Genomic DNA, 115343 nt, shown 5'->3' on the forward strand with positions numbered 1-115343 from the left:
GAAAGTTTACGCTTTTGAATAGTGATAGTTAAAAAGAATGCTTTAAATTTCATGAATATATGACCCCTTTAAAATATATTTTTAATACATTTGAGTGTAGTATGAACTTTTAATATCAGTTATTTTATCAGTCAGTTGTTTTAACTGTTGTTTACGATTGATTTCAGTTTCAGATAAAGTATTTTTTTGAAGCACAGTCGTAAAAAAGAAAATATGAAAAGTCATAAATGAATTCCTCCTTTCGAAAAGGAATTACAGGTGATCACAGTAAAGTGCTTGGCGCTCCTTAACATCATTCATAGCTTTTTCAATTTGCTCATTATGAAGAATTTCATCTTTGGAAATTGTATTTCTTTGAATCGTAATACTTAAAAACAATACGCTAATAGTCATTGAATGTTGCTCCTTTCTTAGAAAAATAATGTAAGAGACTAAAAAATCGCGCAAAAAAACCACAGGAAGATACAGTTCTCCTATGGCTGGGCGTGAAAAAGCCACAGGAAAGTATACGACCTCCTGTGGCGAATTTATGAATTAAATGAAATAAAGTACGATTTTCAATTCTCCATTAGGGTGGTCGAATTCATATTTAATTGTCCAGAAAACACAGGTGCAGTTAACGCTAAAGTTAATGCATGTAATTGTAATTTCATCATTTCCTTCGACCTCCTTTTAGAATTTTTTTCTTACGTTAGTAAGTATATACAATTAATGGATAATTGTAAACATAAAAAATGAAAATTTTTAATTTTGATTAAAATGCGTATATTTAAAAGGGATTTGAAAGTAAATATTGTAATTAACGAAATATCGATAAAAATGGGGAATGCTAAATGAAATATATGCATCATAACATGATCGTTATGCTAACAATTTTTTTATTCATTACGGCTTGTTCTAACGGAGAAAGAATAAAAGATATATATGATGTTAGGTCAGATGATTTTAAGAAATATACTGGGACATACGTTGGTAATAATTCAGATGTGGTTGCAATTATTAATCATTTACCCGGTGGTGGAACAGTTCAAAGTATAAGTTTAGAAAATGAAAATATAAAAGTGAACTATGGTGCAAAAGAGAGTGGGGCAAAGCATATATACAGGTCTGGGAAGAAAAAAGGCATATTGATCTTCAAAGTCTATTACATTTAGTTGAGCATACAAGCTATCATTTAGGGCAAGTAGTAGATCGTACAAAATGTATTGAGGGACAACAGTTTAATTTTTGTCAAAATGGTATAAATGAAAAGAATTTGAGAACAAGAGTTGAAACTTCGAATTTTTAGAAAGAGAGACATTCTTAATTGAATGACTCTCTTTTTTTGTAAAAGAAATTTATGGAAAAAAATAATTCTATGTGATATGGTTAATTACATAAGTAATGAACCTATGAACCTAAGGTGGTGAAAATGTGAAGCCGACTCTAGAACAAAATAAATTAATATACATACAAATTGCAGAAACGATTGAATCTGATATTTTAAAAGACATATTGCTTGAAGAAGAACAAGTTCCATCGACAAATCAATTTGCGAAGATGTTACAAATAAATCCGGCTACTGCAGCTAAAGGGGTGAATGTATTAGTGGATGAGGGGATTTTATATAAAAAGAGAGGGATCGGGATGTTTGTTGCAAAAGGAGCAAAAGAAGTTGTACTTAAAAAAAGACAAAATACTTTTATGACTGAATATTTACCTAAAGTGTGGGAAGAAGCGAAAGTACTAGAAATATCAAAAGATGAATTGATGGATATGATTCAAAAGATTACGAAGGAGGGGAAAGAGGAATGATTGCACTTGAAACGAAAGATGTAACGAAAAAATATAAAAAGAAAATAGCTGTAAATGAAGTAACGATTTCATTGGAAGAGCATAAAATATATGGTTTGCTTGGAAGGAACGGAGCAGGGAAAACGACTTTATTAAATTTACTAGCAGGACAAATTACTTCAAGTAGTGGAAGCGTAACTGTATTTGGTGAAAATGTATTTGAAAATAGTAAAGCAATGCAAAATATTTGTTTCGTTAGAGTAAAAGAAGAGTCTCATTTAAGTTATAGAGTAAAAGAAATTTTTAAGATATGTAACATGTTTTATAAAAATTGGGATCAGAAGTTTGCTGAAGAACTGGCGGGTAAATTTCAGCTTAATATAACAGAGAAATACCATAAACTATCTCATGGCATGCAAACAGTTGTAGGAATTATTAAAGGGTTAGCAAGCAGAGAGACAATTACTATTTTTGATGAACCAACTACAGGATTAGACGCAGCACATCGTGAGTTATTTTATAGTTTACTACTAGAAGATTACGGGGAGTATCCCAGAACAATTATATTATCAACACATCTGGTAGAAGAAGTAACCCATGTTATTGAAGAAGTAATTATCATAAAAGAAGGTGCACTTGTTGTTCAATCAACAGTGGAAGATTTATTGCAACAAGGTCATATTATTTCAGGGCAAAAAGGTAAAGTGGAGGAGTTCTTGATTAATAAAAAAGTTATAAATAAAGAAATTTATGGGAATAAAGGTATTGCTGTTATATGGGAAGAGCTTTCTAATGAAGATTGTTACTCTCTTGAAAAAGAAGGTTTAGTAATTGATAGAATTACATTACAAAAACTATTTATTCACATGACTGGTGGTGAAGTGGAATGACGATGTTAATGAAACAATTGAGGTTACATATAAATTTTCATTATAAAGCAATTTTAATATTTTGGATTGTAGCTTTATTAATAAAAGGAGCTTTATATGCTGCTCATTTAAATGAAGCGAAAGTTGGTTATTTACCCGAAATTATCAATAATCCTTCAATTGCAATTATGATTTTTATAGTAGGGAGTGTTTTCATTGTTCAAGATGATTTATTTCGTTTAGCAGTTTCATTTGGTATAACGAGAATACAATATTTTATCGGAGCGATTTGTTATATTGTGTTGCAATCCGCATTGTTTTCATTCCTTCAAATACTGTTTTTACAAGATATAAAATATAACTTAGTAAATGTTAACTTTGGAGAGCAATTAATACAACAGTTTATTTTACAATTTTTATTTTATGTTACGATAGCATGTTTCTTTCAAGTAGTAGTAATTTTTAAGCAAAGATTTCAATGGATTGGTCTCATGATTGGTGGGTCGCTTTTCCTTTCAACAAATAGTGTGCTGTATGGAGAAGTAGGGATAAAAGGATTGTTATTTACAAATGATGTATCTTTAATAGATATCCCTTATTTTATTGTTATTTCAATTGGATTAACAATTCTTTATATCATAACTAGTAGTATATTTATTCGTAAAGTATCATTTGAACGAACAGTTTAAAATAGTGATAGATTATTCTTTTAGGGAGAAGGAAAATATATGGGAGACACGTCCTCACTAATAACCGTCTTTTTATGCATTGCACTACTAATATTTTGGCGTCGTTATCGCTCCATGCATAAGCCAATAAAGGGATCGGGAAAACGTATTTTATGGCCATTACTATTTTTAACACCAGGTATTGTATGGTTTTTAGGTCCCGTACATCTAGCTATATTACAAGTAATTATAGCGGTATTCATTGGTGTACTTTTTGCTGTGCCGCTTATAGTATTAACAAATTATGAACGAAGAGATGATGGGAATATTTATACGAAAAAAAGTGCAGCTTTTTTAATTACTTTTATTGCACTTGTCGTTTTGAGATACGGTTCAAGAAAATATATTGTTGACTTAGATCAGCAAACAATAGGTTTATTATTTTATGTTGTTGCAGTATCGTATATTTTTCCTTGGAGAATTGCCTGTTATATAAAGTTTAGGAAAGTTTGGCTGGAAAATAATAATCATGCTATATGAAAACTTCTTATTTGAGAAGTTTTTTTATTTTTACAGGTAAGCAAAACAAGTTGTTGAAGGGCAGGCTGTCATAGAATATGATACATATTATAATGAGGAAAAGTTGAGGGGATAAAAATGCGTACAATTTTACTTTTTCTAAACAACATGTTCATTAGCGAAATCGAGGACATTAGGCAAAAACATGATCCTTTATTTGGATTAATTCCACCGCATATTACAATTGTATTCCCATTTGAAAGTTCGATTTCAAACGATGAGCTGAAATTACATATTATAAATGTATCAAAACCGATACAGAATATAGAAATTAAATTTAAGAATCAAATTACTAGTGAAAGAGAATATTTGTTTTTACGAGTTGAAAGGGGAAAAGAACAAATAGAGGAACTACATAATATTCTATATACAGGACCTTTATTACAATTTTTGAAAGAAGACATTCCGTACATCCCGCATGTAACAGTCGGAAGAAAAGAAAGTGCCGAATTAGCTGCTGAAGTAGTGAAGGAGATTGCTAGTTTTCATGGGAAGTTAAATTGTGTGATTGATAGAATAAGCGTGGAGCGAATTGGAGAGAACGGGGAATCAATTATTGAATTTGAAGTGCCATTTCTAAAAAGCTGACAAAAGTCAGCTTTTTATTTCGTAGCATGAAGTAATGCACCAATTGCACCGCTATTACCACCATCTTGTAAAAAGATTGGTGTTTTATTTTGATATTCGGTGTAGCTACTAATAATATGTTGAAGTTGTACGTTATTACATAAAGTCGAACCAATATAAATAATATGTTCAATGTTTTTTGTTTCAGCGAATTGAAGGCTTAATGCAGTAACGACTTCACCGACAAGTCCTTGTACAGTAGCTAGTATATCGGAGCTACTATTATTTGATTCTGTAATAGCTGCTTTCCCGAAGTTACTAGCAGTTAAGTTATTATCGATAGGGGAAAGAATACCACCATAAATATCTCCAACCGTAATATCTAGTTCTTTTCTAGAGCCTACTTTTGTTAGAGGGATTACATCTTCAAAATGATCTATATTTGTTAACAATTTTGAAAGTCCCATAATAGTCCCACCGCCAACTCCGGTTCCACCAGCGCGAATATATTGTTCATTATAAACGTAATGGATAGAAGTACCTGTACCGATATTGGTTAAAATAAAATTGTTTATAGTATGTTTTTCTTCTTTTAATATGTATCGGACACCTGCAAGAGTAGCTTCAAATTCGTTTAGCTCTATTATTTTATATGAACCTGTAAGCAGATGCTGTAATAGTTTCGATTTACCACCCGTAATACATATTTGTTTTATGCCATTGTTGCTTTTAACCCAATCTATTATTTTATGTTGTTCATGAGAATAAAATTTTTTAAAAGTTAATAGCTTTTTTTCGTTAAAATAAGCTATTTTCGTTAATGTGCCTCCAGCATCGATACCGATAGTACGTTCCATTTTCCTGCTCCTAACTACGTAATATGTTTTCCTATTTATTTAATTGGTTGAGAATAGATATTTCCAACTGATATAAGGAACACTTTAATCTGCTTGATATATTAATAGTTTTTCTATAGTTACAATAGGCTGGTCGTTTACAGTTGCAATACCTTTACCAAGAACAAAACCTCGGCGATTGCGCGTTAGCTCATAATGTAAATAAAGTTTATCACCGGGATATGCTTTTCCATGGAATTCAACTCCATCTAAAGAGGAGAGGAATCCTAGTCCTTCAGAATCACTTGTATGTACAAATGTACTAAGCTGAGCAAGTGCTTCTACAATTAACATATGAGGCATATGTTTGTGACTATCATTTATAAACCATTCGTTATTTGTAATGAGTTTATATCCTGTAACGAATTCATCTTGTTTTACATTTGTTACTTTATCAATCATTAAAAATGGATAACGATGGGGAAGTGTGTCTTTAATATGCATATGAAAGTACCTCCAATTAATAATACCCCTGCTAAAGTTAAGCAGGGGAGTGGGAACTAATTTTTAACTAATTCATTTACTTTTTCAAGAGCGAAAATGCCGCTATTTCTAATGTTTTCAACAACTTGTTGCAACACTTCTTTATCTTGAACGAGTGCAATACGTACGAAGCCTTCTCCGTGAGGTCCAAATGCATGACCAGGTGTAACAACGACATTCGCACGATCCATTAATGCATAAGCGAAGTCTAGAGAAGTCCATCCTTGTGGAATTTCAGCCCAGACAAACATACTACCGGCTGGCTTATCGACATTCCAACCAAATGTTCGGAATCCATCGACTAAAGTATCTCTCCGTTCTTGATAAATATCGCGGTTTTTCTCACAAAATGCAGCGCCATTTCTTAGTGCTGCAGATGCCGCTTTTTGAATTGGTAAAAATACACCGTAGTCGGTATTGGATTTAAATTGAGTAAGTGCACGAACAATTTCTTCGTTTCCAATCATATATCCAATTCGGCTACCAGCTAAACTATAACTTTTTGACAAAGAATTGATTTCTACGCCAACTTCTTTAGCACCATGTACAGAGAGGAAGCTAATTGGCTTATTACCATCGAAATAAAATTCAGCATAAGCAAAATCATGGACAACGATAATATTATGCTTTTTTGCGAATGCGATTACTTCTTTAAAGAAATCTTCATGGGCCATTGCTGGAACGGGATTCCCTGGGAAGTTTAAAATCATCATCTTCGCTTGATCGGCAATTTCTTCAGGGATGACTCCTAAGTCCGGTAAGAATTCATTCTCTTTCTTTAAAGGCATGTAGTAAGATGTTGCACCAGCCATTTGAATACCTGTTTCATAAGCTGTATATCCTGGATCAGGAACTAATATAATATCACCTGGATTTGCATAAACCATAGGTAAATGAACGAGCCCGTCTTGTGAACCCATTAATAATAAAACTTCTTTATCCGCATTTAATAAAACGTTATGAGTGTTATTGTAATATTCAGTTACAGCTTCGTGAAATTCTTGAATACCTGATAATGTATATCCGTAGCTCTCTTTTTCACTCGCTGTATGTACCATTGCTTCTCTTACAAAATCAGCGGGCGGCATATCAGGATTTCCGATACTTAAATCAATCATGTGATGACCTGCTGCAATTTTTTCTTTTTTATAGGCCCCTAATTCACTAAATATAGAAGATTGGAATGCTTTCATTCTAGTTGCTAACGTGTAAGTCATCAAAACCCCTCCTAAAAACAGTGCTTTCATTCTGCGTTTTTAATTATTCTGAAAACACATGTTTACATTTTATCATTTTTTTATGAAAATTAAAACGATTGACAAATTTAGAGGAAGGATTAGCCTGTTTTGAAAAAGTATCGATGTAAATAGCGTAGACGTGTTAATTGAAATATCTATTATATGATTCATTTTATATAACTTAAGTTATTTTATAGTTTTTATTAAGTATTTGTGGAAGATTTCTAAAGTGAAATAACGCAGAAAATATTTTCTGCGTTTCCTCTGAAATGTAATCATTTCTTTTTATACGTGCATAATTTTTCAGCTGTCAAAAAGTATACATTTAATGTACCGTCGGCAACTTTTAAAGTTTGCTCTGATGTAAATGAATTACCATAATCAATGTGATATACATTAGAATTTTTGACAAATGAGCCTTTATATAAATCGTCTTTATTCTTTGTTGTTTGCATTTCTACTAAATTTTGCACAATTTCCTCTTTATTTTCTTTTTTGACAACTGTTTCAAATTTATAATATACAGGGCATTCACCATTTTTATTGTCAACGACTTCCCAAGAACCGTATATATCGTTATTGCTGCATCCACTAAGTAGGATGATTAGTATAGGAATTGTAAGTAGAACCTTTTTCATTTTGTGCTCCTTTCTTTTAAATTTGAATAAACGTTCGAATACGATAGGGATATTATAATAAATAAAGTTTAAATTTTTTTAAAGAATTATTTAATTTCATATAAAAATTTAGGAGAAATTAAATAAGCATGAATCTAGTGTAAAGTCAGATTCATGCTAGTACTATAGCCTACGTTATGTCTTTTTTAAGGATAAATAAAGAGGAAAGCAGGATCACTATTCCATTTAATATATATACGCTTGCAATCATAAAGGCTAAAGTACCTGCACCAAATTCTGCTTTATCGAATATAGAAGCAAATGTTGTGATAGTCAAAAAGATAATGGGAGTCAGTAGTAAAAATATGAAACCTGCCACGATTCTTTTTTTAAAACTATGTCCAGATAAGGAAATGGCTAAAAAGTTTAGGATGCTAAACAGAGCAATTGCAAAGAGCAGGACAATAAATACTTCGATGCCATCAGACACTTTACCACTCCTTTTATAAAGAGTACTCTTTATAATCTATTCGAAATAAAAGAGGGATACTCCTTTAGGTAATTTCAATAAACGTAATAAATAGGCGTATTATAAAACAAAGAAGTATGGATTCAATATTATATCCATACTTCTTTGTTTATTTTATAAATTCGCAGATTGCGAATGCTGTTTTTCATAATCTTTCTGCTTAGAAAGGGAAATAGAAATAATCAATAATGAAACGACTCCGAAGATGAGAACCATATATTGTAACCCAATTGTATCTAAGAAGAACCCTGTGCCAAGTAAGACGATTTGGAACATAACCCTCTCAAACATATTACGGAATGAGAAGAGGCGACCGTGATAACTTTTTTCAACTTTCGTTTGGAAAATCGTCGACATAATAGGGAAGAAGCAGCCAACACTAAACCCAAACAAACCAAATGATGTAAGGGCCATCCACTTTATATCGCTAAAGAACAATGATAGGTGTGCAAAAGCAGTACAAACTGCGAAGAAATATAGTAATTTTTCAGGTTTGAAATGATCAGATAGACGTTTAATTACGAAGGCACCTAACATAAATGCGACACCTTCAATTGTATATATGAACCCTTTAATCGTAGGATCATGTTGCATTTCGCTAATGTTAATAACCATTAAATTAAACCCCGCTATAAATAATAGAGGGATGATACTTAATATAAGTGCTGTAAAAGCAATAGGAATTCCTTTTAAAATACGAAATACTTCCATAAAGCTATTATCTTTTGCAGCTTGTTTACTTGGTGCTGTTGATTTCTTGTCTTCAAATTGTAGGAAGAAAGTCGAGAGGAATAATAAGGCGTATGCTGCCATTGAGAAGGCATACATGTACTGTAAACTCATCACAACTAAAAGAATTCCACCAAGTGAAGTACCTGCAATACGAGCAATTGTACCAACATTCATATGTACACCGTTCATTTGTAATAACTCATGCTCACGTACGATGAGTGGAATTACAGATTGTAATGCAGGGAAATAAAATGCTGCTGAAATTTGAAGAGCAACCATAAATGCGATCATAAATGCGATACTTTCAAATTGAATAGCGAAAAACATAAAAATAACACTTAAAACTCGACCAAATCCAGCGTAAAGAAGAACTTTTTTCTTTTCATACTGATCGATGACACGGCCAGCCATAGGTCCAACTAGAACACCGGCTAATAGTCCGATAAATAATATAACTGATTTCATGAAATCAGAAGGGACATATTTTTGCATAAATTCAAGGTTGCCAAGAATACCAAGCCATAATCCTAGACCTGCAATAAACTCCCCAATTAAAACAATCCAAACGTTTTTATTACGCCACATAACATAAAACCTCTCCGTCTTTTAAAATGAAAAACTCGTATATAAAACCTCCTTATTTATGTATTATTTTCATACGAACTTTTTTAGAGTCAGAGTCTATATTACGTGTTTCATAATTGGATTTCAATCTTTTTGATTTGTCAAAAATTTGATGTGTTAAGTGCTGAAATAAGTGAATCAAAACGTGAAAAATTTATGATTAAAGCTAATAGAAAGTAAGGATACATATAAAAAAGCAAGAACGTATAACTACGCCTCGCTTTTCTCAAGTACAAAATTAAATATTAGATTCACTTAGCAACATTTTTGCTCTTTTCCAATAGCTAAAGCGCTAAAAGATAGTGGGCCAACAACTTCTGCGCTTGCACCACTAGTAAGGTTTTCTACAGTTAATGAATATTCGTGTGTCCCACTGTCAACGTTTTGATCTATAGCTTGAAATGTTTGTACGTAAAATTGTTCAGAATCTGTTGATTCAATACCTACTTGTGCATTAAAAATTTCAATATTATCACGGAAAATTCGGAATAAAACTTGTGAAGTCCCAGTTATACCTTCTACACCAATTGTAGCGATTAATTCTACTCGATTATTACGTGAATCTCTACTTGAAATTCTCAATTTCAAATTTGCTAAAATCGCTTTATTTGGAGAAGCTGGGATTGCAAAAGTTGTTTCACCAGTTTTACTTATAGGTTGAGTAGCTTGGTAATCAATGATATGAGTCATATTCTTCACCTCCTCATATACTAGAATATGAAAATAGTGAAGAATTAGCTTGGACAAATACTATATTATTTAATAGAGTCAACAACAATTATTGAAAGAAGAAATTCACATAAAAGCATCAAGAATATATCACAATAAGATGATATTTCTCTTAATGCTTTTTGTAATTAAGCAGAATATTCTTCTTTACGTACTTCAAAAAATTCATTACGTCGTAAGTAATTATAAATTTTCTCTGAAACCTTTTCTTCTTCAGACACTAAGAAACGATGATCAAAAGCGTAGAACGATTGACCTTTAATTAATTTTACGTAATACATATTAAACGCCTCCTGACAATTGATTATTACTTGCTTCATATTATGATGGCCTATATGTCTGCTAAAAATACTTGGAGTTTCAAAGGGGGGAAGTAAAGGGATGAAAGAGCTTACAATTCTGTAAGGTTTATGTCACCTTTTTCGATAGTTTACATTCATCAATTTCTTTTATACTACAAATAAGTTACATAAAATAAGGGGGTAAAAAGATGGATGAAGTAATTGGAGAAGTTGTAGCAGGTATTTGTGAATTTGTAGTGGAAGTAACAGCAGATGCTATAGGAAGTTTAGTTTCCGGAAATGATGAGGAAAAAGAAACATTATAATGATTTGGAAAAGTATAAAGTTGATCAAATTGTAAAGGCTGATTTCTATAGGGAAGTCAGCTTTTTTATTTTTTACATTATATTAATTTAATTTGAATATTCATTTGTTATTATATTGAAGGAACCTATATAAGGAGGTGAATAAACAAATATGTCGAATTCGGGGGCTGATTTATCTGTTTCTCGTTTGATTGTGGCAAATGTAGAGGAAAAGGAATATCATTTTATCGTTCGTGAACATCCGATTGTAGGGAAATTTATATCGCTATTTGAAAATGGAAAAGAATACGGTTTACTAGATAAACAAATCGCTAATAAAGATAAATTTATTACATCGGAGCTTACTAAATTAGATTATTTTAACATAGATGTTTTATATCATACACCTGGGTGGATATGGATTGGCATGGATCAATTAGGTTTACATGCTCGTGAGGCTACTTATAACGAAGTAGATGTTATTATGAAGTTGAAAGAGGATTTATATTATATAGACATATACGAAGAAACAAAAATGCAATAAATATTTAGTCAGGTTATGGGACAAGTTCCCGTAGCCTTTTTTGTTTAATAGCAAAACGTAAAATTATGCTATTTTAATGCTAGGTAAATGTGATGAGAAGTGAGATGAAAAGAGGATTTGAAAATACATGAAGAGAATTGTAATAATTATATGAATCGTATATGTAAATAACAATAGAAAGAAGATGATAATATGAGTAAAGAAGAACTTGTGAAAAAACAGTTTGGCAGAAATGCAGATAAGTATGTGAATAGTAAAATACATGCTAAAGGACAGGACTTACAGCATGTAGTTCAACAAGTTGAATCTCGCCATAATAATCGTCTTCTTGATGTTGCTACTGGTGGCGGACATGTTGCGAATATGTTAGCACCTATGTTTGAAGAAGTAGTTGCACTTGATTTAACAGAACAGATGTTAGAAAAAGCAAAAGGTTTTATAAAGCAGAATGGTCATGAAAATGTGTCTTTTGTAGCAGGAAACGCAGAGGATTTACCATTTGTAGACCATTTTTTTGATACAATTACATGCCGGATTGCAGCCCATCATTTTACGAATCCGGCTCAATTTATTTATGAAGTAAATCGTACGTTGGAGGATAATGGATTGTTCATCTTAATAGATAATGTTTCGCCAGAAAATAATGAATATGATACATTTTATAATTTTATAGAAAAAAAGCGGGACCCAAGTCATGAACGAGCTCTAAAAAAGACAGAATGGCTTACTTTATTAGAAAAAAACGGTTTGCAAATGCAGTCATGTCTTACTTTCGATAAGAAGTTTGATTTTGACTGGTGGTGTAATATGATGGATGTCCCTGTACAAAAGCGTGAAAAATTAACAGAATGTATGATGAAAGCACCAAACGAAATGAAAGAATATTTTAATATTCAACTTAAAAATAATAAAGTAGATTCGTTCTATACTGAAATGGCTATGTTTATATGTAAAAAAAGTAAAACAATAAAAAGATAAATGTGTTGCAGTCTTTCTGAAGTACGATATACTAAGTACAGAGAAACTGAGAATTGAGGAATAGTTATAATGATTCGTGTACGCATTGAAGGTACTGAGGAAGAAATGCTTGAATTTATGGGGAAAATGCCGGACATTCCTGGATTTGAAAAGACACATATGAGAGAGCCAAGAAAAGGAAATAACCCGAAATACGATTCAAGTAAAAATGTACTAGCATATTTGTCTTATAAAAAGATTGAAGTCGCCAATAAATAGGCGGCTTTTTTAGTTTGCGCTGTTTCACCGCCTTGTCTTTTTCACATAATAATAATAGTAGATTATGCTGAAGAGAGGTGAGAATAGTTAATAAGAAAATCATCTTTTTTGGAGACTTTGGTATTGATGACGCCGTAGCGTTAATTTATGCAAATAAAACATGTAAATTAGATATTCTAGGTATTGTTGCAGAGTACGGGAATGTATCACGAGATATCGTTACGGAAAATGTTTATTTTTTAGAAAGGTACTATGCTACACAAGTGAAAATTATTGAAGGTGCGAGTAGGCCGATGACAGCTGAAGAACCTTTGTTTTTCCCTGAAATCCATGGGGATCACGGTTTAGGTCCTATTATTCCACCTGAGATGAGAATTTGTAAACGAGAAAATTTTTGTGAATTAATCAAATTAATCGAACCTTGTCCAGAAGATATTATAATTGTGGCGACAGGAAGACTAACGACGCTTGCTACGTTATTTTTATTGTATCCAAATATAATGGATCGTATTTGTTCGTATTATATAATGGGCGGCGCTTTCCTATTTCCAGGTAATGTTACACCAGTATCTGAAGCGAATTTTTATGGTGATCCAATTGCAGCAAATATTGTTATGAAATATGCGAAAAACGCTACTATATACCCGTTAAATGTAACACAGGGTGCGCTTATTACGCCTGAAATGGCCAATATAATAGATAAACAAGGAACTGGACAGGCGAAACTCATTAAACCAATGATTGATTTTTATTATGAGAATTTTTATAAAAAAGAATATCCGGGTATTGGTGGAAGTCCTATACACGATTTACTACCGTTTGTCTCGTTTATAAATGATAGTATTTTCGAATATAAAAAATCGGCAGTGTGGATTAGTACGACAAATGATGTGACTAGGGGCCAAAGTGTAGCTGACTTTAGAAAAATAGCTGAACCAACAAGGTTTGATGATCGGCCGATTCAGAGAATTGCTGTTGGTTTTAACTATCCTGCTTTTAAAGAAGAGTTTATGCAAACAATATTGAAGCCAGATTGTCCTTAATGTGTGTAATAACAAGTCGGATAAATCGTTAGTTCGAAAAATAGTTTATCGGTGTGAATTATTCTCAAAAATCTTATAGTTGAGCAGCATGAATAACTTATGAAAAATGTCACATAACTAATGGTAAGCAATTGTTTCTAATTATATTTTGATTGGTTAAATATAAAGGAGGTTATTATATGATTTGGTCTTTAATCGTTGGTGGTTTATTAGGATGGTTTGCAAGCTTAATTACTGGAAGGGATGTACCAGGTGGTGTAATTGGTAATATTATTGCTGGTATTATCGGTTCTTGGATTGGTACGAAATTACTTGGTAGTTTCGGTCCTGTAATAGGCGGATTTGCAATCATTCCTGCTTTAATTGGTGCGGTTATTTTGATCTTCATTGTGAGTTTTTTACTACGAGCAATGCGGAAATGAATGTAGCAGGACTGTTTACATTTGTAAGCAGTCCTTTTTATATGTTATGCTAGTATTATACAATCAGGAGGTGTCAGCATTGAAATCATTTACAGTAAATTTCCATCAAGAAGATAATGCAAAAGCGACAACAGTACATAAATTAAGTGAAGAGGACTTCAATAAAGCAACTGAAAAAGGTACTCGTCATTTATTTGATTTAGATACAAACGTTGGCTTCTTCGTATTCTTTGATGCAGAAGATGCAGAAGGAAATGATCAATACTTAATGTTACAATATGAAGGAGATCATGAAGAACCAACTGCGTGTTATGGATTTGATTTAAAACTATACTATCAATTTTTAGCACTATACTTAAATGATCTGGAATACCAAGGTGAAACAGATGAGGAAGAAGAAGAATATGGTCCAATTCATCATTTAGCTCACTTACTTTATCATATTGTTGAAGACGGTAAGTCAATCGAAGTGTAATATACATATTTAAAGCTGTCCTTTTGGGGCAGCTTTTTTATATGACATTGAAATGGTGTACTTTGAGCTAAATAAAGTGAAGCTTTAATCAGTGGGGGGGTTCATCCCCACTGATTATTAGCCCTACCAATCGGGCTTTTACGGGCAGCCCTTACCCCCATCTAACTTCTTTGCTTCCACGTGGGGATCTTACTGCCCGGCAAATAGCGGGATAAATTAATAATAGAAATTTATTTATTAAGTAGGATTATTTATTACTTTCATGTTAGCATCGTAAAACAACTGTTATAATGATTATAATTAAATTCATGGAGGCTAATTCTATGCTTGTAGATGTAAAAGCTTTTATTAAAGCTGCAGGTTTAACATGTATTTCATCATTAAGTGGAGATAATACATTTGCTTATAATTTTGAAAATGTAAAAAGCGCTATCGCTACATTTTTTAAGAAACTAAGATTTACCGTTTAATTTCATTTCAACCAGTAGGAAAAGAGTAATCACTTCCTACTGGTTTTTTTCTGTTTCAAGGAGCTGTTGTGACAGCATGTTTTAAGTTATAGATAGAGGATATTATCATTGAGAAGAGAAGGTTTAAATAAGGAGATGAATACAGTGATTAACAATATAATTCCAAGTTTTTTAAAATTATGGGAAAGTGACGATTTAGAATTAGAAGTCCTTAATCGATACTTTACTTCACATTCAGAGATATTTGAAGAATACTTTAAGTATCATTGTCCTAAAACGAAAGAACGTCTTTCAAATGCCATTAAACAATATCCCGCAAAAATAGAAGATATTCGTATTATTGCAGAATCATTACCAATCATTATTCAAGAGGTAACAAATGAATATCGTAATAAATATAACTTTGATGTAAATATGAAATTTCATTTATTCGTTGGAGGATTTGGTTCAAATGCATTTGTAGAAAGGGAAATCATTGGAGACATATTTTTTGCGGCAGAAAAATTATCTCCTGATTTGAATCATCTTCGTGTTATTGCTGCTCACGAAATAGGTCATATATATCAGAATGTTATGCTACAAAATAATGGGATGGATTGGACTAGGGCTGAGTGGACCGATGCGTCGGTAAGTTTGTATCGTGAAGGTGTTGCAACTTATTTATCAAAAAAAATCGTTAAAGATTTAAATGAGTCTGTTTACTATTCATATAATAGTGAGGGTGATCCATGGCTACAATATTATAAAGAAAATGAAGAGAAAATAAAGAAACGTTTTTTACAAGATTATGTTGAAGGATGGACAGATGAAAAAGAGAAAGAATGGTTCCGTTTACCGGGAGGTAGTTATTTCGGATATAACAGACTTGGTTACTTTTTAGGAACAGCTCTTGTAACATATTTTGTACAAGCCTTTGGAGAGAATGAAGCACTGACTTTTTGGAACAAACATAATTTGAAAAGTAGTGTAATGGGTTGGTTATCGAAATGAATAAGATGCAATAGGGGGTAAAATGATGAAAGGGTATTTGAAAATAGTCATGTTATTTTTGGCTTTAGCATGTATGTTTGCGCTAGCAGCATGTAAAGGGACAGACGAAAAAAAGGAAACAAATCCGACCTTGGAAAATAATAAAAATGAACAAAGCAATTCTTCAGAAGAACAGAAAAATCCTGAAGCAAAACCAAGTAATGAAAAAACAACAAAACCATCAACTGAGCCAGATTCGAAAAATAGAACATTTAATCAAAAATCGATTAACCACGTTAAAGATTTGTTTGAATTAGCAAAAGAAGGAAAAGTACCTAATGTACCATTTGGAGCCCATACAGGGGATATTGAAGAAATAGAAAAAGCATGGGGGAAAGCGAATAAAACCGAACAAGCAGGGAACGGAATATATGCAACTTTTACAAATAAAAATGTTGTTTTTGGATTTAATAAAGGGTCACAAGTTTTTGATGTACGCTCATATCATGCAGAACTGAAATCGATTACATTACAAGAAATTGAAAAAGCATTAGGAAAACCATCTTCAGTTAAAGAGAATGGTGAAGACAAAATATATGTATACAAAGTAAATAACCAGTATGAATTAAAATTTGTCATTCCAAAATCGACTGGTAAGGTAGATCATATTTCCGTATTTTCACCAGAGGATAGTATTAATAAAATGGCAGGATAAGAAATTAAGTGATTTCAAAAACACCTCACTTTCTTTAAGTGAGGTGTTTTTAGTTGTAAACAAGGAACTTCTCCTTTCATATGCGAAATACTTCACTTTTGTTTTTTTGCATGCATCCAATAAGGAATGTTGACCTACTGAAAAAGTAGTAACCTATAAATTATGTGTAGGATGGTTCACGATTTTTTTACGTTCCAAATGTTGAACAAACAGTGCTTGAACGATGCCCCCAACTAATAAGAAGCAAGCGCAAATATAAAAAAGCATACTACCACTTAGTTTACTTAATAAAACTGCACCAATAACTGGTCCACACGTTCGAGATATATCCCAATGTATACCGTAAATTGAAAAATATAACCCACGTTTATCAGGAGGTGCAATTTCTGAAACGAATCGTAATAAATGGTTTAGAGCAATACTTTCTCCAATGACTAAAAAGAGTAAGGTGAAGAATAACGACAATATCGTCGTTGAATAACTAAAGCCAACTGCAGCTATTGTAAAGCAGGTATAAGAAATAAGGATGATTTTCGCCATAGAAAATCGTTCAGACCATTTTACGAGGAAGATTTGTAGAATGATTTCCAAAATGGCTTTGCATGTTGAAATAAATGCGAGTATGAATACGAGATTAGGAAATACATGTTCTGCGAAAATACGATAATTCGTCTCAGTTTGTGCATAAAAAAAGCTAATAGGAAGTGTAGAAACCATAAGACCGAATATGGCGTAATGTTTAAAAACAAATTGCTTTGGTGAACTTGCCTCAACTGTTTGTTTTGACTTACTTATAGGTGGAACGGTTTCTGGGAGCTGTGTCCAAACAACAACGGCATATATCGTAAGGGTTACGCTTTGCACGATAAATAAATATTCTGGGTGAGTATTATAAAAACTTGCACCGATTAAAGGGCCGATTACAGATCCAATTGCTCCCATCGTTTGTAGAAGAGCAAAAATTTCTGCTTGCTGCTCTTTTTTTGTTAAATCAGCAATTTGTGCACGTTGAGCCGGAATATATAAGGAACGGCCAATGCCATTAATGACATATAACAGTGCAAATATAAAAACGGATTGAGCGAAAACGAAACTACCGATTGCAACACTTTGTAGCAATAAGCCGAGTAACATAATCTTTTTTCGACCATATTTATCAGTAATCCCTCCAGCAATAAGTGTAAACAAAATGTCTGAAAGTGGCTGTAATCCGAAAATCAGCATAGTTATTATTACATTGCCGTTTAACATTTTATTAACGTAAATAATCATAATGATAGCTAGCATAGATTCAGTCGTTCGGGTTAATAATTCACCACACAGTCTAATAAAAATAGGTTTATTGTAACGAAGTAAGAGATAATTCAATATTAATTCCTCCTTTCTATATTGAAATGATAAGATGAAAGAAGAATTGGAAAAAGGGTAGAAACAATAGGGAGTATTTTTCACCTTTTAGGGGGATTATGATGTTTATTTTAGATCAATACATTGAACTATGGATTGCTTATGGAAAAGGGAAAAAAGAGGGAGAACGATTGGAAGTAACAGTGCAAAATATATCTGAAACATTATTTTGTACAGAGCGTAATAGTAAATTAATTATAAAAAAATTAGATGAGTTAAATTGGATCAAGTGGTTTCCAGGTCGCGGCAGGGGAAATCGTTCTAAGTTAATATTTCAAAAGCACCCGATATCTTTAATTTTAGATAGAGGAAAAGAAATAACGAAAAAAGGGGATGTGAAAAGCGGAAGCATATTTGTGGAACGCTATAGCTCACATTTTCCGTCAGTAAAGGGAGAATATCACTGCTGGGTGGATTCAATATTTGGTCATAAGATTGAAATGACATCTGAAGGGAGAAGAGATGTACTCCGGTTGCAAGTACAAATGAATTTAGATATCACATTAGATCCTGTATACGCTACAATGCGTTCAGAATGTCATATGGTAAAACATATATTCGACACACTCGTGTATGTAGACGGTAATACAAACATTATAGAGCCAAGACTTGCATTTCACTGGGAATATAATGACGCTGAAAAAATATGGACGTTTTATTTACGAAAAGGAGTTCACTTTCATAATGGAAAACAACTTACTGCACATGATGTTATATACTCATTGAATCGATTTATGAAGCTGGAAAATAATGCACACGCATGGATGTTACAACACGTTGAAAGTATCCGTTCAGTGGATGACTACGTTGTCGAAATTCAATTACATACGGAAAATAAAATGTTTTTACATATGATAAGTGCAGAACAGTGTTCTATCGTGAATGAAGATGAAGCAGGAGAGCTAATTGGAACAGGGTCTTTTCAATTATATAAAAGTAATGAAAATCTGTTCATTTTAGAAGGTCATCCTTTATATTTTCGTGAAAGACCTTTTTTAGATCGTGTTGAGTTGTGGAATGTAGAACAAGGTGTAAGTACATACGATGTTTTAGTAAAGGCGCAGTATAAAGATAAAGAAAAACATAATAAAGAATTGTCTCGGCTTGAGTCGAACGTGACATATATAACATGTAATCTTACGAAAGAAGGACCAATGCAAGATGAGTTATTTCGGAAAGCGTTATATAAAATCATTCATGGTTATACAATCGTTCAAGAACTCGGCGGAGAACGTGGAGAAGTGGCAAAGAAACTAATATTAGCAGGTGAAAGCATTGTAGAGATTGAGGAAGATGTAGAAAGTTTAATTAAAAGGAGTACTTATCATAATGAAGTGCTACAGCTCTACACATTTACAGGACGAGATCATGTTGAAGATGCACAATGGATACAAAAAGAGTGTGCGAAGTACGGGATTCGTGTAGAAAATAATTTTCTTGATATAGAAGAGCTATTGGAAGTAAGTACGATACAAAAGGCTGATATGATGCATGATAGTGCCACAATAAGCGAACGAATAGAAGATAGTCTATTATATATGTTTCTTACAAAAAATAGTTTTATTCATGGACAAAGCAACATGGACTTTTATGAAAAGTTGTCTATTTATTTTAAACAAGAAGAATTAGAGAAAAGAGTTACATTGTTACGCGATATTGAGGATACTTTGTTACGTCAAATTCATATTATTCCTTTGTATCGTAATAAACAAGAGGTAAGTACACATGAAAAAGTCCAAAATATAATGATTAATTCACAAGGTTGGATTGATTTTTATAATATTTGGTTTAAATCTTGATATATAAGGGCTTTTGCGCATTTTCATAAGATGTGTAAGAGCCTTTTTTGTATGTGGGAATAGGTTTGTTTTACACATTGTTACGCTACTTGTGATAAAAGTCTATTTACAGCGTAACAGTGTTATGTTACATTGTTATCAGGAAGGAGTGTTATACAGTTGAGTACAGATTTGATTTCAAAAAAAGATTTATTAGAACTAACTGGCATTTCATACGGACAGTTATATAGGTGGAAAAGAAAAAATTTAATACCGGAAGATTGGTTTGTACGAAAGTCAACATTCACGGGTCAAGAGACATTTTTTCCGAAAGAAAAGATATTAGAGCGTATTGATAAAATCCAAACGATGAAAGAGGATTTATCACTTGATGAACTAGCGAATATGTTTTCACCGAGTGTGAGAGAAATTCTTTTAACAAAGGAAGACATTTTACGTAAGGAGATTGCATCAGAACCAGTTTTACAATTTTTCATAGAACAAACGAATAAAACAGCAGAGTTTCAATTTGTAGATATTCTTTATGTGTACATGTTAGAAGAATTATTACAATCGGGAGATATTAGTTTAGAAGAAGGAAAAATGGTCTTGCAAGTTTTACGTGAAAATTATGAAGCAATTAAACATAAAACTTGTGATTTAATCATTGTACGAAAGTTAGGGATTTCTACATGTTTATTAGTTTCAAACGTGGAAGATTTAATTTTTGAAAAAGGCACTAAAATCGTTTTACGCGAAGCGATTATGAAATATACCGAAGCATTAAAAACGAAATTGTTGTAGTGGAGGAGAAAGTATGCGTACAGATAATTTGATTATAAATGGTTACGGTTCATCGAATGGTGGCGAGTTTCATAAAGTGCAATTAAACGGAAAAGGTACTGTGAATGGAAATGTTGAATGTGACCAATTTGAATGTAACGGTTACGGTGCCGTTACTGGAAATTTGAAAAGTAGCAATGCAAGAATTAGTGGATCAGGTAAAATCGACGGTACAGTTCATGCTGAAACGATGCGAATTGATGGAAAAGCAACAATTACGCAAGATGTGAAGGCAAACAGTTTGAAAATTGCAGGAAAAGGTACGGTAGGTGGAAATGTTACTGGTGAAGAATTTAAAGTCAATGGTCAAGCGACAATTGATGGTAATTGTGAAGTGGATACGTTTTCTTCAGAAGGACAATTTACAATTGGTGGATTACTAAGCGCTGATGAAATAAATATTAATATTCACGGTACATGTCGAGCGAAAGAAATTGGTGGTCAAACGATTAAAGTAAAACATAGACTAAGTACTTTTAGTAGGCTGTTTAAATCAGTATTTGGTATGCAATTAGAGGCTGAACTATTAGAAGGTGACAATATCGATATTGATTATGCTCACATAAGAACGGTAAGAGGAAATAATGTTACGGTAGGACCGAACTGTGAGATTGAACTGATCGAATATACGGGTGTTCTTACTGTTGATAAAAGCGCAAATGTAAAAGAAATTAAGCAGATTTAATGGAAGGGAGAAAATGATATGGAACATCAACATAGTCTTACTGTTAATGGTTCTGGTAGTTCAGCAGGCGGAGATTATAATAAAGTGAAGATTCGCGGTGAAGGAACGATTTCTAATGACATGAGCTGTAATGAATTTAAAACGTACGGCACGAGTGAAGTGTGCGGTAATATGAAAGTGAAAAGTTATGTCGTGTATGGAGATAGTGAAGTACAAGGAAATGTAGATGCGGAATATGTAAAAGTATACGGAAATACACAAATGCATAGTGATGCTCATATTGAAAAAATAAAAGTAAGAGGTATGATAGAAGTTAAGGGGAAATTAACTGGTGATTTCGTAGATGTGAAAGGCGCTTTAAATGTAAAAGGAGATATTGAAGTTGAAGAACTATCACTAACTGGTGGCCTTGAAAGTGATGGATTACTTAATGCTGAAAATATTGAAATTTCACTTCGTTATGAAGGTAGCAAAGTAAGAGAAATTGGCGGTAAGAAGATTACCGTTCGTAAAAAAGCGAGATTTATTCCATTTACAAATCATGCTGGAAGCCTCCAAACGTCTATCATTGAAGGAGATGAGATTTATTTAGAGCATACGATTGCTGAAGTAGTAAGAGGAAACAACGTTACCATTGGTCCAGGATGTGAAATTAGTGTTGTAGAATATCATACTAGTTTTAACCAAAAAGGTAATGCAGTTGTAAAAGAACATAAACAAATATAAGTAGTACGAGGGAGAGCAAGGTTATGGTTGAGAAGAATAATAAGCTCGGCTTTGTTGTGGCGGGCTTATTGCTAGGTATTTTAATGGCATCAATGGATAATACCATTGTCGTAACAGCGATGGGCACAATTGTTGGTGACTTAGGAGGCCTTGAAAACTTTGTATGGGTCGTTTCTGCCTATATGGTCGCAGAAATGGCAGGTATGCCGATATTCGGTAAACTATCAGATATGTATGGTAGAAAGAGATTTTTTATTTTTGGTTTAATCGTCTTTATGATTGGTTCGGCACTTTGTGGTACTGCTGAAAATATTACACAGTTAGGTATTTATCGTGCGATTCAAGGTATTGGCGGCGGGGCATTAGTGCCGATCGCGTTTACTATCGTTTTTGATATTTTCCCTCCTGAAAAGCGCGGGAAAATGGGTGGGTTATTCGGAGCGGTATTTGGTTTATCAAGTATTTTTGGGCCGTTACTTGGTGCGTATATTACAGATTACATAAGCTGGCACTGGGTATTTTATATTAACTTACCACTTGGCATTTTAGCACTTATTTTTATTACATTCTTTTATAAAGAATCACGAGTTCATAGAAAGCAAAAAATTGATTGGTTTGGCGCAATTACTTTAGTTGGTGCAGTAGTTTCTTTAATGTTTGCACTTGAACTTGGCGGACAAAAGTATGATTGGGATTCTAACTTTATTTTAAGTTTATTTGGTGGATTCGCTATTTTAATTATTGCATTCATTTTTATTGAACGTAAAGTAGAAGAACCGATCATTTCATTTGAGATGTTTAAACAACGTTTGTTCGGAATGAGTACAATTATTGCTTTATGTTACGGAGCTGCGTTTATGTCAGCAACTGTGTACATTCCGTTATTTATTCAAGGTGTATACGGTGGTACCGCAACAAACTCAGGATTATTACTTTTACCGATGATGTTAGGATCAGTCGTAACAGCGCAGTTAGGCGGATTTTTAACAACTAAACTTAGCTACCGAAACATCATGATTATTTCTGCGGTTATTATGCTAATTGGATTATTCTTATTAAGCACGTTAACGCCAGAAACAAGTCGTGCATTATTAACAGTTTATATGATTATTATCGGATTTGGAGTCGGTTTCTCATTCTCTGTACTAAGTATGGCAGCTATTCACAACTTCGGTATGGAACAGCGCGGGTCTGCGACTTCGACGAGTAATTTCATTCGTTCATTAGGTATGACACTTGGTATTACAATCTTTGGAATGATCCAAAGAACAGGTTTCCAAGATCAATTAGAAGAAGCGTTTAAAGGTATGAGCGGGGGAATGAATACAACATTAGGGGATTCAAGAGCCATTTTATCAGAATCGGCAAGATCTCAAATACCTCCGCAAATATTAGATAAGATTATTGACGCTCTTTCTAGTTCAATTGTTCAAACATTCATGTGGGCATTGGTACCAGCTGGATTAGCATTCATATTCATTTTCTTTATGGGAAATGAGCGCATGGTAATTAAGAAACAACAAAAGAATAAAAAGAGCGAAACATCAAAAGCGTAATGAAAAAGCTCCTTTCCAATTGGAAAGGAGCTTTTTCGTATGTATGGTGTTAGATTAGCCTTCGATAATTTCGTATTCTTCGTCTGCAAGTAATAAAATTTGTGTTTTCTTACCTTTGTTTTGAACTTCGATTACATCGTATGCACCTAAGTCTCTTACTTTGCTTTGAGAAGCGTTAACCATAACTTCCATAGAATCAATTAAGATATCTTCTTCAATGTATGATTCAGGCAATGCCATATCTTCAGTTTCTAATACACATGCGTATAGATTTTGTAAGTTTTCAGCAGTTGGGTTTTGTTCCTCAACATCAATGATGTTTTTTACTACTTCCATATTTTCTTCTTTTACTTGGTATACTTTAATTTTAGCCATTGTTTTAATCTCCTTTATAACGTAATCGTAGAGGCTACACTTCATTATAACGTTTTTTTCATGAAAGATGAAATTGTTATATGTATTTATAGTAAAAATTATGTGTTCTTACTCATTATTGGTGTAATTACCTTACTAATATTATGAATAAACGATATTCCTACGTTAAAGTTATATTGTCCAAGCTTTTTTGTTTTCCTTTCATATATATGTATTAGTTATTCTATATAGAGAAGGGATGGAGTGTAAGTGGATTGTGAGCCGAAACGTGATTGTGGATGTTGCCAAAATAGTATATGTGAATTTTTACAAAGTCTAGAACCGTATACTAAAGTTGAAAGTATTGTAATAGCAGGAAACGAAATCGTTGTATCCTATTTTCTTTCATTTAATGCGATGAAAGGGATTGTATCATTCGTACAAGAAGACAGTGAGGTTATTTTTGTAGATTGCTCAAAAATTGATGCAATCCGAATAGGAAAAGTTTGTAGTTGCAAATCGAAAGTTAAATATATTGAAGAGGACTTTAGCCTGCTAGGAAATGTTTGCCCGCAATGTTTAACGGAGGGGAGTAGAATCTTTTTCGATTTTAATAATCCGGAATTAAATGTGTCTTTCCAAGCAACAACAATTAATCCACCTAGATGTACTGAATTTACAGATGAACTTGGGAATGTAGTAAAGCAAATTACTATAGTAGGCGAGGCGATTGTTTCTAGGGATTTCGTTCAAGTGCCTGAACTGTTAGGTTTTCGATTGCTTTTATCGCATCCAGCTGGAGATCCTTTAAACTACGGATTGTTATTTATTAATTTTCCTGATGCAATTTTTATTTTTATATTGGCATCAAGTGGATACCTTTCCATTTCGAACTGTTTAAAAATAGATAGTGGAACTGGTAATGCCGAAATAGAAGATCTGAAAAAAATGATAAAGGATGACGATAACACGTACAAATCGGTTGTTAAATTGACTAAAGTATATAAGAACGGCGCGACGGAATCTTTTATTTATAAAAATGAGTTATAACATATCTATTGATTAACCCTCTTACATTATATTGAGGGTTTTTACATATATGAGGTGGATTGTAGTATTAAAGTAAGTGCTTTGTTAATAGGAGTGTTAAAAGTTAATTATTAATAGGTAAGAGTAATTTCCTATTACAGAACTGTTTATTACAATAAATTATTTCAGTAAAGCTAGGGAAATACTATTTAAGTAATCTAAATATAGTAAGGGCATAACAGATAATATAGGTAAAACAAATAAGAAAAGGGCTATTTAAGCAGCCCTTTTTTAATTATGTAATTAGCTCTTAGAAGTCTTTATTGTTTTTGTAAAGTTTTCCAAAACTGATATAATGTTTGATCAAGAATTGAATTATTTACTAAATTCTTTTTGAGCTGTCCTATAGCTTCCGATGATATTTTGGTAACTTGGGAGATGTTTAGCAAGTAAATTTCCAAAGCCTTCAATATCATTTCGCCAGTCACGCTGTAATTCTGCTGCCACGCTAAACCAGTTCATTAATTGGACTCCTCCGTGGGCCATGCGCATTAGGGCAGCATCAGCAACTTGTTTACTAAAAGTTCCGGATGCATCGGTTACAACAAACACTTCATAACCTGCCTTTACAGCTGATAACGCTGGGAAAGCAACACAAACATCAGTAACTACTCCTGCGATAATTAATTGTTTTTTACCAGTTGCCTCAATAGCTTTGACAAACTCTTCATTGTCCCATGCATTAATTTGTCCAGGGCGCGCTATTTTAGACGCATTGGGAAATAATTCAATTAATTCTTGCATAAGTGGACCATTAGGACCGTCTTCGAAGCTAGTTGTTAAAATAACTGGTAAATCAAAAAAATTAGCGGTATTAGCAAGCGCTAAAACATTATTCTTGAACTCATCAACACCGTAGTCACGCACAAGGCTGGAGATAAGACCAGTTTGATGATCCACTAAAAGAACAGCGGCATCACTTTTTGAAAGACGAGAATAGAAATCAGACATTTTATAATCCCCCTTAAAAAGCTTATTTATAAATTAATCTTACATTTATTCAGCTTAATTGGATATATGGTTAAAACTTTATCAACAAATAGGTTTCATTTAGATAATAAGATATATATATTCTGAAGTCGAAAAAGTGAGGTACTCTTTTTTTATTAGATGTTATAATAATTTTATATTTGCGAATAATTTATAATTATATAAAAATTTAGTTTGATAGGTGTTTGCTTATATGGTAAATGGTCGATTGAAAAATTATATAAGTTGATTCTTAAAGATTTAGAATAAGATTGATTTTATAGAAGGCGGGAATGTAAATGATATATGAAGCGAATATGCATACAGGAAAAAAACTAGTTTCTATGTTTGATGATTTCAATAACGTTGTTTTACTTTCTTATTTACAAGGGCATATGGGTACTGCTTGGGTAAATGATCTTGAAAATCCAACAGTAGCACAAGTTACGGTAGGAATTTTCACATTTTACGCTGGAGACCCAAATGTGCAAGAAACAGAAGAGTTATTACGTAATATTCCTGAAAGAATTTTAGTTATCGTAAATAGTGAAGAGTGGAAACAACGCTTAGAAACATTCCATGAAAGAAAAATAGATAAGTTTTTACGCTATAAGTTCAAACGAAATTCAGAAGGTTTTAATCGTTCGAAATTACAGTCTTTTATATCAATACTTCCAAAAGGATATGAGTTAAAAAGAATAGATGAGCATATCGCAAATAGCCCTACATTACATAAAATCTCCGAAGATTTTACAAGTCAATTTCAGTCGGTAGAAGATTATATAAACCGTGGTATAGGTTATAGCATTTTATATAACGGAGAAGTTGTATGCGGTGCATCCTCGTATAGTATTTATAATGATGGAATTGAAATTGAAGTAGCGACTGATCACAATCATAGAAGAAAAGGTTTGGCAACTGTAGTTAGTGCAGCTCTTATATTGGATTGCTTAGAAAATGGAAAGTATCCAAACTGGGACGCAGCGAATACTACATCTGCTAACCTGGCAGAAAAGTTAGGATATGTTTTTGATAAAGCGTATGATACTTATTTTGTGGATAATAGATGAGTGAAGGAATTACATACTAAAAAATAAATGCGCCCTAGTACATAAGTCTAGGGCGCATTTATTAGTTGGTAAATATCTTCATAACAATCTTATCACATTTTATCTTTTGAATGTTTGGAATTAAAGATATTTATGTAACTTTTTGAAAAAATAAAAGAGCAGCTAGCAAAAGCTAACTGCTTCTCTCCAAGGGAGAATGGAGAAATACAATCATGTTACCTATAGTATTGACGGAACATTAAGTTTTAATCAGCCATTTATAAAAGGAGAGATAAAATATCTTTGATTAATCCTTAGGCTCCGATTAGGAGTACTGATAGAAAAACGATTGAGAATATACTTTTTTATTCCGCATTAAAGGGCAGTAAAACCCCCACTGATTAAAGTTTCACTTTATTACATTTACAATTTAAATAGTAGAACGTGTTTTTCGTAGTTCTCCAAACACCAATTATATTTTTTTAGAATAATTGGATGGACTGCTTCTTTCGTAGTATCGACTTCAGTATAGCCATATTTCTTATAAAAGTTTTCTAATTCCTCAAAAGGAAGACAATATACATCTTGTATTTGTGATTTTCTCGCAGTTTCTACTAAAAATGAAACAAGCTCACCAGCTAATTGTAGCCCTCTAAATTGAGGCAGAATAAAAATTCCGCCCATTTCTAAAGTATCTGCATCTAGTTGGACTAATCGTCCAACACCTGCATACTCGTTGTTATATGTAATAATTGCAACTTTATCTCTCTTTAAATCACTTCTTACAAACCCTATCGATTCATATTGATTATTAATCCATTCTAAATCATTAGATGTAGCTAGTTGAATACTCATGTGCATCCTCCTTTGGCCAACTTGCGCTATTTTCATTATATAGAAAATAATTTTAGGAAAAAAGTAGTTGGAATCGCATAATTTTCATTAATAGTTCAAGTTTTGAAGAATAGTGCATACAATATAAAGTGTTTTCCTTTCTTCATTTAAGTTTTACGTATATAATTTAAAAGTACTATTTTTATTTTATTATTTTATATTTATAACAGAATAGAGGTTTAAAAATGGGTGTTAAAATCATTACGGATAGTGCGGCGGATTTACCAGTAGAATTGCTGCAAGCATATGATATTGATTTAATTCCACTCCGTGTATATGATGAAGCAGAAACAGAGTATTTAGATGGAGTAACATTAGAGTCAGTTACATTATTGCAAAAAATGAGAGAAGGCGCTGTTTATAGAACGTCATTGCCTTCACTTGAAACTTTCCAAGAAAAATTTGTTTCTTATGCAAAAGAAGGTAATCCTTGTATATATTTAGCTTTTTCATCTGAACTATCTGGTACATATCAATCATCAGTTGTCATTAAAGAGGAAGTAAAAGAAACATATACAGATTTAGATTTAGAAATTATTGATACGAAATGTGCTTCGCTTGGTCAAGGTCTTGTCGTTTTAGAAGCTGCTAAAATGGCAAAAGACGGCGCATCAAAAGAAGATATTTTAAACCGTGTCGCTTTTCTAATGAACCATATGGAGCACATCTTTACTGTAGCTGACTTACAGTACCTTGTTAGAGGTGGACGTTTAAGTAAAGTAGCTGGTTTTATCGGTGGTTTACTAAACATTAAGCCGATCTTAAACGTGGAAGAAGGAAAACTTGTACCACTTGAAAAGGTACGAGGGAAAAAGAAAGTACTTGGCCGAATTGTAGATATTATGGAAGAGCGCGGAAAAGACCTTAAAGGTCAAACAATTGCTATGACTCATGGCGACGACTTAGAAACAGCTGAAGCATTAAAATCATTAATTACGGAAAGATTTGGCTGTGAAGTATTTATCGTAAATACAATTGGTGCAGCAATCGGAGCACATACAGGTCCTGGCGTTATAACGTTATTTTTCTTAAATGAAGTAGAGTAAAGGATTGATCTTTTGATCAATCCTTTTTTATTTTTTAATCTGTGATAATCGGTCGATATGGTATTGATGAAGATAAAATCTTTGAAGTTTTCCTATATCAAATGCCCTCTTGTAGAGGGAGTATTTTTTATATGTGGAATGATACTTAATGGTAGAAGAAAAGAGTATAAATACGAATGTATTTATAGGAATCTGAATATTTAATGATATCGAAATTTTGTCATTTCATATATAATTGTGTAGGGAGAAATATCTGTAACTATTTGTAAAAATAGGAGGCGGCTATAAAAATGCAAGAAATTTCTAGATGGGATTTAAATCGATTGTATTTGAATGAGGATATTCTATTTCCGATTTTGGAGTTGAAAGAGCAATATTTTGTAACAAAAGATGTAGAGGTTCTTTCAAAGCTTATACAAGCTATTGAAAAAGCGGAATACTATTTCTACTGTCAATCGGTTGAAGAAAGTGTTTCATCTGACCTTACTAAATTGACTGTGAAAGTGAAGGAACTAAAAAGTGAAGTACAGCAAGTAATAAAACATAATGAAGTGGAAACTTCAGATAATACTAAGTTAATAAAAGATGAACTTAATGCGTGGGAAAATATGTACATACAATTACGGGATAGAATAGAAATAGAGCACAATAATAAACTATTATCCTTTGGACAAGCAAATACTATTGCAATGAATAGTGATAATGAAAAGGAAAGATTAGAAGTATTCGAGTTACTTACAAATGCATTAAATAAAGAAAAAGAAATCTTTGCTACTGTATTAAATCAAATAGGAAGATTGCGTAATACAAAGAGTAATGACATAGAAGATAGAGAGATTTTAACACAATCTTTTCATGCGAATGGCATTTCAGAAACTGTATTATTACAAATGTGGAATGTGACAGAAGAAAATCTTGATAAATTAGTAAGTGCTTTAAACATGTATAAGAAAGGGAAGGCTTCGATTACATGGCATGAACTTATGACAGTAAAGGAAAGTAATGAGGTTACTATTCCTTTTTCAGTAGCAGTACAAAACGTTTATGATGCATGTAAAAATATTGATGAAGAATTAGCAGAATTTGCACGTAATGCGATAGAAAGTGGATGGATAGATGCTGAACCGAGAGAGAATAAACCATCAGGTGGGTTTTGTGCTCCATTTTTCAGTGAGAAAGAATCGAGAATCTCCATGCGTTATGATGGGAGTATAGATAGTGTAAGAGTGCTGGCTCATGAATTAGGACATGCTTGGCATTTTTATAATATGAGTTTTGAACAATCTACATCTTTTTTAGATGATTATTTGCCGATGAGTACGGCTGAATCAGCATCTATTTTCTTTGAAACGGTACTCTTAAATTATCTAATTGAAACAACGGATAGTAAAGATATGAAAAAGGCATTGCTTAGCTGGAAAATAAGAAATAGTTTTAATTATGTAATGGCAATACGAGCATCGTATCAGTTTGAAAAAACATTTTATGAAAAATGTAAAGAGGGTCTATTAAGTGCTGATGAAATTGAGAAATTATCTATAATGGCACAAAAAGAAGCATATGGAAATGCTTTAAGTGAATACCAGCTGTTTGTATGGATGAAATATATTCAATTTTATATAGCAGATGTTCCTTTTTACAATTATCCATACACATTTGGATATTTAGTAAGTTTTAGTTTATTAGAAATAGCTCAAGAAAGTAAAAGTACTTTTCATCCGAAATATAAAGAGTTTTTACGAGAAACAGGAAAGGCTCCAGTAGAGGAGCTTATGAAAAAATATTTTGAAATAGATATAAGGAATTATGAATTTTGGAATAAGGCTTTTATTCAAATTTCTAAAGACATTGATGAATATTTGCAGCTTATTTAAGGAGAGAGTATAGTGGATCAGCAGTTTATAAAAGGTATACCTTTTTCAACTTTAGAATATGCAAAAGCTATAAGTTTATTAAAAGGTTGGCTACATGAGCAGCAAGAGAAACCAAGGTTTGTAGTAACTGCAAATCCTGAAATTGTTATGTCTGCAAGGGAAAATACGGAAAAAGCAAAGCGCTTTAAAAAGATGTTACTATCTGCGGATTTAATAACAGCGGACGGGATTGGTGTCATAATTGGCTCGAAAATATTAAAAGGAACTTTGAAAGAACGTGTTACTGGGGCGGATTTAACTCGTGATTTAATAAAATATTGTAACGACAATGAATATCGTGTCTTTCTTTTTGGAGCCGCTCCAGAAAGTAATAAAAAGGCATTAGAAAAATTAAATGAGCAGTTCCCAGGAGCACAGTTTAAAGGACAGCATGGATTTGTAAATGGTGAAGAAATAGAAAAAATAAAAATAAAAATTAAGCAATTCAAGCCGCATTTACTACTCGTAGGACTAGGTTCACCAAAACAAGAAGAGTTCATCTATGAAAACATACAAACATTAAACGTTCCGCTATCTATTGGTATCGGAGGCATGATTGATATAATATCTGGTACTGTAAAAAGAGCGCCGAAAATAATGAGGGATACTGGAACTGAATGGCTGTATAGGTTACTCTCACAGCCAAAAAGGTTAAAGAGACAACTTGTACTTCCGAAATTTTTATTGTCGGTTATGTTAGAGAGAGTGAAAGGAATGCCAAGTTAAGAAAGGACAAGTAAGATGATAGAGCCGTTATCTAATGAAAAAGCTACAATCATTTTTCAAGAGTTGAAAGTAGAATGCGAAACTTTATTTGAATTTAAAATTCGAAATGCAATACCTATTCATCGTGGTTGGCTAAATTTGAAGTGGAAACTCGAAACGGATGCAGGGGATTTTGTATTAAAGCAATATAATCAAGAACGGTACAAAATGTATAACTCGGACCTTTTAATACAAGCATTACAACAACAGCAAAGATTACATAATAATGGTGTAAGTTGTCCAAAGGTATTAATTTATAAAAATAATGTAATGCATATATCAAAAAGTGATGAAAGATTTATAGTATTAGAACATAAGGAAGGTAGCTTAGTTTCACCAGGAAAAGTGAATCAAAAGGAAATTCACTCTCTTGGTCAGACGATAGGTTATATACATAACTTGTTAAATGATGGCTCTTTAATAAAAGGAGAAAATCCTAAATTTGTTCCACCTATTAAAGAGGCAAGATTGAAACATTGGGAAGATAAAAGGAGAGAAGTAGAGAATCTAGGAAAAGAGCACATTCTCCCTTATATAAAATTACAACAAGAGGCAACACAATTGGTAAGTGTAGATCAATTTCATAATAGCAAATGTGGATGGGTGCACCGTGATTTATGGGTAGATAATTTCTTGTTTCTTAATGATAAAGTATCAGCGATTCTTGATTTTGATCGCATGGATTACGATTATGTAGAGTTAGATATTGGCCGTGTAGTTATATCGTGTGCATTAAGTGACGGAGTATTAAATAAGAGTCTTGTTGCATCATTTTTAGAAGGGTACCGCAATGAATTAGAGTTTCCAGTAGGGAATATTATTCGGGCAATTCAAATGCTTTGGTACATGGAGAGTACTTGGTGGATCCATGCCAATATGGATCAGCATAGTGTACCACCTTCACGCTTTGCAGATGAAATGAATTGGATAGCTGAAAATTATGGTGTATTACATAATATATTGGCCGACTTATAAATAAAGAGGAGACTACATACATGAACAGAATCGGTATTATTGGAGCAATGCAAATTGAAATAGATTTACTTTTAGAAAAACTAGTTATACAAGAGGAACAGACAATAGCGGGAATGCCTTTTTATATTGGAGAATTCATGGGAATAGAAGTAATTATTACACGTTCTGGTGTAGGGAAAGTAAATGCAGCTGCATGCGCGCAAACATTAATTCATAAATTTGAGGTAGACTCTATTATTAATACGGGCGTTGCTGGCGGATTACATTCAGATGTAAAAGTCGGCGATATAGTTATTTCAACTAACGTTACTCATCATGATGTAAGTAAAACTCAAATGAAAAATTTATTTCCGTTCCAAGAGGAATTTATAGCAAGTAAGGAATTGGTAGAGTTAGCACGTAAAGCTTGTATTAGTAGTAGTTTACAGATTGCAGTTCATGAAGAAAGAATTGTCAGCGGTGAATGTTTTGTTGAAGATTCAAAGTTAAAGGCGAAATTAATAGACCAATACGCACCTCATTGTACAGAAATGGAAGGGGCAGCAATTGGACATGTTGCCTACATAAATGATATACCGTTTCTCATTATAAGATGTATTTCTGACAGCGCAGATGATGAAGCTCAAATTTCTTATGATGACTTCGCGAAAACTGCTGCGAATTATTGCTCAGAAATTATTATTGAGATGCTTAAAAATATAAAGAGTAAAACTGTACTATAGTTCAAAAGGAGTGAATGAGATGTTACAAGCATTAATTTTTGATATGGACGGAACGTTATTTCAAACAGATAAAATTTTAGAATTATCATTAGATGATACTTTTGATCACTTAAGATCACTACAATTATGGGATACAGTAACACCAATTGATAAATATAGAGAAATTATGGGTGTGCCGTTACCGCAAGTTTGGGAAGCTTTATTACCGGACCATTCTATTGAAGTAAGAGAACAAACAGATGCGTATTTTTTAGATAGACTTATTGAAAACATAAAAAGTGGAATAGGCGCTTTATATCCAAATGTAAAAGAAATATTTACATATATAAAAGAAAATAATTGTTCAATTTACATTGCTAGTAATGGTTTGAAAGAATATTTACGAGCAATCGTAACTTATTATGCTTTAGACAAGTGGGTGACTGAAACGTTTAGTATTGAACAAATACAATCGCTAAATAAAGGTGACTTAGTTAAAAGTATTATGAATAAATATGATATAAAAGAGGCAGCGGTAGTTGGTGACCGGCTATCTGATATAAATGCAGCGAAAGACAACGGTTTACTTGCAATTGGGTGTAATTTTGATTTTGCGCAAGAAGATGAACTTGCTCAGGCTGATGTAGTAATAGATGATTTAATGGAGTTGAAGGGGATATTATCTGAAGTGAAGAATACGCACGCTATGAATTAAATAAGTTAACAACCATAAAAATGCTCAGAATAAATGATTCTCGAGCGTTTTTATGTATTTTCATACTTAGGGGGAATGGACTTGAAAGATATACATATTCAACAAATAGAAAATTTAATGGAATATGAATTCAGCCATCTCGTTCAAGACAGTGAAGAAGAAGGTTTTAATTTCCTTATAAGGCTAATAAATGAATATAAAAACAAAATAAATGTATTCAATAAAACTGGAGAATGTGTATATGGTGTTTTCCAAGGTGATATGTTAATTGGAGTTGGAGGTTTAAATGCGGATCCGTACACAAAAGACAATAAAATTGGGCGGCTAAGGAGATTTTATATTTCAAAGGATTCTCGGCGTATAGGGGTAGGGAACTTATTATTAAACCAGCTATTATGTCATGCGGAAAAGTATTTTGAAGTGATTGTATTATATGCTGACACAAAGCAAGGGGATGTGTTTTATACTGCAAATGGATTTGTAAAAGGGGGAGTATATAAGGGATCGAGTCACTACAAACTATTATAGAGAGTGCTATCCAAAGAATAGCTACGAACAGGGTTTTTGTTGGTAAATCGATATATCTTAAAAATCGCTGATATATATATGAAGTTGCGACCCTTATATTAAAAAACAACTTTTATAATTTCATTTACTAAATTGTTATTATAAAAAAGAGCACCTTAGCTTTTAAAATTTAGCTTATAAGGTGGCTCCTTTTCAGTCAATTACGTTTTAACCTTCATTTGTTTCAATAATAATCCTGGTTTACCTTTTACATAATAAAAATGCGGATTATTTTCATCATCGTAAAGCATAATATAAGGCTTTTCATTTAGTGGGAGTAGTATAAGTACTTCGTCTATTGTAGTGTGTAACCATTGATTAGTAATAGAAACCGGCTTAGATAATGGGATTTTTATCATATAGCCATCTTTTGGAACGACATTTAAGTTTTTAAATGGACCAGTAATTGCTTTAGCGTATTGAACTGCTTCTTTTTGGACTACTGGATCTAAAGATTGTTTTTGAATGACCATTTCTTTTTGACAATCAAACACTTCAATTTGTTGATTTGTATTTGCGAACGCATTTGTTGATAATAGAAATAAAAGAAGAGAAATGACCCCGATTTTTTTTATCATAATACAACACCTCACCATTACTATCCCCTCAAAAGCTTTAAATATTTTTCTGTCACATTCATGTAACAAAGATGTTGTATGATACAATTGGTTTTTGTTTAAAAGCAATGGAGGAAAAAATATGAAAGTTTTAATTGCAGATGACGAACAAGATATGTTAAGAATTTTAAAAGCTTATTTTGAAAAAGAAGGCTTCGAAGTTTTATTAGCGAAAGACGGAGAGGAAGCACTTCAAATGTTTTATGATGAAAAAATTGATTTAGCTATTTTGGATTGGATGATGCCGAAACATAGTGGTATTACTGTCTGTCAGGAAATAAAAAAGAATTCAAGCGTAAAAGTGTTAATGCTTACGGCGAAAAGTGAAAGCGAAGATGAATTAGCAGCGCTTCAAAGTGGGGCAGATGAGTACGTAAAAAAACCATTTCATCCAGGAGTACTAATTACGCGAGCGAAAAAGCTTATTCAGCATGATGATATTATTCAAGTACAAGATGTAAAGATAAATTTCGCCAAAAATAAAGTATATAAAAATGATATAGAGTTAGAAATTACAAAAACAGAGCTCGAATTAATAAAATGCTTTTTAAATCATAAAGGAACGATTTTAACTCGTAAAAAATTGCTAGATATTGTATGGGGATTTGACTATTTTGGAGAAGAGAGAACGGTTGATACACATGTAAGAAGGCTGCGTAAAAAAATTGGAGAAAATATTATTAAGACGCATCGCGGGCTGGGCTATAGTTTGGAGGAACAAAGTGAATAAACTTGGGAAAAAGTTATTTTTCAGTATTTCTGCAACTGTTATTCTCATCTTTATGATTTCATTATTATTCATTAACAATCTCTTACCGAACTATAATATTTATAAAACACGTGAAAACTTAAATAAATTTACAACACAAATACAAAATACAACAGTGGAAAATATAGAGGATGTTATTCATACAATTGAAAGTGAAAATAACGTTACAATTGCGTATACGCCAATTAATCAGTCAGAAGATGCTATGAACGAAGCGTTACGCATGCAACTTACGAAAAAGAAAGTAACTTTAAATAAGCTTTGGATTACGAAAGACGAAGTTATGAAAGTGAAGACGGAAGGACAATCGAATAAACTGTACGATCAAGGAAAGGTAAAAGCGAGTTTTTTTGCTAAATATATTGCGAAAGATGATACGATAATTTTAATTGGGACTTCCATTGCGAATTCAAATGAAATTATAAATACGTTAAATACATTTTACTTATACATCGTATGTTTCTCGCTCCTTCTTATTATTTTACTTGTGTGGATACTTTCAAAAATAATAACGACGCCACTGAAAGAGCTAAGTGATGTAGCTCAGGATATTTCACATTTGCAGTTTAAAAGAACGAAAGTGAAAACGAATGATGAAATAGGAGAGTTGGCCAATAGTATTAATATCATGAGCGAAAAACTACATGAAGCACATCAAGATTTAACTGATCGTAATGAACATTTAAAACGATTTATGGGTGATGTGACGCATGAATTAAAGACACCGATCGCATTAGTAAAAGCATACTCTATGGGGATTAAAGATGGATTAGATGATGGGACTTATGTAGATACAATTATTAAACAAACAGATCAAATATCAAATTTAATTGAAGAACTATTACGATTTTCTAAACTAGAAAGAGATATTTTACAAAAAGAAGAATTCCCCATTGAATCACTGGTCCAGAGTATATTAGATAAGCATCAGATAGAACTGGATTCGAAAGAAATTAACTTGCAAGTAAACTGTAATACGAGCGATACAATCGTTTATGCAGATTTAAATAAAATGAGAATGGTGTTTCAAAATTTAATTTCTAATGCAATAAAATATTCAGCAAATCAAAACATAATAATTACTTTAGAAGATAGAAATAAAAGTATATATTTTCAAATAAAAAATGGCATTCATACGGAAAAAATTAAAGATATCGATAAAATTTGGGAGCCTTTTTACGTACTAGAATCTTCTCGTAGTAAAGAAAAATCAGGTACAGGATTAGGACTAGCGATAGTGAAAAGTATTTTAGAAAGACATGGTTTTGAATATGGAGTTTCCTCTATAGATGGAGAAATTCAATTTTATATAAATGTGAAAAAGGATTAATGAAAATATTAGTCCTTTTTGCAGCTTTAGAGGTTAGCGATACAGGATGAATCACCATAATTTTCAAAATCGATGTATTAAATGGAGAATTAGCAAATGTTCTACTTTCATTAAATTCACGTGAAGTTCACAGGGAAACGTTATATTTACATAGTTACATTTGAATTTAATGAAGTGAGGTATTCGGATTTGAAAAGAAAGAAATTAGTAATTGGTAGCATTTTAATGGGGATGACGTTATCTTTATCTGCATGTGGTTCATCAGATAATATTGTAACTACAAAATCAGGAAGCATTTCAGAAAGTGATTTTAACAAAAAATTAAAAGAAAACTACGGTAAACAGAATTTATCTGAAATGGTAGTAGAGAAAGTATTAAATGATAAATATAAAGTTACGGATGAAGAGGTAACGAAACAACTGAAAGAATTAAAAGACAAGATGGGCGATAATTTTAGTACATATATGGAATCTAATGGTGTGAAAAATGAAGATCAGTTGAAAGAGAAATTAAAGCTTACTTTCGCTTTTGAAAAAGCTATTAGAGCAACCGTAACGGAAAAAGATATTAAAGATCACTATAAGCCAAAGCTTCAAGTTAGCCATATTTTAGTGAAAGATGAAAAGACAGCAAAAGAAATTAAAGAAAAATTAAATAGTGGCGAAGATTTCGCGGCATTGGCTAAACAATATTCAGAGGATCCAGGTTCTAAAGAAAAAGGTGGAGAACTATCTGAATTTGGACCTGGTATGATGGTGAAAGAATTTGAGGATGCTGCGTATAAGTTAGAAGTTGGTCAATTGAGTGAACCTGTTAAATCTTCTTTCGGATATCATATTATTAAGCTAACGGATAAAAAAGAGCTTAAACCGTATGAGGAAGAGAAAGAGAATATTCGTAAAGAATTAGAACAGCAACGTATACAAGATCCTCAATTCCATCAACAAGTTACTAGAGATCTGCTTAAAAATGCAGATATAAAGATATCTGATAAAGACTTGAAAGATACCTTTAAAGAGTTGGAAAAATAATAAATGGAATGTAAGGCAATCGATAGAAATATTGGTTGTCTTTTTCTCTATTTATCCCGCTATTTGCCGGGCAGTAAGACCCCCACCTCAAAATTTAGCGGAAGCAAAGAAGTTAGGTGGGGGCCCTGCTGCTCGTAAACGCCCGATTGGTGAGTGCTGATTAAAGTTTCACTTTATAAAGAAGGAGGGAGTGGGAAAATACTTTCACACCTGCATTAAATTTTACTTAATAAGAAATCTTTGAGTTTCTCAACTTTTATATAAAAATAAAACTGAATTTTCAGTTATTTTGTTATATAGTAAAAGAGAACGAATAAGGGGAGGGAACATTTTGAGTAAAAAGAAAATGGCAATTACACTGTCAGCAATGCTATCTGCAACAATTATACCTAGCTTTACTATGGATGTGCATGCAGAGAAGAAGGAAGAGACTAAAAATACGAAAATTGAATTAGAAAATGGGATGACAAAACCGATTTATTTTCTCGATGAAGCCATTATCGAAAATTTATATGTAGAGACAGAAGTTGATAGTGATCGAGACGGTAAGAAAGACAGAGTATCGATAAAAGTTATGCGTCCAAAGACAGATCCGAATGTGAAGGTTCCTGTTATTTATGAAATGAGTCCATATCGATCTGGATTAAAAGATGTTCCTGTATATAATGTAGATGAAGAATTGTATGCGTATGAAGGAAAACCGTATGGAGCGGTTAATCTTGGTTCGTATGGGAACTATTACGTGCCAAGAGGTTATGCAGTTATTCTAGGCGAAAGTATCGGTACTGGAAAATCAGATGGATGCCCTACAACTGGAGATGAACAAGAAATATTCGGTACAAAGTCTGTTATTGATTGGGTAAACGGTCGCGCGAAAGCATTTACAGAACAGGGTGAGGAAGTTCAGGCAAATTGGTCTACAGGAAATGTAGGTATGACTGGAGTTTCTTATAATGGTACACTACCAAATGCTGTTGCGACTACTGGAGTTGAAGGTTTAAAAACAATTATTCCAATCGCAGCAATTAGTAGTTGGTATGATTATTATCGAGCAAATGGTGCAGTCATTGCTCCAGGTGGATATCAAGGAGAAGATACAGATAATATGGCAGAAGCAGTACTAACAAGAGAAAATCCTGAAGTTTGCGGGCAAGTAATAAAAGAGTTAACAGCTGGTCAGGACCGGAAAACTGGTAATTATAATGATTTTTGGGATAAACGCAATTATGTAAAAGATGCTAAAAGTGTAAAAGCAAGCGTATTTGTTGTTCATGGTTTAAATGATTGGAATGTTAAGACGAAGCAGTTCGCGCAATGGTGGGATGCACTCGGAGAAAATAATGTTCCTCGTAAAATGTGGCTACACCAAGGTGGTCATGGTGGGACATCAAGTAATAACTGGCAGCAAACACAAAATAAATGGTTAGATTATTGGTTGTATGGAATTGAAAATGGAATTATGGATGAACCAATGGTTGATGTGCAAAGAGAAAATAAATCGTGGCAAAAGATAAAAAATTGGCCAGATCCAGCGGCTGTACCTTCAAAAATCCGTATGTATTTAAGTAATAAATCAGTCAATTTGCCACTAAGTATGGGATCGGCTAATAAAGTTTTCTCATTCTTAGATGATGCACAAATGAAATCAAATCAATTAGTAGCAAACCCAGAATTAGAAGTAGCCAATCGATTAGTATATACAATGCCCGTACTTCAAAAAGATACACGCATAAGTGGTACACCAAAGATTTCAATTACAGGAAATATTGATCGATCTGTATCAAATTTAACAGCATTACTTGTTGACTATGGAGGAACGAAGCCGGAAATCGTAACACGAGGCTGGATGGATCCACAAAACTTAAAGAGTATAGAAAATTCAACAGCGATTCAACCGGGCAAAGATTATACATTTACATGGGACATGCAGCCAGATGATTATGTCTTTAAAGCTGGACATCAAATAGGGGTTGTTTTAATTGCTAGCGACTATGATTATACAATTAGACCGAAAGCGGGCACGAAACTTACAGTGAAATTAAGTGAAGTGACATTGCCGATTGTGAAATAAATATTTTTTACAAAGAGCTTACTAAAGTAAGCTTTTTATTTTATAGTTTGAATTTTTAATTTTATATTTCGAATTGGAAGGTTATGTAATACAATATCATTATATTCTATGGAAGGTGAGTGATATATTATGACAGTCAGCTCTTTCGAAAGCGCATTAAAATTAGAGGTACGAGAAGATTAGTTGAATTGAAATCTTCCGTACGTAAAAACGGAGGAGAAAATAAATGTTTAGTTTTTATAGTACACTTTGTACGGAACTGTATGATTACACAAAACCAGTCGGTTATTCTTTAAATGGTGATATTGAGTATTACAAAGAACGTTTAAAAAATTGTAAGGGAAGAATTCTCGAAGCTGCAGTAGGATCGGGACGTGTCATTATTCCGTTTCTTGAAGCTGGTTTTAAAGTTGATGGGATAGATTATTCACCTGAAATGCTTGATTCTTGCCGTAAGCGGTGTAAAGAGAGAGGCTTACATCCTAATTTATATGAAGGAAGCTTGCAACAATTTTCACTTCCGCATAAATATGAGGCAATTATCATTCCTACTGGATCTTTTTGTTTAATTGAAAATCGTGTGGATTCTATAAACGCATTGAAATGTTTTTATGAACATCTTAATCCATGCGGACGATTAATCGTAGATATTATGCTTCCGCATGACTGGAAGACTGGGGAAATTCATACATCGACTTTTTCTTTGCCGAGCGGAGACGGAATCACATTAGAAAATAAATCAATTGAAATAGATTGGCTGAACCAAGTTACTGTATCATATTTGAAATATGAAAAGTGGAGTAAAGGACAGCTAGTACAAACAGAGTTACAACGTTTTGCGCTGCGCTGGTATGGAATAGTAGAGTTTAAACTCCTTTTAGAAAGTATAGGTTTCTCTAACATTACTTGCTCTGCCGAATATGATTATGAAAAAGAACCGTCAAATGCAAATCAAATGATTACTTTTGAAGCTGTGCGAAACGAGAAATAAAAGAACTATCTATGAAAATAAGGCAATTGATATAATATCGATTGCCTTATTTTAATTGTATATCGCTTACATGTTATTAGGTTTTCATTGTCCAAGCATTCTGCTACTTACTACATATACTATTTATGTTAAAGTCAGCTACTATTTTATATAGGGCTGTTATTTTCCTATAAATGCTATTTTAGTGAAGTGGGAGGAATCAATTTGGAAAATATAGAACAAGATAGAATTGAAAATCAAGTGTATTCAAATCGTGTAGTAAGATCAGAATTTGATGCGAATTGGGAAACTTGTATATCAAAGAGTGGTTATGTAATTTATGTAGCAACAAGTAATAATGCTGAAGTAATAGTACTTCTTGCAGATGGTTCAAGTAAATTATTAATTTTCGAAAAAGGCGGTAAAGTAGTAGTAGGTGGCGGTGGAACAAGTCATTACAGTAAGCCACATATTGCAAGAAATATTTAAGGTAAAACATGTAATTGAGAAGAAGCTGGAAAACGGTTAGTCATTCATATTTAGAGAATGACCAACCGTTTTTAAATGTAGTTTTTGAAGAATTATATAAGCAATATAAAAAGCATTTCCTATTTCGGCAAATGCTTTTTATATGTTATAGTATAATAGTGTCTTAAAGTAATGTTATTTTAATATATTTCAAAGTTTGTTGTGTATTATTTTTATATTAAATTAGCACTTAAAGTATTTTTTTATATAAGGAGTAATAATTAGAGAAATGAAAAATATAGACTTTATACTAGAAAGTGATGAGGCATTAAAACCGTCTGAACGATTAGTACTATTACTATTAGAGAAGCATAGAATGTTATATACGAACGATCTATTGGCATTATCAAATTTATCATATAAAACATTAACAGATTCATTAACGGCGCTAGTTTTAAAATCGTATGTGTTAAAGGAAACAGGTAAGGGAAGAAGACAGAATTGCTATAGATTAATATGATAAGGCGGCTGTTTTAGAAGCTTTTACATATGTTTTTTTCAATCGTAAGGCGAAAATGTGTTTTTGTTTTCAAACGAAAATCTTACTATAAGAGTGGTTAAGTTAGTAGCATTTCATTTTTGTGAATGTAATTATTTCGTTATTGAAAATACAAAAATAAAATAAACTGCATAAAACAGAAATAAAAAAACAATCCATTTTAAAAAGGATTGTTTTTTTATTGGAATAATATTATTTGATATGTTGAAAGCATGAATGGCAGTAATAGAAATTACCTGTTTTAGTTCATGCAATTGACAAATATGATGAAAACTATGTGTATAGTTTTTTTTGATTGCTTTTTCAGTAACTATAATGAAATCATAGTCTTCATTGTTTAAAGGCATTATTTTTAACATTATTGCTATTCAATATTAAGCACAAAAATTAATATATAATATTATTATGTAAACTTAGGGCTTTAAAAGGGAAATGTAATAATTAATAGAACATGTAGAAGGGGGATGCTTAAATATTTTGAAGGATGGGAGATTATTATGAAGCATTTACAATCAATAGCACAAGCTGTTATAAGTGGTAATAGGGAAAAAGTAGTGGAGTTTATAAAGGCGAGTCCAAGTATTGTTAACGAATGTAGTGAAGATGGCTGGACACCACTTCATTTAGCAGCTTATTTTGGACAGACAGAAATAGCGAGTTTTCTTTTAGAAAGCGGTGCAGATATACATAGTAGAGCAAAAAACGAAAATGAAAATACACCTTTGCAAGCAGCAATTGCGAACAAGCAAAGTGAACTTGTCACTTTCTTAATTGAAAAAGGATCAGATGTAAATATTATGCAAAGTGGTGGCTGGACAGGACTTCACGAAGCAGCATTATTAGGAAATGAAGAAATAATTATGTTACTCCTTAAAAATGGAGCTAATAAGATGATTAAGAAAAATGATGGGAAAACAGCGTATGAAATTGCATTAGAAAAAGGATATGATCACCTATTACATCATTTGAAACAGGAAGTGAACTTATGATGAATAAATGGAGTGTTGGTATATTTTTATTTAATGAAGTAGAAGTGTTAGACTTTGCAGGGCCATTTGAAGTTTTTTCTGTAACTGAGGTGAATGAAGAAAAAACATTTACTGTTTATACAGTTAGCGAGAATGGGGAAATGATTACAGCAAGGAACGGATTGAAGGTACAGCCAGATTATAGTATTGAAAATTTACCACCAGTGGATATTTTAATAATTCCGGGTGGGCTAGGTGCTAGAGAATATGAAATAAAAAATGAAATAGTAATAAAATGGATTCGCCAACAAATGAAAGAAGTAAAGCTGATGACTTCAGTTTGTACAGGAGCGCTATTACTGGCGAAAGCAGGTTTACTGGAAGGTTTAAAAGCAACAACACATTGGGCTAGTATTGAAAAGTTTAAAAATGAGTTTAAAAATGTTGAAGTTATAGAAAATGTAAAGTTTGTAGATGAAGGACATATTATAACATCTGCCGGAATTTCAGCTGGAATTAATATGGCATTTCATATTGTGAAAAACTTGTTAGGTATACATGTTGCGGAGGACACAGCGAAGCGAATGGAGTATGATATTAGTTTGCCAAATTAAAAAGCCCGGATTGGGCTTTTTATATTGAATGAATATAGTTAAGCTCTTCATCACTCAAAATAGGGCGAACAGATGCATTTGCATTTTCTTGTGCTTGCATTCCGGTTTTGGCACCAGGAATTACAACACTTACTGCCGGATGAGAGAGTACATAGCGAAGTGCAAGTTGCCCTAGGGTCTGATTTTTATTTGAGAGCAACCGAAGTTTCTCTACGGTTTGTAAGTCTTCTTGAAACCAAGTTTCATTTGGCCAATCTTTGCGTAAATCTCCATCTGGAAAAATTGTTTTATTTGTGAATTTTCCAGTTAAAATGCCCATTTTTAATGGACCACGAATAATAGCTCCTAGATTTTTCTCTTGTAAGAATGGTAATATATCTTTTTCTGGTTTTCGATTTAATATATTGTAATCAAGTTGTACGATATCAATTTCGTTGTTGTTATTGAAATGATGAATGTATTGTAAATCATGAGTCGAAACACCGACTGCTCTTACTTTTCCATCACGTTTTAATATGTCAAATGCACGTAGAAATGCTTCTGTTTCTCTACGATTATGCCACCAAATATGACAAAAATAAAGATCAATATAATCTGTTTGAAGACGTTGTAAACTTGTTTCGAATACGGCGATGATTTTTTCGGGAGTATCATATACAGGAACTCCATTAGGGTCGTAGTGGTGTCCGATTAAACCACCTTTCGTTGATAGGATAATATCATTACGATGTCCTTTAATCGCGGTAGCCACCAACTTTTCACTATGTCCTAAACCATACACATCCGCAGTATCAATAAAATTCACACCACACTCAATTGCTTTTTTTATAGCGGTTATAGATTGTTTATCATTAACCGGTCCCCATTCATCACCACCGATTGCCCATGCCCCAAAACCTATTTCAGAAACAGTTATTCCAGTTTTACCTAATGTACGGTAATGCATATTTTCCCTCCTTATAAGCATGTTATAACATGGATATGTAGGCAAGGATTTTTGTGTGTAAAAAAACTCTTCTACAATAGTAGAAAAAGAATTACAGAAACTACTATTTTATAGCAGCATACATAAAAAATTTCGATGTAAATATGGAAATGTCGTCGAATGCTATCTTTAATTGGTTAATTTATGGGATATTTTTGTGAAGGAGTTTATTTTATAAGAATAGAATTTAGTTTAGTAAGAAAACGTGCCGATGGTAGTGAAAAATATGGGTTAGGGGGATTTGAATGAGGAAACTCAAACGAGTAAATGTTCCTAATATACCAGAGCAATTATCACAACCTAGTGACAAGCGTAGGGTAAATAAAAAGAAGTTAAGGCGACTTATTTTAATGGTCCTTTTTATTGCGGCAACTACTTTGTACGTTCAATATATTTTAACGAAACAACAAGAAATAATTGATAAAAAGAAAGATACGATTATGGATCAAAAGAAACAATTAGTATCTTTAAAGAAAGATAAAGGTTCTTTAAAGACTAACATAGAAAATTTAACAGACGATGAAGAAGAAATTTTGAAGTTTGCGAGAAAAGAGTATCAATTTTCTAAGTCAAATGAAACTATATTTGTGATGCCAAAGTAATGAAAAAACAGTTAGCCATAGCTAACTGTTTTTTCATGTTTAAATGTCATGGTACAAGGAACAATCACATATTGTAAAAATGAAGAGTTTGAGATATTTTCACAATTATGGAATATACACCGAAATAAAAATTGTTAAAATTCTGTTAATTGTATTATAATACAAGATAAGCGGATACATTTTTTAATCAACGTTGAGTTCATCGCTCATACGACTATTAAGAAACCCGTTATCCTCGTATAAGAAAGGAAGGTAGCTGTGTACGCTTCAAATACAATTTATGTCGTAGGGGATGCGAAAGCACCTCAAAATAATCCCATTACTGAAAAGTTTAAAAGCTATTTCGTAGCATTTGTTCTTGTTAAGGATACAGGGGAAATTGTAGATGCAGACTGCTCAGCGACAATTGCATTAACATCTCAATTTGTTAAATATTTATTTCTACATAAAAATATAAATGACCCGGCGTTAGTAATGGAAGTAAAGAACCGATATTTCGGTTCTTCTCAAAAAGCGTTACTTGTAGCGCTAAAAGATGCACAGAAAAAATATAATCAGATTGCTGCTTTGTCTACTCAATCATAGACAAAATCCAGCCGTAAGAATCATTCTTATGGCTGGATTTTTTTATTCCACATTAAAGTCCTACATCAAAAGCAAAGTAGAGAGATAGGAGAGTAAATGCTCAATAGGTTTACCTAATAATCTGTGGGTATAAATTTCCGGTGGATTAAGATTTCACTTCATTGGAGAACGAAAGGATGAACAAAATGAAAATTACAGACGTAAAAGTAAATCGTAGACGTATAAAACTTCATACACCGTTTAAAACCGCGCTTCGTACTGTAACAGAAATTGAAAGTATAGATGTTTATATTCATACAGACGAAGGAGTGATTGGTAAGGGGGCTGCAGCCGCAACGCCAGTTATTACGGGTGATTTCACCAGTGGAATGGAAGAAGCGATTTTAGGACCGATGCGTTCATGTTTAATTGGTCAAGATATCATTCAGTTTCAGCAGTTACTAGAGCGCATTCAAATGAGTTGTATTGGAAATTCAAGTGCGAAAGCAGCGGTAGATATCGCTTTATATGATGTATATTGCCAATATCAAAATGTGCCGTTATATGCATTGTTAGGCGGGAAGAAAGAAATTTATACGGATATTACAGTGAGTGTGGATGAGCCTGTATTAATGGCAAAAGAAGCGAAGAAACATATAGAAAAAGGATTTCAAACATTAAAGATTAAAGTGGGTAAAGAGGCGCATTTAGATTTGGAACGTATTGAGGCAATTCGAAATGTGGTACCAAGAAATACGACATTACGTTTAGATGCGAATCAAGGTTGGAGTCCAAAAGAAGCGGTCTCTATCATTCAAGAGATGGAAAATCGTAATTTAAATATAGAATTTATTGAACAACCAGTACACGCGAAAGATTGGGATGGGTTAAAGTACGTCAAAGATCGTGTGCAAACGCCAATTATGGCCGATGAAAGTATATTTTCAGTAAGTGATGCATTAAAGCTCGTTCAAGGAAGATATGCAGACTTAATTAATATTAAATTAATGAAATGTGGTGGCATACGTGAAGCATGGCGTATTGCAGATATCGCAGAAACAGCTGGTGTGAAGTGTATGGTGGGAAGCATGATGGAATCTTCACTTTCCGTTAGTGCTGTTGCGCATTTAGCGGCAGCGCATCCTAATATTCATTATTTTGATCTTGATGCACCGCTTTGGTTAATGGAAGAGCCGGAAGGAATGACTTATTCTGGATCAAAGGTAAACCTTCAATCGACAGTGAATAGTAAGTCTTAGGAGAAGAGACTAGTAAACTATTTTTTAAGGGGGATATATATGAAAAAAGTAGGAACTGCATTTTTAACAACTTTATTTATATTTTCATCGTTTACATCGGCAAATGCTGAAGAAAAGAAGGATAATAAAGCATTTATAGATGTATCTGCTGCAACGTTATGGACAGCACCTGATTCATTAAGGTCAATCGATACACCAAGTGCAACAAACCCAGTGGATCTATGGAAATGGACAAAATCAATGACACTTGACGAGAAACTATGGTTAACAAATGCAAATAAATTAGAAACACAAGCGTTACTCGGTCAAGAAGTAACTGTTATTGATAAGAAAGGCGAATGGGTGAAGGTATTAGTGCATGGACAGCCAACACCACGAAATGAAGAAGGTTATCCGGGCTGGATGCCTGAAAAGCAATTAACATATAATCAAGAATTTGCAGATAAAACAAATGAACCTTTTGTGTTAATAACAAAGCCAACAGCGATTTTATATATAAATCCTTCTGAAAAACATAAATCACTTGAAGTCAGTTATAATACAAGACTGCCGCTATTAAGTGAAGACACAATGTCATACCGTGTATTGTTGCCAAATGGTCAGAAAGCATGGCTACGAAAAAATGATGGAACAGTTTACCGTTCTCAAACTGATATTCCAAAACCGACCGCTGATGATTTAATTAACACAGGGAAAATGTTTTTAGGTTTACCTTATATATGGGCTGGTACAAGTGGTTTTGGATTTGATTGCTCTGGCTTCACGCATACGATTTATAAATCGCACGGCATTACAATTCCGCGAGATTCTGGACCGCAATCAAGAGCAGGGGTTACAGTTGATAAAGAAAATTTACAGAAGGGAGATTTAATTTTCTTTGCGCATAATCAAGGAAAAGGTAGTGTCCATCATGTTGCAATGTATATTGGTGATGGCAATATGATTCACTCACCAAGAGCTGAAAGGTCGGTAGAGATTATACCAGTAAATACACCAGGATATATAGAAGAATACGCTGGTGCACGTCGTTACTTACCTTAAAAATAGAGGGGGCTTTCAAATGAAAAAAATTGTTCGTTACTCATTAGTTAGTACTCTATTAGCTTCTTCATTTTTAGTTGGCTGCGCAAAAGAAAAAACTGCAACAAAGCCGAAAGATGAGAAGAAAGTATTGCAGTTACTAGAAATAGGTGAAATTCCGTCGTTAAATTCAGGGAAAGTAACAGATGCAGTCTCGTTTAACGTTTTAAATAACGTAATGGAAGGACTATTCCGTTTATCGAAAAATGATGAAGTAATTGAGGCAGGCGTACAAAAATATGAAGTGAGTAAAGATGGAAAGACATATACATTCCAATTGCGTGATGCGAAATGGTCTAACGGAGATCCAGTAACTGCTCATGATTACGTATACACTTGGAAGCAATTGATTAATCCAGATACCGCTTCTCAATATGCATACATTGCGTACGATGTGAAAAACGCTGAGAAGATAAATAAAAAACAACTAGGTCTAGATGAATTAGGAGTAAAAGCGAAAGATGATAAAACATTCGTCGTAGAGCTAGAACATCCTGTACCGTATTTTACGAAATTATTAATTTTACCATCTTTCTATCCAATTAACGAAAAATATGCGAAAGAGCAAGGTGATAAATACGGATTAGAAGCAAATAAAGCGGTATATAATGGACCGTTTACATTATCAGAGTGGAAGCATGAAGCTAGCTTTACAATGAAGAAAAACGATAAATATTGGGATAAAAAAGAAGTGAAGTTAGATGAAGTAAACTATCAAATTGTAAAAGAAATTTCAACTGCGGTAAATTTATATGAAACAGATAAAGTTGATAGAGCTGTTATTTCTACAGAATTCGTAGATAAATATAAAAATAATCAAGAGCTAAAACAATACACAGATCCAGTTATGTACTTCTTCCGATTTAATGAAAATGTACCGATTCTTAAAAATAAAAATGCAAGGCTTGCGCTAAGTACAGTTTTTGATAAGAAAGGACTTGCGGATTCATTTTTAAATGATGGTTCGGTTGCTGCAAATTATTACGTACCAAAAGGATTCTTAAAAGGCCCAGATAAGAAAGATTTTAGAAGTACGGCTCTTGAGTTTAATAAGACGAATGTAAAACAGGCGAAGGAATATTGGGAGAAAGCAAAACAAGAGACAGGTACAAATGAAGTGACGTTAGAACTATTAAATTATGACTTAGAAAACTTTAAAAAAGTCGGAGAGTACATTAAAGAGCAGCTTGAGAAAAATTTACCTGGATTAAAAGTGAATGTGAAATTACAGCCACATACGCAAAAATTAGCACTTGAGAAGAAGAAAGAATATGAAATGTCGTTATCACGCTGGTTACCGGATTATCCAGATCCAATGACTTACTTAGAAGTATTCCTTTCTGGAAGCAGTGTTAATAATACAGAATATGCAAACCCAGAATATGATGCGTTAATTAAGAAGATTAAAACAGAATTAGGTAATGATGAAAAGGCTCGCTGGAAAGCAATGCAAGATGCTGAAAAAATGCTACTTGATGATGCGGTAATTGCACCGGTATTCCAGCGTGGATTATCTTACTTACAAAAACCATATGTGAAAGATTTATATGTACATCAATTTGGTCCATCTACAAGTTTAAAATGGGCAGATGTACAAAAATAAAAGAATGGGGAAACAGACTTCACGTGTGTGATAGTCTGTTTTTTGTACAGTTCCGAATGAAATATAGACATTTCATATGTTTTTTCACGACTTAAAAATAAAATTATTACTAAAATTCCAGTGTGAAATTTATGTAGAATCTTGTATAATTAACGTGTTTCTATGGAAACATTTTCTGGCGCTATTTATATAGGGCTTAATAGAACAAGGAAGGAAATACATACATGTATATAATAGATAAATAGAATGGAACATGTATAGAGAAAAAGGAGAGAAAAGATGGCGTGTCAAAAACAAGGGTTACAAGTTAATAACGATAGAAAGAGGGACAGAAAATGAAAATGAAGCATGCTTTTGGTCCTATAATTTTAGCGTGTGTGCTGTTTTTCATTATCATTCTAATCCCATCGAAAAGTTTAGTATCGCTTATTAGTGATAAGAAGGTAGAAGATGCGGCAACTTCTTTACAAAAAGAGAAATTACAAAGTGCTTTCTTACAGCAAAAAATGTTAGAGAATTCACAGTATTTACCGATGTACGGTTCATCAGAATTTTTACGAATGGATGCATATCATCCGTCTAATTATTTCAAAGTAAATCCAGCTGGTTTTACACCGTTTTTAATTGGAACTGGCGGTACACAAAGCTTAGCTCATATTTTAAATATGACATCTACTATGGATGAATTAGAAGGTAAAAAAGTAGTCTTTGTTCTTTCACCACAATGGTTTACAAAGACTGGTGTCTCACAAGGGGATTTCACTAATAATTTCTCCAAACAACAAGCATATCATTTTATTTTTAATGATGAGATAAATCCAGAAATGAAGAAGCAAATCGCGAAACGGCTATTAGATTATAAAGTTGTTCAAGAAGATGATATATTAAAAAATTCATTAGAAGGTATTGTATATAATGATACAAAACATAACATAAAAGCAGGTTTAGCTAAACCACTTGCTTATATGCATCGAAATATTTTAGATTATAGAGATTTATTTAACTCTTTATTTAAAATCGAACCGATGAAAGAGAAAACAAATATCGGACTTCGTTCAATTTCTTGGGAAGATGCACGTAAACACGCGGAACAAGAAGGGAAAGCTGAGTCTACTACAAATACATTCGGAATTGAAAATCCGTATTATCATAAGAATAATCTGAAGAAAAAACTAAAAGGTTTAAAAAACTTTAGAGCAAATGAAACATATGATGAATCACCAGAATATGATGATTTACAAATTATTTTAGATTTATTTAAAGAGAAAAATGTCAAACCACTCTTTATTTCTGTACCTGTAAATGGGCCTTGGTATGATTATACTGGTTTCCCGAAAGAACGCCGTGAAGTGTATTATAATAAAGTTCGAGAACAGGTTGAGAAAGCAGGATATCCAGTAGTTGATTTCTCTGGTCATGAATATGATAAGTATTTCTTAAAAGATACGATTCATTTAGGCTGGAAAGGTTGGATTTATTTTGATGAAGCAGTGCAGAAATTTTATTCTGAGAAATAAAGTATAGAAATCGGAATGGCTATGAGCCGTTCCGATTTTTTTAGTATAGAGGATTTTGGTGAGGGCAATTTGGGAATGCATGTATATCTTGAACCTGTCTATAATCATAATGTTTCATTGCGAACTGAGCTTGATAAAGGTATTCATACACATATAATTGACCATCATGCGCTGAACATAATACGCCAGAAGTTCCTTGCCCATTTATGAAGGAAATACCGATAGGGCGTCCGATTAAGTATGGTATTTTTTGCTGCCAATGCATAGGGGAATCACTCCTTTTTGAGATAATATACGAAAAGAATGATCGAATGGTTGCTTATCCATGTAAATGTAGATGGAAAGGTGATATATAATTCCTGAAGATTAATTCATATATAAATAAAAAACCGCTATAATTCCGAATGAATTTATAGCGGTTTTTATTATATTCTTAAGCAAGATTTTTGCGCTTTTTTGTCCATTTTTTTATAACGAAGTATAAAAGTATAAGTACGACGCCACCAATTGCAAATGATTTCACATACGGACCAGCAATATCGTTTATATTCTCCCAGTTTTCGCCTAGTTTTTCACCTAAATAAATGAAAATAATAGACCAAGGGATAATCGCAAGTGCTGTTAATGTAGTAAAACGTAGTAAAGGCATTTTTGTAATACCAGCAGGAATTGAAATCGCATGACGTACTACTGGAATGAAGCGTGCTGTAAAAATGACGCCAGTTCCGTAACGATTAAACCAATCTTCTGCAGCATCTATTTGTTTTTTATGTATGAAAATATATTTTCCATAACGTTCTAATATGGGGCGTCCGCCGTATCGTCCAAGCCAATAAATAAAGATTTGGGCAATAACACCGCCAATTGTACCGAATACGACTGCACCTATAAATGAGATACTACCATTGAATACTAAGTAACCTGCATAAGCAAGGACTATTTCACTTGGAATAATCTCAATCATAAGTCCAAGCATAATGCCCCAATAACCTAATCCTTCAAAAAACGTTAATACTGAATGAATAAAACTACTTAACATTGTTGCACCTTCTAGTTTATGAATTTTTGAGTATAAGAACCTTTTATTTAATAATGTAAAAGGTTCACTATATGTAGATTATATCTTATTTACATAGGGGATTGCTATTTCAATTCTTTTATGTCTCTCATAAGTATTATAGTAAAGGATATAAGCCGCGTTTTCATGAAGGGTTAATGAAACGATTATTAAAAATTTCTCATATATCAATGATAATAGACTGAAAATTAAGTATAATGGTATAGGTCTTTCATTTACAAAAATAGGAGGAGAACGTATGTATATTACAGATCCGATTTATGGACCAATCTTTATTCGTGATAGAGATATCCTTCGATTGATAGATACAAAAGCATTTCAAAGGTTGGCGAATATTAAACAACAAGGACATACTTATCTTTTACATGAGAACGCAATACATACGAGGGAAGAACATTCGATAGGTGTATATGTGCTAGTAAATAAAGTGATAGAACATCTTACTGAGATTGGTGACATACATTTATCGAAATATGAACGAAAGCTAGTATCTACTGTAGCCCTTTTACACGATGTTGGACATGGGCCATATTCACATTGTTTTCAGCAAATATCGGGTGAAGATCATGGTGAGTGGACGGTACGAATCATTCAAGAGGACGAAGAAATACGTACGATTTTAAATCAAACAACTGGATTAATAGGTGATGTAACGAAAGTTTTAACAGAAGATGGAGTTTTTCCAATTATAGATGAGCTCTTATTTAATTCATTAGGAATGGATCAATTAGATTTTTGGAATAGAGATTTATATTACTCATCGCTTGAATTAGAAGGTTTACAGATAGAAGAATTGATTGCTAACATGCGTTTAATTGACGGTAAACTTGTTATTGAAGAATCGGGAATCCCCTTCATCGAACAATTAATGAAAATGAAAGAAGGGCTTTACAATAATGGATTTGGCCACCCGTTTGTGATAGGAAAAGACATATTGCTGCAAACAATTTTTAAAATGATAGAGGAGAAAAATCTTTCGTTCTATACTCCTGAACTTCAAAACTTTTTTCATAAAGGAGAGAAGTTAGAAGTAGAAGACTTTCTTCCGTTACAAGATGAAATAATTTTAAATGAAATACAGTGCTTTGCAAAATCAGATGATGTTGAAATAGTATCTTTAATTCAACTTTATGTTTCACCAACTAAAAGTTTATCATTTCAAAAAGGAGTGGAGGGTGATTTTAAAAAGGAAAATAACAATTTAGCGATAATAACTGAGAAAAAGGCGTACAGTTCATATGTAGGTGGTATTTACGTTTATAGTGAGGGGCAGTTAGAGGATATTGTAGAAAAATCCCCTTTTATTCAACAGATAGTGAGATTACCTAAAAAAGAATATGCATATTCTTTTTAAATTGGTTTGAAAACATAAAATAGATGGGGTGGAAATGTGAACTGGGAAGAACGTCTTCTAGAATTGGATGATTTACCAATTATATTAGAATGGTATAACGACGAAGAATTACATAACATAGCAGATGTGAAACCATTTAAGCGATATACAATAGAAGAACTTCGGGAGTATTGGACTAAAAAATTAGCGCGGTCTTATGCAAGTTATCATGTAATAATAGTGAGAGATGAAGTAATAGGAAGAATCGGATTAAAAAAGACGAAATATGATGATACCTATGTGATGGAATACTCTATTCTTATTGGCGTTTCGAATTTATATTCAAAAGGACTTGGAACAGAAATTACAAAGTATTTCATAAGTAAATCGTTTTTAGATTCCGATATACAAGCAGTTGTATTACAGGTAAGGGAAGATAACAAAAGGGCAATTCGTTGTTATGAGAAAGCTGAATTTAAAAAAGTAAAATCATATATAGAGAATGAAGTGAAAGTGTATGATATGCATAGAATTAAGAATGAGAAAATAGCACGGTAAAAAAAAGTTAATTCTGAATGTAATGAGGGTTAGAGGGATATATGGAACCTTAAATGACACTACTTGTAGATATGCGTAATACTACGGCTTTATATGAAATGAAACTTAAATTTAAATAAATCAAGCAAGCATTTGTTGTATATTTGGAACAGATGCTTGCTTGTTTCCGTTATAAAAAAATAGAAGCATTTCTGCTCCTATTTTTTAAGGCTTCACATCTAAGTTCTGTAAAAATAACGTTGCTGTTACGTAACGTTTTGCTAACATTTGTACATAAGCGGTATGTACAGAAAGGGTCGCAATAATAATAGCGTTACGAATTGCTTCGCGTTGTTCGTTATTAATTTGATCGAACTTGCTTGCGATTTTATCAGCTTTTTCTTTTACGATGTTTTCAATTGTATGAACTGTATCTGTTGCATTTAGTTGTAAGCAATTCCCTTGATTGAGTTCTTCAAATAGAGAAGAGTATGCTACATATAAATGAACAGGATTGATTAAATCATCACTTCGATCGGCTGGGTCATTAACGATAAGGCGTAATAGCTTACGAATTGATTCAAAATCAAGTGCTGTTTTTAAATCTTCGACAATGAACAGTAAGGCTGCTTGTTCAATCGAATATTTTTTCCCTTTTTGAGGAGAGCCAATCATTTCTTTTATATCTCGTTTCACCCAGTTTTGCATAGCAGTTACAGAGAAACTTGTGTTTTCAATCTGATTGCCAAGCGCAACTATTTCATTTAAAGAAAAACCGACATCAGTATCGTCAATTTTAATCAGCTTTTCAAAAATAGGTGAAAGTGCGGTAGTAATAAAAGCTGTAACGCTTTGTCCGCTTTCAATATCTTTTTTATGTGACTTTGCCCAAGCTTCTTGTAAAATACCGAGAGGCTTTTTCGTATTCCATCCTCTTAGTGATAGAAGAAGGGTAGCCATTTCGTTTCGTGTGAGATGAAATGTTTCCATCTTTTCACCTCCAAAATAATAAAAAGTTCTTATGAACTTATAATATGTTTTGTTTCATTTAAAGTCAATTCTGTTTTGCTTAATTTTTCCTTTGTCACCAAACTGTTGAAAGTAAATAATACTTGCATATTTCGACAAAAGTTCATATAATAAGTTCATAAGAACCTTTAAAATGTTCTTAAAAACAAATCTATCATTCTGAATTTACTAGAAAGATAGATTTCACATATATCTATATAAAAGGAGAATGGATATAATATGTTGAAAAAACTTGTAGCAGTAATGACAGCATTCATGGTTATCTTTGGGGCTAGCAGCTTTATGTTCGTAGATCATGCAGCAGCGAAAAGTTACAAATCTGGTAAAAAATCATTTACACCAAGTTCAGGTCAAAAGTCAAAAGTTGATTTAAACAAAAAAGACTCAAATGTAAATTCTCAAAAAATGACTCCAGATTCAAAAACGAAAGCAACAAACACAGCACCAAAAAGTAATAAAGGAAGCTTTATGAAAGGTTTATTACTAGGTGGTCTTGGTGGTTTACTAATGGGTAGCTTATTTGCAAATATGGGAGCTCTTGGTTCTGTATTAGCGTTTATGGTAAATATGTTAGTAATGGCTGGTATCGTAATGTTAGTAGTTCGTGCATTTAAATACTTCAAAGACCAACGTAAGAAGAAGGCAGATGAAGTAGCATGGAAACAATAAAAATTTCTGAACAAGAATTAATAAATGCGCTTTGCGTATATATAGCTGAAAAAAGACAAGTGGGTCCAGAAGAAGTGTTAGTTGAACTCATGTATGACGATGACTACGGTTTCTCTGCGGAAGTAGAGGTAAATGGTCGCCAGCAAATTTTAATTCAAGCAAACTTAATCGAAGCATTACGCTTATTGCTTGACAGAGAATATAATGTCAATTCATTCGCAGCGAGATTACAACTTGAATTAGATGATGAAGAAGGTATTTACGCATTAGCGAAATTTAATAACTCGGATGAGTAGAGAAAAGAGCTGTTGAGAATAATCTCAGCAGCTCTTTTTAGTATGTGCATATGTAGAAGAATAATCACGCCAAATTTCATTCATCTTTCGTCTACCGATATCTACCATCGGATTAAACTGAATTGCAGCTTTTTGACGAACAGAGTGAACGTTTTGAATGGCGTGATATAATTGTTGGTCGACTATATCATGTTTTTCACCTGCGTATTTAGCAATTGATAGACCTGCAACTGTTCCTTGCGCCATCGCAATTTTTCCGCTTTCAATGCCTGTAATATTGCCAGCTACAAATAAACCAGGAAGAGGGGTTTCCATTGTTTCGGAATGGAGAGGAACATGTCCGCCTAATTCTGAAATGTAATGGAAGGGACAACCAGCTACAGCTGCAAGTTCGGCAAGTGGATATAATCCCCCGGCAATACAAACAAAATCTGCTTCATATATTTTCTCTGATCCATTAATAACATTTCCTTTAGAGTCAATATTAGCAATACGTACACCTTCAACTTGATCTGTTCCGATAATTTCAAGAGCTGCTTTCCGAAGGTGAAGTGGCGTTCCGTTTATTTTCATTCCGCTGTTTGGATAGAATGTTAATCCAGTTTTTCGAATCCAATCATATTTCATAAAGTGGCTACCTATTCGTAAAATAGCAGAAGGAGCGAGATGTGCTGCATTTAAAAGAGAGTTTAAAACTTCTTCAGGTTCACCAGCTTTTTGACTTAACTCGCTTTTTTCAGGGAGTACAATATGATCTACTTTAATTCCCGCTAATTGCAATTCACTTAAAATGGCGAAAGACAAAATGTTAGCACCAATAATGATTCCTTTTTTTCCAACTTGCACGCGATGAACATTTGTCATAACTTGAGCTGCTCCAATTGACATCACTCCTGGAAGTGTCCAGCCTGGAAGGGGAATAGAATATTCCGCAGCACCAGTAGCAAGTAGTACGAACGGCGCTTCTAACGTACCGATATTAGTATGTACAAACCAATTGTTTTCATCTTTATCTAAATTATAGACCGACACACCGCACCTGATATGTACTGAAAGTGATTCTGCTTCTTCATGAAGTCGCTTCGATTCTTCTATTCCGTTCCACCATTCTCCAGTAGGCTCTTGATGCAACTGTCCTAACAATCTCCCGCCCGGCTTCATAAATTCATCAATAACGAGCACTTTTAGTCCGAAACGAGCACAAGAGATAGAAGCAGATAATCCCGCTGGCCCTGCACCGATAATAATTACATCACTCATCGTTTTTTCACCATCTTTCTCACGATATTCGGATGCTGTTTCCCGCTTTCAACAACCATGTTTTCTTCTACAACAGTTAAGCATGCGCGTACATTTGTTTGATTGTTTACTGTCACGCGGCATTCGGAACAGTGCCCGATATTACAATAAATACCTCGCGGTGTCCCGCTATCTTCATGAACTCTTAATGTCCGTATTTCATTTGCTAACAGGGCAGCAGCTATCGTTTCATGTTCATATGCTTCGTATTGATGACCGTTAAATTGAAAAGTAATACGCTCACTACTTTGTAAAGTACCTAAAATAGGGTGATGTGTAATTCTACTCATTTACTTTCACCTACCGATCCAAAAGTAACTGCACGTATTGGTGGTTGATATTTTAACGGTAGTTCATTAAGAGTTACGCCAGGCTTCGCATTTTCAATCATTCGATCTAACATTATTCTGCATGTACGACCACCGCAAAATCCCATGCCAGCACGTGTTCTTAGTTTTAATTCTCTTGCCGAGCAGTTATATTCAGCAATTGTCGATTGAAGTTGTCCGTATGTAACCTCTTCACAACGACAAACGATTAAGTTGTTTTTATTTGTCATATGTATTCCTCCTCTAGTTCGGTTTGCACAAATTATATATGCAAAAATCATGCCAATATAGAGGAGGGAGAGAGAGCTACCTGTAAACGCCTAATCGGTGCATACTGCTTCTTTATTGAAGTCCAAGTTTTTTTAAACGGTTATATAAAGTAGCCCTTGTTACGCCAAGTTGTTTTGCACATTCTAATTTATTGCCATTTAAAATTCGTAAAGCCCTTTCAATAACTTTTTTCTCATGCTCATCCATCTCTTCTTGTAAAGAAAGGATTGTATTATTGTTGCTGAGTAATAGGGAATGAGCTGTATGATTGTCTAAATTTTCGGTTGTATGAAATGGTAAATATTCTTGTTTTATAATTCCGTCTGTCGCAAATACCACAAGTCGTTCAACAACGTTTCGAAGTTCGCGAATATTACCTGGCCAATTGTAATGAAGCAGTTCATGCATAATGCTTGAAGGTAAGTCACGAATTGGTCTGTTATAGTTGATTGAAAAATCGTTTAAGAATGAGTATGTGAGTTCGATAATATCCTCTCGTCTTTCACGCAGCGGTGGAATATGCAGGCTAACTACATTTAAACGATAATATAAATCTTCTCGGAAAGTTCCTTTTCTCATTTCTTCTTGTAAATCCCGATTTGTAGCAGCGATAATGCGGAAATCAATATTAATTTCTTTTTCTCCGCCAACTCGGTAATACTTTCGTTCTTGTAGTACACGTAACAGTTTTACTTGCATATCGAGCGGCATTTCGCCAATCTCATCGAGGAATAAAGTACCGCCTTGTGCGAGTTCAATTTTACCTTTTTTCCCTTTACTATTAGCTCCAGAAAACGCCCCACGCTCGTAACCGAATAATTCACTTTCAAATAACGCTTCTGGAATTGCCCCGCAGTTAATCGAAATGAAAGGCGCCTTCACTGCTTCACTTGCTTCATGAATTGCTTTCGCAAATACTTCTTTTCCAACTCCGCTTTCCCCAAGTATTAAAACAGTTGATTTCACCGAACAAACTTTTCTAGCTAATTGTATTGTTCTTTGTATAACAGGACTTTTTCCATTCATCGCAAGAAATGGATCGGATTCATCTTTATACTTTGCCACTTCTTGTTCTAAACGGTGCATTTCATGTGACATATTAAATAGTTTTTCATTTAAAGCGACTTGATTTGTAACATCTGTTTCTGAAACGACTGCTCCTATAATTTCATCATTACAATAAACTGGATTTGAATTAATTAATACGAATAAATCGGGACGAGGCTGATGGAACTGAGCGACTATGCTTTTTCCATCATGTAAAGATTGTAAAATTTCCAAGTCTTTATAATCAAAAAAACGAGTAATCGGTTGCCCAATAATTTCATTATGGTTGACTGAAAATATTTTTTCAGCACCATCTGTCCAAGTTCGAACGCATTCTTTACTATCAATGACTGTAACAGAAGAGTCAGTTGTTTCTATTACAGTGTCATAAAATGCCTGTAGTTCATTGTAGGACTTATAAAGAAATGGAATCATTTGCTGAGAAGTTATACAGCATATCGGCTCATCGTTTTCGTTAAGGATGATAACAGCTAATTCATAAGAAAAAGCGTCAATTAATGCAGTGAATGAGTCATCTACATAAATAATGGCGCAATTATATTCTTCTGTAGTAGAAGGGAGATAATAAAACCTTTCGTTTACTTGCTTAATGTGATTAAGGCTACATGTATGATCGATTAAAACACGTTCCAAAAACTCTTGTATAGTCGGAAATGAAAATGCCATAATGCCCTCCCGTTATGTATAAAAATTTTGACAGTGATAAAAAAATAATACACCTATTTACTATAAATTTGAATTATTTTTACAAATAAAAATATTGTTTATGGAAATTGTATATATGAAGAATTGGCACGTCAATTGCATAAAAGAAAGTGAGAGGTTTAGGGAAAGGAGGAGTATATTGTGAGGCACTGCGACGTTTTAATTATAGGTGGTGGAATAATAGGGTGTTCTATCGCTTATTACACTTCAAAATACGGAAGAGACGTAACAATCATTGAAAAAGGAGAATTTGTCAGCGGGACGTCTTCACGGTGTGATGGGAATATTTTGGCCATTGATAAAGATCCGGGATTTGATAGTCAAATGTCTTTAGTAAGTCAAAAATTAGTAACTGATTTAAGTGAAAAATTAGAGCATTCATTTGAATATAGGGCACCAGGAAGTATTCTCGTATGTGAGTCAGACGAAGAGATGGAAGCTGCGCAGCAATGGGTAGATCGGCAAAAAGAAGCTGGATTACCGTTTCGAATGCTTGATAGGCAAGATATAAGAGAAGAGTCGCCTTTTTTTGCTGATGATTTATTAGGCGGTTTAGAATGTGCGACGGATTCAACTGTGAATCCATATCTCCTTGCTTTCTCGCTTCTGTCAGAGGCACAAAAGTTTGGCGCAAAAGCCTTTAAGCAGACCGAAGTTAAGAGTATGAAAATAGAGACGAATGGTTCATTTGTTGTAGAAACTACGAATGGTACTTTTACAGCAAAACAAGTTGTAAATGCAGCCGGTGTGTGGGCTCCTAAGATTGGTCAGATGTTAAATGTAAATATACCAATTGAACCGAGAAAAGGGCATATTATAGTAGCATCAAGGCAACAACATGTAGGATGCCGTAAAGTAATGGAATTCGGTTATTTAATTTCTAAATTTGGCGGAAAAAGAAAAGTAGATGCTTTAACTGAAAAATACGGGGTTGCGCTCGTATTTGAGCCTACTGAAAGTCAAAATTTCTTAATTGGAAGTAGTCGTGAATTTGTAGGGTTTCATACGAGAATAAACAATGAAGTCATTAAATGTATCGCAAATAGAGCGATTCGTTTTTATCCGAAAATGGCAGATATGATGGTAATTCGTTCTTACGCTGGTTTACGTCCGTGGACAGAAGATCATTTGCCGATTATTTCACGAGTGGAACATATTCCGAATTATTTCATTGCCGCTGGACATGAAGGGGATGGGATTAGTCTTGCAGCAGTTACTGGGAAAGTAATTGAAGAGTTATTAAATGAAAAAGAGACAATTATTCCTATTGAACCACTTCGTTTGAGTCGTTTTACAGAAAGGGTGTTAAACGGATGAGGTCACAAAGAGTCTTTACGACTATTGATACACATACGGGCGGGAATCCAACGAGGACATTAATTAGCGGACTTCCAAAGTTGATTGGAGAGACGATGGCAGAGAAGATGTTACATATGAAAAAGGAATATGATTGGATTCGAAAATTGTTAATGAATGAACCGCGTGGTCATGATGTAATGTCAGGGGCATTATTAACAGACCCGTGTCATCCTGAGGCTGATATAGGTGTTATATACATAGAGACAGGTGGATACTTACCGATGTGCGGTCACGATACAATCGGTGTATGTACAGCGTTAGTTGAATCAGGTTTAATTCCAGTAGTTGAACCGATTACTTCTTTAAAACTAGATACCCCGGCTGGCTTAGTGGAAGTAGATATTGCTGTTCAAGATGGAAAAGCAAAAGAGGTATCTTTCTGTAACATACCAGCTTTTTTATTGAAAAATATTACTGTACACGTCAAAGACATTGGAACTGTAGAGGCTGATATTGCGTATGGAGGGAATTTTTATGCCATTATTGATGCGAAGTCAGTAGGTCTAGAATTAGTACCAGAAAATGCATCTACAATCATCGATAAGGCGATTCATATAAGAAACACAATTAATGAGAAGTTTGAAATTACTCATCCAGAGTATTCGTTTATAAGAGGATTAACACATGTTGAATTTTATACAGATGCTACTCATGAATGTGCGCATGTGAAAAATACAGTTGTTGTACCACCAGGCGGAATAGATCGATCCCCATGCGGTACAGGAACATCTGCGAAGCTAGCTGTATTATACGCTCAGAAAGAAATCAAAATTGGTGAAGAGTTCATTCATGAGAGTATCGTTGGTTCTTTATTTAAAGGATATGTCATGAATACGACACATGTTGAAAATATTGAAGCTGTCATAACGAAAATTACGGGATCAGCTTGGCTTATGGGTATGCATAAATTTTTTTACAATGAAATGGATCCACTCAAAGAAGGATTTTTGCTAATTCCGCCGATGGAACATGAAACGGAGGATATAAAATGAACATTCAAAAAATGTATACAGCAGTAGACGTACATGTAAATGGCGAGGCATTTCGTGTAATGAAGGACGTACCATGCAAATACTACTACAGTTTGGAGCAATTAAATGAACAATTTTCAGGTGAATTAGCAGAAGAGATGAAGCTTTTATTAAATGAACCACGTGGTTTTATTGGTTTGAATGGGTGTATTGTCGTTCCATCTATCCATAATGAAGTAGATGCAGCTGTATTATTTTTTAATCATGAAGGTTCGATTCCGCTTCATTATGGGGGCATTGTTGCGGTAATAACGATGTTACTCGAAAGTGGGTATTTAAAAAAGAGAGAGTCCAATCAATATAAAATTGAAACGTTATCTGGAATATTTTTAGTTCATGCGTATGTAGAGAATGATGAAGTTATATCTGTTTCGTTTGAAAGCAAACTATGCTATATGATTGAGGAAAATTTAAAGAGTGGTAATATCACTTACTCTCTCATACAGGCAGATAAAGTATATGCAGTAGTAGAAAAGGATACGTATTCACCAGAAATCTGTATGGAAAATATTTCTGAATTAAAAAAATGGGGAGAAGCTACGCTTCAAGCTATAAAAAAGGAACTACTTATAAAAAGACTTATATTAATAGATTCCTTGAATAAAGAGGAAAACCATATAAAATCGATTACATTTCATGAAAATAATTTTATTGTTCGTTCACCGGGGTTTGTTTCTACTATTGTTTCCTATGTTCATGCATTATTTAAAAATGATTATATGGCGGATCAACCTTTTAAAAATGAAAGTATATTTAATAGTTTTATAACTGTGGAAAAAGTGAAGAAGGAGGAACTAGGATACATTTTCCGTTTTGAAAGTAGAGGATTTATTACAGGGATGCAGACGTTTCTATTAGACCCTACGGATCCGTTTCCGGCAGGTTTCTTATTAAAATAAAATGTGATAGGGAGAGATAAATATGCAAAAAATTAAAGGGGCATTTCCAGTATTAATAACACCGATGGATGAATTTCAGGAAATTAATTGGGATGGGGTAAAACAAAATGTAAATTACTTTATCGAACAAAAGGTTGCAGGTGTCATCATTAATGGAAGTACAGGAGAGTTTGTAAGTTTATCAAAAGAAGAACGATTTAAAATGGTAGAAACCGTGTTGAAAGAAATTGATGGCCGTATTCCAGTCATTGTTGGAACTGCAGCAGAGACGACGAAAGAAACAATTGAATATACGAAACATGCAGAAGCACACGGAGCGGATTGTGCATTAATTATAAACTCTTACTATTGTAAACCGAAGGAAGAGGAGATTTATTTTCATTTTAAAGAAATCTCAAACTCTGTAAATATACCAATTATGTTATACAATAATCCATTTACTTCTGGTGTTGATATGAGTACAGAGCTAATGCTCCGTATTGGAAAAGATTGTGAAAATGTTACACATATTAAAGAATCTAGCGGAGATATTCGAAAAGCGAGAGATTTAGTAAGACAAAGTGAAGGGGCTTTCCAAGTCTTCTGTGGTTCTGAAGATTTAGTTATGGAATCATATTTAGTTGGTGCCTCGGGATGGGTTTCAGTAGCAGGAAATATCGTTCCTGGTCTCGTTACAAAAATGTATGAGCATTTTCAAAATGGTGAATTAGAAAAAGCATGGGAAATAAACGATGCTATTTTACCACTTTGCGAGTTTCTTGAAGGGTCAGGGAAATATGTTCAAATCGTTAAACGTTCCATGGAATTACATGGGCAAGCGGGAGGACCTTCTCGCTATCCAAGACTAGGATTAACTGTTAACGAAGATCAAAAGCTTCAAACGATTTTATCAAATATTGCAGCTCATGCAGCTGTTTAAATAAGGAGGAGAACATAATGTTAAAGACAAATATTGAGCTGAAACCAAAAGTGGAAGCGTTTTTAAATGAAGAAATTAAAATGTTTATTAATGGCGAATTTGTTTCTGCTATTGGCGGAAAGACGTTTGAAACGTACAATCCAGCAACAGAAGATGTTCTAGCAGTCGTATGTGAAGCGCAAGAAGAGGATATTGATGCTGCAGTAAAAGCAGCAAGATCTGCATTTGAATCTGGTCCGTGGGCAGAAATGACTACTGCTGAAAGAGCGCATCTTATTTATAAATTAGCAGATTTAATTGAAGAACATAGAGAAGAGTTAGCGCAATTAGAAGCTTTAGATAATGGGAAGCCGTATCAAGTAGCACTTGAGGATGATATTTCAGCGACTGTAGAAAATTATCGTTATTACGCAGGATGGGCTACAAAAATTATTGGGCAAACAATCCCGATTTCAAAAGATTACTTAAACTATACGAGACATGAACCTGTAGGTGTTGTAGGTCAGATTATTCCGTGGAACTTTCCGCTCGTTATGTCTTCTTGGAAAATGGGAGCTGCACTGGCGACAGGTTGTACGATCGTATTAAAACCAGCAGAGCAAACACCTTTATCCTTACTATATACAGCAAAACTCTTTAAAGAGGCTGGATTTCCAAACGGTGTTGTAAACTTTGTACCAGGCTTTGGTCCTGAAGCAGGAGCGGCAATTGTAAATCATCATGACATTGATAAAGTTGCTTTTACAGGATCTACTGTTACAGGAAAGTATATTATGCGTCAGTCTGCAGAAATGATTAAGCATGTAACGTTAGAGCTTGGCGGCAAATCACCAAATATCATTTTAGAAGATGCGGACTTGGAAGAAGCAATTGATGGTGCATTCCAAGGTATTATGTATAATCACGGTCAAAATTGTAGCGCAGGATCACGTGTATTTGTTCATCGTAAACATTATGAAACTGTAGTAGATGCACTTGTGAAAATGGCGAACAACGTAAAACTTGGAGCAGGTATGGAGAAAGGAACGGAGATGGGTCCACTCGTATCTAAGAAACAACAAGAGCATGTGTTAAATTACATTGAGCAAGGGAAGAAAGAAGGTGCTACAGTTGCGGCTGGTGGCGAACGTGCGCTTGAAAAAGGTTATTTCGTTAAGCCAACTGTATTCACAGACGTTACAGACGATATGACAATCGTTAAGGAAGAAATATTTGGACCAGTTGTTGTTGTACTTCCATTTGATTCGACAGAAGAAGTAATTGAACGAGCGAACAACTCATCCTATGGTCTTGCTGCGGGTGTATGGACGCAAAATATCAAAACGGGTCATCAAGTGGCAAATAAATTAAAAGCAGGAACAGTGTGGATTAATGATTATAACTTAGAAAATGCAGCTGCACCATTTGGTGGATACAAACAATCTGGTATTGGCCGCGAATTAGGTTCATATGCGCTTGACAATTATACAGAAGTGAAAAGTGTTTGGGTAAATATAAAGTAATAGGGCGTTTTACTGACAAAAATTGAGGGATGAAATAATGAAAGATGCGGACAACTAGAAAGTTTGATAATAGTTGTCCGTTTTCTTATATACAAAATTGTTTTTCAAAAGAATGATAAGGGGGATTTGGATGGAGAATTTAGTAGAATGGTTAGTAGGGCAAGTGTGGAGTATCGGTTTAGTTGTTTTTGCATTAGGGGCAGGCGTATATTTCACGATTGCAACACGCTTATTGCAAATTCGTTATTTTAAAGAGATGATTAAACTATTATTTGAAGGAAAGAGTTCAGAGACGGGAATATCATCTTTTCAGGCATTTTGTTTAGCCTTATCAGGAAGAGTTGGAATTGGTAATATCGCAGGGGTAGCGACAGCAATCGCTTTCGGCGGGCCTGGAGCTGTATTTTGGATGTGGGTAATGGCTTTGTTAGGGGCAGCGAGCGCGTTTGTTGAATCAACATTATCTCAAGTATACAAAAGTAAAGTAGGGAATGAATATCGCGGCGGTACTCCATATTTCATTGAGAAAGGTTTAAAAATGAAATGGTTTGCAGTCATTGTAGCGGTAGTTGTAACACTTTCATATGGCGTGTTATTACCAGGTATTCAATCTAGTAGTATCGCAGTTGGATTTGAAAACTCTAATGGTATTAACAAATATATAACTGGTATATTTTTAGTCGTGTTACTAGCAGCAATTATTTTTGGTGGTGTAAAGAGAATTGCTGGCGTTTCTCAAATGCTTGTTCCATTTATGGCAATTGGCTATGTAATTGTTACATGTATCATATTAATTGCGAATGTATCGGATATTCCAAGTATGTTTGCTTTAATTTTCTCTAGCGCATTTGGTGTAAATGAAATGTTTGGTGGAATTGTTGGTGCAGCTATTGCATGGGGCGTCAAACGCGCTGTATTTTCAAACGTTGCTGGTGTCGGAGAAGCGACGTATAGTTCGGCGGCTGCTGAAGTATCGCATCCTGCAAAACAAGGATTAGTTCAAGCGTTTTCCGTATATATCGATACAATTGTCGTATGTACAGCGACAGCTCTTATGATATTAATTACAGGTATGTATAATGTTATACCTGAAGGGAAAAGCGCTATTGTAAAAAACATAGGAAATGTGGAAGCAGGTCCAATTTATACGCAACAAGCAGTTGAAACTGTGATGACAGGGTTTGGTCCAATATTTATTTCAATTGCGATTTTCTTTTTTGCATTTACAACGTTACTCGCTTACTACTATATCGCTGAAACAACACTTACTTATTTAGATCGTCAATTGAAGTATGGCTGGTTAAAACCAGTTTTAAAATTTGGATTTTTAATTATGGTTTACATCGGTAGTGTTGAATCAGCGTCGCTTTTATGGAATCTTGGAGATTTAGGAATTGGTAGTATGGCATGGTTAAACTTAATCGCGATTCTATTATTAAGTAAAATCGCATTAAAAGTGTTAAAAGACTATGAAACGCAGAAAAAAGAAGGGAAAGATCCAGTATTTGATCCTAAAAATGTAGGGATTGAAGGATTAACATTTTGGGAAGAAAGAAGTAAAGAGGTTGAAAGGAAAAGTTCTAGAGAAAAAGTTATAGTAGATGATAATTTAAAATTATAACCTAAATTAACTGAAAATTCTTAATTTCAAAGGGGTATATTGCCTTCATTTCATCACATACTACAATAGGTATGGATAAAATGACTGGAGGGAATAAGATGGAACATGAGCAACATAGTTCGATAAATGATATTCTACACCATTATAAAGAAGGTATAGGTAGTTTTACAAATCAAATTCCTGAAATCGCTGAGACATATAATGCGTTCACGCAAGCTTGTTTTCAAGAGGGTACTTTAACAAAAAGAGAAAAACAACTTATTGCATTAGGAATTAGTTTAGCAACGCAAGATGAGTATTGTACAATTTATCATACAAAAGGTTGTCTTGATCAAGGATGTTCGGATAAAGAGATTCTGGAAGCATGTGGTGTTTCAGCAGCATTTGCTGGCGGAGCTGCGATGAGTCAAGCGGTAACTTTAGTACAAGAATGTTTAACAGAACTGAAAAATCAAAAGCATTGAATAAAAAAACGTTTTAAACTTTATGTTTAAAACGTTTTTTATGTGAAATTAAATTTGAGTATAAAAATTATCTAGGATGGGTTCAATTTATGGTTATACAATAAAGGAAGAATTTCAAATTTAGTAAGAATGAGAAATAACAACTATTTATTTAATTTTAAGGTTTTGTAAAAAGCTTCAATTGTTTCATATAATCAATAGCTTTTGTTTTTCTGTTTAGAAACATAATGTGCTTCATGAAAATCTCTATAGTAACTGTTTACTACTTCTTCAGAAAGAGCTCTGTCAGAGATAGCTCTTTTAACCGCGCAGTATGGTTCGTTTGTATGTGAACAGTTAGAAAATTTATATCTCATAGAAATCTCTTTTATATCTTCATATCCAAAATCAAAATTCGCCTCAAGGTTTATCAAGTCAAATCCTATTTTACTAATAAGAAATCCCTCCACTTTTGAAAGAGTCTTTTAGAAACACACATACAAATTTTATCGTTTTCAGTTTGTATTCACTTTAATATTTCATATCTTTATAAATAGATGTTTCTACATCAGGAAGAACTGTGTATATACTCTTACCGATTAAAACTTCTAATTCTTGCTTAATTGCATAAAAACCTTTCCAATGTAAAGATGTATGAGATGTTGTACCATGACGCAAACCAACTGAAATTAATCTTCTTTCCAGCGTAGTAAAGCCATCTGCGTCAGCAAGAGCGTCACAAAGAGTAATTACTTTATTATATAAGTCGTAGTGACTATGTTCATTCAATATTGCAACTAAGCGGCTTTTCATATGGTCAGGAACGAGATTCCATTCCGCTGCGATATCTATATGTTCATTTTTACAGGGAAATGAGTGTGTCACACAAATAATGGCGTTTCCTGTATATCCTAAATCATTCATATACATATAACCATCATAGGAATGAATGACCGATTTGGTAAAACCTTTGTATCTTCCGATATCATGCAAAAGGGCAGCGTTATATGCTATGTCAGCGTCTAGGTCATACCCTTTTTTGATAAGCTCTATAATTATGTTTTCAGTTGCATGAGCAACATGTATTGAATGTCCAAACCAAGGGCCGGGGTTTTGTTCATATGCCCATTCGAGTAATTCTTTTGCATATGTTCTATCTAATATATATTTCATATAGTTATCCTTTCACTAAAAAAATCATATCCTAAATAAATTCATCTTATTATTTCATTATTCCTTCTTTAAAAATTGTTACAATGAAACAAAAGGGGGAAAAGTAATGCGAAATTTAGTAATTGAAGAAATTAAGCAACTAGAAAATGATATGGAAGAACTTTCGAAACTTTTGAAAACGGTTGTAAATGATGGGGCATCAATTGGTTTTTTGCCTCCACTGGAACAAAAAGACGCAACAAAGTATTGGCAAACAGTATTAGCGCCAGAAGTGATATTGTATGTGGCTAAAATAAACAACGAAGTAGCAGGGAGTATTCAATTACAATTAGTTACAAAGCCAAACGGAATTCATAGAGCCGAGATTTGCAAATTAATGACTCATCCAAACTTTAGACGTAACGGTATTGGACGATTGCTTATGCAAAAAGCAGAGGAACGAGCGAAGGAAGAAAACAGGTCTCTTTTAGTATTAGATACTAGAGAAGGAGATCCTTCCAATAAATTGTACAAATCACTAGACTACCAAGAAGTTGGAACAATACCAGGGTATGCAATTTCTCCGAATGGAAAGTTAGATGCTACGGTTCTTTATTATAAATGCATATAAATTGTGATTAAAAGGTTATCATACTGAATAATAAGAAACTATTTTAACACCGTCTATATTTTTCTGGCGGTGTTAAATAAATTTATTGATATAATCCATTTAACGCACTAAATGAATTTGAGAAAGTTTTTAGAGGGTTCTTTTAGTAATGATTCTCGTCTTATAATAAATGTAGAGAAGATGACTAGCCAACTATAGTTATTTTCGCTTTATTATCGGAAGGGGATGAAAGAATGAAAAAGAATAGTTTACAAAAGATGAAGAAAGTTATTTTAAGTGGTGGCGTATTACTTACGGGATTATTAACATTTGGATTTTCAGAAAAGGCTTCAGCTCATGGATATGTAGAATCACCAGCGAGCCGATCTTATTTATGTAAGCAAGGGGTAAATGTAAATTGTGGACCAATTCAATATGAACCACAAAGTGTAGAAGGGATAGGTGGATTTCCGCAACTAGGACCTTCTGATGGACAAATTGCAGGGGCTGGTCACTTTCCCGCTTTAGATGTTCAAACTGTAGATAGGTGGAAGAAAGTTACGTTAAATGGCGGGACGAATACATTCAAGTGGAAACTAACGGCTCCTCATAGTACGAAAGAGTGGAAATATTATATTACGAAAAAAGGTTGGAATCCAAATAAACCTTTAACGCGATCAGATTTAGATTTAGTGCCATTCTATGTGAAAAATGACGGTGGAGCTAGACCGGGGACAACAGTAACGCACGAAGCAAATGTACCAACTGACCGTAGTGGATACCATCTTATTTTAGCTGTTTGGGAAATTGCAGACACTGGAAATGCGTTTTATCAAGTTATAGATGTAAACCTTGTGAATAATGGCTTAGCTTCAAATTTCGCTTTTAACAATGTAGTGCAAACTCCTACACTATTTTAATTGAAACATATATTTCGATCATCTAATTCATTTTAGATGATTTTTTTTATGAAAATGATGAAAAATATAGAAGAAAGTGCAATTATTTATAAAAAAATATGCTTTAAATATTGTCATATTTGCTTCTTTAAGATATCCTTTTCATGAAGAGGTGGAAAACATGGAAAAAGTACTAGTTTTCGGGCATAAAAACCCAGATACAGATGCAATTTGTTCTGCAATTGCTTATGCAGAATTGAAAAAAGAATTAGGAATGAATGCTGAGCCTGTACGTTTAGGCGAAATCAGCGGTGAAACTCAATTTGCGTTAGACTATTTTAAAGTAGAAGGACCGCGTTTTGTTGAGACAGTAGCAAGCGAAGTGGACAACGTTATTTTAGTTGACCATAACGAGCGTCAACAAAGTGCTAACGATATCGAATCAGTTCGTGTGTTAGAAGTTATTGACCATCACCGTATTGCTAACTTTGAAACAAGCGATCCTATATACTATCGTTGTGAGCCAGTGGGATGTACAGCTACAATCTTAAACAAAATGTACAAAGAAAATGGCGTTACAATTCGTAAAGAAGTTGCAGGTTTAATGTTATCTGCAATTATTTCAGATTCTTTACTATTCAAATCTCCAACTTGCACAGAACAAGACGTAGCAGCTGCTCGTGAATTAGCGGAAATCGCTAGTGTAGATGCTGATAGCTACGGCTTAGAAATGTTAAAAGCTGGTGCTGACTTAAGCGGAAAAACAATGGAGCAATTAATCTCTCTTGACGCTAAAGAATTCCAAATGGGTAATGCGAAAGTTGAAATCGCACAAGTAAACGCTGTTGATACAAACGACGTTCTTGTACACCAAGCGGAACTTGAAAAAGTAATCTCTGCAGTAGTAGAAGAAAAAGGTTTAGACCTATTCTTATTCGTTGTAACTGATATCTTAACTAACGATTCTGTCGGTCTTGCGATCGGTAAAGCAGCAAACGTAGTTGAGAAAGCATACAACGTATCACTAGAAAACAACACAGCTACATTAAAAGGTGTTGTATCTCGTAAAAAACAAATCGTACCAGTATTAACAGAAGCATTCCAAGCTTAATTTTATTGAGTACACATAAACAGCAAGGACAAGTAGTCAGATTGGCTACTTGTCCTTTTTTATCTCTAAAAAACAGAAAATTAAAAACGGGAGGATTGTGTATGTTTAATGATTTGGAGAGTAAATTACAGTCACTTTTAGAGCGAAATATTACGTCGGTTTCAGAATTAGAGAGCTGGCTTTCGGAGGAGCTGCGTTTAAACACAGAAATAGAAGAGGAGTTAACGATCAATTTAATCGCTATGTATAGAAATACAAAAGATAGTAATATACGTGATATACATATGTATAACCAAAATGAAATTCAGCCACTTTTAAAAAGATACAATGCAAAATTTGACCAGAAATTTAGAGATTGTCCGTTTTCTGATTTATTAGATGAGCAGAAATATGGATTTATGAAAAAAGCAAGATTTGTGAAGAGTGAGATGTTTAATGAAAAGAACATAGCGCTTTCCGTTAAAGAGCAAGAACTTATTACGAAATATAGAGAAATAATGTCTAGCATATCTATTAATTGGGAAGGCGAGCAAAAGACGTATGCATACGTAAAAGCAAGGCTAGATAACCCAAATAGAGCTATTCGTGAAAAAGCTTGGTACGCTTTGTGCGAAGCAAGAAGTATAATAAAAATAGAAATAGATTGTATTATGAAGGAACTCGTACAATTGCGGAATCAGATGGCTTTAAATGCAGGGTTTAATAATTATAGTGAATATGCCTTTAAACAAAAAAATAGAGATTACAGTATTGAAGATTGTTATAAGTTTCATGAGTCGATAGAAAAGTGTGTTGTACCAATTTGGAAACAGTTAGGAAGTCTTTTTAAAAAGAATCTTGATGTAAAAACGTATCGTCCTTGGGATCTTGCTCCTTGTAATTTGCAAAAATCTTCATTTGAAAATTACATTGATTTATTGGATGGGGTTGAAGAAATGTTTCGGAAGACAGATTCATGTTTTCATGAGGAATTTACTCATATAAGGAAAGCGGGATTAATTGACGTACAAGAACGGAAAAATAAAGCATCAGGGGCAGCTTGCTTTACCTTACCTCATAGTAAAGACGTTTTTGTTTATTCTAATTTTAGTCCTTCATTTTATGCAATTAATGCATTAATACATGAATTGGGGCATGCATTTCATTTTTATAAACAATTTAACAATGAAAGTAGTATGCAGGAAAGGTACCTTCGTGAAGAGGTGGCGGAACTTTATTCCCTTAGCCTGGAGTTACTATTAATGGATAAGCTTAATATTTTTTATACGCAAGAGGATGATTATAAAGAAGTACAGCGAGTTCAATTATATCGTACTTTATCGTTATTAATATCGTCAGTTTCAGGAGATGTATTTCAGCACTGGCTTTACACAAATCCAAACCATTCACCAGAAGAGCGAGATGAGAAATATATTGAACTATGTAAAAGGTATCAATATTCATCAGTTGATATTGCAGGAGTAGAGAATGAAATTGGTTCGAGTTGGTTTGAGTCATTTCACTTTGTTCAGTTTCCTTTTTATAAAATTGAATATGCAATTGCACAAATAGGATCAATGCAATTGTTTCAAATTTATCGAGAGAATCCGGAACAAGCGATTGCTTTCTTTAAAGAGGGAGCGAGTTCAGATTGGAATTTATCTATACAGGAAATATATAAAAATACAGGTGTTGCGTTTGAATTTTCGGAAGAAAGGATACAAAGTACTGCAAGGGCTATTTTAGATTTGATTAACGAATTAAAATAAGGATAGCGTTAGCTATCCTTATAATCGTTTATTCGTAAGATTTTTTCTTGTTTATATAAAATGTAATGATAGTAGTAATGAAGAAAATAGGTATCGCATACACTTGCCCAACAAATAACTTCCAGCTGACATAATTATAGCCTTCAGATGCTGGAATGATAACGGAAATAACGCAAACGATAAAATAGACTAATAGTGCAGGGATAATATTTTTCATTTTTATGAACCTCCTTTTTAATTTTATTCATACATCCTCATATTACAATTCGTTTTTAATATTTTGAAGAAAAAATGCAAAAATTTTATGGTATTATAATATTTGCAACGAGAGTAATCCATAGTACGTATATGGTAAAATGTGTAATTTTAACTTTCAGAATTATTATATAGTATTTCGAGAGAAAAATGTACAAAATAACGAATTTTATTTACAGAAGTAAAGGGAGTAGAAATATATATGAAAAGGCTATGTATAATTCCATGTGGAAAAAAGAAAATTTGGGATAAGTATTCAAACTACGGACCGATGGAAGCAAAAGATGTATATATTAGTCCGTTCGGAAAAGCATGTCAGACGTACGCAACTATGTTTTTCGAAAACTGGGTTATATTATCAGCGAAACATGGATTTTTAAGACCAAATGATATTGTATTAGAAAACTATGATCTTGCATTTGATTCAAAAAGCGATGAGGTAATAAGTATAGAGCAATTACAAAAACAGATGGTAGATAAAAGTTTACTACAGTTTGACGAAATCGTCTTACTAGCGGGAAAAAAGCATAAAAAAGTAGTGACAAAGTTATATCCAGAAGAAATGATTACATATCCGTTAGAAGGATGCAAAGGGATTGGGTATATGTTGCAGAGGTTGAAAGAGGCAGTGAAGGAAGAGGCGGAAATATAGGTATAGTTTCGATCACCATGATCTTAAACTTTATTTAGGGAACTAAAACGTAAAATAGAGTTTTTAAGCATCGCCAAAAAGGTGATGCTTTTTTGTTCGTGTCACCATTCAAGTTAATGCAATTTAGAGAACAAAGAATCCGATTTGTGAAGTGACATCTCTTTTTAAAATCGAAAACGAATTGCCTTCACCTTTAGAAAATGTAGGATATATGGGTACAGTTAAGATTGTAAGTGGGAATAGCAATAAGACAAGTTTTGAATAGGATATTAAGAAAGGAGATGTTGATGAATAATGGCCAGATATAGTTTGCACGGAGGACACAATAGTATTGTTCAAGGTGCTAATTTTGGGAATCGGAGAGAACACGTTCTAGATAGGCAAGTTAAAGATGCTGTGGCGGCTAAGTTAAGAGCCTTAGGACACACGGTTTATGACGATACGGACGAGGTAGGGACAACTCAATCACAAAATTTAAATAATATCATTCGTAAAAGCAATTCCAATGCTGTGGATTTAGTTATTTCTTTTCATCTTAATGCGAGCAATGGAAATGGACAGGGTGTTGAGGTTCTGTATTATGATCAGAAAGACTTAGCGGCTAAAATCTCAGCTCAACTAGCAAAAGATATTGGATGGCGTGATCGAGGTGCGAAACAGCGTACAGATTTAGCGGTATTAAATGGGACGAAAGCACCTGCTATTCTTATAGAATTAGGATTTATTGACAATGAGTCCGACATGGCAAAATGGAATGTTGATAAAATCGCTAATTCTATTGTATTTGCTCTTACAGGACAAACTGGAGGAGGTGCAGTGGATTTGCTCAAAGTAAAAACTGGCGGTGTAGCATTTAGTAATTTACAAGCCTTAGCTCAAGCAATGGTTGATGCAGGTATTGATGGACAAATTATCGTTCAGAAAGATGGCATTGGTTATGCTATAACGAATGGCTACCAAGCTGGAAATATCGATAAATTTACAGCTTGGTTAGATGCACGTAAGTGGTACTATGAGTATGTGAGATAAAGTGAAACTTTAATCAGCCTTCACCAATCGGGCTTTTACGGGCAGCCCGCCCCCAGCTAACTTCGTTGCTTCCGCTGAATTTTGAGGTGGGGGTCTTACTGCCCGTTAATGCGGGGTAAAACTAATGATTAGTGGGTTGAAAATACAAGTTGGCTTTTATTGTTTTAATTATATACTTTAGTTTTTGGAATAATCATCTTTTAAATCTGCAATAATATTCTATTTTTCGATACATAAGTTAAATTTTAAATCATTATCAATTAATACAAAATCTCTACTGCTAATTAAAAAACTGACTTGATTGTTTAAGGGATAAGAGCAAAAAATACAAGCTCTGAATATGATAATAAAAAAGGAGATGATGAATTATGGGTTACATTGTAGATATTTCAAAATGGAATGGCAATATTAACTGGGATATCGCAGCCCCACAATTAGATTTCGTAATTGCACGTGTGCAAGATGGTTCAAATTATGTTGATCCTTTATATAAAAATTATGTACAAGCAATGAAAGTAAGAAATATTCCGTTTGGTAATTACGCGTTCTGTCGTTTCGTTTCAGTAGAGGATGCACGGATAGAAGCGAGAGACTTTTGGAACCGTGGTGATAAAAATGCAACAGTTTGGGTAGCTGACGTAGAAGTAAGAACAATGAACGATATGAGAACGGGTGCACAAGCCTTTATTGATGAATTACGCAGATTAGGAGCTAAGAAAGTCGGTTTATATATTGCTCATCATATGTATGCTCCATTTGGAATGGCAAATGTCAATTCTGATTTTATATGGATTCCTCGTTATGGTGGTAACAAACCGGCGTATCCATGTGATATTTGGCAATACACAGAAACAGGGAATGTAGCTGGTATCGGAAAGTGTGATTTAAATGAGCTAATTGGAAATAAACCGTTAGCTTGGTTCACAAATCAAACTGTTGAGCCAATAAAAAAACAAGAAGGGGTTGGAATTATAGTGAATAAATATAACAAAGTAGTTACTTATGAATTTGGTGTAAATTTAATTCCTGACATGATTCAAATGATGGATAAGCTTGGATATACTTCTAAAATAATATCTCGCGGAAATAACCAAGGGCTTGTGTATTTTGAGACAGATTATCGTCAAGGGAACGAACTGGACAAAGCAACGGCTTGGTTAGATACGAAAGGAATTAAATTTTTTTATACAAAAGAGTAGCTTGCTAAATAAAAATAAGAGCCGTCATGTGACGGCTTTTTATTTTAATGTAATCTGCTAACTCTACTTATGATACGGAGAAAATAGACTAATATACAAGCCTTTGTATACTTTCAAACATAGAATATGATGAATTCTATTTAGGAGGAAGTATATTCATGGGGAATACTTGTCATTGTGGGCATTCCCGAAATTGTAATAAATTTTGGGATGATTTAATGTTTGAGAGATGTAGATGTAAACGCAGAGATTTTCACGAATGTTGTTGCAAAGAGAAACCGAAATGTGAGTGTGAAAAATGTCATTGTAAAACAAAACAGAAATGCCATTGTAGAGGTGAAGAGGAAGGAGATTAATAATAAAAAAGAGTACGATACGTACTCTTTTTTTGGGGGGAATTATAATCCATCTTGAACAGATTTCTTTACAATTACCCATGTGTCTTTCTTTTTAACCGTTATAGCTACATTAGTTCCATTAGATTCCTTATAAAAGATATATCCATTGTTTGAGTTTACATATGTTACTGGCTCGCCTATGCAATCTCGCGAGCAGGATTTGTTGACCAGTTCAATTAGGGATAGTTCGCTTGGATCGGTTTTACTTGCTTCTATAACAGCATCAAGGCTTGTTTTTCGATAACCTTGCAAGTTTATATGAAAAAGCTGCTCTATTTCTCCTGTAATGCTAGTATTCATTACTTCTACTGAATTCTTTTTTTCTTGAAGGAATCCGTTTTTATAAAGTAATTTTGTATATCCAATCCATGCTATTAATACTAGCATGAAAAACATACCCGTCATTTTAAGTATTCGAAGTCGTTTGCTTATAATTGTTTCTGAGTATTTCATTCAGTCTAATCCTCCAATGTTTTTAATTTAAATTATGCTTGGATACGTATTTTTAGAAGGGGATGAGGGTGAATGAGTTTTCAATAAAAAAGAAAACATCCAGAGTTAGATGCTTTCTTTTTTGTATTTTTCGCTATCTGTTAGTTACATGTTTCATAAGTGGTCTTATTTCTTTAACCGGTGGTTTCTTATCATAGGCATCAACGTAAGAAAAGTAGTAGTTTAAGTTTCTTAGAAGACCTTTTCCTATTTTTGCACTTAAGAAAGGAAATACTTGTCCGGTATAATCATCGAGAGATTTACAGTAATATTTTTCGTCTAAATATATGCTGTATTTACATGTTAGTTCTACTAAAGGATTACCTTCATCATCAAATACTTCTTTAGAATCAATAATATCTATTAGTGCAAATTTTTCATTTAGGTAAACTTTCTTTTTTTTCTCGTGTTTATTTGTGAGTATAAAAACGAGACCAATGGCGTTAATCAAACTATTTCCTCCTATAAAAAACGGATATTAATAAAATATATCGATATAAGCTAAATGTAAAGAGGAGAGGTGAAATATCATGGATAAAAATAAGTCGATTTATGTTGGGAAATCGACTTATTTTTATCCAGTATTAATGAGTAGTAACCTACTCTGATTAAAGTTTCACTTTATTGAAATACTTGCGGGAATTGTTTTACGATTGCGTTTGTTATCATGTCGGCCATTTCTAATGCTTCTTTTTCAATTTTATCGTAAAGTTTTACTCCTGCTTCATAATCTTTGTTTAGGAAGGCAAGTGCTTCTGCTTTCGTTAGTGCTAAATGTTCATAAAACATTTTTCTAAATTCTTCTTTATCAATATATGGGTTAATACTGTTAAGAAATTCAGTAATTTCATCACCATTAGCGTACCATTTTTTCTCTATAGCGGCCGCTGCATTTTGATCACCAGTTTTTGCGGCTTTAACAAGATCTGCTGCAATTACTAAGTGATCTTTAATTAATGCACTATATTTTTTCACTGCATCCTCACCGTAAAACGGTTCAAGTGATAGTCCCATATGTGTTGCGTTTTGTAGAAGCCGTCCAACAGTAACGTTAACATCTGGTAAATTAAATACAATACTTATAATAGCCAATCTCGTCCAAGCGACGTGTTGTTCCCATAAAGAGCGCATATACCCTTTTAAAAAATTCTCGTTTTTACTAATTCGGTAGTTACGTACGGACAAATCATAGTTTACATAAGGGTTATGGTAGGGGGAGTAATACGATTGCCAATAAGAATACATAAATAGTAACACTCCTTTGAACATGTATAACTCAAAGTATGATAAATATTTATTTTTAGTTACGTGTCCTAGATTATTTTTAGGGAATTTGAAATGGAGAAATTCAATGAATGATGTTGTGGTATATATGAATAAAATGAATATAAAGTAAAAGAGGGTCTGCAAGGGAAGTTGCAGACCCTCAAAAGGGTATTGCCGAGATGTCGGACTCGACTACGTAATGTTATCATAAAATTCTTTTGAAAAAACCTGGTAAATGTGTCCAAATGAAATTGGTACCGTCATAAAGTCAAAGGGACCTGCTTCCCGCGGCAGGCCCCATTAACTAGATAATGTCGATGAGCAAAAACTCATCTGGAGTACTTTTATAGTAACAAGTAAAATGTGTTTTGTGTATTGAGAAAGAAGAATTGCATAATTATATGTGAACAATTTAAATCCCAACAATTTATGATTATCATTAATTGTTGGGATTTAAATATGGTTATAAAATGGAGAAAAGACTTGGAAGTGAGATTGAAGTGGACAGAAGTATGTAATCATGAAAAAGACCTGCTAATATGAGCAGGTCAACTTAAGGGGTTTATTCAACAGATTATTATATATGGTAACAACTGAATTGTAGTAAGTCTATACATTTAATATTGAGAAAACTTCTGTGAATGATACATTTTTTGCGCATATATTAACGTCTAAAAAATTGAGAAAGAAAATGTAAAAGCTTTTTATAAGAGAATAATGGCTGATACTTATAGTATGATTCATATTTCCACGCATCATTATTAGAGAATTGGAATTGTGTTGTTTTCTTTTTTGCCGTGATGGAACTCATATTACGATGTTTCATATAGTAACCTCCTGAATTTATATGTATACAATTAGTAGTATTCAAGAAATGGAAATAAAATGAACATCTAAATTGAAACTCTTTCTTCATGTGTACTGGATTTACGTTATAAATGTTGTAAAACATATAAAACACGGATGCTAATTCATATTAAATATAGAATAATGAAAAAACAATAAGCATTTATTCATCCCTTTCAAGTCGTATAAGTGATTGATATAATAGAAGTAGATGAAAGATAAAGAAAAGCAGGTGACTCTTTTTTGTTTACTAAAGCACAAGAACTTTTAGCGTCCTACTTTGGTTATTCTTCGTTTCGAAGAGGACAAGATGAAACAATTAAAAATGTACTAGATGGGAAAGATACAGTTTGTATTATGCCAACAGGTGGCGGTAAGTCGATTTGTTATCAAATTCCGGCATTAGTATTTGAAGGAACGACGTTGGTTATATCCCCTTTAATATCACTTATGAAGGATCAAGTAGATACATTGGTACAGAATGGCATTTCAGCTACATATATTAATAGTTCTATTTCTATTGCTGAAGCAAATCAGCGAATTCAATTAGCGAAACAAGGACATTACAAGTTACTTTATGTGGCGCCTGAGCGTCTTGATTCGATGGAGTTTGTTGACCAACTTATCGATATGAAAATCCCTATGATTGCGATTGATGAAGCACACTGTATTTCACAGTGGGGACATGATTTCCGTCCAAGTTATTTACATATACATCGCATATTAGATTATCTTCCAGAAAAACCGCTCGTATTAGCATTAACAGCAACAGCAACACCGCAAGTACGTGATGATATTTGTAACACACTTGAAATTAATCAAGAAAATACAATTATGACAACGTTTGAGCGAGAGAACTTATCGTTTTCTGTCATTAAAGGACAAGATCGAAATGCATATTTGGCGGATTATATTCGTCAAAATCAAAAGGAATCTGGGATTATATATGCAGCTACTAGAAAAGTAGTCGATCAGTTATATGAAGATTTAATGAAGGCAGGAGTTTCTGTATCAAAATATCATGCTGGTATGAGTGATAGTGATCGAAATGAGCAACAAGAACTCTTTTTACGAGATGAAGTAAGTGTAATGGTAGCAACATCTGCATTCGGGATGGGTATTGATAAATCGAATATTCGTTACGTAATTCATTATCAGCTTCCAAAAAATATGGAAAGTTACTATCAAGAAGCAGGACGTGCTGGTCGTGATGGATTAGATAGTACATGTATATTGTTATATTCTTCTCAAGATGTACAAGTACAGCGTTTTTTAATTGATCAATCAACTGGAGAATCACGTTTTTCAAATGAACTTGAAAAATTGCAAAATATGACCGATTACTGTCATACAGAACAATGTTTACAATCATTCATTTTGCAATACTTTGGAGAAGAACCGAAAGAAGATTGTGGACGCTGTGGTAATTGTACAGACGATCGTGAGAGCATTGATGTGACAAGGGAATCACAAATGGTTTTATCATGCATGATTAGAACGAACCAACGCTTTGGAAAGCAAATGATAGCACAAGTATTAACGGGTTCGAAAAATAAGAAAGTTATTGAATTTAATTTTCATACTTTACCAACGTATGGGCTTTTATCGAACCGTAGTGTAAAAGAGGTCAGTGAGTTTATTGAGTTTTTAATTTCAGATGAGTTAATTGCAGTTGAACATGGCACTTATCCGACGTTAAAAGTAACAGAAAAAGGGAAAGAAGTATTACTTGGTAAAGAGAATGTTTTACGAAAAGAACGAGTAGAAACAAGACAAATTGTTCAAGACCATCCTTTATTTGAAGTGCTTCGTGAAGTACGTAAAGAAATTGCACAAGGAGAAGGTGTACCTCCGTTCGTTATTTTCTCTGACCAAACATTGAAAGATATGTGCGTGAAAATGCCACAAAGTGATTCCGAATTGTTGACGGTAAAAGGTATCGGAGAACACAAACTTGTGAAATATGGCTCGCACTTCTTACAAGCAGTTCAGCATTTTATTGAAGAAAATCCAAATTATGCTGAAACGATTAAGACAGAAGTAGTTTCAGAACGTAAAAAGGCAGGAAAAGCGTCCGCGAATTCTCATTTAGAAACGTATGAAATGTATAAACAAGGTATTGATTTGAATGAGATTGCAAAAGAACGCAACTTATCAAGACAAACAATAGAAAACCATTTAATTCGCTGCTACGAGGATGGAATGGAAGTAGAGTGGAAAAGTTTTGTTCCGGCAGAGTATGAATCTCTTATTGAAACTGCCGTTCAAAATGCAGAGGGTGGTCTGAAATCTATTAAAGAACAGCTTCCGAATGAAGTGAGTTACTTTATGATTCGTGCTTATTTACAAATAAGAAAGTAGAGACATATAAAGGGGATAAGAATTTATGTATCATATTTTCGTTTATGGCACGTTAAGAAGAGGACAAACGAATGCTCATTATATGCTAGGTGCAACGTACATTCCAGACAGAGCTTGGACATATGGAAAATTATTTGATACGAACGAAGGATATCCGGCCATGACTTATTCGATTGAAGAAAAGGTGTATGGAGAAGTTTATGTAGTAAATGATGAGATATTGTGTAAGTTAGATGAACTAGAAGAATATACAGGTAATGCGGAGACTGATTTATATGATCGAATTACGCAAACAGTATATGTTGCTGATAGGAAAATAGAGGCATATGTGTATATCGCTCAAGATAAAAAGATGATATTAAAAGTTATTGATTCTGGTGACTGGGTGGAGTATCAAAAAGAAAAATAAGAGTAGCTAAAGAGTAGATAGTGGTATAATCCATTATCTATTTTTTATACTTTCACTTTCAAAATTCTTATTATTTTGATAAATTGTAAATATAGTGAAATCAAAAGGAGGATTTTTCATGGGGATTAGAAATTTAGTTTCTCACCTGTAACAGAAAAATAATTTGCAGGAGGAGAATAATAATGAACGAATTAAATGTAAAAGAATTTTATAAAAAACAATTTGAACTAATAAGCTATGATATAAATAATGAAAATTGGTTACAGGAAGTTGCTAAAGAAGTGCAAGAACAAGTTGGATATCCAATTCAGACAATGTTAGAACTAGGGGCTGGAAATGGCGGATTTGCAAGGGCGATGTCTAATTTGAATGTAAAAATGACTACTGTTGAGCTTGTACCGGAGTTAGCTATGTTTGCAAAAAAACATTCTACTAATGACATTGAGGTTCATTGCGCCGATTTTTATAAAATTAACTTTAAAGAAAAGTTTGATGTTATTTGTTATTTAGACGGATTTGGTGTAGGAACCGATGAAGAACAATTATTTTTATTAAAACGTATACATAACTGGTTGAAAGATGATGGATGTGCACTTATTGATATTTATCAACCGTTATATTGGGAAAAGGCCAATGGACAAGAAATGCCGATAGGTTCTGCAATGCGAAAGTATGAATATGATAGTGAAAATGCAAGAATGCTAGACCATTGGTGGGAAATAGATTCTTCAAATGATATCGTGACACAATCTTTACGCTGCTATGCTGTAGATGAGATTAGTAATTTATGTGCTGAGGCTCATTTAAGTATAGTTGGGATTTTCCCAGGAGGAGCGTATGATTTTGAAGCTGGGAAATATAAAGAGCAATCATCTTTAAATGAATGTTTATCATATCGAGTAAAAGTGAAAAAGAGTAGGGATTAAATCCTTACTCTTTTTACTTTTATTGTGTGAATAAATGTCGTTCTCTTTTTATTCTTATAGTTCTTAGTACGATTCCAATTCCGAGAAATAAAACAGTAGCAGCGACCCCGCTAATAGGGTTTAACCAAAAATCACTACTGTTTGTAAGAGTAATAATCCCTGTTATTGTAACTAAAACAGTAGGAACAGCATCCTCGATCGCATGCATGATAACGCATGGCCAGACTGATTTTGTAAGTCTATATATTTCAACATACATAATTGACCAACAAACCATAAGGATACAGCCAGATAAAAGCGTATTTAATCTTGAGATAGATTCAAAATATTCATTTGGCAAAAAGACTATATAATATGCAGCATGCCAAAGTGCCCAAATTAAACCAGAAATAATATAAATGTACCAATCGTTTAGATTTAGTTCAATCAACTTTGGAGTTAAATAACCACGCCAAGAAAACTCTTCAAAAATATTTTTAATAAAGTTACCAATAGTAGACATGACTATGAGTGACAATAACGTGGATATATCAAAACTAGAAATATGAGCTACTCCAAAAATGAGCGATATGCTTATCGTTATTACTGTAACGAATGGATAAATAAGTAGTGCAGTGAAATACCATATAAAGTTTCCTTTTAAATTGGGCTTGATGCCAAAATCATTCCAATCTCGGCTAATGACTCTAAGGAAAATGCTTACGAGGAAAGGGAATATTAGCCATAATCCCATACCTAAAGTGTTTCCTTCAGGTTGATCTGTTAGAAGAAAATCTAGAAATACCCCAATCCATCCACTGGCCAAAACAATGAATACAAAAATAAGTAAATATAACTTTAGCGGTTTCTTTTTCGCGACTTTCATTTGAATAGACTCCTTTACTTTAATTTATCCTACTATTTGTGGGCAGTAAAACCACACTTATAAAATTTTCACTTTATGTATCTTTGACTTTTACATTGTTTGTCAATATATAAATTAAATAGGTGACAAATAGAAAGTGGTATCTTTTGTATGCATCACTATACTATATGTGTAGTGATGTGATTTAGATGTTGTATAAAAGTAAGTTTTTTCGGAAAATTTAAATTGAAACTATTGACTTTACGATTGAATTTTTAATACAATGATAATTCGACTGAAAAATTAGAACGGACAGGAGGGAATCGTCGAAATGAGCAACATATTTGAAGATGAGTTACAAAAAATGAAGGATACTTTACATACGATGGATGAGCAATTGGATAAGCTTGAAAAAATCCCAGTTTATTATGGGGAAGATTTTAAGGAGCAAATTCTTGAAAGTATGAGAGAGTCTAATAGACAAAATTTACGTATTGGTGTGCAAGAGCCGTACTTTGGAAGGTTAGATTTTCAGGAAGATGGTAAAGAAGCAGTTATGCCGATTTATATTGGAAAAGTAGGGGTTTCGGATATGGACACGATGAAACCAATCATTATTGATTGGAGAGCACCTGTCGCAAGTATGTTTTATTCATTTACCGGTGGAGAAGAATTAGCATTTTATCAATCACCAGATGGGTTAGTAGAAGGTGATGTGTATTTAAAACGAAACATTTCTATTCGAAAAAGAGAACTTGAACGTGTTGTTGATACATATGTAAAAGGAAATGAAGATGTATCGCATGCCGATGATTTTCTTCTATATCGATTAGGTGAGAATAAAGATAATAAGCTAAAGGATATTGTTTCAACGATTCAATCGGAACAAAATGATATTATTCGTGCGGAAAGAAACTTGCCATTATTAATTCAAGGGGTTGCAGGGAGCGGAAAGACAACAATCGCTTTACATCGCCTTGCTTTTTTAATTTATGAATATCGTGAGCAGCTAGAAGCTGAGAGAATGATTGTATTCGCTCCAAACAGTTTATTTTTAGACTACATTTCCAGCGTACTTCCTGAATTAGGGGTAGGAAATATTAGTCAAACAACGTTTCCAGATTGGGCATTACGTACATTAGAGGGTTCCGTGAAACTAAAGCAGACAGAAGAAAAACTGAAAGAAGCCTTTTCAATTAATCGCGATGAAAGAAAGATTATGATTGGTAAATTAAAAGGTACGCTAGAATTTAAGGCGTTTATAGAAGAAAGAATGACTCAATTTGAAAACGATTTAGTGCCAACAAAAGATTTTGAGGCATGGGATAAAGCTGTTATTCCAGTGGAAGACGTTAAAAAATGGATGCAAGTGGAATATAAACATTATCCATTAAAGAAGAGAAGAGAACGTTTAGTCGGCCGTATGAAACGTTGGATTGAAATTGAACTTAAAAAGTATGGAGAAACAAACGAGAAAAAGTTACTAAAAAAAGAAGCAACAAAGAGATTGAACACCTATATGAATTTTTGGCCAAAAATGAGCCCACTTTCACTATACAGTTCAATGTTGAAAAGCAAAGAAATACTCGAAGTATTACCTGAAGAACTTGTTCAAGAAACAGAAAAGAGTTGTCGTAAAAAAGAAGTGTATGTAGAAGATTTACCAGCTTTAATATACATACATCATCGTATAACAGGGATTGAAATCGGGCAGAAGTTTCATCACGTTGTTATTGATGAAGCGCAAGATTTTTCGCCTTTCCAAGTTTATGTATTAAAAGAAATTACACTAGGTAATTCTTTCACTATATTAGGTGATTTATCGCAAGCGATTTATGATTACCAAGGAATTGAAGATTGGAGTGCTTTTAAGGAAGTATTCCAAGAAACAGGATATTATGAACTGACAAGAAGTTATCGTTCTACAAAAGAAATTATTGAATTTGCTAATGAAATAATTAAAAATGCAGAAATTCCAGTAGGACTCGCAACACCAGTCTTCCGCAGTGGAGAAGATGTGAAAGTGATTTATGCAGAAGATCAATTTATTGAAATTGTGAAGACGATAAAACATTTGCAAAATGCAGATGTGAAAACAATTGCGGTAATAGGAAGAACAGAAGATGAATGCCGTCATATGTATGAGAAATTAACTGATGCAGGTTTAACGGTAAACGTCATTGAAGCAAACCAAAGTAAATATGAAGGCGGTATTTCTGTAGTACCTGTCTATTTAGCGAAAGGTTTAGAATTTGATGCAGTTCTTTTAATTGATGTGGATGAGGAACATTACAAAAATACAAAACATGATGCAAAGTTACTATATGTCGGATGTACGAGATCACTTCATGATTTATGGATTTTCCATAGCGGAAAAGCGTCACCTTTAATTAAAGGATTAAAATAAAGTGAAACTATAATCAGTGGGGAGTTTTACTGCAAGTTAATGTGGGATAAATATAAAAAGAGGATTTTCTAGTACAGTATGAAGATCCTCTTTTTTATATTGAAATGGTAGACGAATTAATGACTTGAGCTGTTGTTTAAATGATATACGATGCTTTTTTCTAATTCCTTAGTTTGTTCTTTTTCCCATGTGCGAACAGCATCTACTGGAGTTTGTGTATGTTTTAACCAATCTAGAATTGAGTGTAGTTGTTCTTGTAATTGCCCAATATTTCGTTCCTTACTGTTCTTATTCTGAATTCTATTAGTTAATTGAAGCATGTAGGGTAGTTTTTCTATACATTCGCTTAAATCTCCGCAATAACCTGACGGGAATTCATGTGTACCAAATTCTAAAGTATTGATGTAATTAGAAACTAGGTATATCATGGCTTTTTGTTCGGTATCACCACCTAATTCAATCGCTTTTCGAAGGAATTTTTCTAAATCGTCTTCTTTATTGCTAGAGTCCATATAAATTCCTATCCATCTAAAAGGTCTTGAATCAATCGGGTTGTTTTCTGTCCATCTATATAGAATGTCAATTAGAAAACTATTTAGTGAGAAAGTTAACACCTCATCTTTTTCGTTTAATGCATCTAAAATAGTAAACAGCGAAATGGCAAACTCTTCTTGATCTTTTGATTTCCATTTCTTTGCATTTGAAATAAATATTTCTAAATGTTTATAAGCTAATTTTCGAAGTCCCGCTTCGCGATGCTGACAGTAACAAATAAAATCATGCCAATGCTCATTTGTATTCATATGTATAATAATAGTTTGTAATGTAGTGAGAGGTTTATCCATTATAAGTCCCCAATCTATTAAGAACGTGTTGAAAATTTAGTGTTATTATATCATTACATAAATTAAAAAGGGAGAGTTACTATGATTACAAAAGTAATTAAGAAAAGTAATTGGGAAATCGCAAAAATAATTGGAAAAATTAATGAAGATTCCCTTATAGAAGAGGGATTTATTCATTGTTCATTAGTAGATCAAGCTTTAAGAGTTGCAGAAAAATATTTCAAGCATGAAGAAGATGTTTTATTACTTACAATTGATCCAGCCCTATTAAAAGCAGAAGTAAAATATGAACTTGCTTCAAACGGTCAAGAATATCCGCATGTTTACGGAGTAATTAATGTTGAGGCGATTGTAGAGGTTGTTCCATTTTCTAAAGAAAACGGGGAATTTATATTACTTAAATCAGTTCGACTTTAGTAATAGGCGATGGAGTTCGCTATAATTGCTATATATAGCTAATGAATCCTATTGATAAACGAGATTTTTTGTTTATCAGTAGGATTTTTAATTTTATTCGAACAGACTTAAAAAGAGCAGTTAGAGTGGGAAGAATTTAAGATGGATTTTATTGGTCACGGGATCCAATCGATTGGTAATGAAGCAGTTCTAACAGGACTCATTATAGACTTTGAAGATGAAACGTAAAAAAATTATTATGTTTATCTGAATATTGAGGGAATACAAAAGTTTTATTTATATAATTTTCAGAAAACATAGACTATAACATTGATAAATGGTATAATTTCCTTGTTATTGGAATTAAAATGAAAATATTAGAAGAAAAAGGATTGGGTTGGTTTTAATGGGGGATTCTGATCACAAAGAAACAAAGGCGATATTAAAGTTATGGTTTATTTATATACCACTTGCATTTGGAGAGTTTGTCTTTTCGAATATCATAGGTTATTTAAAAAAATAAAGATTTTGCATTTGAAAAACAATTAACCTAATTTAATTGTTTTTTTATTTTACTTTAATAAACCAAATAAAAATAGAGATTTTGAACAAGATGAAGTTTATGAAGGAAATAACGTTGAGTAGGTGCTGAAAACAGTGTGAAATCAACAGTGCCTAAAGAATAAAACAGGAATCATTCAACCATGGTAATGTTCCGTTTTATTAGCTTCCTATAGTGATATGTTATGGTCACATCATATGTGTACGATACTTGTAACTTAATATAGCATTACTGGAATTTCAAAATTAGTAGTTAAGGTTGCTACCTTTTAGAGTGTTATAGATATATATAACTTAGCTAAAAAAGCACAAATCATATAATTTGCGCTTTTCATTATCTGTTTTTGGTAAAAAAAGCACAGTTTTTGTCACACTAATACTGTACGATACATAGTATAAAACACATACTGTATGACATATAGTAATGGAAATGAGGTGAGTGAATGGATACTTTATTAAACTCGTTAATTACTGAGTTAAGAAGAGGGACATTAACGTTAGCTGTTTTAAGCCAATTAAGAACGCCACAGTACGGATATTCACTTGTCCAGTTATTGGAGCAATCAGGGATTACAATTGATCAAAGTACTTTATATCCACTACTTCGCAGATTAGAAAAGCAGGAGCTAGTAACGAGTAGTTGGGATAAAACGGAGAGTAGACCTCGTAAATATTATGTTTTAAGTGAATATGGATTAGAAATATTTTTGCAGTTAAAAAAGGAATGGATAAAGGATTCGAAAGAACTTTATAACTTATTAAAGGAGGAGGAAGAGAATGAATTTAATTGATCTCTATATCCAGGAAGTTGCGAAGAGATTACCTGAAAAAAATCGTGAAGATATTACACTTGAACTAAGGTCAACTATAGAGGATATGTTACCTGAAGATTATAATGAAGAAGATGTAAAGAGCGTTCTCGAAAAATTGGGGAGTCCGGTTTCATTGGCTAATGGTTATTTGGATAGACCGATGCATTTAATTGGACCACGTTATTTTGATGTATATACGACATTGTTAAAAATGATTATACCAATCGCAGCAATCATTGCACTCATATCAATGGTTGCAGAAAATTTTATAGGCTATAGTGGTGATCAAGCGGTATTAAATGTTATTTTACAATTGATAGGTAAAGGTATTGGGGAAATTTTTGAAGTGGGTCTTCATGTATTTTTCTGGTTGACACTTGTGTTTGTTATTTTAGAAAGAACAGATAAAGACAAAGGTATTCAGCCGTTGACGACAAGTTTTAAAAAATGGACACCAGATGATTTGAAAAACATCTCGTATATCCCAAAGAAAAAAGCAATCTCGAAGTTTGAAGTTTTTGGAGGTTTAATGTGGACAGCAGTTTGGGCTACACTTTACTTTTATGCGAATCATCTTGTTGGCGTATATCATGGTACGGCAAATGGACTGAAGTTTGTCTCGCCAACTTTTAATCAAGATATTTTACTGCAGTACTGGCCAATCGTTGTAATTATGATCGTTTTTGAAATAGGTATATCCCTTTATAAATTAGTACAAGGAAAATGGACGCAAAGATTGGCGATTGGAAATGCTATTCTTCAAGTAGCTGGGACGATAGTATTCATTGTAATTGTAGTAAATCCACATTTATTTAACGCAGGATTTATTACGTATTTGGCAAATGCATTTACTATTTCCCCAGAGGAGTTTAAAACGTGGCTCATTGGGGGAGGAATTTTCTTTTATATGTTATCTGCTGCAATAAATATATTTGATGGTTTCCGAAAAGCTAGTATTCGTATGTAGATAAAAATCGGAAATTTCGATAAAATAAAACTATTAAAAAGATAGTGAAATAAGATGAACATGATGAAAGGAAGAAAATAATGATAAGGGAAGCAACGAAAAGAGATTTAGCATACATTTTAGATATTTATAACGATGCGATACTTTATACAACAGCTGTATATGCGTATAAACCTGTAACCCTTGAAAATAGAATAGATTGGTATGAACAAAAAAAGGCTGAAGGGTATCCCATTTTCGTATGTGAATTAGATAATAAAGTAGTAGGGTTTGCGACATTCGGCCCATTTAGAGCGTGGCCTGCTTATAAATATTCAGTTGAACATTCTGTGTATGTAGATAAGGCATATAGAAAAAATGGCATTGGGTCTTCATTAATGAAAGAATTAATCAAAATTGCGAAGGAAAGAGAGTATATGACCTTAATTGCTGGAATTGATGCAGAGAATGAGAAAAGTATTGCCTTGCATCAAAACTATGGATTTGTTCATGCAGGGACAATAAAAAAAGCTGGTTATAAGTTTAATAAATGGCTAGATTTAGCTTTTTATCAGCTGGAGCTTAACGGTCCTGAAAATCCTATAGAAGGATAAATATTTTTCGGTAGCAAGAAAAAATTCATGCTACCTTTTTCTTATTTTAATAGCTGATGAAAAGGTTTTTTATATTCAATATTGAATTATTAGAAGTTAATATAACGATATGAAAAGAGGGATGGAAATGGAAACTGTCATAAATAAAATAAAAGAGGTACAATCTAATTATGTGGGAATGGCAATTTATTCTACAAAAAACAATCGTATAGTTGCTTCATATAATAGTGAATTAAATATTCCGTTAGCATCAGCAGCAAAATTAGTTATTGGATTTGTAGTAGCACAAATGGTGAGGGAAAATAAACATAATTGGAATGATATACTTCATCACATTAAATTTAATCCGCATGAAGATAGTGCGCAGTTATATCCGCATTTACAAGGAAGAACTTCTTTAACACTTAGTCAAGCGGTCGAGGTAATGATAGCTTGTCATGATAGTTACGTTGCACAGTCAGTTGTAATGCACTGTGGTGGATGGGATGCTGTGAAAATGTATGTACAAACGTACTTTTCAAAAATTCATATAGAAGAGAATGCTAGAGATGAGAAAAATATTGGAGACTTAAATGAAGTTCTTGCCCTTTTCATACAAACCTTTCAAGGTTATAAATTAGAACCAGAATTATGGGAACCAATTATTAGTGGCATGGTAAGACAACAAGGAGAGTATGAAGAAATCCCATATTATCATTTAGCTCATATGACAGGTGGATTGCTCACAGCTACAATAAATATTGGTATAATAGGAATGTTTAACGAATTTCCGCTTCTTTATGTAATTGGGGGAAAAGATTTACCGAATCGACGTGAAAATAAAGAGGTAGATGAAGCTTTTGCAGTAGTTTTAAAGTACATATACAAAGAATATAGTGAAAGCATGCTAGGAGTGAGCGATTGAAAAGAAACTTAAAGACTTCAACAATCATTATTTTAATTTTAACGATTATTGCTCTTGAAGTTGGAATCGCACTATATAATCACAATTTGTCATTAGATACAATTTACTTTGCAGCGATCCTTATTTGTATTGTATTGCTTTTTGGCACACGTGTTTCTGAAGAGAAAGAAAGTAAATCGAAACGAGGGCGAAGAAAAACAGCTCTTATATTTTGGCCATCTATTTTATTGTCTATCGCTTGTTTTGCAGTTATAAGTTACATAAGGATAGGCTATGTCTCTGTACCAGGGATAATTGGCTTTTCATGCTTTGTTACATATGGTGGATTCGTATGTATTAGTATTTTAAAGAGAAAAAATAAAATGTAGATTACTAAGCTGAAAGGAAGCAATGTATATGAAACATATAGAGAACGGTACACGTACTGAAGGAGAATATATTAAAAATAAAGTTATTCAATATAATATGTCCATCTTAACAGATGAGGCAAGACAGACGATGGAAGAAGTAAGCCTCGTAGTAAAAAATGAAGAAGGAAAAATTTTTGGTGGCGTAACAGGTACGATGTATTTTTATCACCTTCATATCGACTTTTTATGGGTTGATGAATCAGTTCGTCATGATGGCTATGGCAGTCAACTGTTACATAAAATTGAAGATGTTGCAAAGGAAAAAGGGTGTAGATTAATACTACTAGATTCATTTAGTTTTCAAGCACCAGAATTTTATAAAAAGCATGGTTACAGGGAGTATGGAATTGTTGAAGATCACCCGAAAGGTCATAGTCAGCACTTTTTTGAAAAGAGATTATAATAATATTATGTATACTGTTTGATGGGAGAAAGAATATGTACACGTATAAATTGCAACAAGAACAACCAATCTGTGCAGAAAAAATAAAAAAACTTTATGATTCTGTCGGTTGGTGGCCAGAAAGAAAAGAAGTCGATATTGAAAAAATATTAAAGAATAGCATAGCCATTGGAGTATGGGAAGAAAATGAATTAGTTGGATTTGCTAGAGTCGTTTCTGATGGTGTTTATCGAGCATACATTGAAGATGTTGTCGTACATGAGAGTGTAAGAAGTAAAGGTATTGGAGAGAAGATGCTTAAAATATTACTTCGAGAAATATCACATATTGATATTGTTAGTCTATTTTGCGGAGAGAAGCTAATAAACTTTTACGGTGAGCAGCAATTTCAAGCGACGAAGCAAATTGTGATGCACCGCAATCAAATAGGGAAAGAATAAAGAGGTGCCAATTAAAATGAATGCAACAAGAGCGTACTGTTTATCGAAAAAAAAAGCGACAGAAGATTCTCCAGATGGTTGGAGTGCAACATGTATGAGGCTTAATAATAAAATATTTGCGATAGTAAATCATGAAGAAGGTGAAAAAGCTGCGATTACATTGAAGTGTGATCCAGAAGTCGCATTAAGAATAAGAGAAGATTATCCAGAAACAATTATTCCAGGGTATCATATGAATAAAAAACATTGGAATACCGTTTATATTCATAAGGGTATAGAACAGGAGCAAATAAATAAAATGATTGATTGGTCGTATGATTTAGTACTACAATCATTTTCAAAGAAAAAGCAGCAGGAGTTAATGGATTAATATGTATTAGGAGTGTGTGTAATGAAAGATTCGATTAAAGATACGTATGATAAATTAGCGAGTACATATAAAGAAAATCTAGATTTCGCAAATCCATATAACAGTTATTATGAAAGACCGGCGATGATGGAGCTTATTCCAAAGGAACTAGAAGGAAAAAAGATACTAGATGCTGGATGTGCAGCTGGATGGTATACTTCTCAATTCATAGGAAGAGGAGCAAATGTTACAGCAATTGATGTAAGTCCTGAAATGGTAAAAGTCGCGAAAGAAAGTATAAGGGACAAAGCAACGCTCCTTTGTCATGATCTGCAAGAAACATTGCCATTTGAAGATAATACGTATGATGTGATTGTAAGTTCGTTAACTCTTCATTACTTAGAAAATTGGAATCAAGTATTTCAAGAATTTCGTCGCGTATTGAAGCCGGGTGGAGAACTTATATATTCTATCCATCATCCTTTTATGGATTTCACAAAGTTTCCATGTGAAAGTTATTTTGAAAAACAGTTATTAATAGATACTTGGGTTAAACCGAACATTACAATTGAAGTCGAATTTTTCAGAAGGTCACTACAAGACATAATAAATGAAACTACAAATTATTTTGTATTAGAAGAGATAGTGGAACCGAAGGCAGTTGAAAAGATGAAAGAAGTAGACGAAAAATCATATTATTATCTAAATACGAATCCACATTTTCTTATCATAAAAGCAACTAATAAATAGCTAGTAAAATAACTTTATTTTACTAGCTATTTACAGTTATACATTATATATTAGGAGACTTTAAAATGAATACGAAACGAAATAGAGTATTATATGCACTATTTACTATAGTTGTTATTATTTTAGGTCTTAGCTCAAGAAAATTTTCTTTTGCACTACCACATCTATTAAATGATTACTTAGGCGATGCTTTATGGGCATTAATGATTTTCACTGGCTTTGGATTTTTGTTTCCTAAAACAGAGACGAAGAAGTTGGCTTTTATTAGTTTAATGTTTTGCTACGGGATTGAAGTGAGCCAATTGTATCATGCGGAATGGATAGACAGCATTCGTGCAACGACTTTGGGCGGACTCGTGTTGGGATACGGTTTTTTGTGGAGTGATTTAGTGGCTTATACAATTGGTGTTGTTGTTGGCATACTTTGTGAGTTTATGTTACGGAGGAAATAATCGATTTTAAAAAGGAGCCCTTTATGAAAAAAATAATATTAATTGGTTCTGGTGGTTCAGGAAAATCTACATTAGCAAGGAAGTTAGGGAATAAATTAAATATTAAGGTGCATCATCTTGATGCATTATTTTGGAAACCGAATTGGGAAGGTGTTCCGAGAGAAGAACAAATAACAGTTCAAAATAACTTAATTAAAGATGAGAAATGGATTATTGATGGGAATTACGGCGGGACGATGGGTATAAGACTGAATGCAGCTGATACAATTATCTTCCTTGATATTCATAGAACAATTTGTGTTTATAGGGCTTTTAAAAGAATTGCAAAATATCGAAATAAAACTAGACCGGATATGGGCGCGGGATGTGAAGAAAGATTTGATTTACAATTTTTTAAATGGATATGGGAATATCCTAATGCTAAACGACCTACAATTTTAAAAGAGTTAGAGCAATTGTCCGAAGAGAAAAAGGTTATTGTTTTAAAATCTCCAAATGAGGTTCGGAAATTTTTAGAGCACATATAATAATAGAATGTGACACAACAATTCTTTGTGGATCTTACCGATTAGTTTAATTAAACTAATCGTTTTTTATTATGAAAAATTTAACGCTTTTTGAAAAATGCATTTTGTAATGAGTATATGACTTTAAGTTCATATAAAATGAACGTTTGGAGGAATAGAAAATGACTAACGATTTAATTCAACTAATCGATTCATTAATGGTCAATATTCCAGCTGGAGAGGTAGTATTAAGAGATGATCGAATAAAAAAAGAATGGCTAGTACAAATTCAACCATTTCTTCTTGCAAAGTATGCTGTAACAATGGAACTATATGATGCTATTACAAATAGTACATTAAATAATTTTGATAAAAATCATAAACCAGTTGTCAATATTTCATGGAACGATGCCATTGCGTTTTGTAATGTACTTTCAAAAAAAGCGGGATTAAAAGAATATTATTCTATTAGTGATGGTGGTCAAATTGTGAAATGTAATTTAGATTCAAATGGCTACCGATTACCATCTGAGGCGGAGTGGCAATATGCATGTAAAGCAAGTACAACCGGATATACATACGGGAAACTTCATGATATAGCGTGGTATAATGAAAATTCAAATGGAGAGATTCATGACGTTGGCCAAAAAGAACCGAATGCATGGGGACTTTATGATATGCTAGGGAACGTTTGGGAATGGTGTTATGATTTGTATGATGAAACAGTGTACGGATCATACCGTATTTTTCGTGGTGGTAGTTGGGCTGAAACAGCGAGAGGGTGCGGCGCTACTTGTCGTCGTCGAAGCCATCCTACATTTCATATAGATGATCTCGGTTTTAGACTCGCTAGGTCAATTTAGCAGGAATATGATACGAACAACTAAGAAAAGAGTATGGAGAGAATCCGTACTTTTCCAACATAGAAATGATTTAACGTAAGGAGTGTTTATAATGGCGCGTGTTTTATTTATTAACGCTGGATCAGAAGGACATATAAATCCAACTTTGACAGTTGTAGAAGAGTTGATTTCTCGCGGTGAAGAGGTCGTTTATTTTTCAATAGAAGCTTTTAGGGAACGAATTGAGAAGACAGGTGCTACTGTACGAACGATTGACGATCAAAAATTTATAAAAGCGTTTCTATCTGGAGGCAGAAATTATTTACAGGAAAGAATAAACGGTCTTCTACATACAGCAGATGTTGTTATACCTAATGTTCTAGAACAAATTGAAGGTGAACATTTTGATTACATAATTCATGATTCTATGTTTGGCTGTGGGCACTTAATTGCTCAAATTCTTAAATTGCCATCCATAAATTCATGTACATCTTTTGCGCAGGATGAAAAATCTTTTGAGCAAATGTTAGGTCATCTGTCAAAAAATATCCCAGTAGAAATTCATGATAAAATACAGAATGATTTTCAAAACTTAACGAAGGGAATTGCTGAAAAATATGGTGTTGAAATAAAATCATCGTATGAAGTTTTCTGTAATCCTGCACCCCTTACTATTGTGTATACAATTAAGGAGTTCCAGCCTTTTGGTGATACGTTTGATGAAACATATAAATTTGTAGGTCCATCTATCTCTGCACAAATGAAAAACAGAGACGTTGATTTTACTTCGATTGAAGAAAAAAGTCCGATTTATATTTCATTAGGTACTGTTTTTAATGAAGCGATTGACTTTTATAAACTGTGTATGAAGGCCTTTGAGAATAGTGAGCATACAATTGTTATGTCTATTGGTAATAAAACAAAAATAAGTGATCTAGGCGAAATCCCTAAAAACTTCATTGTGAAAAACTATGTACCCCAAACTGAGCTGCTTACATATACGAAACTATTTATTACACACGGCGGGATGAACAGTGCGCATGAAGGACTGTATAACGGGGTTCCGCTCGTTGTAATACCGCAAAGTGCAGATCAGCCAGTAGTCGCAAAGCAAGTGGAGAGTCTTGAGACGGGAGTTCAGTTACATATGAAGGAATTAACTGAAGAGCAACTACGTGAAAATGTGGAACTAATTTTAAATAATCCTTCATATAAAGAAGCTGCTTTGAATTTGAAGGAATCTTTCCAAAAATCAGGTGGATATAAGGAAGCTGTTGATGAAATTTTTATATTTGTAGGTCAGTGAAAAAAATGAAATTATACATTAGAAAAGCATCTAAATAGGATGCTTTTTATTTAACTTTATAATTCTTATTTTTAATATCTAGTATGGTTAAAACTAAGGCACTGAAAGATATAAGTATAAGAATAAAAGTTAACCAGTTAAATGTATTGTTAATTATGAAGTAAAGATGATAGATAAATATATTCAAATTGTATTTTAAAATGTTAGGACTTAGTTTTACGTGTTAGTAATAATTTCACTATTTCTGCACAACTTCTGCACATGTTTTGGCGATTTCTATGTCATGATATATTCATAAAGTGAAATATTTCACAAGAAAAAAATATATTTTCACTGCGGTGTATGCATAATTAACACATACATCGGTACAAGTTTGTCTCTTGTTATTCTTTTACATCAAAGCCCACATTCCACTACAAAGTATAACAAGAAGGAGACATGAACATGAATAATCGATTTTTAAAACAACTACAAAATATGAAAATGAACAAAAAAAGTTTAGGAGCTGTAGCATTAACAGCTGGAATTATTAGTACGACACTTATTCCTCAAAATGCTTATGCGCACGGTTTTGTTGAAAAGCCCGGTAGCCGATCCGCTTTATGTAGTTCAACTTATGGTGCGCTAAATGTAAACTGTGGAAGTGTTATGTATGAACCACAAAGTTTAGAAGCTCCAAAAGGGTTCCCACAAGGTGGTCCAGTTGATGGACAAATCGCTTCTGCAGGCGGAAAATTTGGTGGTATTTTAGATCAACAAACAGCAAATCGTTGGTTTAAAAATACAATCACTGGTGGGGAAAATACATTTACTTGGAAGTATACAGCGCCGCACTTAACGAGCAAGTGGCATTACTATATTACTAAAAAAGGATGGAATCCAAATAAAGCGCTAACAAGAGCAGATTTTGAACCAATTGGAACTGTACAACATGATGGTTCTGCAGCTTCAAATAATTTAACTCATAAAATCAATGTACCTACTGATCGTAGTGGATATCATGTGATTTTAGCAGTATGGGATGTAGCTGATACAGCAAATGCATTCTATAATGTAATTGATGTTAATCTTATTAATGATGTGAAACCAGACATAGAAGCGCCAAGTATTCCAAATGGACTTCAGACACAAAAAGTAACAGCAAATAGTGTAGAACTAACATGGAACGCTTCTACGGATAATGTAGGGGTAAAAGGATATCAAATCTTCCGTAACGGAGAGATGATTGATACAGTAATAGGCACTCATTTTATTGATAAGAAATTACAACCAAGCACAAAATACTCTTATACTGTAAAAGCAATTGACGCAGCTGGCAATGTATCGAAGGAAAGTACAGCGCTTACAGTAAAAACAACAGTTGAGATTCCTGATACAGAAGCACCAATACAACCAAAAGGATTACATAGTATGGGAACGACAGCGTCAAGTGTGGATTTAATGTGGAGTCCATCTGACGATAATATTGGTGTAGACCATTACGATATTTATAGAGAAACAGAAGGATCAATGAAAAAGATTGCAACATCCAATACAACTTCTTATATGGATAAAAATCTGCTCGCTAATACTACTTATAAATATGTAGTGAAAGCTGTTGATGTAGCTGGAAATGAATCCGTACAGAGTGATATCTTCACAATTACTACAAAAACTGAAAGCGCTTCATATGAAGCGTGGGATGCAAAAAAAGCATATAAAAAGGGAGATAGAGTTCTACACGAAGGAAAAGTATATGAAGCAGTCCAGAGTTATCAAGGAAATGGTGATCCGAACTGGATTTATGCATTATCATTATGGAAAACAGTGTAAGCTTTACCTAGATATGAACTAAGAGATGATGGGCTTTGATGAAAAAGGGAATCTTGAGAATTCACTTTTCTATTAATAAAAAAGGGTAGTGTATGAATACATAAGATTCATACACTACCCTTTTTATTATGATAACATTTTCGTCATAAGTATATGTGGAATGCCATCTTCCATAAATATATCAGAAGAAGTTTCATAACCTAATTTTTTATAAAATCCTTCAGCTTGTGTTTGCCCATGTAGTTTCACTTTTGTAGCTTGTTCGTTACGAGCAATTTCTTCTAACGTTTGAATGATGACTTTACCTAATCCGTATGTACGATAATCTTTTAAAATGCAAATACGTTCTAATTTTCCGACGCCATCAACAAATCGTATACGCCCTGTACCTACAGGAAGCTCATTATAATAAACTAAAATATGTTTACATTGCTCTCCGATTTCATCGAATGTATCGAATTCATCTGCAAGAGGGACACCTTGTTCTTTTACAAATACTTCTTTTCGAATATGAAAGGCAGTTTCTAAATCAGTAAGTTCTGTTATAAGTTTGGATTGCAAAATGTTCAGTCCTTTCTAGTATGATGTGTTTTCATAGTATATCATAATAAAGCGCTATCAAGAGAAAAAGAACACACTAAAAAGCTAACTTTAAAAAGTTAGCTTTTATTACAATTCCTTTATCCCATTTTTAGCGCCGATAATTACTTTACTCGTCATACTTATAAACAACCCTGTTTCAACTACACCAGTAATCATTTTTAATTGAGTGTGTAAATGGGCAGGATTAGAAATATGATTAGGGAATATACAATCGATAATCATGTTATTGTTATCGGTTATATAGGTTTCATTATTTTTCAAACGTAATGTTGTTTGACAACCTAAAGACTGAATTTTATTTTCGGTTTGTTTCCATGAAAAAGGGAGGATTTCAATAGGTAATGGAAAAGTACCTAAATGTGTTACAAGTTTCGATTCATCAGCAATGATAATTAGTTCTTTAGAGGAAGAGGCAACGATTTTTTCACGAAGTAATGCACCGCCACCGCCTTTTATAAGTTGTAAATTTGAATCAATTTCATCCGCTCCATCAATTGTAAGATCAAGACTTTGTACGTCGTTTAACGAAATTAGGGGGATATTTAGTTGCTGTGCTAATGCTTCAGTTTCCTTTGATGTCGGTACAGCTTGAAATGATAATCCTTCTTTTACACGCTCACCTAATTTTTGTATTGTCCAATATACAGTAGAACCTGTACCAAGCCCAATCTTCATGCCATCATTTACAAAGTTAGCGGCATATTCGCCAGCGAGCTGTTTTAAATTCATCGCTTTACTCCGCCGGACGCGGTCCAGCATCAAGACCTGAATTTTCAACTGTAAGTACCGGACGAACGACTATATCTTTATGTACACGCATTTGACAAGATAATCGTAAATGATCTTCAATCCCTTTTTCCGTCATTGCATGTTTCTCATTCGCACTCGCTTCACAGAAATCACCTGCTAGTATTTCTACTCTACAAGTTGTGCAACGTGCATTCCCGCCGCAACGATGAAGAATGTTGACACCGCTATCTTCAATTGCTAATACTAACTTCGTTCCTTCTTTTACATCAAATGTTCCCGCACCTTCAATTGTTAATTTTGGCAAATTTGTTCCTCCTCACGTAAAATTGTACATAACATATTTATGACCGCGAATTATTGAACATAAACATTATTTTTTTATATCCCCGTAACTTTTTTTAATGTTGAATCGTTTATTAAGTAAGCGCTGAAAAGGAGTGGTTATTTTGTGCACAAAAGTAACTCATGTTTTAAAGAACCGTATCGATATGAATCATTCAAATATAAACTTTTTAATTGAACAATATGGAGAGTTAAAAAGATACTGTACTTTTTTAACGAAAAATAAATGGGATGGGGAAGATCTCGCCCAAGAAACAGTGTGTAAAGTGCTTCAAAAATATAGAAATAAAGATATTTGTATGACACTCGTCTATAAAATAGCAAGAAATCGTTGGTTAGATCAGATGAAGTCTAAGTCTGTTCATGAAAAAATAAGAGAACAAATCACTTTTGAAGAACCACATGAGAACATTGCAGATTTGCATGAAATGGTAGGGAAAGTATTGTCTTCATTAAATGTACAGCAATCCGCAATTTTATTATTAAAAGATGTTTTTCAATATAGTATCGCTGATATTGCTAAAGTGTGTTCTGTATCAGAAGGTGCAGTGAAAGCTTCTTTATTTCGGAGTAGAAATAGGCTGAAAACTGTAAGTGAAGAAGGGGTCGAGATAGTCGAATTCACAGATGATATGGAAGTTGTAGTAACGTCTATTCGAGAAGAGAGACCGGAATTATTAACGAAACTGCTTCCGTCAATAGATTTTACTAAGTTACCATCTAAACAGCCAGTCTTACTATTTAATGTGAAACAACCTTCTTCCTACAGTTGTATGCTTTGCGCAGCATAACAAGTATTGGAGGGATTTAAAATGAATGCAATTCCATATGTAGTAGAACAAACAAAATTAGGAGAACGTTCCTATGATATATATTCAAGGTTATTAAAAGACCGCATTATTATTATTGGTTCAGAAATTAATGATCAAGTAGCGAGTAGTGTCGTAGCTCAATTATTATTTTTAGAAGCAGAAGATGCAGAGAAAGATATATTCTTATACATCAATAGTCCCGGCGGTTCAACGACAGCAGGTTTTGCAATATTAGATACGATGAATTTAATTAAACCAGATGTGCAAACGCTGTGCATGGGCTTTGCGGCATCATTTGGTGCATTGCTATTATTATCTGGAGCAAAAGGAAAACGATTTGCGCTCCCTAACAGTGAAATTATGATTCATCAGCCGCTTGGTGGTGCACAAGGACAAGCGACAGAAATTGAAATAACAGCGAAAAGAATATTAAAGTTAAAACATGATATTAATAAAATGATTGCAGAAAAAACAGGCCAACCGATTGAAAGAGTAGCACATGATACAGAAAGAGATTATTTTATGACTGCAGAAGAAGCGAAGGCATATGGGATTGTAGATGATGTTGTTACGAAAAAATAAGATGAAAAAGGCTAGAGGATATGTTAATTCTCTAGCCTTTTTATTATTCCTTTACCCATTCATCAACTAATGCTTGATTTTTTTTAATCCATTTTCGCGCAGCTTCTTCAGGATCTTTTGTTTTATTTAACATGACCATTAACGTACCGAGCTGTTCATCGTTCATTTTCCATTTATCAAAGTATTTTATAACATCTGGGTGATCTTTTTCGAAACCTTTACGAACGGAGTAATAAATGTCATCTTTTTCACCATATACTTTCTTAGGGTCTTTTAAATATTTCAAGTCAAATTCTGAAAAACCCCAATGCGGATTCCAAAGCGTAACAGCGATTGGTTTCTTTTTTGTATATGCTTTCTTTAGTTCACTCATCATCGCAGCTTCAGAGGATTGGACAAGTTTTAGTTTTATATCATATTCTTTCATTGCTTTATTCGTTAAATTCATAAGACTACTACCGGGTTCGATACCGACAATTTTATTATCTAGTTCATCTTTATGAGCATTTAAATCTTCGATACTGTTTATGTTTTTCATATAAGAAGGTACGACTAGACCAAGTCCAGTACCTTCGTACCATTTTGACTTTAAGACAATATCATCTTTATAACGATCGTTTAGCGGCTTATCCGTAACGGGTAGCCATACTTCTAAATTCGCATCAACATCACCACGAGCAACACCAGTCCAAATTGCAGCTTTTTCTAAATACATAAGCTCAACTTTGTAGCCTTTTTCTTCTAATAAAACTTTCCACATGTTTGCAGTTGCAATATTTTCTTTCCAACTTGTTACACCAAGTTTAATTTTTCCTTTCGAATTTGCATTTGTTGCATTACATGAAGTGAAAATCATAGTAATAAATAATGCAAGGCATATAAACCAAATTTTCTTTCGCATCGAAAACCTCCTAAGTAACGTTTGCCTTATAAAATAAATGTATAAGTAAGCATTCTTATTATGAACGGAAACGAGAATTTTAAAGAAATCTTATGAATGTCATTTTTATGTAATATTTCTTTGTAAAATCGCAACACTATGTGAATAGATGGGTAGAAAAGGAGTAGTGACATGGATAATACAAAGGTGCGTGTTGAAAACGTAACAAAAGTATTCGGGAAACATCCGCAAAAAGCCCTTTCCTTATTGAAAGAAGGAAAAAGTAAATCGGAAATTTTAAAAGAGACAGGAATGAACGTTGGTGTGAAAAAAGCAACGTTTGAAGTATACTCTGGAGAAATTTTCGTTATTATGGGTTTGTCTGGTAGCGGGAAATCTACGCTAGTTCGTATGTTAAATCAATTGATTAAACCAACCGCAGGTCATATATACATAGATGGTGAAGACATCGCAACGATGGGAAAAGAAGAGTTACGGAGAGTAAGAAGAACGAAAATGAGTATGGTATTTCAGAAGTTCGCTCTATTTCCGCATCGTACGGTTATACAAAATGTTGCATATGGTTTAGAAATACAAGGAGTTCCGGTTGAAGAGCGAGAGAAAAAAGCGTTAGAATCGCTACAGTTAGTAGGACTCGATCATCATAAAGATAACTATCCAAGTCAACTTAGTGGTGGTATGCAGCAGCGCGTTGGAATCGCCAGGGCACTAACGAATAATCCAGATGTATTACTAATGGACGAGTCATTCAGTGCATTAGATCCACTTATTCGAAAAGAAATGCAAGATGAATTGTTAGAGTTGCAAGATAAAATGGAAAAAACAATTATATTTATTACGCATGATTTAGATGAAGCGCTTCGAATTGGAGATCGTATCGCATTAATGAAAGATGGAGAAATCGTTCAAATTGGAACGCCAGAAGAAATTATGATGAGCCCCGCTAATGAATTTGTAGAAAAGTTTGTTGCGGACGTGAATTTAGGAAAAGTAATTACGGCGGAGTCTATTTTAAAACGACCAGAAACTTTATTAATTGATCGTGGGCCTCGTGTAGCCCTTCAAATTATGAGGAATGCTGGTGTTTCAACTGTATATGTTGTAAACAAAAAGTATGAGTTTTTAGGTATATTAACTGCGGATGATGCGAGTAAGGCAGTACAAAAACAGTGGCCGATTGCTGATTTATTACTTAATGATATTCCGCATGTGTATTTAGATACTTTACTGGAAGAGACGTATGCAAAAATGGCGGAGATGAAATATCCGTTACCAGTAATCGATGAGAAGAAAAGGCTAAGAGGAATTATTAAACGTGAAAGTGTCATTCAAGCTCTTGCAGGAAACATTGAGGAAGAGGTGAAAGACGATGAATAGTATACCACGTATTCCATTAGGGGAATGGGTCGACTCTTTTGTTGCAAGTTTATATGAGCACTTTGAAGGATTGTTCCGAGGATTCTCTTATATTATCGGAGGATTCGTTGATTTACTCACTAATTTTTTAACAATAATACCTGCCATATTGATGATTATTATCTTATGTTTCCTCGTTTGGTACACAACGAGGAAACTATCTTTAGTCATTTTTACGCTTATTGGATTATTATTTATTTTGAATATTAACTACTGGGCACAAACGATGCAAACATTAGCACTCGTACTTACGTCAGTTATTATTTCAATTATTGTCGGAATTCCAATTGGTATATTAGCATCTCAAAATGAACGTTTCTCAAAATTTTTAAAACCAACATTAGATTTTATGCAAACAATGCCTGCATTCGTATACCTTATTCCAGCGATTACATTTTTCGGAGTAGGTGTAGTACCTGGAATTATTGCATCAGTAATCTTTGCAATGCCACCGACAATTCGTTTTACTGACTTAGGAATTAGACAAGTTCCAGAAGATTTAATTGAAGCAGCGAATGCATTTGGATCCACTGCATCACAAAAACTATTTAAAGTACAATTACCACTTGCAACCGGAACGATTATGGCTGGTGTGAACCAAAGTATTATGCTTTCGTTATCGATGGTTGTAACAGCGTCACTTGTAGGAGCTCCTGGACTTGGAGTTGATGTATATCGCTCGGTAACACAAGTTAATATCGGAATGGGATTTGAAGCTGGATTAGCTATCGTAGTAATCGCAATTATATTAGACCGAATTACACAAGGGTTCCATACGAAAAGAAAATAATGACCAAAAAACACACTTTTATACTACAAAGTGTGTTTTTTATTGCATCCAGTTTACATACGAACGATAACAGAACCTCCAGCTGGTGCACAAACTTGGTTTTGCTGTTGTTCCATGGATTTAATTAATTGATTATTTTCTTCGATTAATGAGATTAATTTAGCTAACTGACTTTCAAGGCTAGCGATGCGCTGCATCATATATTGTGAATCATGATGCAATGTATTCCTTACAGGATGGGGGGAATAAACATACTGTTGATTTATATTTGGATTCCAATGAGGATGCATTTGAATCGTTCCTCCTTCAATAAATTACGGATCTTTCTTATAGTAAATGCCTATATATATTTAATGGTTACTTGAAATTTTTTCATTATAAAAGGAGTATGTACAGAAAATGGAAAATATTATATATGAAGTTAAAGTGCATTTTTTGAAAAGATTCAAGCGAGATAGTGCGTATATTAATACATTTAAGTGATTGCATGTTGTTTAGGGAGAAATGATGGGAGGAGATGCAATTTTGGCTAAAAATAAAAAAAGAAATGATGCTTTGGCAATAGGTGTCGGTATAGGGGTTGTAATCGGTGTATTTCAAGGGCACTTTACAAATAATTTAGTAATCGGAATTGTGATTGGGATTATAATTGGGATTGCGTTTTTGAAGAAATAATGAGATGTAAATTCATTTCAAAAATTGTTGTATCAAAAGAATGAAAATTCGGAATACTAAACCTGTTTTTCCTTTTTTTGTGCTATTATATATGAAAAGGAAGGTGATGGATATGTCAACAAACAATCAAATAGAACAAAACTGTTTCATTTGCGAAAAACATAAAGGAAATATTATAGTTCCAGGTGGAGCTATTTACGAAGATGAACTCGTTTACGTTGGACATGTCTACTGGGATAGTGAAGAAACATACCTAGGTTATGTAATGATAGATATAAAAAGACATGTACCTGGCCTTGCTGAACTAACAGATGAAGAAGCGAAAGCGTTCGGACTTATAACAAGTAGAGTAAGTAAAGCGCTAAAAGAAAGCGAAGGTGCAGAGCATATTTACACTTTTGTTTCAGGAAATGGTGTACCACATATGCATATGCACATTATTCCACGTTATCCCAATACACCAAAAGAATTTTGGTCACCAACCGAAGTAGCGAAATGGACTGGTGCACCATATGGTGATGAAGAGAAAATAAAAAAACTATGCGAAAGAATACGTAAGTATATGGTAAATGAGTATGCATACAACAAATAATACACAATATTCATGGGTTGGAAATATAGAAATATGTTTAGGAGAAATTTCAGTTAAGCAATATGGTGATATTGTACTTGGTAAATATGGCGGGAATATAAGTGCTGGAGCGAAAAAGAATGAAGATGGTGCATTAGTTTGGTCAAATGGTGAATGGGAATTTGCAGCTATATTAGATGGACATAATAGTGCAGAAAGTGTTGATTTAGTAGTAAATACAATCGAAAAAGAATATGAAAATATAAGCGTAATTTTGAATGAACCAATTGATACAGTATTTCAGTCTGTTGAAAATCATATACTTACAATTTTTCAGTCATCTTCATTTAAGGAAAAGTGCAAAAGAATACAAGGTGAAACAGCTTGCTTACTATGTGTAAGAAAAGAGAATTATATATGGTGGCTTTCTATTGGTGATTGTTTAGTGTATGTATTTCATGAAGAGTTACATAAGTTAGGACAATATGCATTAAATCAACGTCATTTTTACGAATGGATTGGAAATGTAAACACATTTGATTTACCTGTTCCTTGTTATTCATCAGGTATTCGTGAATTACGTACTGGAAAGAACCGAATTGTAATGGTGACAGATGGAGTATTAGAATGCGGGGAACGCCGATATGAAACGCCAGTAAATCTGTATAATAATATGAATAGAAATAATAAAAAACTTGAAAAAAGTGTTCATCATGTATTAGAGCACGTTCATCATCAATTCGGACGTGATAGTGCGACTATAATTAGTTGGGACGTTGAAAATAAAGAGAATGCCACGTATCCGAGTGATCAACCTGATAAAAGGTAAAGGAGGAAACATCACTGTTTTGGGTTAAAGGAATTTTATTAATAGTATGGATTATATCCTTAGTTGTTTTGGAAAAAGTAGTGAGGAAAAAACTAAATATACCGAAACAAACAGACTGGAATAGTAAATATGTAAACCACTCTCATAAATGGGGCACTAGGGCTCTGATCGTTTCTTATATAATTGTTACGATGATATGTGCTACTTTAAATCCCGTTTATATTAGTAATTTACCTATTTTATTTTTAATAACTTTATACTGCTTTCAATCATATATGGAGTGGAAATTTGATAAAGAATCGAGGGAATATATCATTTCTTTAGGAACGGTTCCACTATTAGTAATAACAGGAATTATGGTTAACCTTTTCTTTTATAGCTATTGGATTTAATTATATGTGGAATGAATGGGGAGAAAAAATGAAAATGGCTAAATTACGTGCTGAAGCAATGATTTTAAATGAAAATCATTCTAAAGTACTTGTACAATGTGATTTAAGAGAAACATTTTATCGTTTTCCAGGTGGCTCTATTGAATTTGGTGAAACGGCAAAAGAAGCAATAATACGAGAATTAATGGAAGAATACGATTTGAAGATTGATGTTCAAGAACTAGCCGCTGTAAATGAGAATATTTTCGAATGGAACAACGAAATAGGACATCATTGTACATTCATACATTGGGGAACGGTTGAAGAGATAATTACAAATGAAATAAGGCATAAAGAGCATGAGGATATTATATTAATTTGGAAAAGTCTAGACGAATTAAAGGAGAAACCAACATATCCTGAAGGAATTGTAAGTTGTTTAGAAGAGAATAACCGAAATATAGTCCACTTTATTTCTAAAAATAAATAAAGGAATAGGAGGTGGATAACAATGGGGACCTCTACAATTTTGATTATTATTATTGGACTAGGTATAGGTGGTTACTTTTTAGAACAGTTTTTAAGAAAAAAATTGAATATGGAGAAAAGAGGCTTCTTTGGATATAAGCATGTGAATAGTTTACATGTAAAATTAGAAATAGGGCTTATTATTATTTATGTAATAGGTAGTTGTTATTATATGTTTAAATTTGAAAATTCTAAAATGGCTTATGTCATGTTCACTTATTTAGGAATATCTTGGACTTTAAGAGCATGGATGGAATGGAAGTATGATAGAGAATCAAAAGAGTATATACTTTCAATAACGGGAATGGTTGCACTTATATTGATGCTCTCAATACTATTTTATTTCGTTCCACCTGCTGTATAATAAAAAATTGATAGTACAAATAATGAGATAACTAATGAATAAGAAACCATTTACTTAGGAATACATGGTTTCTTATTCTGTGTATGAAATTCGGTCTTCTTCATTCAATCATTTATTTTAGCTAGTATGAATGTAATGAAATTTGTTTTGTCCTCCGCATACTTATGTTTATCAGTAGGATTAGCTTGTGAAAGTTGAATTTTTAACTGTTCATACTGTATACGAGCAGTTTTATTGTCTATTAAGTAATCTCGAAATTGTAATTGTTCTATTAAATATTTATTTCCTTGTTCATACATATGAATTTGATGAGTTCGTGGCTCTCCTTTATTAAAATAGTATCTTTCAGGCAAGACATCTTTTCTGTATTTATAATTTAGTAGTTCCAACTTTGCGATACATTGTATGCCAACTGCATTATTTTTTAGTTCTATTGCTATATCAATAATTGGCTTTGCACTTAAATATGGAATAGAAGTACTACCAATATGGTGTATCGCTAAAATATGTTCGCCAATTTGTTCCTCAATGATTTGTTTCTCTTTCATAAACTCAATTTCCCATTCTTCAGTCCACGGCACTAAAAACACTTTCCCATGCGGTAAACCTAACATTTAATTAGCACCTCTTTCAAAATAGTTTTCAAAAAGTTTATTACATTTTCTTAAAGCTTCTCAAAACAAGGTGTTCCCACAATCTCCAAGGAAGAATTTTTTTTGCAAAGATCATAAATTTCACACCTTTACCGATTGGATATCGTAAATTTGTACGCTTAGATTCAGCAATTTCTACAATTTTATTAGCAACATCTATCGGATTACCAAATGTATCACTACCGCTATTAATATGTTTTTGTATTTTATCCATATATTCTTTGTAAGGAGATGTTGTATCAGATTGGTTTTCAGCTAGTTGTTTACCAACCTCCCATATATTTGTGTTGTAAGAACCAGGTTCAATTAAAGCGACGTCTATCCCGAAAGGTTTTACTTCTAAGCGAAGCGATTCACTCCAGCCTTCTAATGCATATTTTGAAGATACATAAGGAGATAAGCCAGGGAATCCAACTTGGCCGCTAATGCTGCTTATATTAATGATTTTTCCGCTTCTTTGTTTTCTCATATATGGTAAAACAAGCTGAGTGATTGATATAGCTCCAAAAAGGTTCGTTTCAAATTGCTTTCGATATTCGTCTACTGGGATTTCTTCTACAAAGCCCCCATTTGCATATCCTGCATTATTTATTAGGAGATCTATTCTATTAATTTCTTTTAAAAACAATTGGAAATTATGTATAGAATTTTGATCTGTTACATCTAATTGTTGAACTTTTATATTGTGCTGTAAGTTGAGCTTAGTAACTTGAGATAGTAAGGTTCCTTGTTTTTCTAGGTTTCGCATTGTAGCAATGACTAAATAGTCTTTTTTTGCAAGTTCAAGCGTTGTTAATAGGCCGAATCCACTTGAAGCCCCAGTAATAATTGCAATTTTTTTATTCATTGTCGACTCGCTTTCTTTTTCTTTTATCATAACGAGATATAAAGGTAAAAGCTATTTATTGTATAAAAATATTTGTTATAATTGAAAATGATTATCAATTGATTGTAATTTGTATATAAAAGGAGTGTGGATTTCATGAAGACTAACAGTTTTCATGACATTTTTAATAAATATTTTCATGGGTTACAAGTTGTAGAAGAAAGATATATGTATGTGCCAAAAACAATAGGTAAGGGTGAAGTGCGAAGGTGGAGCTCGTTTTCTGGGATGGAAATAGTACTATCAAATTATCAGTTTCATAAAAACCATCGCATTCAATTTGCATCGGATGCAGCAATGGTGGAACTTAATTTTTGTTTACAAGGATCCGGGGAAGTACAAGTTGGTCACTCCACAAATAAATTAATGGTTGGGAATAGCTATTTATATTTTATGAATGACTTTGAAGTTCTATTTGAATATGAAAAAGAAACTCCACTATATTCATTAGCAATTGGAATTCCTGTACAGTTGTTTAATCATTTCATGCTAAATTACGCTATTGAAAAAAGTCATGATTTTCATACTATAATAGGAAATCAATCATTTAAAAAGTTTCAAACCCCCATTGATTCCCTAACATCTAATATTATTAAGAGAATGTTAGAGAATCCCCAAAAGGATCGTATTAATCAACTCGAAATAGAAAGCAAAGCGCTCGAATTGCTTTCTATATACTTTGGGAAAGTATTACTTAATGATCGTGACGCAAATAAAAGGAGTCAATTATCCAAAAAGGATTTGAATAAAATAAAACAAGCTGAAGAAATTTTACTTCAAAGAATAGAGTCACCCCCATCATTATTAGAATTGGCTAAAATAGTAGGATTAAATGATTATAAATTAAAAATTGGTTTTAAAGAATTATTTGGTACGTCCACATTTGCATATTTAAGAGAACAGCGAATGGAAAGAGCAATGCTTTTATTACGTTCGGGAACTAGTAATGTGACCGAAACGGCAGTTGCTGTTGGATACAATAATATTAGTCATTTTTCAGAGTCATTTAAAAAGAAATATGGAATGAAACCTTCTGAAATTTTGCGTATGTATTAAAAATCCGTTATACCGTAAACTCCTCCGCCATTTGGTAGTTGTATTTTGTCATAATCATTATAATTACAATCAACATCCAATTGGAAATAATTTTTTATGGAGGAATTTAAATGAAAGAGCGGAATGAAAGTCATTTTTGGATATTTGTATTAATAGGAATCTTTCTTATTATAACAACAACTGGTTTCGCCCGTATGGCATATGGAATAATACTGCCATTTATGCAGGAAGGACTTCACTTGTCTACGGCTCAATCAGGTATGCTAGGAACCATACTTTTTTTAGGTTATTTATTAACTGTAGGAACATCTGGAATATTTACTATCCGTTTTGGCGCAAAATCAGTTTTATTAATAGGCAGTTGGTTCGTCGTTATAAGCTTAATGGGATTAGCGTTTGTTTCTTCATTTTGGATAGTTGCTTTTTGTATGCTATGTGCTGGAGCTGGTAGTGCTCTTGTATATACACCACTCATGTCAATAACGGTAGGGTGGTTTCCAGACAAAAGAGGAACTGTAATGGGGCTGTTATTAAGCGGTGCAGGTATAGGTATGCTATTTAGTGGAATAATTGTTCCTTATGTAGTGCACACATTTCCTGAGTATAGTTGGCATGGTGCATGGTTTTTGTTTGGAGTTATTACATGTATCGTTGTATTCGCCGCTTCAGTTGTTTTGAAAAATCCAGAAGTTACTGAAGATGAGAAAAAAAAGGGTAATAAATCGTTTTTATGGAAAACGAAAGAGCTCTATATCATAGCATGGATGTATTTTATTGTTGGTGTTGTATATTTAATTCCAAATTTATATCAAACTAGTTTTATGATTGATAGTGGTATTTCAGCATCAATTTCGGGAACTGTTTATGCGATTGCTGGTATTTGTTCAATAGCAGGAGCACCTGGCTGGGGATTTATTTCGGATCGGATAGGTATAAAGAAGAGTTTATGTATTGCGCTTTTATTAGCTGTTATAGGTGATATGGTTCCAATTATATTTGGAAATATAGTTGGTTTTATCGTGTCGGCAATTATTTGGGGTTCTAGCCTCGGAGGTATACTTTTATTAATCCAAGTTGCAGCTTCAAAGCAAGTATCTCGGAAATATGTATCAATGGCAATTAGTTTTATTTCTGTTTTCTATGCAGTTGGTCAAATGATTGGACCAGGACTTGCGGGCTGGATTATTGGGGAAAGTGGTTATACAGCAGCTTATGGATTAGGTGCTTTCAGTTTCTTTATGTGCATATGTATGGGATTGCGTTTAAAAAGAGGAAATCTTACAAACTCAGCGTATTTAGAGAAGTGAGTCTTGTCATGAAATGAATCTTTTTAACAGGAGGGAGAAAAATGGTCCATGTGAAAGATGTATTAGCAGATCAGCTATTAGCGAATGCAAATGATCCTAGTTGGTATATGCCATTTTCAGATGCAGTTAAGGATTTATCTGAGAGGGAAGCTTTCTGGAAACCGAATGAAGAGAGTAATAGTATAGCTGAAATCGTACAACATTTACTGTATTGGAACTCTACGTGGCAAACTAGGTATAAAGAATCAAATGTGAATGCAGTACCCGCTATAGGAGATAATAACAAAAGTTTTATGCTCTCAGATAATCAAACTTTCGATGAATTACGGGAAAAACTACTAGAAAAACTGTTACAATGGCAAAACCTCATAAATGAAGAAAAGGTTGAAAGTGATGTAGTGGGATTTCCTGTTTCTGCAAAGTGGTGGGAAGTGCTAGCGAATGTAACAACTCATAATGCATATCATATTGGTCAAATTATTTACATCCGAAAATTACAGAAGAGCTTTGATAATGAATAAAGTAACAATTCTCTTATTAAGGGAACAAAAGTGGACAAAACGAGACAAACGTCTCATTTTGTCCACTTTTTTATTGTTAAAAGATAGAGAAAACCTATTAAATCAAGGATTCAAAATTGGCACAATACTTGCAATATAAAAGACGAACAAGAAAATAGGAGGGCTGGACATGTTAAAAACAACTGAAAGTAAAGGGAATGAAATTACGAAAGAACAAGCTCGTTGGATGTACGAAAAAATGTTAGAAATTCGTAAGTTTGAAGATAAGGTGCATGAATTGTTCGCGCAAGGCGTTTTGCCAGGTTTCGTTCATTTATACGCAGGTGAAGAAGCGGTAGCAGTTGGTGTATGTGCCCACTTAACGGATAGTGACAGTATTACAAGTACACATAGAGGTCATGGACATTGTATCGCAAAAGGTTGTGATTTAAACGGTATGATGGCTGAGCTTTTCGGGAAAGCGACAGGATTATGTAAAGGTAAAGGCGGTTCCATGCATATTGCCGATTTAGATAAAGGAATGCTTGGTGCGAATGGCATTGTAGGCGGGGGTTTCCCACTTGCTTGCGGTTCAGCATTAACAGCTAAATATAAAGGAACAAAAGATGTAAGTGTTTGCTTCTTCGGTGACGGAGCAAATAATGAAGGAACATTCCATGAAGGGGTTAATTTAGCGGCGATTTGGAAGTTACCAGTTATTTTTATTGCAGAAAATAATGGTTACGGTGAAGCAACTACATTTGAATATGCTTCAAGTTGTGATTCTATTGCTGATCGCGCAAAAGCTTATAATATTCCAGGTGTTCAAGTAGATGGAAAAGATCTTTTAGCTGTATATAAAGCTGCTGCAGAAGCAGTGGAACATGCGCGTAATGGTGATGGTCCAACAATTATTGAATGTATGACATATCGTAATTATGGTCATTTCGAAGGTGAAGCGCAAACATATAAAACATCAGAAGAAAAAGAAGAACATTTAAATGAAAAAGATGCAATTGTGAATTTCCGTAAACATTTAATTCATGAAGGTTTATTAACGGAATCTGAACTTGTTGATATGGAAAAAGCAGTAGATGATGCAGTACAAAGGTCCATTGAATTTAGTGAAAATAGTCCATACCCAGACGATGAAGAATTATTAAAAGATGTATACGTTTCTTACAAATAAGAGGAGGGTGAAAAATTATGACTAGAACAGTAAGTATGTCAACTGCAATTAATGAAGCGATGAAAATCTCAATGCGTCGTGATGAAAATGTAATTTTAATAGGTGAAGATGTTGCAGGCGGTGCACAAGTTGATCATCTGCAAGATGATGAAGCTTGGGGTGGTGTTCTTGGTGTTACGAAAGGACTTGTACAAGAGTTTGGCCGAAATCGTATATTGGATACACCAATTTCTGAAGCGGGTTATATGGGAGCTGCGATGGCAGCTGCAGCAACTGGGTTACGTCCGATAGCTGAATTAATGTTTAATGATTTTATCGGTAGTTGTCTTGATCAAGTATTAAACCAAGGTGCGAAATTCCGTTATATGTTTGGAGGTAAAGCAAAAGTACCCGTTACAGTACGTACGATGCATGGCGCTGGTTTTAGTGCAGCAGCTCAACATTCACAAAGTTTGTACGCATTATTTACGAGCATACCAGGTATTAAAGTTGTTGTTCCTTCCACACCGTATGATGCAAAAGGCTTATTATTAGCGGCAATTGAAGATGATGATCCAGTAATCTTCTTTGAGGATAAAACACTTTACAATATGAAAGGTGAAGTGCCAGAAGGATACTATACAATTCCATTAGGAAAAGCAGATATTAAACGGGAAGGTTCTGATGTAACAATTGTCGCAATCGGAAAGCAAGTTCATACAGCGCTTGCAGCTGCAAAGCAATTATCGAAAAAGGGGATTGAAGTAGAAGTAATTGATCCACGATCTTTATCACCGCTTGATGAAGATACTATTTTATCATCTGTTGAAAAAACAAATCGTCTTATCGTCATTGACGAAGCGAATCCTAGATGTAGTATCGCAACAGATATTGCGGCAATTGTAGCGGATAAAGGTTTTGATTTGTTAGATGCACCTATTAAACGAATTACAGCACCACATACACCTGTTCCGTTCTCACCACCACTTGAAAAGTTGTATTTGCCAACGCCAGAAAAAGTAATTGAAACTGTATCAGAAATGATCGGAGACCAATCTTTATTACATGTGTAATAAAACGATGAGAAGGGAGAGAG

Annotated in this window: 136 protein-coding genes, 3 pseudogenes and 1 riboswitch; of the genes and pseudogenes, 99 read left to right on the forward strand and 40 right to left on the reverse strand. The window is 33.4% G+C overall.

Annotated features, from left to right (window positions below; translation table 11 throughout):
* From MR170_RS32650 to MR170_RS00820, 3 genes are all read right to left on the reverse strand, one after another.
* A partial coding sequence (locus tag MR170_RS32650) for a YrzI family small protein (RefSeq protein ID WP_372476892.1) occupies positions 1-53 on the reverse strand: 53 nt, incomplete at its 3' end.
* Between the two features lie 28 nt (positions 54-81).
* Entirely contained in the window at positions 82-225 is a 144-nt protein-coding gene (locus tag MR170_RS00815) for a YrzI family small protein (RefSeq protein ID WP_000142729.1), read from the reverse strand.
* A gap of 27 nt (positions 226-252) precedes the next feature.
* Positions 253-393 carry a YrzI family small protein gene (locus MR170_RS00820; protein ID WP_000156193.1) on the reverse strand — a complete coding sequence of 47 codons (141 nt, stop codon included), beginning with the start codon at positions 391-393 and terminating at the stop codon, positions 253-255.
* A 440-nt stretch (positions 394-833) separates the two neighbouring features.
* On the opposite strand from MR170_RS00820, the pseudogene MR170_RS00825 reads away from it, so the two are divergent.
* The 7 genes and pseudogenes from MR170_RS00825 to MR170_RS00855 all read left to right on the forward strand — a co-directional run.
* Positions 834-1091 (forward strand): annotated as a pseudogene (locus tag MR170_RS00825) (DUF4825 domain-containing protein); the annotation flags it as partial.
* A pseudogene (locus MR170_RS00830) lies at positions 1082-1288 on the forward strand (hypothetical protein); the annotation flags it as partial. The pseudogenes MR170_RS00825 and MR170_RS00830, both read left to right, overlap by 10 nt.
* Positions 1289-1413: 125 nt before the next feature.
* On the forward strand, positions 1414-1794 hold the full coding sequence (locus MR170_RS00835) for a GntR family transcriptional regulator (RefSeq protein WP_029442599.1): 381 nt from the start codon (positions 1414-1416) through the stop codon (positions 1792-1794).
* On the forward strand, positions 1791-2663 hold the full coding sequence (locus MR170_RS00840) for an ATP-binding cassette domain-containing protein (protein ID WP_242306779.1): 873 nt from the start codon (positions 1791-1793) through the stop codon (positions 2661-2663). Before MR170_RS00835 ends, MR170_RS00840 begins: the two co-directional genes overlap by 4 nt.
* Positions 2660-3331, forward strand: a complete 672-nt coding sequence (locus MR170_RS00845; RefSeq protein ID WP_000178200.1) for a DUF4052 domain-containing protein — start codon at positions 2660-2662, stop codon at positions 3329-3331. Before MR170_RS00840 ends, MR170_RS00845 begins: the two co-directional genes overlap by 4 nt.
* A 39-nt stretch (positions 3332-3370) precedes the next feature.
* The gene (locus MR170_RS00850; RefSeq protein WP_000502961.1) at positions 3371-3850 is read left to right on the forward strand and encodes a CcdC family protein; all 480 of its coding nucleotides are present in this window, start codon (positions 3371-3373) and stop codon (positions 3848-3850) included.
* 117 nt (positions 3851-3967) lie between these two features.
* Entirely contained in the window at positions 3968-4477 is a 510-nt protein-coding gene (locus MR170_RS00855) for a 2'-5' RNA ligase family protein (RefSeq protein WP_242306781.1), read from the forward strand.
* A 14-nt stretch (positions 4478-4491) separates the two neighbouring features.
* Here the strand turns inward: MR170_RS00855 and coaW are convergent, their stop codons facing one another.
* From coaW to MR170_RS00895, 8 genes are all read right to left on the reverse strand, one after another.
* Positions 4492-5313 (reverse strand): type II pantothenate kinase, encoded by an 822-nt coding sequence (coaW, locus tag MR170_RS00860; RefSeq protein WP_029442595.1) that lies wholly within the window; start codon positions 5311-5313, stop codon positions 4492-4494.
* Between the two features lie 84 nt (positions 5314-5397).
* A complete protein-coding gene (locus MR170_RS00865; protein ID WP_242306783.1) occupies positions 5398-5796 on the reverse strand; it encodes a 3-hydroxyacyl-ACP dehydratase FabZ family protein in 399 nt (132 codons plus the stop codon).
* Positions 5797-5852: 56 nt separating this feature from the next.
* Positions 5853-7052: an LL-diaminopimelate aminotransferase gene (locus MR170_RS00870; RefSeq protein WP_242306785.1), complete on the reverse strand. Its 1200-nt coding sequence runs from the start codon at positions 7050-7052 to the stop codon at positions 5853-5855.
* A 296-nt stretch (positions 7053-7348) separates the two neighbouring features.
* On the reverse strand, positions 7349-7711 hold the full coding sequence (locus tag MR170_RS00875; RefSeq protein ID WP_000757024.1) for a hypothetical protein: 363 nt from the start codon (positions 7709-7711) through the stop codon (positions 7349-7351).
* A 169-nt stretch (positions 7712-7880) separates the two neighbouring features.
* Positions 7881-8180, reverse strand: coding sequence for a hypothetical protein (locus MR170_RS00880; RefSeq protein ID WP_242306787.1), 300 nt, complete (start codon positions 8178-8180; stop codon positions 7881-7883).
* Positions 8181-8333: 153 nt separating this feature from the next.
* Entirely contained in the window at positions 8334-9536 is a 1203-nt protein-coding gene (locus MR170_RS00885) for an MFS transporter (RefSeq protein WP_043938026.1), read from the reverse strand.
* Positions 9537-9830: 294 nt separating this feature from the next.
* Positions 9831-10265, reverse strand: a complete 435-nt coding sequence (exsC, locus tag MR170_RS00890) for an exosporium protein ExsC (RefSeq protein WP_098138986.1) — start codon at positions 10263-10265, stop codon at positions 9831-9833.
* 167 nt (positions 10266-10432) lie between these two features.
* Positions 10433-10585, reverse strand: a complete 153-nt coding sequence (locus tag MR170_RS00895; RefSeq protein ID WP_000291907.1) for a YqbF domain-containing protein — start codon at positions 10583-10585, stop codon at positions 10433-10435.
* A 477-nt stretch (positions 10586-11062) separates the two neighbouring features.
* On the opposite strand from MR170_RS00895, the gene MR170_RS00900 reads away from it, so the two are divergent.
* The 9 genes from MR170_RS00900 (at position 11063) to MR170_RS00940 (ending at position 16764) form a co-directional block, all read left to right on the forward strand.
* Positions 11063-11434, forward strand: a complete 372-nt coding sequence (locus MR170_RS00900; RefSeq protein WP_050843990.1) for a hypothetical protein — start codon at positions 11063-11065, stop codon at positions 11432-11434.
* Between the two features lie 192 nt (positions 11435-11626).
* On the forward strand, positions 11627-12412 hold the full coding sequence (locus MR170_RS00905; RefSeq protein WP_016081223.1) for a class I SAM-dependent methyltransferase: 786 nt from the start codon (positions 11627-11629) through the stop codon (positions 12410-12412).
* 69 nt (positions 12413-12481) lie between these two features.
* On the forward strand, positions 12482-12670 hold the full coding sequence (locus MR170_RS00910) for a DUF3970 family protein (protein WP_000621885.1): 189 nt from the start codon (positions 12482-12484) through the stop codon (positions 12668-12670).
* Between the two features lie 77 nt (positions 12671-12747).
* Positions 12748-13713 (forward strand): nucleoside hydrolase, encoded by a 966-nt coding sequence (locus MR170_RS00915; protein ID WP_098138982.1) that lies wholly within the window; start codon positions 12748-12750, stop codon positions 13711-13713.
* Between the two features lie 179 nt (positions 13714-13892).
* Positions 13893-14135, forward strand: coding sequence for a GlsB/YeaQ/YmgE family stress response membrane protein (locus MR170_RS00920; RefSeq protein ID WP_000638310.1), 243 nt, complete (start codon positions 13893-13895; stop codon positions 14133-14135).
* Between the two features lie 79 nt (positions 14136-14214).
* Positions 14215-14610: a hypothetical protein gene (locus MR170_RS00925; RefSeq protein ID WP_000834885.1), complete on the forward strand. Its 396-nt coding sequence runs from the start codon at positions 14215-14217 to the stop codon at positions 14608-14610.
* A 323-nt stretch (positions 14611-14933) separates the two neighbouring features.
* Positions 14934-15080, forward strand: coding sequence for a chorismate mutase (locus MR170_RS00930; protein ID WP_098138981.1), 147 nt, complete (start codon positions 14934-14936; stop codon positions 15078-15080).
* Between the two features lie 135 nt (positions 15081-15215).
* Positions 15216-16070 (forward strand): DUF5700 domain-containing putative Zn-dependent protease, encoded by an 855-nt coding sequence (locus tag MR170_RS00935; protein WP_242306797.1) that lies wholly within the window; start codon positions 15216-15218, stop codon positions 16068-16070.
* A gap of 22 nt (positions 16071-16092) precedes the next feature.
* Positions 16093-16764, forward strand: coding sequence for a YjgB family protein (locus tag MR170_RS00940; RefSeq protein ID WP_042968965.1), 672 nt, complete (start codon positions 16093-16095; stop codon positions 16762-16764).
* 153 nt (positions 16765-16917) lie between these two features.
* On the opposite strand, the gene MR170_RS00945 is transcribed toward MR170_RS00940, so the two are convergent.
* Entirely contained in the window at positions 16918-18132 is a 1215-nt protein-coding gene (locus tag MR170_RS00945) for an MDR family MFS transporter (RefSeq protein WP_029442585.1), read from the reverse strand.
* 101 nt (positions 18133-18233) lie between these two features.
* Here MR170_RS00945 and MR170_RS00950 point away from each other — a divergent pair, with 101 nt between their 5' ends.
* From MR170_RS00950 to MR170_RS00970, 5 genes are all read left to right on the forward strand, one after another.
* Positions 18234-19970 carry an ABC transporter substrate-binding protein gene (locus MR170_RS00950; protein ID WP_226606956.1) on the forward strand — a complete coding sequence of 579 codons (1737 nt, stop codon included), beginning with the start codon at positions 18234-18236 and terminating at the stop codon, positions 19968-19970.
* A 159-nt stretch (positions 19971-20129) separates the two neighbouring features.
* A complete protein-coding gene (locus tag MR170_RS00955) occupies positions 20130-20753 on the forward strand; it encodes a YhbD family protein (RefSeq protein ID WP_016081229.1) in 624 nt (207 codons plus the stop codon).
* A gap of 13 nt (positions 20754-20766) precedes the next feature.
* A complete protein-coding gene (locus MR170_RS00960) occupies positions 20767-21477 on the forward strand; it encodes a bactofilin family protein (RefSeq protein WP_016081230.1) in 711 nt (236 codons plus the stop codon).
* Between the two features lie 18 nt (positions 21478-21495).
* Positions 21496-22203, forward strand: coding sequence for a polymer-forming cytoskeletal protein (locus tag MR170_RS00965; RefSeq protein ID WP_000401031.1), 708 nt, complete (start codon positions 21496-21498; stop codon positions 22201-22203).
* A gap of 23 nt (positions 22204-22226) precedes the next feature.
* Positions 22227-23759, forward strand: coding sequence for an MDR family MFS transporter (locus MR170_RS00970; protein WP_016081232.1), 1533 nt, complete (start codon positions 22227-22229; stop codon positions 23757-23759).
* Between the two features lie 54 nt (positions 23760-23813).
* On the opposite strand, the gene MR170_RS00975 is transcribed toward MR170_RS00970, so the two are convergent.
* A complete protein-coding gene (locus MR170_RS00975; RefSeq protein WP_016081233.1) occupies positions 23814-24134 on the reverse strand; it encodes a hypothetical protein in 321 nt (106 codons plus the stop codon).
* A 249-nt stretch (positions 24135-24383) separates the two neighbouring features.
* Between MR170_RS00975 and MR170_RS00980 the strand changes: the two genes are divergently transcribed.
* Complete coding sequence (locus MR170_RS00980) at positions 24384-25163, forward strand: BC_2878 family exosporium-associated protein (RefSeq protein ID WP_029442582.1); 780 nt, start codon at positions 24384-24386, stop codon at positions 25161-25163.
* Between the two features lie 354 nt (positions 25164-25517).
* Here the strand turns inward: MR170_RS00980 and ycaC are convergent, their stop codons facing one another.
* Positions 25518-26153: an isochorismate family cysteine hydrolase YcaC gene (gene ycaC, locus MR170_RS00985; protein WP_016081235.1), complete on the reverse strand. Its 636-nt coding sequence runs from the start codon at positions 26151-26153 to the stop codon at positions 25518-25520.
* Positions 26154-26470: 317 nt separating this feature from the next.
* On the opposite strand from ycaC, the gene MR170_RS00990 reads away from it, so the two are divergent.
* Positions 26471-27241: a GNAT family N-acetyltransferase gene (locus MR170_RS00990; RefSeq protein WP_242306799.1), complete on the forward strand. Its 771-nt coding sequence runs from the start codon at positions 26471-26473 to the stop codon at positions 27239-27241.
* A 402-nt stretch (positions 27242-27643) separates the two neighbouring features.
* Here MR170_RS00990 and MR170_RS00995 read toward each other — a convergent pair whose 3' ends face one another.
* Positions 27644-28075 (reverse strand): GNAT family N-acetyltransferase, encoded by a 432-nt coding sequence (locus MR170_RS00995; RefSeq protein ID WP_016081237.1) that lies wholly within the window; start codon positions 28073-28075, stop codon positions 27644-27646.
* A gap of 224 nt (positions 28076-28299) precedes the next feature.
* On the opposite strand from MR170_RS00995, the gene MR170_RS01000 reads away from it, so the two are divergent.
* The 7 genes from MR170_RS01000 to MR170_RS01030 all read left to right on the forward strand — a co-directional run bounded on the left by MR170_RS01000 (position 28300) and on the right by MR170_RS01030 (position 34757).
* Positions 28300-29160 carry a DegV family protein gene (locus MR170_RS01000; RefSeq protein WP_242306801.1) on the forward strand — a complete coding sequence of 287 codons (861 nt, stop codon included), beginning with the start codon at positions 28300-28302 and terminating at the stop codon, positions 29158-29160.
* A gap of 290 nt (positions 29161-29450) precedes the next feature.
* Complete coding sequence (locus tag MR170_RS01005) at positions 29451-31034, forward strand: M3 family metallopeptidase (protein WP_242306803.1); 1584 nt, start codon at positions 29451-29453, stop codon at positions 31032-31034.
* 12 nt (positions 31035-31046) lie between these two features.
* A complete protein-coding gene (locus tag MR170_RS01010; protein ID WP_242306805.1) occupies positions 31047-31799 on the forward strand; it encodes a WecB/TagA/CpsF family glycosyltransferase in 753 nt (250 codons plus the stop codon).
* 15 nt (positions 31800-31814) lie between these two features.
* A complete protein-coding gene (locus tag MR170_RS01015; RefSeq protein ID WP_242306807.1) occupies positions 31815-32813 on the forward strand; it encodes a phosphotransferase in 999 nt (332 codons plus the stop codon).
* Positions 32814-32833: 20 nt separating this feature from the next.
* The gene (locus MR170_RS01020; RefSeq protein ID WP_242306809.1) at positions 32834-33535 is read left to right on the forward strand and encodes a 5'-methylthioadenosine/adenosylhomocysteine nucleosidase; all 702 of its coding nucleotides are present in this window, start codon (positions 32834-32836) and stop codon (positions 33533-33535) included.
* Positions 33536-33554: 19 nt separating this feature from the next.
* Positions 33555-34229 carry an HAD hydrolase-like protein gene (locus MR170_RS01025; RefSeq protein ID WP_016081243.1) on the forward strand — a complete coding sequence of 225 codons (675 nt, stop codon included), beginning with the start codon at positions 33555-33557 and terminating at the stop codon, positions 34227-34229.
* A gap of 33 nt (positions 34230-34262) precedes the next feature.
* Positions 34263-34757, forward strand: coding sequence for a GNAT family N-acetyltransferase (locus MR170_RS01030; RefSeq protein ID WP_242306811.1), 495 nt, complete (start codon positions 34263-34265; stop codon positions 34755-34757).
* A 200-nt stretch (positions 34758-34957) separates the two neighbouring features.
* Here MR170_RS01030 and MR170_RS01035 read toward each other — a convergent pair whose 3' ends face one another.
* On the reverse strand, positions 34958-35374 hold the full coding sequence (locus tag MR170_RS01035) for a hypothetical protein (RefSeq protein WP_029442576.1): 417 nt from the start codon (positions 35372-35374) through the stop codon (positions 34958-34960).
* Between the two features lie 121 nt (positions 35375-35495).
* Between MR170_RS01035 and MR170_RS01040 the strand changes: the two genes are divergently transcribed.
* From MR170_RS01040 to MR170_RS01080, 9 genes are all read left to right on the forward strand, one after another.
* Positions 35496-36143: a response regulator transcription factor gene (locus MR170_RS01040; protein ID WP_000865984.1), complete on the forward strand. Its 648-nt coding sequence runs from the start codon at positions 35496-35498 to the stop codon at positions 36141-36143.
* Positions 36136-37512, forward strand: a complete 1377-nt coding sequence (locus MR170_RS01045) for a sensor histidine kinase (protein WP_029442574.1) — start codon at positions 36136-36138, stop codon at positions 37510-37512. The genes MR170_RS01040 and MR170_RS01045 overlap by 8 nt, the downstream gene beginning before the upstream one ends.
* A 189-nt stretch (positions 37513-37701) precedes the next feature.
* Complete coding sequence (locus tag MR170_RS01050; RefSeq protein WP_242306813.1) at positions 37702-38544, forward strand: peptidylprolyl isomerase PrsA; 843 nt, start codon at positions 37702-37704, stop codon at positions 38542-38544.
* A gap of 331 nt (positions 38545-38875) precedes the next feature.
* Entirely contained in the window at positions 38876-40615 is a 1740-nt protein-coding gene (locus MR170_RS01055) for a Xaa-Pro dipeptidyl-peptidase (RefSeq protein ID WP_242306815.1), read from the forward strand.
* A 226-nt stretch (positions 40616-40841) separates the two neighbouring features.
* Positions 40842-41606, forward strand: a complete 765-nt coding sequence (locus MR170_RS01060) for a class I SAM-dependent methyltransferase (protein ID WP_242306817.1) — start codon at positions 40842-40844, stop codon at positions 41604-41606.
* Between the two features lie 204 nt (positions 41607-41810).
* The gene (locus MR170_RS01065; RefSeq protein ID WP_016081250.1) at positions 41811-42074 is read left to right on the forward strand and encodes a hypothetical protein; all 264 of its coding nucleotides are present in this window, start codon (positions 41811-41813) and stop codon (positions 42072-42074) included.
* A gap of 268 nt (positions 42075-42342) precedes the next feature.
* Positions 42343-42573, forward strand: a complete 231-nt coding sequence (locus tag MR170_RS01070) for a hypothetical protein (protein ID WP_000789030.1) — start codon at positions 42343-42345, stop codon at positions 42571-42573.
* Positions 42574-43109: 536 nt separating this feature from the next.
* A complete protein-coding gene (locus tag MR170_RS01075) occupies positions 43110-43601 on the forward strand; it encodes an ankyrin repeat domain-containing protein (RefSeq protein ID WP_242306819.1) in 492 nt (163 codons plus the stop codon).
* Positions 43598-44194: a DJ-1/PfpI family protein gene (locus tag MR170_RS01080; RefSeq protein ID WP_242306821.1), complete on the forward strand. Its 597-nt coding sequence runs from the start codon at positions 43598-43600 to the stop codon at positions 44192-44194. Before MR170_RS01075 ends, MR170_RS01080 begins: the two co-directional genes overlap by 4 nt.
* Before the next feature lie 19 nt (positions 44195-44213).
* Here the strand turns inward: MR170_RS01080 and MR170_RS01085 are convergent, their stop codons facing one another.
* Positions 44214-45140 carry an aldo/keto reductase gene (locus MR170_RS01085; RefSeq protein ID WP_029442568.1) on the reverse strand — a complete coding sequence of 309 codons (927 nt, stop codon included), beginning with the start codon at positions 45138-45140 and terminating at the stop codon, positions 44214-44216.
* A 284-nt stretch (positions 45141-45424) separates the two neighbouring features.
* Here MR170_RS01085 and MR170_RS01090 point away from each other — a divergent pair, with 284 nt between their 5' ends.
* The 6 genes from MR170_RS01090 (at position 45425) to dltD (ending at position 51804) form a co-directional block, all read left to right on the forward strand.
* Complete coding sequence (locus tag MR170_RS01090; RefSeq protein WP_016081255.1) at positions 45425-45781, forward strand: FtsB family cell division protein; 357 nt, start codon at positions 45425-45427, stop codon at positions 45779-45781.
* Positions 45782-46039: 258 nt separating this feature from the next.
* Positions 46040-46366, forward strand: coding sequence for a DUF3870 domain-containing protein (locus MR170_RS01095; RefSeq protein ID WP_000271322.1), 327 nt, complete (start codon positions 46040-46042; stop codon positions 46364-46366).
* 176 nt (positions 46367-46542) lie between these two features.
* The gene (locus tag MR170_RS01100; protein ID WP_242306830.1) at positions 46543-47604 is read left to right on the forward strand and encodes a dipeptide epimerase; all 1062 of its coding nucleotides are present in this window, start codon (positions 46543-46545) and stop codon (positions 47602-47604) included.
* Positions 47605-47643: 39 nt separating this feature from the next.
* Positions 47644-48645: a C40 family peptidase gene (locus MR170_RS01105; RefSeq protein ID WP_242306832.1), complete on the forward strand. Its 1002-nt coding sequence runs from the start codon at positions 47644-47646 to the stop codon at positions 48643-48645.
* A 19-nt stretch (positions 48646-48664) separates the two neighbouring features.
* Positions 48665-50287 (forward strand): peptide ABC transporter substrate-binding protein, encoded by a 1623-nt coding sequence (locus tag MR170_RS01110; RefSeq protein ID WP_242306834.1) that lies wholly within the window; start codon positions 48665-48667, stop codon positions 50285-50287.
* A gap of 335 nt (positions 50288-50622) precedes the next feature.
* Complete coding sequence (gene dltD, locus MR170_RS01115; RefSeq protein WP_242306836.1) at positions 50623-51804, forward strand: D-alanyl-lipoteichoic acid biosynthesis protein DltD; 1182 nt, start codon at positions 50623-50625, stop codon at positions 51802-51804.
* A 40-nt stretch (positions 51805-51844) separates the two neighbouring features.
* On the opposite strand, the gene MR170_RS01120 is transcribed toward dltD, so the two are convergent.
* Together MR170_RS01120 and uptA are read right to left on the reverse strand one after the other, a co-directional pair.
* Entirely contained in the window at positions 51845-52069 is a 225-nt protein-coding gene (locus MR170_RS01120; protein ID WP_000558692.1) for a hypothetical protein, read from the reverse strand.
* A 168-nt stretch (positions 52070-52237) separates the two neighbouring features.
* Positions 52238-52843, reverse strand: coding sequence for an undecaprenyl phosphate transporter UptA (uptA, locus tag MR170_RS01125; protein ID WP_000952913.1), 606 nt, complete (start codon positions 52841-52843; stop codon positions 52238-52240).
* A 277-nt stretch (positions 52844-53120) separates the two neighbouring features.
* Here uptA and MR170_RS01130 point away from each other — a divergent pair, with 277 nt between their 5' ends.
* Together MR170_RS01130 and MR170_RS01135 are read left to right on the forward strand one after the other, a co-directional pair.
* Positions 53121-54236 carry an HD domain-containing protein gene (locus MR170_RS01130; protein ID WP_016081260.1) on the forward strand — a complete coding sequence of 372 codons (1116 nt, stop codon included), beginning with the start codon at positions 53121-53123 and terminating at the stop codon, positions 54234-54236.
* A 36-nt stretch (positions 54237-54272) separates the two neighbouring features.
* Positions 54273-54773, forward strand: a complete 501-nt coding sequence (locus MR170_RS01135; RefSeq protein ID WP_242306838.1) for a GNAT family N-acetyltransferase — start codon at positions 54273-54275, stop codon at positions 54771-54773.
* A gap of 204 nt (positions 54774-54977) precedes the next feature.
* Here MR170_RS01135 and MR170_RS01140 read toward each other — a convergent pair whose 3' ends face one another.
* The gene (locus tag MR170_RS01140) at positions 54978-55742 is read right to left on the reverse strand and encodes a DUF1836 domain-containing protein (RefSeq protein WP_000447231.1); all 765 of its coding nucleotides are present in this window, start codon (positions 55740-55742) and stop codon (positions 54978-54980) included.
* 258 nt (positions 55743-56000) lie between these two features.
* Here MR170_RS01140 and MR170_RS01145 point away from each other — a divergent pair, with 258 nt between their 5' ends.
* Positions 56001-56450 carry a hypothetical protein gene (locus tag MR170_RS01145; RefSeq protein WP_242306841.1) on the forward strand — a complete coding sequence of 150 codons (450 nt, stop codon included), beginning with the start codon at positions 56001-56003 and terminating at the stop codon, positions 56448-56450.
* Complete coding sequence (locus MR170_RS01150; RefSeq protein ID WP_000447759.1) at positions 56438-56746, forward strand: YxcD family protein; 309 nt, start codon at positions 56438-56440, stop codon at positions 56744-56746. Before MR170_RS01145 ends, MR170_RS01150 begins: the two co-directional genes overlap by 13 nt.
* Positions 56747-56770: 24 nt before the next feature.
* On the opposite strand, the gene MR170_RS01155 is transcribed toward MR170_RS01150, so the two are convergent.
* The 4 genes from MR170_RS01155 to MR170_RS01170 all read right to left on the reverse strand — a co-directional run bounded on the left by MR170_RS01155 (position 56771) and on the right by MR170_RS01170 (position 60378).
* Positions 56771-58006, reverse strand: a complete 1236-nt coding sequence (locus MR170_RS01155; protein ID WP_242306843.1) for an NAD(P)/FAD-dependent oxidoreductase — start codon at positions 58004-58006, stop codon at positions 56771-56773.
* The gene (locus MR170_RS01160; protein WP_029442563.1) at positions 58003-58335 is read right to left on the reverse strand and encodes a (2Fe-2S)-binding protein; all 333 of its coding nucleotides are present in this window, start codon (positions 58333-58335) and stop codon (positions 58003-58005) included. Before MR170_RS01160 ends, MR170_RS01155 begins: the two co-directional genes overlap by 4 nt.
* On the reverse strand, positions 58332-58604 hold the full coding sequence (locus MR170_RS01165) for a (2Fe-2S)-binding protein (RefSeq protein WP_029442562.1): 273 nt from the start codon (positions 58602-58604) through the stop codon (positions 58332-58334). The genes MR170_RS01160 and MR170_RS01165 overlap by 4 nt, the downstream gene beginning before the upstream one ends.
* Positions 58605-58716: 112 nt before the next feature.
* Positions 58717-60378, reverse strand: coding sequence for a sigma-54 interaction domain-containing protein (locus MR170_RS01170; RefSeq protein WP_226606829.1), 1662 nt, complete (start codon positions 60376-60378; stop codon positions 58717-58719).
* Positions 60379-60558: 180 nt separating this feature from the next.
* On the opposite strand from MR170_RS01170, the gene MR170_RS01175 reads away from it, so the two are divergent.
* From MR170_RS01175 to MR170_RS01205, 7 genes are all read left to right on the forward strand, one after another.
* A complete protein-coding gene (locus tag MR170_RS01175) occupies positions 60559-61734 on the forward strand; it encodes an NAD(P)/FAD-dependent oxidoreductase (RefSeq protein ID WP_001215272.1) in 1176 nt (391 codons plus the stop codon).
* Positions 61731-62768 (forward strand): proline racemase family protein, encoded by a 1038-nt coding sequence (locus MR170_RS01180; RefSeq protein ID WP_016081265.1) that lies wholly within the window; start codon positions 61731-61733, stop codon positions 62766-62768. The genes MR170_RS01175 and MR170_RS01180 overlap by 4 nt, the downstream gene beginning before the upstream one ends.
* On the forward strand, positions 62765-63706 hold the full coding sequence (locus tag MR170_RS01185; protein WP_029442559.1) for a proline racemase family protein: 942 nt from the start codon (positions 62765-62767) through the stop codon (positions 63704-63706). The genes MR170_RS01180 and MR170_RS01185 overlap by 4 nt, the downstream gene beginning before the upstream one ends.
* 22 nt (positions 63707-63728) lie before the next feature.
* On the forward strand, positions 63729-64625 hold the full coding sequence (dapA, locus tag MR170_RS01190; protein WP_029442558.1) for a 4-hydroxy-tetrahydrodipicolinate synthase: 897 nt from the start codon (positions 63729-63731) through the stop codon (positions 64623-64625).
* A gap of 17 nt (positions 64626-64642) precedes the next feature.
* Positions 64643-66127 (forward strand): aldehyde dehydrogenase family protein, encoded by a 1485-nt coding sequence (locus tag MR170_RS01195; RefSeq protein ID WP_242306845.1) that lies wholly within the window; start codon positions 64643-64645, stop codon positions 66125-66127.
* A gap of 130 nt (positions 66128-66257) precedes the next feature.
* Complete coding sequence (locus tag MR170_RS01200; protein WP_242306847.1) at positions 66258-67748, forward strand: alanine/glycine:cation symporter family protein; 1491 nt, start codon at positions 66258-66260, stop codon at positions 67746-67748.
* 71 nt (positions 67749-67819) lie between these two features.
* Positions 67820-68212, forward strand: coding sequence for a carboxymuconolactone decarboxylase family protein (locus MR170_RS01205; RefSeq protein WP_172452194.1), 393 nt, complete (start codon positions 67820-67822; stop codon positions 68210-68212).
* A gap of 157 nt (positions 68213-68369) precedes the next feature.
* Here the strand turns inward: MR170_RS01205 and MR170_RS01210 are convergent.
* A pseudogene (locus MR170_RS01210) lies at positions 68370-68661 on the reverse strand (hypothetical protein).
* A 61-nt stretch (positions 68662-68722) separates the two neighbouring features.
* The gene (locus MR170_RS01215; protein WP_242306849.1) at positions 68723-69364 is read right to left on the reverse strand and encodes an HD domain-containing protein; all 642 of its coding nucleotides are present in this window, start codon (positions 69362-69364) and stop codon (positions 68723-68725) included.
* 106 nt (positions 69365-69470) lie between these two features.
* On the opposite strand from MR170_RS01215, the gene MR170_RS01220 reads away from it, so the two are divergent.
* The 4 genes from MR170_RS01220 to MR170_RS01235 all read left to right on the forward strand — a co-directional run bounded on the left by MR170_RS01220 (position 69471) and on the right by MR170_RS01235 (position 73711).
* A complete protein-coding gene (locus tag MR170_RS01220) occupies positions 69471-69974 on the forward strand; it encodes a GNAT family N-acetyltransferase (protein WP_016081273.1) in 504 nt (167 codons plus the stop codon).
* Between the two features lie 233 nt (positions 69975-70207).
* The gene (locus MR170_RS01225) at positions 70208-70873 is read left to right on the forward strand and encodes a lytic polysaccharide monooxygenase (protein WP_016081274.1); all 666 of its coding nucleotides are present in this window, start codon (positions 70208-70210) and stop codon (positions 70871-70873) included.
* A 160-nt stretch (positions 70874-71033) separates the two neighbouring features.
* On the forward strand, positions 71034-71963 hold the full coding sequence (ppaC, locus tag MR170_RS01230) for a manganese-dependent inorganic pyrophosphatase (RefSeq protein WP_029442553.1): 930 nt from the start codon (positions 71034-71036) through the stop codon (positions 71961-71963).
* A 101-nt stretch (positions 71964-72064) separates the two neighbouring features.
* Entirely contained in the window at positions 72065-73711 is a 1647-nt protein-coding gene (locus MR170_RS01235) for a M3 family oligoendopeptidase (RefSeq protein ID WP_242306851.1), read from the forward strand.
* Positions 73712-73739: 28 nt separating this feature from the next.
* Here MR170_RS01235 and MR170_RS01240 read toward each other — a convergent pair whose 3' ends face one another.
* Positions 73740-73928, reverse strand: a complete 189-nt coding sequence (locus MR170_RS01240; protein ID WP_016081277.1) for a DUF4017 family protein — start codon at positions 73926-73928, stop codon at positions 73740-73742.
* 240 nt (positions 73929-74168) lie between these two features.
* Here MR170_RS01240 and MR170_RS01245 point away from each other — a divergent pair, with 240 nt between their 5' ends.
* From MR170_RS01245 to MR170_RS01260, 4 genes are all read left to right on the forward strand, one after another.
* Entirely contained in the window at positions 74169-74618 is a 450-nt protein-coding gene (locus MR170_RS01245; RefSeq protein ID WP_242306853.1) for a DUF6884 domain-containing protein, read from the forward strand.
* A gap of 294 nt (positions 74619-74912) precedes the next feature.
* On the forward strand, positions 74913-75647 hold the full coding sequence (locus MR170_RS01250; RefSeq protein WP_029442551.1) for an N-acetylmuramoyl-L-alanine amidase: 735 nt from the start codon (positions 74913-74915) through the stop codon (positions 75645-75647).
* Positions 75648-76015: 368 nt separating this feature from the next.
* On the forward strand, positions 76016-76846 hold the full coding sequence (locus MR170_RS01255) for a GH25 family lysozyme (protein WP_029442550.1): 831 nt from the start codon (positions 76016-76018) through the stop codon (positions 76844-76846).
* Positions 76847-77068: 222 nt separating this feature from the next.
* Positions 77069-77260, forward strand: coding sequence for a hypothetical protein (locus MR170_RS01260; protein ID WP_242306855.1), 192 nt, complete (start codon positions 77069-77071; stop codon positions 77258-77260).
* Here MR170_RS01260 and MR170_RS01265 read toward each other — a convergent pair.
* The 4 genes from MR170_RS01265 to MR170_RS01280 all read right to left on the reverse strand — a co-directional run bounded on the left by MR170_RS01265 (position 77245) and on the right by MR170_RS01280 (position 79828).
* Positions 77245-77697: a hypothetical protein gene (locus MR170_RS01265; RefSeq protein ID WP_242306857.1), complete on the reverse strand. Its 453-nt coding sequence runs from the start codon at positions 77695-77697 to the stop codon at positions 77245-77247. The two genes, MR170_RS01260 and MR170_RS01265, sit on opposite strands and share 16 nt — an antisense overlap.
* 133 nt (positions 77698-77830) lie before the next feature.
* Positions 77831-78187: a hypothetical protein gene (locus MR170_RS01270; RefSeq protein WP_016081282.1), complete on the reverse strand. Its 357-nt coding sequence runs from the start codon at positions 78185-78187 to the stop codon at positions 77831-77833.
* A gap of 170 nt (positions 78188-78357) precedes the next feature.
* Positions 78358-78981: a hypothetical protein gene (locus MR170_RS01275; protein WP_016081283.1), complete on the reverse strand. Its 624-nt coding sequence runs from the start codon at positions 78979-78981 to the stop codon at positions 78358-78360.
* A 685-nt stretch (positions 78982-79666) separates the two neighbouring features.
* The gene (locus MR170_RS01280; protein ID WP_016081284.1) at positions 79667-79828 is read right to left on the reverse strand and encodes a hypothetical protein; all 162 of its coding nucleotides are present in this window, start codon (positions 79826-79828) and stop codon (positions 79667-79669) included.
* A 263-nt stretch (positions 79829-80091) separates the two neighbouring features.
* Between MR170_RS01280 and recQ the strand changes: the two genes are divergently transcribed.
* The 3 genes from recQ to MR170_RS01295 all read left to right on the forward strand — a co-directional run bounded on the left by recQ (position 80092) and on the right by MR170_RS01295 (position 83544).
* Positions 80092-82209: a DNA helicase RecQ gene (gene recQ / locus MR170_RS01285; RefSeq protein ID WP_016081285.1), complete on the forward strand. Its 2118-nt coding sequence runs from the start codon at positions 80092-80094 to the stop codon at positions 82207-82209.
* A 25-nt stretch (positions 82210-82234) separates the two neighbouring features.
* Positions 82235-82618 (forward strand): gamma-glutamylcyclotransferase family protein, encoded by a 384-nt coding sequence (locus MR170_RS01290; RefSeq protein ID WP_242306866.1) that lies wholly within the window; start codon positions 82235-82237, stop codon positions 82616-82618.
* 182 nt (positions 82619-82800) lie between these two features.
* On the forward strand, positions 82801-83544 hold the full coding sequence (locus tag MR170_RS01295) for a class I SAM-dependent methyltransferase (RefSeq protein WP_242306875.1): 744 nt from the start codon (positions 82801-82803) through the stop codon (positions 83542-83544).
* Positions 83545-83563: 19 nt separating this feature from the next.
* Here the strand turns inward: MR170_RS01295 and MR170_RS01300 are convergent, their stop codons facing one another.
* Complete coding sequence (locus tag MR170_RS01300) at positions 83564-84409, reverse strand: CPBP family glutamic-type intramembrane protease (protein WP_016081288.1); 846 nt, start codon at positions 84407-84409, stop codon at positions 83564-83566.
* A gap of 310 nt (positions 84410-84719) precedes the next feature.
* On the opposite strand from MR170_RS01300, the gene MR170_RS01305 reads away from it, so the two are divergent.
* Positions 84720-86795 (forward strand): HelD family protein, encoded by a 2076-nt coding sequence (locus MR170_RS01305; RefSeq protein WP_016081289.1) that lies wholly within the window; start codon positions 84720-84722, stop codon positions 86793-86795.
* 116 nt (positions 86796-86911) lie between these two features.
* On the opposite strand, the gene MR170_RS01310 is transcribed toward MR170_RS01305, so the two are convergent.
* Entirely contained in the window at positions 86912-87640 is a 729-nt protein-coding gene (locus MR170_RS01310; RefSeq protein ID WP_242306877.1) for a hypothetical protein, read from the reverse strand.
* 81 nt (positions 87641-87721) lie between these two features.
* Between MR170_RS01310 and MR170_RS01315 the strand changes: the two genes are divergently transcribed.
* The 15 genes from MR170_RS01315 to MR170_RS01385 all read left to right on the forward strand — a co-directional run bounded on the left by MR170_RS01315 (position 87722) and on the right by MR170_RS01385 (position 99143).
* Positions 87722-88057 (forward strand): DUF952 domain-containing protein, encoded by a 336-nt coding sequence (locus MR170_RS01315; protein ID WP_050843937.1) that lies wholly within the window; start codon positions 87722-87724, stop codon positions 88055-88057.
* Positions 88054-88115, forward strand: a riboswitch (Fluoride riboswitch). It overlaps the preceding gene by 4 nt.
* 925 nt (positions 88116-89040) lie before the next feature.
* Positions 89041-89388, forward strand: coding sequence for a PadR family transcriptional regulator (locus MR170_RS01320; RefSeq protein WP_000380295.1), 348 nt, complete (start codon positions 89041-89043; stop codon positions 89386-89388).
* Positions 89375-90376: an HAAS signaling domain-containing protein gene (locus MR170_RS01325; RefSeq protein ID WP_001048883.1), complete on the forward strand. Its 1002-nt coding sequence runs from the start codon at positions 89375-89377 to the stop codon at positions 90374-90376. Before MR170_RS01320 ends, MR170_RS01325 begins: the two co-directional genes overlap by 14 nt.
* 80 nt (positions 90377-90456) lie before the next feature.
* Entirely contained in the window at positions 90457-90969 is a 513-nt protein-coding gene (locus MR170_RS01330; RefSeq protein WP_016081291.1) for a GNAT family N-acetyltransferase, read from the forward strand.
* 127 nt (positions 90970-91096) lie between these two features.
* Entirely contained in the window at positions 91097-91873 is a 777-nt protein-coding gene (locus tag MR170_RS01335) for a serine hydrolase (protein ID WP_242306878.1), read from the forward strand.
* A complete protein-coding gene (locus tag MR170_RS01340; protein WP_016081293.1) occupies positions 91870-92241 on the forward strand; it encodes a hypothetical protein in 372 nt (123 codons plus the stop codon). Before MR170_RS01335 ends, MR170_RS01340 begins: the two co-directional genes overlap by 4 nt.
* A gap of 28 nt (positions 92242-92269) precedes the next feature.
* Entirely contained in the window at positions 92270-92686 is a 417-nt protein-coding gene (locus MR170_RS01345; protein WP_016081294.1) for a GNAT family N-acetyltransferase, read from the forward strand.
* Between the two features lie 35 nt (positions 92687-92721).
* Entirely contained in the window at positions 92722-93126 is a 405-nt protein-coding gene (locus MR170_RS01350; protein WP_242306880.1) for a GNAT family N-acetyltransferase, read from the forward strand.
* Positions 93127-93142: 16 nt separating this feature from the next.
* On the forward strand, positions 93143-93496 hold the full coding sequence (locus MR170_RS01355) for an MmcQ/YjbR family DNA-binding protein (protein WP_016081296.1): 354 nt from the start codon (positions 93143-93145) through the stop codon (positions 93494-93496).
* 21 nt (positions 93497-93517) lie between these two features.
* Positions 93518-94225 carry a class I SAM-dependent methyltransferase gene (locus MR170_RS01360; RefSeq protein WP_242306882.1) on the forward strand — a complete coding sequence of 236 codons (708 nt, stop codon included), beginning with the start codon at positions 93518-93520 and terminating at the stop codon, positions 94223-94225.
* Between the two features lie 65 nt (positions 94226-94290).
* Complete coding sequence (locus MR170_RS01365; RefSeq protein WP_098390897.1) at positions 94291-94677, forward strand: ribosomal maturation YjgA family protein; 387 nt, start codon at positions 94291-94293, stop codon at positions 94675-94677.
* A gap of 23 nt (positions 94678-94700) precedes the next feature.
* Positions 94701-95204, forward strand: a complete 504-nt coding sequence (locus MR170_RS01370) for a DNA topology modulation protein (protein WP_048564787.1) — start codon at positions 94701-94703, stop codon at positions 95202-95204.
* Positions 95205-95365: 161 nt separating this feature from the next.
* Entirely contained in the window at positions 95366-96046 is a 681-nt protein-coding gene (locus MR170_RS01375; RefSeq protein ID WP_000180345.1) for a formylglycine-generating enzyme family protein, read from the forward strand.
* 91 nt (positions 96047-96137) lie between these two features.
* Positions 96138-97331: a macrolide family glycosyltransferase gene (locus MR170_RS01380; RefSeq protein WP_242306884.1), complete on the forward strand. Its 1194-nt coding sequence runs from the start codon at positions 96138-96140 to the stop codon at positions 97329-97331.
* 444 nt (positions 97332-97775) lie between these two features.
* Positions 97776-99143: a lytic polysaccharide monooxygenase gene (locus tag MR170_RS01385; RefSeq protein ID WP_242306885.1), complete on the forward strand. Its 1368-nt coding sequence runs from the start codon at positions 97776-97778 to the stop codon at positions 99141-99143.
* 126 nt (positions 99144-99269) lie between these two features.
* Here the strand turns inward: MR170_RS01385 and MR170_RS01390 are convergent, their stop codons facing one another.
* The 3 genes from MR170_RS01390 to MR170_RS01400 form a co-directional block, all read right to left on the reverse strand.
* A complete protein-coding gene (locus MR170_RS01390) occupies positions 99270-99704 on the reverse strand; it encodes a GNAT family N-acetyltransferase (RefSeq protein WP_043935622.1) in 435 nt (144 codons plus the stop codon).
* Positions 99705-99812: 108 nt separating this feature from the next.
* Positions 99813-100475 (reverse strand): ribose 5-phosphate isomerase A, encoded by a 663-nt coding sequence (gene rpiA / locus MR170_RS01395; protein WP_242306887.1) that lies wholly within the window; start codon positions 100473-100475, stop codon positions 99813-99815.
* Between the two features lie 4 nt (positions 100476-100479).
* Positions 100480-100800, reverse strand: coding sequence for a 2Fe-2S iron-sulfur cluster-binding protein (locus MR170_RS01400; RefSeq protein ID WP_001125388.1), 321 nt, complete (start codon positions 100798-100800; stop codon positions 100480-100482).
* Positions 100801-100942: 142 nt separating this feature from the next.
* On the opposite strand from MR170_RS01400, the gene MR170_RS01405 reads away from it, so the two are divergent.
* Positions 100943-101629, forward strand: coding sequence for an RNA polymerase subunit sigma-70 (locus MR170_RS01405; RefSeq protein ID WP_000337521.1), 687 nt, complete (start codon positions 100943-100945; stop codon positions 101627-101629).
* Between the two features lie 21 nt (positions 101630-101650).
* Positions 101651-102232 (forward strand): ATP-dependent Clp endopeptidase proteolytic subunit ClpP, encoded by a 582-nt coding sequence (gene clpP / locus MR170_RS01410; protein WP_000991610.1) that lies wholly within the window; start codon positions 101651-101653, stop codon positions 102230-102232.
* Positions 102233-102275: 43 nt separating this feature from the next.
* Here the strand turns inward: clpP and MR170_RS01415 are convergent, their stop codons facing one another.
* Positions 102276-103133: a glycine betaine ABC transporter substrate-binding protein gene (locus MR170_RS01415; protein WP_242306889.1), complete on the reverse strand. Its 858-nt coding sequence runs from the start codon at positions 103131-103133 to the stop codon at positions 102276-102278.
* A 171-nt stretch (positions 103134-103304) separates the two neighbouring features.
* Here MR170_RS01415 and MR170_RS01420 point away from each other — a divergent pair, with 171 nt between their 5' ends.
* The gene (locus tag MR170_RS01420) at positions 103305-104510 is read left to right on the forward strand and encodes a quaternary amine ABC transporter ATP-binding protein (RefSeq protein ID WP_000370603.1); all 1206 of its coding nucleotides are present in this window, start codon (positions 103305-103307) and stop codon (positions 104508-104510) included.
* A complete protein-coding gene (locus MR170_RS01425; protein ID WP_029442536.1) occupies positions 104503-105339 on the forward strand; it encodes an ABC transporter permease in 837 nt (278 codons plus the stop codon). Before MR170_RS01420 ends, MR170_RS01425 begins: the two co-directional genes overlap by 8 nt.
* A gap of 53 nt (positions 105340-105392) precedes the next feature.
* Here the strand turns inward: MR170_RS01425 and MR170_RS01430 are convergent, their stop codons facing one another.
* Positions 105393-105629 carry a hypothetical protein gene (locus tag MR170_RS01430; protein WP_016081307.1) on the reverse strand — a complete coding sequence of 79 codons (237 nt, stop codon included), beginning with the start codon at positions 105627-105629 and terminating at the stop codon, positions 105393-105395.
* 217 nt (positions 105630-105846) lie between these two features.
* On the opposite strand from MR170_RS01430, the gene MR170_RS01435 reads away from it, so the two are divergent.
* From MR170_RS01435 to MR170_RS01460, 6 genes are all read left to right on the forward strand, one after another.
* Positions 105847-106014, forward strand: coding sequence for a glycine zipper domain-containing protein (locus MR170_RS01435; protein ID WP_000508401.1), 168 nt, complete (start codon positions 105847-105849; stop codon positions 106012-106014).
* Between the two features lie 91 nt (positions 106015-106105).
* Positions 106106-106606 carry an HIT family protein gene (locus MR170_RS01440; RefSeq protein WP_003291689.1) on the forward strand — a complete coding sequence of 167 codons (501 nt, stop codon included), beginning with the start codon at positions 106106-106108 and terminating at the stop codon, positions 106604-106606.
* Complete coding sequence (locus tag MR170_RS01445; RefSeq protein WP_242306891.1) at positions 106590-107414, forward strand: PP2C family serine/threonine-protein phosphatase; 825 nt, start codon at positions 106590-106592, stop codon at positions 107412-107414. Before MR170_RS01440 ends, MR170_RS01445 begins: the two co-directional genes overlap by 17 nt.
* A gap of 68 nt (positions 107415-107482) precedes the next feature.
* Positions 107483-107806, forward strand: coding sequence for a DUF4181 domain-containing protein (locus MR170_RS01450; protein WP_276575531.1), 324 nt, complete (start codon positions 107483-107485; stop codon positions 107804-107806).
* Between the two features lie 28 nt (positions 107807-107834).
* The gene (locus MR170_RS01455; RefSeq protein ID WP_242306894.1) at positions 107835-108275 is read left to right on the forward strand and encodes an NUDIX domain-containing protein; all 441 of its coding nucleotides are present in this window, start codon (positions 107835-107837) and stop codon (positions 108273-108275) included.
* Positions 108276-108296: 21 nt separating this feature from the next.
* Positions 108297-108677 carry a DUF4181 domain-containing protein gene (locus tag MR170_RS01460; protein WP_029442532.1) on the forward strand — a complete coding sequence of 127 codons (381 nt, stop codon included), beginning with the start codon at positions 108297-108299 and terminating at the stop codon, positions 108675-108677.
* 104 nt (positions 108678-108781) lie between these two features.
* Here MR170_RS01460 and MR170_RS01465 read toward each other — a convergent pair whose 3' ends face one another.
* Together MR170_RS01465 and MR170_RS01470 are read right to left on the reverse strand one after the other, a co-directional pair.
* A complete protein-coding gene (locus tag MR170_RS01465; protein WP_029442531.1) occupies positions 108782-109291 on the reverse strand; it encodes a GrpB family protein in 510 nt (169 codons plus the stop codon).
* 40 nt (positions 109292-109331) lie between these two features.
* A complete protein-coding gene (locus tag MR170_RS01470; protein WP_242306897.1) occupies positions 109332-110177 on the reverse strand; it encodes an oxidoreductase in 846 nt (281 codons plus the stop codon).
* 135 nt (positions 110178-110312) lie between these two features.
* On the opposite strand from MR170_RS01470, the gene MR170_RS01475 reads away from it, so the two are divergent.
* The 6 genes from MR170_RS01475 to acoB all read left to right on the forward strand — a co-directional run bounded on the left by MR170_RS01475 (position 110313) and on the right by acoB (position 115320).
* Positions 110313-111272 (forward strand): helix-turn-helix domain-containing protein, encoded by a 960-nt coding sequence (locus MR170_RS01475; protein WP_242306899.1) that lies wholly within the window; start codon positions 110313-110315, stop codon positions 111270-111272.
* Positions 111273-111382: 110 nt separating this feature from the next.
* On the forward strand, positions 111383-112579 hold the full coding sequence (locus tag MR170_RS01480) for an MFS transporter (RefSeq protein WP_242306901.1): 1197 nt from the start codon (positions 111383-111385) through the stop codon (positions 112577-112579).
* Positions 112580-112620: 41 nt separating this feature from the next.
* Positions 112621-113100 carry a DinB family protein gene (locus tag MR170_RS01485; RefSeq protein ID WP_000233794.1) on the forward strand — a complete coding sequence of 160 codons (480 nt, stop codon included), beginning with the start codon at positions 112621-112623 and terminating at the stop codon, positions 113098-113100.
* Positions 113093-113239, forward strand: a complete 147-nt coding sequence (locus tag MR170_RS01490; protein ID WP_016081313.1) for a hypothetical protein — start codon at positions 113093-113095, stop codon at positions 113237-113239. Before MR170_RS01485 ends, MR170_RS01490 begins: the two co-directional genes overlap by 8 nt.
* Before the next feature lie 30 nt (positions 113240-113269).
* Positions 113270-114268 (forward strand): acetoin:2,6-dichlorophenolindophenol oxidoreductase subunit alpha, encoded by a 999-nt coding sequence (gene acoA / locus MR170_RS01495; RefSeq protein ID WP_226606705.1) that lies wholly within the window; start codon positions 113270-113272, stop codon positions 114266-114268.
* A gap of 17 nt (positions 114269-114285) precedes the next feature.
* Positions 114286-115320: an acetoin:2,6-dichlorophenolindophenol oxidoreductase subunit beta gene (acoB, locus tag MR170_RS01500; protein ID WP_043935606.1), complete on the forward strand. Its 1035-nt coding sequence runs from the start codon at positions 114286-114288 to the stop codon at positions 115318-115320.
* The last annotated feature ends 23 nt before the right edge of the window (positions 115321-115343 follow it).

The sequence above is a fragment of the Bacillus cereus group sp. BfR-BA-01524 genome, from assembly GCF_022662595.1.
GTDB lineage: Bacteria > Bacillota > Bacilli > Bacillales > Bacillaceae_G > Bacillus_A > Bacillus_A thuringiensis_S.

Coding starts and splice junctions, on each gene's coding strand:
- ycaC (WP_016081235.1), bottom strand. CDS start 26,153: ATGTCTGATTTCTATTCTCGTCTTTCAAAAAGTGATGCCGCTGTTCTT.
- MR170_RS01420 (WP_000370603.1), top strand. CDS start 103,305: ATGGATAATACAAAGGTGCGTGTTGAAAACGTAACAAAAGTATTCGGG.
- MR170_RS01280 (WP_016081284.1), bottom strand. CDS start 79,828: ATGAAACATCGTAATATGAGTTCCATCACGGCAAAAAAGAAAACAACA.
- MR170_RS01200 (WP_242306847.1), top strand. CDS start 66,258: ATGGAGAATTTAGTAGAATGGTTAGTAGGGCAAGTGTGGAGTATCGGT.
- MR170_RS01385 (WP_242306885.1), top strand. CDS start 97,776: ATGAATAATCGATTTTTAAAACAACTACAAAATATGAAAATGAACAAA.
- MR170_RS00875 (WP_000757024.1), bottom strand. CDS start 7,711: ATGAAAAAGGTTCTACTTACAATTCCTATACTAATCATCCTACTTAGT.
- MR170_RS01000 (WP_242306801.1), top strand. CDS start 28,300: ATGGGTGTTAAAATCATTACGGATAGTGCGGCGGATTTACCAGTAGAA.
- MR170_RS01475 (WP_242306899.1), top strand. CDS start 110,313: ATGAAGACTAACAGTTTTCATGACATTTTTAATAAATATTTTCATGGG.
- clpP (WP_000991610.1), top strand. CDS start 101,651: ATGAATGCAATTCCATATGTAGTAGAACAAACAAAATTAGGAGAACGT.
- exsC (WP_098138986.1), bottom strand. CDS start 10,265: ATGACTCATATCATTGATTACCAAGCTACTCAACCTATAAGTAAAACT.
- MR170_RS00995 (WP_016081237.1), bottom strand. CDS start 28,075: ATGAGTATTCAACTAGCTACATCTAATGATTTAGAATGGATTAATAAT.
- MR170_RS01380 (WP_242306884.1), top strand. CDS start 96,138: ATGGCGCGTGTTTTATTTATTAACGCTGGATCAGAAGGACATATAAAT.
- MR170_RS01460 (WP_029442532.1), top strand. CDS start 108,297: ATGGGGACCTCTACAATTTTGATTATTATTATTGGACTAGGTATAGGT.
- MR170_RS00905 (WP_016081223.1), top strand. CDS start 11,627: ATGAGTAAAGAAGAACTTGTGAAAAAACAGTTTGGCAGAAATGCAGAT.
- dapA (WP_029442558.1), top strand. CDS start 63,729: ATGCAAAAAATTAAAGGGGCATTTCCAGTATTAATAACACCGATGGAT.
- MR170_RS01220 (WP_016081273.1), top strand. CDS start 69,471: ATGCGAAATTTAGTAATTGAAGAAATTAAGCAACTAGAAAATGATATG.
- MR170_RS00840 (WP_242306779.1), top strand. CDS start 1,791: ATGATTGCACTTGAAACGAAAGATGTAACGAAAAAATATAAAAAGAAA.
- MR170_RS01205 (WP_172452194.1), top strand. CDS start 67,820: ATGGATAAAATGACTGGAGGGAATAAGATGGAACATGAGCAACATAGT.
- MR170_RS00930 (WP_098138981.1), top strand. CDS start 14,934: ATGCTTGTAGATGTAAAAGCTTTTATTAAAGCTGCAGGTTTAACATGT.
- MR170_RS01480 (WP_242306901.1), top strand. CDS start 111,383: ATGAAAGAGCGGAATGAAAGTCATTTTTGGATATTTGTATTAATAGGA.
- MR170_RS01350 (WP_242306880.1), top strand. CDS start 92,722: ATGTACACGTATAAATTGCAACAAGAACAACCAATCTGTGCAGAAAAA.
- MR170_RS01140 (WP_000447231.1), bottom strand. CDS start 55,742: ATGGAAACATTTCATCTCACACGAAACGAAATGGCTACCCTTCTTCTA.
- dltD (WP_242306836.1), top strand. CDS start 50,623: ATGAAAATGAAGCATGCTTTTGGTCCTATAATTTTAGCGTGTGTGCTG.
- MR170_RS01335 (WP_242306878.1), top strand. CDS start 91,097: ATGGAAACTGTCATAAATAAAATAAAAGAGGTACAATCTAATTATGTG.
- MR170_RS01225 (WP_016081274.1), top strand. CDS start 70,208: ATGAAAAAGAATAGTTTACAAAAGATGAAGAAAGTTATTTTAAGTGGT.
- uptA (WP_000952913.1), bottom strand. CDS start 52,843: ATGTTAAGTAGTTTTATTCATTCAGTATTAACGTTTTTTGAAGGATTA.
- MR170_RS01320 (WP_000380295.1), top strand. CDS start 89,041: ATGGATACTTTATTAAACTCGTTAATTACTGAGTTAAGAAGAGGGACA.
- MR170_RS00850 (WP_000502961.1), top strand. CDS start 3,371: ATGGGAGACACGTCCTCACTAATAACCGTCTTTTTATGCATTGCACTA.
- MR170_RS01375 (WP_000180345.1), top strand. CDS start 95,366: ATGACTAACGATTTAATTCAACTAATCGATTCATTAATGGTCAATATT.
- MR170_RS01150 (WP_000447759.1), top strand. CDS start 56,438: ATGGAAACAATAAAAATTTCTGAACAAGAATTAATAAATGCGCTTTGC.
- MR170_RS01085 (WP_029442568.1), bottom strand. CDS start 45,140: ATGCATTACCGTACATTAGGTAAAACTGGAATAACTGTTTCTGAAATA.
- MR170_RS01075 (WP_242306819.1), top strand. CDS start 43,110: ATGAAGCATTTACAATCAATAGCACAAGCTGTTATAAGTGGTAATAGG.
- MR170_RS00940 (WP_042968965.1), top strand. CDS start 16,093: ATGATGAAAGGGTATTTGAAAATAGTCATGTTATTTTTGGCTTTAGCA.
- MR170_RS01060 (WP_242306817.1), top strand. CDS start 40,842: ATGTTTAGTTTTTATAGTACACTTTGTACGGAACTGTATGATTACACA.
- MR170_RS01445 (WP_242306891.1), top strand. CDS start 106,590: ATGCATACAACAAATAATACACAATATTCATGGGTTGGAAATATAGAA.
- MR170_RS01185 (WP_029442559.1), top strand. CDS start 62,765: ATGAACATTCAAAAAATGTATACAGCAGTAGACGTACATGTAAATGGC.
- MR170_RS01330 (WP_016081291.1), top strand. CDS start 90,457: ATGATAAGGGAAGCAACGAAAAGAGATTTAGCATACATTTTAGATATT.
- MR170_RS01165 (WP_029442562.1), bottom strand. CDS start 58,604: ATGACAAATAAAAACAACTTAATCGTTTGTCGTTGTGAAGAGGTTACA.
- MR170_RS00900 (WP_050843990.1), top strand. CDS start 11,063: ATGTCGAATTCGGGGGCTGATTTATCTGTTTCTCGTTTGATTGTGGCA.
- ppaC (WP_029442553.1), top strand. CDS start 71,034: ATGGAAAAAGTACTAGTTTTCGGGCATAAAAACCCAGATACAGATGCA.
- MR170_RS01015 (WP_242306807.1), top strand. CDS start 31,815: ATGATAGAGCCGTTATCTAATGAAAAAGCTACAATCATTTTTCAAGAG.
- MR170_RS01360 (WP_242306882.1), top strand. CDS start 93,518: ATGAAAGATTCGATTAAAGATACGTATGATAAATTAGCGAGTACATAT.
- MR170_RS01490 (WP_016081313.1), top strand. CDS start 113,093: ATGAATAAAGTAACAATTCTCTTATTAAGGGAACAAAAGTGGACAAAA.
- MR170_RS00885 (WP_043938026.1), bottom strand. CDS start 9,536: ATGTGGCGTAATAAAAACGTTTGGATTGTTTTAATTGGGGAGTTTATT.
- MR170_RS01030 (WP_242306811.1), top strand. CDS start 34,263: ATGATTCTCGAGCGTTTTTATGTATTTTCATACTTAGGGGGAATGGAC.
- MR170_RS01025 (WP_016081243.1), top strand. CDS start 33,555: ATGTTACAAGCATTAATTTTTGATATGGACGGAACGTTATTTCAAACA.
- MR170_RS01080 (WP_242306821.1), top strand. CDS start 43,598: ATGATGAATAAATGGAGTGTTGGTATATTTTTATTTAATGAAGTAGAA.
- MR170_RS01275 (WP_016081283.1), bottom strand. CDS start 78,981: ATGTATTCTTATTGGCAATCGTATTACTCCCCCTACCATAACCCTTAT.
- MR170_RS00950 (WP_226606956.1), top strand. CDS start 18,234: ATGTTTATTTTAGATCAATACATTGAACTATGGATTGCTTATGGAAAA.
- MR170_RS01250 (WP_029442551.1), top strand. CDS start 74,913: ATGGCCAGATATAGTTTGCACGGAGGACACAATAGTATTGTTCAAGGT.
- MR170_RS01345 (WP_016081294.1), top strand. CDS start 92,270: ATGAAACATATAGAGAACGGTACACGTACTGAAGGAGAATATATTAAA.
- MR170_RS01315 (WP_050843937.1), top strand. CDS start 87,722: ATGATTACAAAAGTAATTAAGAAAAGTAATTGGGAAATCGCAAAAATA.
- MR170_RS00975 (WP_016081233.1), bottom strand. CDS start 24,134: ATGGCTAAAATTAAAGTATACCAAGTAAAAGAAGAAAATATGGAAGTA.
- MR170_RS00865 (WP_242306783.1), bottom strand. CDS start 5,796: ATGCATATTAAAGACACACTTCCCCATCGTTATCCATTTTTAATGATT.
- MR170_RS01245 (WP_242306853.1), top strand. CDS start 74,169: ATGAAAAGGCTATGTATAATTCCATGTGGAAAAAAGAAAATTTGGGAT.
- MR170_RS01160 (WP_029442563.1), bottom strand. CDS start 58,335: ATGAGTAGAATTACACATCACCCTATTTTAGGTACTTTACAAAGTAGT.
- MR170_RS00965 (WP_000401031.1), top strand. CDS start 21,496: ATGGAACATCAACATAGTCTTACTGTTAATGGTTCTGGTAGTTCAGCA.
- MR170_RS01155 (WP_242306843.1), bottom strand. CDS start 58,006: ATGAGTGATGTAATTATTATCGGTGCAGGGCCAGCGGGATTATCTGCT.
- coaW (WP_029442595.1), bottom strand. CDS start 5,313: ATGGAACGTACTATCGGTATCGATGCTGGAGGCACATTAACGAAAATA.
- MR170_RS01110 (WP_242306834.1), top strand. CDS start 48,665: ATGAAAAAAATTGTTCGTTACTCATTAGTTAGTACTCTATTAGCTTCT.
- MR170_RS00845 (WP_000178200.1), top strand. CDS start 2,660: ATGACGATGTTAATGAAACAATTGAGGTTACATATAAATTTTCATTAT.
- MR170_RS00920 (WP_000638310.1), top strand. CDS start 13,893: ATGATTTGGTCTTTAATCGTTGGTGGTTTATTAGGATGGTTTGCAAGC.
- MR170_RS01435 (WP_000508401.1), top strand. CDS start 105,847: ATGGGAGGAGATGCAATTTTGGCTAAAAATAAAAAAAGAAATGATGCT.
- MR170_RS00815 (WP_000142729.1), bottom strand. CDS start 225: ATGACTTTTCATATTTTCTTTTTTACGACTGTGCTTCAAAAAAATACT.
- MR170_RS00990 (WP_242306799.1), top strand. CDS start 26,471: ATGATATATGAAGCGAATATGCATACAGGAAAAAAACTAGTTTCTATG.
- MR170_RS01370 (WP_048564787.1), top strand. CDS start 94,701: ATGAAAAAAATAATATTAATTGGTTCTGGTGGTTCAGGAAAATCTACA.
- MR170_RS01325 (WP_001048883.1), top strand. CDS start 89,375: ATGAATTTAATTGATCTCTATATCCAGGAAGTTGCGAAGAGATTACCT.
- acoB (WP_043935606.1), top strand. CDS start 114,286: ATGACTAGAACAGTAAGTATGTCAACTGCAATTAATGAAGCGATGAAA.
- MR170_RS01240 (WP_016081277.1), bottom strand. CDS start 73,928: ATGAAAAATATTATCCCTGCACTATTAGTCTATTTTATCGTTTGCGTT.
- MR170_RS01355 (WP_016081296.1), top strand. CDS start 93,143: ATGAATGCAACAAGAGCGTACTGTTTATCGAAAAAAAAAGCGACAGAA.
- MR170_RS01365 (WP_098390897.1), top strand. CDS start 94,291: ATGAATACGAAACGAAATAGAGTATTATATGCACTATTTACTATAGTT.
- MR170_RS01170 (WP_226606829.1), bottom strand. CDS start 60,378: ATGGCATTTTCATTTCCGACTATACAAGAGTTTTTGGAACGTGTTTTA.
- MR170_RS01035 (WP_029442576.1), bottom strand. CDS start 35,374: ATGATAAAAAAAATCGGGGTCATTTCTCTTCTTTTATTTCTATTATCA.
- MR170_RS00855 (WP_242306781.1), top strand. CDS start 3,968: ATGCGTACAATTTTACTTTTTCTAAACAACATGTTCATTAGCGAAATC.
- rpiA (WP_242306887.1), bottom strand. CDS start 100,475: ATGAATTTAAAACAGCTCGCTGGCGAATATGCCGCTAACTTTGTAAAT.
- MR170_RS00870 (WP_242306785.1), bottom strand. CDS start 7,052: ATGACTTACACGTTAGCAACTAGAATGAAAGCATTCCAATCTTCTATA.
- MR170_RS01215 (WP_242306849.1), bottom strand. CDS start 69,364: ATGAAATATATATTAGATAGAACATATGCAAAAGAATTACTCGAATGG.
- acoA (WP_226606705.1), top strand. CDS start 113,270: ATGTTAAAAACAACTGAAAGTAAAGGGAATGAAATTACGAAAGAACAA.
- MR170_RS01005 (WP_242306803.1), top strand. CDS start 29,451: ATGCAAGAAATTTCTAGATGGGATTTAAATCGATTGTATTTGAATGAG.
- MR170_RS01235 (WP_242306851.1), top strand. CDS start 72,065: ATGTTTAATGATTTGGAGAGTAAATTACAGTCACTTTTAGAGCGAAAT.
- MR170_RS00970 (WP_016081232.1), top strand. CDS start 22,227: ATGGTTGAGAAGAATAATAAGCTCGGCTTTGTTGTGGCGGGCTTATTG.
- MR170_RS01255 (WP_029442550.1), top strand. CDS start 76,016: ATGGGTTACATTGTAGATATTTCAAAATGGAATGGCAATATTAACTGG.
- MR170_RS01485 (WP_000233794.1), top strand. CDS start 112,621: ATGGTCCATGTGAAAGATGTATTAGCAGATCAGCTATTAGCGAATGCA.
- MR170_RS01195 (WP_242306845.1), top strand. CDS start 64,643: ATGTTAAAGACAAATATTGAGCTGAAACCAAAAGTGGAAGCGTTTTTA.
- MR170_RS01430 (WP_016081307.1), bottom strand. CDS start 105,629: ATGCATCCTCATTGGAATCCAAATATAAATCAACAGTATGTTTATTCC.
- MR170_RS01470 (WP_242306897.1), bottom strand. CDS start 110,177: ATGAATAAAAAAATTGCAATTATTACTGGGGCTTCAAGTGGATTCGGC.
- MR170_RS01465 (WP_029442531.1), bottom strand. CDS start 109,291: ATGTTAGGTTTACCGCATGGGAAAGTGTTTTTAGTGCCGTGGACTGAA.
- MR170_RS01310 (WP_242306877.1), bottom strand. CDS start 87,640: ATGGATAAACCTCTCACTACATTACAAACTATTATTATACATATGAAT.
- MR170_RS01180 (WP_016081265.1), top strand. CDS start 61,731: ATGAGGTCACAAAGAGTCTTTACGACTATTGATACACATACGGGCGGG.
- MR170_RS01130 (WP_016081260.1), top strand. CDS start 53,121: ATGTATATTACAGATCCGATTTATGGACCAATCTTTATTCGTGATAGA.
- MR170_RS01040 (WP_000865984.1), top strand. CDS start 35,496: ATGAAAGTTTTAATTGCAGATGACGAACAAGATATGTTAAGAATTTTA.
- MR170_RS00820 (WP_000156193.1), bottom strand. CDS start 393: ATGACTATTAGCGTATTGTTTTTAAGTATTACGATTCAAAGAAATACA.
- MR170_RS00960 (WP_016081230.1), top strand. CDS start 20,767: ATGCGTACAGATAATTTGATTATAAATGGTTACGGTTCATCGAATGGT.
- MR170_RS01455 (WP_242306894.1), top strand. CDS start 107,835: ATGAAAATGGCTAAATTACGTGCTGAAGCAATGATTTTAAATGAAAAT.
- MR170_RS01090 (WP_016081255.1), top strand. CDS start 45,425: ATGAGGAAACTCAAACGAGTAAATGTTCCTAATATACCAGAGCAATTA.
- MR170_RS00935 (WP_242306797.1), top strand. CDS start 15,216: ATGAATACAGTGATTAACAATATAATTCCAAGTTTTTTAAAATTATGG.
- MR170_RS00895 (WP_000291907.1), bottom strand. CDS start 10,585: ATGTATTACGTAAAATTAATTAAAGGTCAATCGTTCTACGCTTTTGAT.
- MR170_RS01295 (WP_242306875.1), top strand. CDS start 82,801: ATGAACGAATTAAATGTAAAAGAATTTTATAAAAAACAATTTGAACTA.
- MR170_RS01105 (WP_242306832.1), top strand. CDS start 47,644: ATGAAAAAAGTAGGAACTGCATTTTTAACAACTTTATTTATATTTTCA.
- MR170_RS00910 (WP_000621885.1), top strand. CDS start 12,482: ATGATTCGTGTACGCATTGAAGGTACTGAGGAAGAAATGCTTGAATTT.
- MR170_RS01145 (WP_242306841.1), top strand. CDS start 56,001: ATGTTGAAAAAACTTGTAGCAGTAATGACAGCATTCATGGTTATCTTT.
- MR170_RS01020 (WP_242306809.1), top strand. CDS start 32,834: ATGAACAGAATCGGTATTATTGGAGCAATGCAAATTGAAATAGATTTA.
- MR170_RS01425 (WP_029442536.1), top strand. CDS start 104,503: ATGAATAGTATACCACGTATTCCATTAGGGGAATGGGTCGACTCTTTT.
- MR170_RS01100 (WP_242306830.1), top strand. CDS start 46,543: ATGAACAAAATGAAAATTACAGACGTAAAAGTAAATCGTAGACGTATA.
- MR170_RS01290 (WP_242306866.1), top strand. CDS start 82,235: ATGTATCATATTTTCGTTTATGGCACGTTAAGAAGAGGACAAACGAAT.
- MR170_RS01120 (WP_000558692.1), bottom strand. CDS start 52,069: ATGCATTGGCAGCAAAAAATACCATACTTAATCGGACGCCCTATCGGT.
- MR170_RS01070 (WP_000789030.1), top strand. CDS start 42,343: ATGAAAAATATAGACTTTATACTAGAAAGTGATGAGGCATTAAAACCG.
- MR170_RS01415 (WP_242306889.1), bottom strand. CDS start 103,133: ATGCGAAAGAAAATTTGGTTTATATGCCTTGCATTATTTATTACTATG.
- MR170_RS01300 (WP_016081288.1), bottom strand. CDS start 84,409: ATGAAAGTCGCGAAAAAGAAACCGCTAAAGTTATATTTACTTATTTTT.
- MR170_RS01265 (WP_242306857.1), bottom strand. CDS start 77,697: ATGAAATACTCAGAAACAATTATAAGCAAACGACTTCGAATACTTAAA.
- MR170_RS01440 (WP_003291689.1), top strand. CDS start 106,106: ATGAAAAGGAAGGTGATGGATATGTCAACAAACAATCAAATAGAACAA.
- MR170_RS01305 (WP_016081289.1), top strand. CDS start 84,720: ATGAGCAACATATTTGAAGATGAGTTACAAAAAATGAAGGATACTTTA.